Origin of the sequence: Sphingomonas sp. (assembly GCF_036269755.1) — a bacterium.
In the GTDB taxonomy this organism is placed as follows: Bacteria; Pseudomonadota; Alphaproteobacteria; order Sphingomonadales; family Sphingomonadaceae; genus Sphingomonas.
This window is the reverse complement of the sequence record NZ_DATBDV010000014.1, coordinates 56,297-163,712: the sequence shown is the minus strand read 5'-3', so window position 1 is coordinate 163,712 and position 107,416 is coordinate 56,297. Positions and strand designations below refer to the sequence as shown.

128 protein-coding genes, 2 tRNA genes and 1 pseudogene (1 of these 131 only partly in view) are annotated in these 107,416 nt (G+C 65.5%); 91 read left to right on the top strand and 40 right to left on the bottom strand.

Translation table 11 applies throughout. From position 1 onward, the window contains the following. The 27 genes from VH326_RS10325 to rplQ form a co-directional block, all read left to right on the top strand. Nucleotides 1-240, top strand: a 240-nt coding sequence (locus tag VH326_RS10325) for a 50S ribosomal protein L23 (protein WP_329631729.1), incomplete at its 5' end; no start/stop codon positions are given. Further along, nucleotides 240-1,094, top strand: coding sequence for a 50S ribosomal protein L2 (rplB, locus tag VH326_RS10320; RefSeq protein ID WP_329631728.1), 855 nt, complete (start codon nucleotides 240-242; stop codon nucleotides 1,092-1,094). The genes VH326_RS10325 and rplB, both read left to right, overlap by 1 nt. Before the next feature lies 1 nt (nucleotide 1,095). Further along, nucleotides 1,096-1,371 (top strand): 30S ribosomal protein S19, encoded by a 276-nt coding sequence (gene rpsS / locus VH326_RS10315; protein WP_329631727.1) that lies wholly within the window; start codon nucleotides 1,096-1,098, stop codon nucleotides 1,369-1,371. A gap of 1 nt (nucleotide 1,372) precedes the next feature. Further along, nucleotides 1,373-1,750, top strand: coding sequence for a 50S ribosomal protein L22 (gene rplV / locus VH326_RS10310; RefSeq protein WP_329631726.1), 378 nt, complete (start codon nucleotides 1,373-1,375; stop codon nucleotides 1,748-1,750). After that, nucleotides 1,750-2,457 (top strand): 30S ribosomal protein S3, encoded by a 708-nt coding sequence (rpsC, locus tag VH326_RS10305; protein ID WP_329631725.1) that lies wholly within the window; start codon nucleotides 1,750-1,752, stop codon nucleotides 2,455-2,457. Before rplV ends, rpsC begins: the two co-directional genes overlap by 1 nt. Before the next feature lie 25 nt (nucleotides 2,458-2,482). Next, complete coding sequence (gene rplP, locus VH326_RS10300; RefSeq protein ID WP_329631724.1) at nucleotides 2,483-2,917, top strand: 50S ribosomal protein L16; 435 nt, start codon at nucleotides 2,483-2,485, stop codon at nucleotides 2,915-2,917. 1 nt (nucleotide 2,918) lies between these two features. Then, a complete protein-coding gene (gene rpmC, locus VH326_RS10295) occupies nucleotides 2,919-3,146 on the top strand; it encodes a 50S ribosomal protein L29 (protein WP_329631723.1) in 228 nt (75 codons plus the stop codon). Between the two features lie 10 nt (nucleotides 3,147-3,156). Beyond that, a complete protein-coding gene (gene rpsQ, locus VH326_RS10290) occupies nucleotides 3,157-3,450 on the top strand; it encodes a 30S ribosomal protein S17 (protein ID WP_329631722.1) in 294 nt (97 codons plus the stop codon). A gap of 84 nt (nucleotides 3,451-3,534) precedes the next feature. Beyond that, nucleotides 3,535-3,903, top strand: a complete 369-nt coding sequence (gene rplN, locus VH326_RS10285; RefSeq protein ID WP_329631721.1) for a 50S ribosomal protein L14 — start codon at nucleotides 3,535-3,537, stop codon at nucleotides 3,901-3,903. Next, the gene (rplX, locus tag VH326_RS10280) at nucleotides 3,903-4,220 is read left to right on the top strand and encodes a 50S ribosomal protein L24 (RefSeq protein ID WP_329631720.1); all 318 of its coding nucleotides are present in this window, start codon (nucleotides 3,903-3,905) and stop codon (nucleotides 4,218-4,220) included. The genes rplN and rplX overlap by 1 nt, the downstream gene beginning before the upstream one ends. Beyond that, nucleotides 4,213-4,809 carry a 50S ribosomal protein L5 gene (gene rplE / locus VH326_RS10275; RefSeq protein ID WP_329631719.1) on the top strand — a complete coding sequence of 199 codons (597 nt, stop codon included), beginning with the start codon at nucleotides 4,213-4,215 and terminating at the stop codon, nucleotides 4,807-4,809. The genes rplX and rplE overlap by 8 nt, the downstream gene beginning before the upstream one ends. Before the next feature lie 19 nt (nucleotides 4,810-4,828). Further along, nucleotides 4,829-5,134, top strand: a complete 306-nt coding sequence (gene rpsN / locus VH326_RS10270; RefSeq protein WP_329631718.1) for a 30S ribosomal protein S14 — start codon at nucleotides 4,829-4,831, stop codon at nucleotides 5,132-5,134. Nucleotides 5,135-5,143: 9 nt separating this feature from the next. Beyond that, a complete protein-coding gene (gene rpsH, locus VH326_RS10265) occupies nucleotides 5,144-5,539 on the top strand; it encodes a 30S ribosomal protein S8 (RefSeq protein ID WP_329631717.1) in 396 nt (131 codons plus the stop codon). Further along, entirely contained in the window at nucleotides 5,539-6,072 is a 534-nt protein-coding gene (gene rplF / locus VH326_RS10260) for a 50S ribosomal protein L6 (RefSeq protein WP_329631716.1), read from the top strand. The genes rpsH and rplF overlap by 1 nt, the downstream gene beginning before the upstream one ends. Continuing rightward, nucleotides 6,072-6,428 (top strand): 50S ribosomal protein L18, encoded by a 357-nt coding sequence (gene rplR, locus VH326_RS10255; RefSeq protein WP_329631715.1) that lies wholly within the window; start codon nucleotides 6,072-6,074, stop codon nucleotides 6,426-6,428. The genes rplF and rplR overlap by 1 nt, the downstream gene beginning before the upstream one ends. 3 nt (nucleotides 6,429-6,431) lie before the next feature. Then, nucleotides 6,432-7,175: a 30S ribosomal protein S5 gene (gene rpsE, locus VH326_RS10250; RefSeq protein ID WP_329631714.1), complete on the top strand. Its 744-nt coding sequence runs from the start codon at nucleotides 6,432-6,434 to the stop codon at nucleotides 7,173-7,175. A gap of 5 nt (nucleotides 7,176-7,180) precedes the next feature. Continuing rightward, nucleotides 7,181-7,357: a 50S ribosomal protein L30 gene (rpmD, locus tag VH326_RS10245; RefSeq protein ID WP_329631713.1), complete on the top strand. Its 177-nt coding sequence runs from the start codon at nucleotides 7,181-7,183 to the stop codon at nucleotides 7,355-7,357. Between the two features lie 28 nt (nucleotides 7,358-7,385). Then, on the top strand, nucleotides 7,386-7,640 hold the full coding sequence (locus tag VH326_RS10240) for a hypothetical protein (RefSeq protein WP_329631712.1): 255 nt from the start codon (nucleotides 7,386-7,388) through the stop codon (nucleotides 7,638-7,640). A 39-nt stretch (nucleotides 7,641-7,679) separates the two neighbouring features. Further along, nucleotides 7,680-8,234 carry a 50S ribosomal protein L15 gene (gene rplO / locus VH326_RS10235; protein ID WP_329631711.1) on the top strand — a complete coding sequence of 185 codons (555 nt, stop codon included), beginning with the start codon at nucleotides 7,680-7,682 and terminating at the stop codon, nucleotides 8,232-8,234. Between the two features lie 119 nt (nucleotides 8,235-8,353). After that, nucleotides 8,354-9,718: a preprotein translocase subunit SecY gene (gene secY / locus VH326_RS10230; RefSeq protein ID WP_329631710.1), complete on the top strand. Its 1,365-nt coding sequence runs from the start codon at nucleotides 8,354-8,356 to the stop codon at nucleotides 9,716-9,718. A gap of 27 nt (nucleotides 9,719-9,745) precedes the next feature. Continuing rightward, the gene (locus VH326_RS10225) at nucleotides 9,746-10,408 is read left to right on the top strand and encodes an adenylate kinase (protein WP_329631709.1); all 663 of its coding nucleotides are present in this window, start codon (nucleotides 9,746-9,748) and stop codon (nucleotides 10,406-10,408) included. A 26-nt stretch (nucleotides 10,409-10,434) separates the two neighbouring features. Next, on the top strand, nucleotides 10,435-10,596 hold the full coding sequence (locus VH326_RS10220; protein ID WP_329631708.1) for a hypothetical protein: 162 nt from the start codon (nucleotides 10,435-10,437) through the stop codon (nucleotides 10,594-10,596). Nucleotides 10,597-10,810: 214 nt separating this feature from the next. After that, nucleotides 10,811-11,071 carry a hypothetical protein gene (locus VH326_RS10215; RefSeq protein WP_329631707.1) on the top strand — a complete coding sequence of 87 codons (261 nt, stop codon included), beginning with the start codon at nucleotides 10,811-10,813 and terminating at the stop codon, nucleotides 11,069-11,071. Nucleotides 11,072-11,244: 173 nt separating this feature from the next. Further along, nucleotides 11,245-11,613 carry a 30S ribosomal protein S13 gene (rpsM, locus tag VH326_RS10210; protein ID WP_329631706.1) on the top strand — a complete coding sequence of 123 codons (369 nt, stop codon included), beginning with the start codon at nucleotides 11,245-11,247 and terminating at the stop codon, nucleotides 11,611-11,613. 57 nt (nucleotides 11,614-11,670) lie between these two features. Beyond that, nucleotides 11,671-12,060 (top strand): 30S ribosomal protein S11, encoded by a 390-nt coding sequence (gene rpsK, locus VH326_RS10205; protein WP_007405180.1) that lies wholly within the window; start codon nucleotides 11,671-11,673, stop codon nucleotides 12,058-12,060. Between the two features lie 97 nt (nucleotides 12,061-12,157). Continuing rightward, nucleotides 12,158-13,219 carry a DNA-directed RNA polymerase subunit alpha gene (locus VH326_RS10200; RefSeq protein WP_329631705.1) on the top strand — a complete coding sequence of 354 codons (1,062 nt, stop codon included), beginning with the start codon at nucleotides 12,158-12,160 and terminating at the stop codon, nucleotides 13,217-13,219. A gap of 258 nt (nucleotides 13,220-13,477) precedes the next feature. Next, on the top strand, nucleotides 13,478-13,900 hold the full coding sequence (gene rplQ / locus VH326_RS10195; protein ID WP_329631704.1) for a 50S ribosomal protein L17: 423 nt from the start codon (nucleotides 13,478-13,480) through the stop codon (nucleotides 13,898-13,900). A 584-nt stretch (nucleotides 13,901-14,484) separates the two neighbouring features. Here the strand turns inward: rplQ and VH326_RS10190 are convergent. Both VH326_RS10190 and VH326_RS10185 read right to left on the bottom strand, forming a co-directional pair. Further along, the gene (locus VH326_RS10190) at nucleotides 14,485-15,648 is read right to left on the bottom strand and encodes a Vps62-related protein (RefSeq protein WP_329631703.1); all 1,164 of its coding nucleotides are present in this window, start codon (nucleotides 15,646-15,648) and stop codon (nucleotides 14,485-14,487) included. An 88-nt stretch (nucleotides 15,649-15,736) separates the two neighbouring features. Then, a complete protein-coding gene (locus tag VH326_RS10185; protein WP_329631702.1) occupies nucleotides 15,737-16,120 on the bottom strand; it encodes a hypothetical protein in 384 nt (127 codons plus the stop codon). Between the two features lie 307 nt (nucleotides 16,121-16,427). Between VH326_RS10185 and VH326_RS10180 the strand changes: the two genes are divergently transcribed. From VH326_RS10180 to VH326_RS10170, 3 genes are all read left to right on the top strand, one after another. After that, nucleotides 16,428-17,135 (top strand): Crp/Fnr family transcriptional regulator, encoded by a 708-nt coding sequence (locus tag VH326_RS10180; protein WP_329631701.1) that lies wholly within the window; start codon nucleotides 16,428-16,430, stop codon nucleotides 17,133-17,135. A gap of 215 nt (nucleotides 17,136-17,350) precedes the next feature. Then, nucleotides 17,351-17,905: a hypothetical protein gene (locus VH326_RS10175; RefSeq protein ID WP_329631700.1), complete on the top strand. Its 555-nt coding sequence runs from the start codon at nucleotides 17,351-17,353 to the stop codon at nucleotides 17,903-17,905. Further along, nucleotides 17,892-19,223: a terminase large subunit domain-containing protein gene (locus VH326_RS10170; protein WP_329631699.1), complete on the top strand. Its 1,332-nt coding sequence runs from the start codon at nucleotides 17,892-17,894 to the stop codon at nucleotides 19,221-19,223. The genes VH326_RS10175 and VH326_RS10170 overlap by 14 nt, the downstream gene beginning before the upstream one ends. Before the next feature lie 176 nt (nucleotides 19,224-19,399). On the opposite strand, the gene VH326_RS10165 is transcribed toward VH326_RS10170, so the two are convergent. Continuing rightward, nucleotides 19,400-19,972, bottom strand: a complete 573-nt coding sequence (locus tag VH326_RS10165; protein WP_329631698.1) for a glycine zipper 2TM domain-containing protein — start codon at nucleotides 19,970-19,972, stop codon at nucleotides 19,400-19,402. A gap of 134 nt (nucleotides 19,973-20,106) precedes the next feature. Between VH326_RS10165 and VH326_RS10160 the strand changes: the two genes are divergently transcribed. From VH326_RS10160 to VH326_RS10150, 3 genes are all read left to right on the top strand, one after another. Beyond that, nucleotides 20,107-22,254, top strand: a complete 2,148-nt coding sequence (locus tag VH326_RS10160; protein ID WP_329631697.1) for a prolyl oligopeptidase family serine peptidase — start codon at nucleotides 20,107-20,109, stop codon at nucleotides 22,252-22,254. 373 nt (nucleotides 22,255-22,627) lie between these two features. Next, nucleotides 22,628-25,555, top strand: a complete 2,928-nt coding sequence (locus tag VH326_RS10155) for a TonB-dependent receptor plug domain-containing protein (RefSeq protein WP_329631696.1) — start codon at nucleotides 22,628-22,630, stop codon at nucleotides 25,553-25,555. A 97-nt stretch (nucleotides 25,556-25,652) separates the two neighbouring features. After that, on the top strand, nucleotides 25,653-27,467 hold the full coding sequence (locus VH326_RS10150; RefSeq protein ID WP_329631695.1) for an NAD(P)/FAD-dependent oxidoreductase: 1,815 nt from the start codon (nucleotides 25,653-25,655) through the stop codon (nucleotides 27,465-27,467). A gap of 71 nt (nucleotides 27,468-27,538) precedes the next feature. Here the strand turns inward: VH326_RS10150 and VH326_RS10145 are convergent, their stop codons facing one another. Beyond that, on the bottom strand, nucleotides 27,539-28,507 hold the full coding sequence (locus VH326_RS10145) for a manganese catalase family protein (RefSeq protein ID WP_329631694.1): 969 nt from the start codon (nucleotides 28,505-28,507) through the stop codon (nucleotides 27,539-27,541). A 146-nt stretch (nucleotides 28,508-28,653) separates the two neighbouring features. Here VH326_RS10145 and guaA point away from each other — a divergent pair, with 146 nt between their 5' ends. Continuing rightward, nucleotides 28,654-30,210, top strand: coding sequence for a glutamine-hydrolyzing GMP synthase (gene guaA, locus VH326_RS10140; RefSeq protein ID WP_329631693.1), 1,557 nt, complete (start codon nucleotides 28,654-28,656; stop codon nucleotides 30,208-30,210). A 44-nt stretch (nucleotides 30,211-30,254) separates the two neighbouring features. Beyond that, nucleotides 30,255-31,436 (top strand): winged helix-turn-helix domain-containing protein, encoded by a 1,182-nt coding sequence (locus VH326_RS10135; RefSeq protein WP_329631692.1) that lies wholly within the window; start codon nucleotides 30,255-30,257, stop codon nucleotides 31,434-31,436. A gap of 10 nt (nucleotides 31,437-31,446) precedes the next feature. On the opposite strand, the gene VH326_RS10130 is transcribed toward VH326_RS10135, so the two are convergent. Next, entirely contained in the window at nucleotides 31,447-33,369 is a 1,923-nt protein-coding gene (locus VH326_RS10130) for a TonB-dependent receptor (RefSeq protein WP_329631691.1), read from the bottom strand. A gap of 103 nt (nucleotides 33,370-33,472) precedes the next feature. Here VH326_RS10130 and VH326_RS10125 point away from each other — a divergent pair, with 103 nt between their 5' ends. The 5 genes from VH326_RS10125 to VH326_RS10105 all read left to right on the top strand — a co-directional run bounded on the left by VH326_RS10125 (nucleotide 33,473) and on the right by VH326_RS10105 (nucleotide 35,342). Next, nucleotides 33,473-33,736 (top strand): CBU_0592 family membrane protein, encoded by a 264-nt coding sequence (locus VH326_RS10125; protein ID WP_329631690.1) that lies wholly within the window; start codon nucleotides 33,473-33,475, stop codon nucleotides 33,734-33,736. A 32-nt stretch (nucleotides 33,737-33,768) separates the two neighbouring features. Further along, nucleotides 33,769-34,062 (top strand): type II toxin-antitoxin system prevent-host-death family antitoxin, encoded by a 294-nt coding sequence (locus VH326_RS10120; RefSeq protein ID WP_329631689.1) that lies wholly within the window; start codon nucleotides 33,769-33,771, stop codon nucleotides 34,060-34,062. After that, complete coding sequence (locus tag VH326_RS10115; RefSeq protein ID WP_329631688.1) at nucleotides 34,046-34,420, top strand: type II toxin-antitoxin system VapC family toxin; 375 nt, start codon at nucleotides 34,046-34,048, stop codon at nucleotides 34,418-34,420. The genes VH326_RS10120 and VH326_RS10115 overlap by 17 nt, the downstream gene beginning before the upstream one ends. Next, entirely contained in the window at nucleotides 34,417-34,758 is a 342-nt protein-coding gene (locus tag VH326_RS10110) for an arsenate reductase (protein WP_329631687.1), read from the top strand. Before VH326_RS10115 ends, VH326_RS10110 begins: the two co-directional genes overlap by 4 nt. A gap of 140 nt (nucleotides 34,759-34,898) precedes the next feature. After that, nucleotides 34,899-35,342 carry a hypothetical protein gene (locus VH326_RS10105; RefSeq protein ID WP_329631686.1) on the top strand — a complete coding sequence of 148 codons (444 nt, stop codon included), beginning with the start codon at nucleotides 34,899-34,901 and terminating at the stop codon, nucleotides 35,340-35,342. A 17-nt stretch (nucleotides 35,343-35,359) separates the two neighbouring features. On the opposite strand, the gene VH326_RS10100 is transcribed toward VH326_RS10105, so the two are convergent. Continuing rightward, nucleotides 35,360-35,572, bottom strand: a complete 213-nt coding sequence (locus VH326_RS10100) for a helix-turn-helix transcriptional regulator (protein ID WP_329631685.1) — start codon at nucleotides 35,570-35,572, stop codon at nucleotides 35,360-35,362. A 2-nt stretch (nucleotides 35,573-35,574) separates the two neighbouring features. Beyond that, on the bottom strand, nucleotides 35,575-35,991 hold the full coding sequence (locus VH326_RS10095; protein ID WP_329631684.1) for a hypothetical protein: 417 nt from the start codon (nucleotides 35,989-35,991) through the stop codon (nucleotides 35,575-35,577). A 123-nt stretch (nucleotides 35,992-36,114) separates the two neighbouring features. Between VH326_RS10095 and panB the strand changes: the two genes are divergently transcribed. From panB to VH326_RS10065, 6 genes are all read left to right on the top strand, one after another. After that, a complete protein-coding gene (gene panB / locus VH326_RS10090) occupies nucleotides 36,115-36,987 on the top strand; it encodes a 3-methyl-2-oxobutanoate hydroxymethyltransferase (RefSeq protein WP_329631683.1) in 873 nt (290 codons plus the stop codon). 56 nt (nucleotides 36,988-37,043) lie between these two features. Continuing rightward, the gene (locus tag VH326_RS10085) at nucleotides 37,044-37,355 is read left to right on the top strand and encodes a GIY-YIG nuclease family protein (protein ID WP_329631682.1); all 312 of its coding nucleotides are present in this window, start codon (nucleotides 37,044-37,046) and stop codon (nucleotides 37,353-37,355) included. Between the two features lie 132 nt (nucleotides 37,356-37,487). Beyond that, nucleotides 37,488-38,171: a tetratricopeptide repeat protein gene (locus VH326_RS10080; RefSeq protein ID WP_329631739.1), complete on the top strand. Its 684-nt coding sequence runs from the start codon at nucleotides 37,488-37,490 to the stop codon at nucleotides 38,169-38,171. After that, complete coding sequence (locus tag VH326_RS10075) at nucleotides 38,172-39,500, top strand: PQQ-binding-like beta-propeller repeat protein (RefSeq protein ID WP_329631681.1); 1,329 nt, start codon at nucleotides 38,172-38,174, stop codon at nucleotides 39,498-39,500. It begins immediately after the preceding gene. A gap of 216 nt (nucleotides 39,501-39,716) precedes the next feature. Then, the gene (der, locus tag VH326_RS10070; protein ID WP_329631680.1) at nucleotides 39,717-41,087 is read left to right on the top strand and encodes a ribosome biogenesis GTPase Der; all 1,371 of its coding nucleotides are present in this window, start codon (nucleotides 39,717-39,719) and stop codon (nucleotides 41,085-41,087) included. A gap of 126 nt (nucleotides 41,088-41,213) precedes the next feature. Beyond that, on the top strand, nucleotides 41,214-41,624 hold the full coding sequence (locus VH326_RS10065) for an Hpt domain-containing protein (RefSeq protein ID WP_414714267.1): 411 nt from the start codon (nucleotides 41,214-41,216) through the stop codon (nucleotides 41,622-41,624). 10 nt (nucleotides 41,625-41,634) lie between these two features. Here VH326_RS10065 and VH326_RS10060 read toward each other — a convergent pair whose 3' ends face one another. The 3 genes from VH326_RS10060 to purL all read right to left on the bottom strand — a co-directional run bounded on the left by VH326_RS10060 (nucleotide 41,635) and on the right by purL (nucleotide 45,641). After that, nucleotides 41,635-42,882: a DUF418 domain-containing protein gene (locus VH326_RS10060; protein ID WP_329631678.1), complete on the bottom strand. Its 1,248-nt coding sequence runs from the start codon at nucleotides 42,880-42,882 to the stop codon at nucleotides 41,635-41,637. Beyond that, nucleotides 42,879-43,301 (bottom strand): hypothetical protein, encoded by a 423-nt coding sequence (locus tag VH326_RS10055; RefSeq protein ID WP_329631677.1) that lies wholly within the window; start codon nucleotides 43,299-43,301, stop codon nucleotides 42,879-42,881. Before VH326_RS10055 ends, VH326_RS10060 begins: the two co-directional genes overlap by 4 nt. 111 nt (nucleotides 43,302-43,412) lie before the next feature. Beyond that, nucleotides 43,413-45,641 carry a phosphoribosylformylglycinamidine synthase subunit PurL gene (gene purL / locus VH326_RS10050; protein WP_329631676.1) on the bottom strand — a complete coding sequence of 743 codons (2,229 nt, stop codon included), beginning with the start codon at nucleotides 45,639-45,641 and terminating at the stop codon, nucleotides 43,413-43,415. A gap of 77 nt (nucleotides 45,642-45,718) precedes the next feature. On the opposite strand from purL, the gene VH326_RS10045 reads away from it, so the two are divergent. Both VH326_RS10045 and VH326_RS10040 read left to right on the top strand, forming a co-directional pair. After that, a complete protein-coding gene (locus tag VH326_RS10045) occupies nucleotides 45,719-46,477 on the top strand; it encodes an energy transducer TonB (protein WP_329631675.1) in 759 nt (252 codons plus the stop codon). Nucleotides 46,478-46,552: 75 nt separating this feature from the next. Continuing rightward, nucleotides 46,553-47,218: a hypothetical protein gene (locus VH326_RS10040; protein ID WP_329631674.1), complete on the top strand. Its 666-nt coding sequence runs from the start codon at nucleotides 46,553-46,555 to the stop codon at nucleotides 47,216-47,218. Between the two features lie 27 nt (nucleotides 47,219-47,245). Here the strand turns inward: VH326_RS10040 and arsC are convergent, their stop codons facing one another. The 6 genes from arsC to aroQ form a co-directional block, all read right to left on the bottom strand. After that, nucleotides 47,246-47,581 (bottom strand): arsenate reductase (glutaredoxin), encoded by a 336-nt coding sequence (arsC, locus tag VH326_RS10035; RefSeq protein WP_329631673.1) that lies wholly within the window; start codon nucleotides 47,579-47,581, stop codon nucleotides 47,246-47,248. Continuing rightward, the gene (locus tag VH326_RS10030; protein WP_329631672.1) at nucleotides 47,578-48,804 is read right to left on the bottom strand and encodes an MFS transporter; all 1,227 of its coding nucleotides are present in this window, start codon (nucleotides 48,802-48,804) and stop codon (nucleotides 47,578-47,580) included. The genes arsC and VH326_RS10030 overlap by 4 nt, the downstream gene beginning before the upstream one ends. A 27-nt stretch (nucleotides 48,805-48,831) precedes the next feature. Further along, a complete protein-coding gene (locus tag VH326_RS10025; protein WP_329631671.1) occupies nucleotides 48,832-49,494 on the bottom strand; it encodes a hypothetical protein in 663 nt (220 codons plus the stop codon). Between the two features lie 104 nt (nucleotides 49,495-49,598). Continuing rightward, a complete protein-coding gene (accC, locus tag VH326_RS10020; protein WP_329631670.1) occupies nucleotides 49,599-50,972 on the bottom strand; it encodes an acetyl-CoA carboxylase biotin carboxylase subunit in 1,374 nt (457 codons plus the stop codon). Between the two features lie 10 nt (nucleotides 50,973-50,982). Continuing rightward, nucleotides 50,983-51,462, bottom strand: a complete 480-nt coding sequence (gene accB, locus VH326_RS10015; RefSeq protein ID WP_329631669.1) for an acetyl-CoA carboxylase biotin carboxyl carrier protein — start codon at nucleotides 51,460-51,462, stop codon at nucleotides 50,983-50,985. A gap of 56 nt (nucleotides 51,463-51,518) precedes the next feature. Next, nucleotides 51,519-51,953, bottom strand: a complete 435-nt coding sequence (gene aroQ / locus VH326_RS10010) for a type II 3-dehydroquinate dehydratase (RefSeq protein WP_329631668.1) — start codon at nucleotides 51,951-51,953, stop codon at nucleotides 51,519-51,521. Between the two features lie 62 nt (nucleotides 51,954-52,015). On the opposite strand from aroQ, the pseudogene thiS reads away from it, so the two are divergent. From thiS to nadA, 26 genes and pseudogenes are all read left to right on the top strand, one after another. After that, nucleotides 52,016-52,231: pseudogene (thiS, locus tag VH326_RS10005) on the top strand (sulfur carrier protein ThiS); the annotation flags it as partial. 110 nt (nucleotides 52,232-52,341) lie between these two features. Continuing rightward, complete coding sequence (locus VH326_RS10000) at nucleotides 52,342-53,142, top strand: bifunctional sulfur carrier protein/thiazole synthase protein (protein ID WP_329631667.1); 801 nt, start codon at nucleotides 52,342-52,344, stop codon at nucleotides 53,140-53,142. Nucleotides 53,143-53,152: 10 nt separating this feature from the next. Next, on the top strand, nucleotides 53,153-53,938 hold the full coding sequence (locus VH326_RS09995) for an alpha/beta hydrolase (protein ID WP_329631666.1): 786 nt from the start codon (nucleotides 53,153-53,155) through the stop codon (nucleotides 53,936-53,938). 94 nt (nucleotides 53,939-54,032) lie between these two features. Beyond that, nucleotides 54,033-54,215, top strand: a complete 183-nt coding sequence (locus tag VH326_RS09990) for a CsbD family protein (protein ID WP_329631665.1) — start codon at nucleotides 54,033-54,035, stop codon at nucleotides 54,213-54,215. A 214-nt stretch (nucleotides 54,216-54,429) separates the two neighbouring features. Continuing rightward, nucleotides 54,430-55,350, top strand: coding sequence for an SMP-30/gluconolactonase/LRE family protein (locus VH326_RS09985; RefSeq protein WP_329631664.1), 921 nt, complete (start codon nucleotides 54,430-54,432; stop codon nucleotides 55,348-55,350). 5 nt (nucleotides 55,351-55,355) lie between these two features. Further along, on the top strand, nucleotides 55,356-56,096 hold the full coding sequence (locus tag VH326_RS09980) for a glutathione S-transferase family protein (RefSeq protein ID WP_329631663.1): 741 nt from the start codon (nucleotides 55,356-55,358) through the stop codon (nucleotides 56,094-56,096). Further along, nucleotides 56,093-56,746 carry an HAD-IA family hydrolase gene (locus tag VH326_RS09975; RefSeq protein ID WP_329631662.1) on the top strand — a complete coding sequence of 218 codons (654 nt, stop codon included), beginning with the start codon at nucleotides 56,093-56,095 and terminating at the stop codon, nucleotides 56,744-56,746. The genes VH326_RS09980 and VH326_RS09975 overlap by 4 nt, the downstream gene beginning before the upstream one ends. Before the next feature lie 16 nt (nucleotides 56,747-56,762). Continuing rightward, nucleotides 56,763-57,455 (top strand): VIT family protein, encoded by a 693-nt coding sequence (locus VH326_RS09970; RefSeq protein ID WP_329631661.1) that lies wholly within the window; start codon nucleotides 56,763-56,765, stop codon nucleotides 57,453-57,455. 85 nt (nucleotides 57,456-57,540) lie between these two features. Continuing rightward, the gene (locus tag VH326_RS09965; RefSeq protein WP_329631660.1) at nucleotides 57,541-58,266 is read left to right on the top strand and encodes a CoA transferase subunit A; all 726 of its coding nucleotides are present in this window, start codon (nucleotides 57,541-57,543) and stop codon (nucleotides 58,264-58,266) included. After that, entirely contained in the window at nucleotides 58,263-59,351 is a 1,089-nt protein-coding gene (locus VH326_RS09960) for an HAD family acid phosphatase (RefSeq protein ID WP_329631659.1), read from the top strand. The genes VH326_RS09965 and VH326_RS09960 overlap by 4 nt, the downstream gene beginning before the upstream one ends. Beyond that, nucleotides 59,348-59,647: a DUF5076 domain-containing protein gene (locus VH326_RS09955; protein WP_329631658.1), complete on the top strand. Its 300-nt coding sequence runs from the start codon at nucleotides 59,348-59,350 to the stop codon at nucleotides 59,645-59,647. The genes VH326_RS09960 and VH326_RS09955 overlap by 4 nt, the downstream gene beginning before the upstream one ends. Continuing rightward, nucleotides 59,647-60,309 carry a 3-oxoacid CoA-transferase subunit B gene (locus VH326_RS09950; RefSeq protein WP_329631657.1) on the top strand — a complete coding sequence of 221 codons (663 nt, stop codon included), beginning with the start codon at nucleotides 59,647-59,649 and terminating at the stop codon, nucleotides 60,307-60,309. The genes VH326_RS09955 and VH326_RS09950 overlap by 1 nt, the downstream gene beginning before the upstream one ends. Further along, nucleotides 60,309-61,205, top strand: a complete 897-nt coding sequence (locus tag VH326_RS09945) for an alpha/beta hydrolase (protein WP_329631738.1) — start codon at nucleotides 60,309-60,311, stop codon at nucleotides 61,203-61,205. The genes VH326_RS09950 and VH326_RS09945 overlap by 1 nt, the downstream gene beginning before the upstream one ends. A 44-nt stretch (nucleotides 61,206-61,249) precedes the next feature. Then, a complete protein-coding gene (locus VH326_RS09940) occupies nucleotides 61,250-61,924 on the top strand; it encodes a ferritin-like domain-containing protein (protein WP_329631656.1) in 675 nt (224 codons plus the stop codon). Nucleotides 61,925-62,029: 105 nt separating this feature from the next. Beyond that, nucleotides 62,030-62,989, top strand: a complete 960-nt coding sequence (locus VH326_RS09935; protein WP_329631737.1) for an NAD(P)-dependent oxidoreductase — start codon at nucleotides 62,030-62,032, stop codon at nucleotides 62,987-62,989. Between the two features lie 345 nt (nucleotides 62,990-63,334). Beyond that, a complete protein-coding gene (locus tag VH326_RS09930) occupies nucleotides 63,335-64,336 on the top strand; it encodes an NADPH:quinone oxidoreductase family protein (RefSeq protein ID WP_329631655.1) in 1,002 nt (333 codons plus the stop codon). A gap of 152 nt (nucleotides 64,337-64,488) precedes the next feature. Then, nucleotides 64,489-64,812: a DUF1476 domain-containing protein gene (locus tag VH326_RS09925; protein ID WP_329631654.1), complete on the top strand. Its 324-nt coding sequence runs from the start codon at nucleotides 64,489-64,491 to the stop codon at nucleotides 64,810-64,812. After that, nucleotides 64,812-65,042 carry a BolA family transcriptional regulator gene (locus VH326_RS09920; RefSeq protein WP_329631653.1) on the top strand — a complete coding sequence of 77 codons (231 nt, stop codon included), beginning with the start codon at nucleotides 64,812-64,814 and terminating at the stop codon, nucleotides 65,040-65,042. The genes VH326_RS09925 and VH326_RS09920 overlap by 1 nt, the downstream gene beginning before the upstream one ends. Nucleotides 65,043-65,055: 13 nt before the next feature. Next, nucleotides 65,056-65,385 carry a Grx4 family monothiol glutaredoxin gene (grxD, locus tag VH326_RS09915; RefSeq protein WP_329631652.1) on the top strand — a complete coding sequence of 110 codons (330 nt, stop codon included), beginning with the start codon at nucleotides 65,056-65,058 and terminating at the stop codon, nucleotides 65,383-65,385. A gap of 27 nt (nucleotides 65,386-65,412) precedes the next feature. Continuing rightward, nucleotides 65,413-66,702, top strand: coding sequence for a glycosyltransferase (locus tag VH326_RS09910; protein ID WP_329631651.1), 1,290 nt, complete (start codon nucleotides 65,413-65,415; stop codon nucleotides 66,700-66,702). Nucleotides 66,703-67,004: 302 nt separating this feature from the next. Next, complete coding sequence (locus VH326_RS09905) at nucleotides 67,005-67,373, top strand: BlaI/MecI/CopY family transcriptional regulator (protein ID WP_329631650.1); 369 nt, start codon at nucleotides 67,005-67,007, stop codon at nucleotides 67,371-67,373. Further along, nucleotides 67,370-68,953 carry a M56 family metallopeptidase gene (locus tag VH326_RS09900; protein WP_329631649.1) on the top strand — a complete coding sequence of 528 codons (1,584 nt, stop codon included), beginning with the start codon at nucleotides 67,370-67,372 and terminating at the stop codon, nucleotides 68,951-68,953. The genes VH326_RS09905 and VH326_RS09900 overlap by 4 nt, the downstream gene beginning before the upstream one ends. 175 nt (nucleotides 68,954-69,128) lie before the next feature. Continuing rightward, a complete protein-coding gene (locus VH326_RS09895) occupies nucleotides 69,129-69,998 on the top strand; it encodes an MBL fold metallo-hydrolase (RefSeq protein ID WP_329631648.1) in 870 nt (289 codons plus the stop codon). Then, nucleotides 69,980-70,687: a DUF4230 domain-containing protein gene (locus VH326_RS09890; RefSeq protein ID WP_329631647.1), complete on the top strand. Its 708-nt coding sequence runs from the start codon at nucleotides 69,980-69,982 to the stop codon at nucleotides 70,685-70,687. The genes VH326_RS09895 and VH326_RS09890 overlap by 19 nt, the downstream gene beginning before the upstream one ends. 54 nt (nucleotides 70,688-70,741) lie before the next feature. Next, nucleotides 70,742-71,461, top strand: a complete 720-nt coding sequence (locus VH326_RS09885) for a hypothetical protein (RefSeq protein WP_329631646.1) — start codon at nucleotides 70,742-70,744, stop codon at nucleotides 71,459-71,461. 31 nt (nucleotides 71,462-71,492) lie between these two features. Continuing rightward, nucleotides 71,493-72,491, top strand: coding sequence for a quinolinate synthase NadA (gene nadA, locus VH326_RS09880; RefSeq protein ID WP_329631645.1), 999 nt, complete (start codon nucleotides 71,493-71,495; stop codon nucleotides 72,489-72,491). Nucleotides 72,492-72,800: 309 nt separating this feature from the next. Here the strand turns inward: nadA and VH326_RS09875 are convergent, their stop codons facing one another. Both VH326_RS09875 and VH326_RS09870 read right to left on the bottom strand, forming a co-directional pair. Then, nucleotides 72,801-73,280 (bottom strand): hypothetical protein, encoded by a 480-nt coding sequence (locus VH326_RS09875; protein WP_329631644.1) that lies wholly within the window; start codon nucleotides 73,278-73,280, stop codon nucleotides 72,801-72,803. A gap of 12 nt (nucleotides 73,281-73,292) precedes the next feature. Then, nucleotides 73,293-74,435 carry an ImmA/IrrE family metallo-endopeptidase gene (locus VH326_RS09870; protein WP_329631643.1) on the bottom strand — a complete coding sequence of 381 codons (1,143 nt, stop codon included), beginning with the start codon at nucleotides 74,433-74,435 and terminating at the stop codon, nucleotides 73,293-73,295. Between the two features lie 111 nt (nucleotides 74,436-74,546). On the opposite strand from VH326_RS09870, the gene VH326_RS09865 reads away from it, so the two are divergent. Next, on the top strand, nucleotides 74,547-75,416 hold the full coding sequence (locus VH326_RS09865) for a helix-turn-helix domain-containing protein (RefSeq protein ID WP_329631642.1): 870 nt from the start codon (nucleotides 74,547-74,549) through the stop codon (nucleotides 75,414-75,416). A gap of 2 nt (nucleotides 75,417-75,418) precedes the next feature. Beyond that, nucleotides 75,419-75,814 (top strand): hypothetical protein, encoded by a 396-nt coding sequence (locus tag VH326_RS09860; protein WP_329631641.1) that lies wholly within the window; start codon nucleotides 75,419-75,421, stop codon nucleotides 75,812-75,814. Nucleotides 75,815-76,171: 357 nt separating this feature from the next. On the opposite strand, the gene VH326_RS09855 is transcribed toward VH326_RS09860, so the two are convergent. Next, complete coding sequence (locus VH326_RS09855) at nucleotides 76,172-76,921, bottom strand: polyphosphate kinase 2 (RefSeq protein ID WP_329631640.1); 750 nt, start codon at nucleotides 76,919-76,921, stop codon at nucleotides 76,172-76,174. 213 nt (nucleotides 76,922-77,134) lie between these two features. On the opposite strand from VH326_RS09855, the gene VH326_RS09850 reads away from it, so the two are divergent. After that, a complete protein-coding gene (locus VH326_RS09850) occupies nucleotides 77,135-77,974 on the top strand; it encodes a hypothetical protein (protein WP_329631639.1) in 840 nt (279 codons plus the stop codon). Nucleotides 77,975-77,986: 12 nt separating this feature from the next. Here the strand turns inward: VH326_RS09850 and VH326_RS09845 are convergent, their stop codons facing one another. Continuing rightward, nucleotides 77,987-79,765 (bottom strand): DUF885 domain-containing protein, encoded by a 1,779-nt coding sequence (locus VH326_RS09845; protein WP_329631638.1) that lies wholly within the window; start codon nucleotides 79,763-79,765, stop codon nucleotides 77,987-77,989. A gap of 30 nt (nucleotides 79,766-79,795) precedes the next feature. Continuing rightward, nucleotides 79,796-80,311 carry a DUF1697 domain-containing protein gene (locus VH326_RS09840; RefSeq protein WP_329631637.1) on the bottom strand — a complete coding sequence of 172 codons (516 nt, stop codon included), beginning with the start codon at nucleotides 80,309-80,311 and terminating at the stop codon, nucleotides 79,796-79,798. 111 nt (nucleotides 80,312-80,422) lie between these two features. On the opposite strand from VH326_RS09840, the gene VH326_RS09835 reads away from it, so the two are divergent. The 5 genes from VH326_RS09835 to VH326_RS09815 all read left to right on the top strand — a co-directional run bounded on the left by VH326_RS09835 (nucleotide 80,423) and on the right by VH326_RS09815 (nucleotide 83,575). Beyond that, the gene (locus VH326_RS09835; RefSeq protein WP_329631636.1) at nucleotides 80,423-81,022 is read left to right on the top strand and encodes a 2OG-Fe(II) oxygenase; all 600 of its coding nucleotides are present in this window, start codon (nucleotides 80,423-80,425) and stop codon (nucleotides 81,020-81,022) included. 92 nt (nucleotides 81,023-81,114) lie between these two features. Further along, entirely contained in the window at nucleotides 81,115-81,963 is an 849-nt protein-coding gene (gene nadC, locus VH326_RS09830) for a carboxylating nicotinate-nucleotide diphosphorylase (RefSeq protein ID WP_329631635.1), read from the top strand. Next, the gene (locus VH326_RS09825; RefSeq protein WP_329631634.1) at nucleotides 81,960-82,391 is read left to right on the top strand and encodes a hypothetical protein; all 432 of its coding nucleotides are present in this window, start codon (nucleotides 81,960-81,962) and stop codon (nucleotides 82,389-82,391) included. Before nadC ends, VH326_RS09825 begins: the two co-directional genes overlap by 4 nt. Before the next feature lie 57 nt (nucleotides 82,392-82,448). Then, nucleotides 82,449-82,856, top strand: a complete 408-nt coding sequence (locus VH326_RS09820; protein ID WP_329631633.1) for a hypothetical protein — start codon at nucleotides 82,449-82,451, stop codon at nucleotides 82,854-82,856. After that, nucleotides 82,853-83,575, top strand: a complete 723-nt coding sequence (locus tag VH326_RS09815) for a ribonuclease T2 family protein (RefSeq protein ID WP_329631632.1) — start codon at nucleotides 82,853-82,855, stop codon at nucleotides 83,573-83,575. The genes VH326_RS09820 and VH326_RS09815 overlap by 4 nt, the downstream gene beginning before the upstream one ends. Here VH326_RS09815 and VH326_RS09810 read toward each other — a convergent pair. From VH326_RS09810 to aroA, 8 genes are all read right to left on the bottom strand, one after another. Next, a complete protein-coding gene (locus VH326_RS09810) occupies nucleotides 83,572-83,997 on the bottom strand; it encodes a DUF4112 domain-containing protein (protein ID WP_329631631.1) in 426 nt (141 codons plus the stop codon). The two genes, VH326_RS09815 and VH326_RS09810, sit on opposite strands and share 4 nt — an antisense overlap. A gap of 6 nt (nucleotides 83,998-84,003) precedes the next feature. Continuing rightward, nucleotides 84,004-85,464, bottom strand: a complete 1,461-nt coding sequence (locus VH326_RS09805; protein ID WP_329631630.1) for an ABC transporter substrate-binding protein — start codon at nucleotides 85,462-85,464, stop codon at nucleotides 84,004-84,006. Between the two features lie 36 nt (nucleotides 85,465-85,500). Next, nucleotides 85,501-85,586: transfer RNA gene (locus tag VH326_RS09800), tRNA-Leu, on the bottom strand. A 247-nt stretch (nucleotides 85,587-85,833) separates the two neighbouring features. Then, nucleotides 85,834-86,112, bottom strand: a complete 279-nt coding sequence (gene ihfB / locus VH326_RS09795) for an integration host factor subunit beta (protein ID WP_329631629.1) — start codon at nucleotides 86,110-86,112, stop codon at nucleotides 85,834-85,836. A 201-nt stretch (nucleotides 86,113-86,313) separates the two neighbouring features. Then, nucleotides 86,314-88,041: a 30S ribosomal protein S1 gene (gene rpsA / locus VH326_RS09790; protein WP_329631628.1), complete on the bottom strand. Its 1,728-nt coding sequence runs from the start codon at nucleotides 88,039-88,041 to the stop codon at nucleotides 86,314-86,316. A 259-nt stretch (nucleotides 88,042-88,300) separates the two neighbouring features. Next, a complete protein-coding gene (cmk, locus tag VH326_RS09785) occupies nucleotides 88,301-88,933 on the bottom strand; it encodes a (d)CMP kinase (protein WP_329631627.1) in 633 nt (210 codons plus the stop codon). Nucleotides 88,934-88,957: 24 nt separating this feature from the next. Continuing rightward, on the bottom strand, nucleotides 88,958-89,941 hold the full coding sequence (locus VH326_RS09780; protein ID WP_329631626.1) for a proline iminopeptidase-family hydrolase: 984 nt from the start codon (nucleotides 89,939-89,941) through the stop codon (nucleotides 88,958-88,960). After that, complete coding sequence (gene aroA / locus VH326_RS09775; protein ID WP_329631625.1) at nucleotides 89,938-91,269, bottom strand: 3-phosphoshikimate 1-carboxyvinyltransferase; 1,332 nt, start codon at nucleotides 91,267-91,269, stop codon at nucleotides 89,938-89,940. The genes VH326_RS09780 and aroA overlap by 4 nt, the downstream gene beginning before the upstream one ends. A 100-nt stretch (nucleotides 91,270-91,369) precedes the next feature. Between aroA and VH326_RS09770 the strand changes: the two genes are divergently transcribed. Beyond that, complete coding sequence (locus tag VH326_RS09770) at nucleotides 91,370-91,684, top strand: TIGR02300 family protein (RefSeq protein WP_329631624.1); 315 nt, start codon at nucleotides 91,370-91,372, stop codon at nucleotides 91,682-91,684. 42 nt (nucleotides 91,685-91,726) lie between these two features. Here VH326_RS09770 and VH326_RS09765 read toward each other — a convergent pair whose 3' ends face one another. The 3 genes from VH326_RS09765 to VH326_RS09755 are packed head-to-tail and all read right to left on the bottom strand — an operon-like array spanning nucleotide 91,727 to nucleotide 95,166. Beyond that, complete coding sequence (locus VH326_RS09765) at nucleotides 91,727-92,707, bottom strand: NAD-dependent epimerase/dehydratase family protein (RefSeq protein ID WP_329631623.1); 981 nt, start codon at nucleotides 92,705-92,707, stop codon at nucleotides 91,727-91,729. Between the two features lie 3 nt (nucleotides 92,708-92,710). Further along, nucleotides 92,711-94,063 (bottom strand): nucleotide sugar dehydrogenase, encoded by a 1,353-nt coding sequence (locus VH326_RS09760; RefSeq protein WP_329631622.1) that lies wholly within the window; start codon nucleotides 94,061-94,063, stop codon nucleotides 92,711-92,713. Then, entirely contained in the window at nucleotides 94,060-95,166 is a 1,107-nt protein-coding gene (locus VH326_RS09755; protein WP_329631621.1) for a glycosyltransferase family 4 protein, read from the bottom strand. Before VH326_RS09755 ends, VH326_RS09760 begins: the two co-directional genes overlap by 4 nt. A gap of 258 nt (nucleotides 95,167-95,424) precedes the next feature. On the opposite strand from VH326_RS09755, the gene VH326_RS09750 reads away from it, so the two are divergent. Further along, nucleotides 95,425-95,500 (top strand) — tRNA-Ala (locus tag VH326_RS09750). Nucleotides 95,501-95,879: 379 nt separating this feature from the next. Here VH326_RS09750 and VH326_RS09745 read toward each other — a convergent pair. Then, complete coding sequence (locus VH326_RS09745) at nucleotides 95,880-97,172, bottom strand: MFS transporter (RefSeq protein WP_329631620.1); 1,293 nt, start codon at nucleotides 97,170-97,172, stop codon at nucleotides 95,880-95,882. A 141-nt stretch (nucleotides 97,173-97,313) separates the two neighbouring features. Between VH326_RS09745 and pgsA the strand changes: the two genes are divergently transcribed. From pgsA to VH326_RS09730, 3 genes are read left to right on the top strand one after another with little or no spacing between them, the layout of a single operon-like run. After that, on the top strand, nucleotides 97,314-97,877 hold the full coding sequence (gene pgsA, locus VH326_RS09740; RefSeq protein WP_329631619.1) for a CDP-diacylglycerol--glycerol-3-phosphate 3-phosphatidyltransferase: 564 nt from the start codon (nucleotides 97,314-97,316) through the stop codon (nucleotides 97,875-97,877). Next, a complete protein-coding gene (moaD, locus tag VH326_RS09735; RefSeq protein ID WP_329631618.1) occupies nucleotides 97,877-98,134 on the top strand; it encodes a molybdopterin converting factor subunit 1 in 258 nt (85 codons plus the stop codon). The genes pgsA and moaD overlap by 1 nt, the downstream gene beginning before the upstream one ends. Beyond that, the gene (locus tag VH326_RS09730) at nucleotides 98,131-98,568 is read left to right on the top strand and encodes a molybdenum cofactor biosynthesis protein MoaE (RefSeq protein WP_329631617.1); all 438 of its coding nucleotides are present in this window, start codon (nucleotides 98,131-98,133) and stop codon (nucleotides 98,566-98,568) included. Before moaD ends, VH326_RS09730 begins: the two co-directional genes overlap by 4 nt. Nucleotides 98,569-98,700: 132 nt before the next feature. On the opposite strand, the gene VH326_RS09725 is transcribed toward VH326_RS09730, so the two are convergent. Then, nucleotides 98,701-99,600, bottom strand: a complete 900-nt coding sequence (locus VH326_RS09725) for a hydrogen peroxide-inducible genes activator (protein WP_329631616.1) — start codon at nucleotides 99,598-99,600, stop codon at nucleotides 98,701-98,703. A 219-nt stretch (nucleotides 99,601-99,819) separates the two neighbouring features. Between VH326_RS09725 and epsC the strand changes: the two genes are divergently transcribed. Continuing rightward, a complete protein-coding gene (epsC, locus tag VH326_RS09720) occupies nucleotides 99,820-100,497 on the top strand; it encodes a serine O-acetyltransferase EpsC (protein WP_329631615.1) in 678 nt (225 codons plus the stop codon). Nucleotides 100,498-100,519: 22 nt separating this feature from the next. Further along, nucleotides 100,520-100,867: a DUF2794 domain-containing protein gene (locus VH326_RS09715; RefSeq protein WP_329631614.1), complete on the top strand. Its 348-nt coding sequence runs from the start codon at nucleotides 100,520-100,522 to the stop codon at nucleotides 100,865-100,867. A gap of 176 nt (nucleotides 100,868-101,043) precedes the next feature. On the opposite strand, the gene VH326_RS09710 is transcribed toward VH326_RS09715, so the two are convergent. The 5 genes from VH326_RS09710 to VH326_RS09690 all read right to left on the bottom strand — a co-directional run bounded on the left by VH326_RS09710 (nucleotide 101,044) and on the right by VH326_RS09690 (nucleotide 104,921). Next, on the bottom strand, nucleotides 101,044-102,075 hold the full coding sequence (locus tag VH326_RS09710) for a hypothetical protein (RefSeq protein WP_329631613.1): 1,032 nt from the start codon (nucleotides 102,073-102,075) through the stop codon (nucleotides 101,044-101,046). Between the two features lie 104 nt (nucleotides 102,076-102,179). Beyond that, nucleotides 102,180-102,368, bottom strand: a complete 189-nt coding sequence (locus VH326_RS09705) for a hypothetical protein (RefSeq protein WP_329631612.1) — start codon at nucleotides 102,366-102,368, stop codon at nucleotides 102,180-102,182. Between the two features lie 85 nt (nucleotides 102,369-102,453). Continuing rightward, nucleotides 102,454-103,530, bottom strand: a complete 1,077-nt coding sequence (locus VH326_RS09700; protein ID WP_329631611.1) for a hypothetical protein — start codon at nucleotides 103,528-103,530, stop codon at nucleotides 102,454-102,456. Nucleotides 103,531-103,604: 74 nt separating this feature from the next. Then, nucleotides 103,605-104,504, bottom strand: coding sequence for an SDR family NAD(P)-dependent oxidoreductase (locus VH326_RS09695; RefSeq protein ID WP_329631610.1), 900 nt, complete (start codon nucleotides 104,502-104,504; stop codon nucleotides 103,605-103,607). Nucleotides 104,505-104,639: 135 nt separating this feature from the next. Then, nucleotides 104,640-104,921, bottom strand: a complete 282-nt coding sequence (locus VH326_RS09690) for a hypothetical protein (RefSeq protein ID WP_329631609.1) — start codon at nucleotides 104,919-104,921, stop codon at nucleotides 104,640-104,642. Between the two features lie 320 nt (nucleotides 104,922-105,241). Between VH326_RS09690 and VH326_RS09685 the strand changes: the two genes are divergently transcribed. Next, on the top strand, nucleotides 105,242-106,252 hold the full coding sequence (locus tag VH326_RS09685) for a lipocalin-like domain-containing protein (RefSeq protein ID WP_329631608.1): 1,011 nt from the start codon (nucleotides 105,242-105,244) through the stop codon (nucleotides 106,250-106,252). On the opposite strand, the gene VH326_RS09680 is transcribed toward VH326_RS09685, so the two are convergent. Beyond that, entirely contained in the window at nucleotides 106,194-106,895 is a 702-nt protein-coding gene (locus VH326_RS09680) for an HAD-IA family hydrolase (protein ID WP_329631607.1), read from the bottom strand. The two genes, VH326_RS09685 and VH326_RS09680, sit on opposite strands and share 59 nt — an antisense overlap. An 80-nt stretch (nucleotides 106,896-106,975) precedes the next feature. Here VH326_RS09680 and glmU point away from each other — a divergent pair, with 80 nt between their 5' ends. Next, nucleotides 106,976-107,416: the start of a bifunctional UDP-N-acetylglucosamine diphosphorylase/glucosamine-1-phosphate N-acetyltransferase GlmU gene (glmU, locus tag VH326_RS09675; protein ID WP_329631606.1), read on the top strand. Its footprint extends 909 nt past the window's final position; only the first 441 of its 1,350 coding nucleotides appear in the window; the start codon lies at nucleotides 106,976-106,978; the stop codon falls past the right edge of the window.

The following is a 107,416-nucleotide window of genomic DNA, read 5'->3' as shown; positions in this document are numbered from 1 at the left end:
ATGATGTCGGAACAGAATGCGGTGGTGTTCAAGGTCGCGCGCGACGCGACCAAGCCCGAGATCAAGGCTGCCGTCGAGGCGCTGTTCAATGTCAGCGTCACGAACGTCAACACGATCGTCCAGAAGGGCAAGACCAAGAAGTGGAAGGGCGCCGATTACACGCGCTCCGACATGAAGAAGGCGATCGTCACGCTGAAGGACGGCCAGTCCATCGACGTGACGCAGGGGGTCAGCGCGTAATGGCACTCAAGCATTATAATCCGACGAGCCCGGCGCGCCGTGGCTTGATCCTGATCGACCGGTCGGGCTTGTTCAAGGGTCGCCCCGTCAAGGCGCTGACCGAAGGCAAGCAGAAGACCGGTGGCCGTAACAACAAGGGCCATGTGACCAGCCGCGGGATCGCGGGCGGCCACAAGCAGAAGTATCGCATCGTCGACTTCAAGCGCCGCTTGTGGGACGTCGACGGCACGGTCGAGCGGATCGAATATGATCCCAACCGCACCGCCTTCATCGCGCTCGTGAATTACGGCGCGGGCGAGGACGGCAAGGATCGTCTGGCCTATATCATCGCACCGCAGCGCCTCGGCGTCGGCGACAAGGTGGTTGCCGGCAAGAAGACCGACGTCAAGCCGGGCAACGCGATGGAACTGGGCCAGATGCCGGTCGGCACGATCGTCCACAACGTCGAGATGAAGCCCGGCAAGGGTGGTCAGCTCGCGCGGTCGGCCGGCACCTATGTGCAGGTCGTCGGGCGCGACAAGGGCATGGTGATGGTTCGCCTCAATTCGGGCGAGCAGCGCTACATCCACTCGAATTGCATGGCGACGGTCGGTGCGGTGTCGAACCCCGACAACCAGAACACCAACCTCGGCAAGGCCGGCCGCAACCGCTGGAAGGGCATCCGCCCGCTGACCCGCGGCGTCGCCAAGAACCCGGTCGACCACCCGCACGGCGGTGGTGAAGGCCGGACCTCGGGCGGCCGTCATCCGGTCACCCCGTGGGGCAAGCCGACCAAGGGTGCTCGCACTCGTCACAACAAATCGACCGACAAGATGATCATCCGGTCGCGTCATTCGACCAAGAGGAAGGGCTAACATGGCTCGTTCAGTCTGGAAGGGCCCGTTCGTCGAACTGAGCCTTTTGAAAAAGGCTCAGACCGCACAGGAGGCCGGCACTCGCGCGCCGATCAAGACCTGGTCGCGCCGCTCGACGATCCTGCCCGACTTCGTCGGCCTGACCTTCAACGTCTATAACGGCCGCAAGTTCGTGCCGGTGTCGGTGAACGAGGACATGGTCGGCATGAAGCTCGGCGAGTTCGCGCCGACCCGGTACTTCCCGGGGCACGCCGCCGACAAGAAGGGCAAGCGCTAAGATGTCCAAGCCTAAATCCCCCCGCAAGGTCGGCGACAAGGAAGCCTTGTCGGTCGGCACGCAGATCCGCGGCTCGGCCCAGAAGCTCAACCTGGTCGCGGGCCTGATTCGTGGCCGCAAGGCCGGCGACGCGCTCAACATCTTGACCTTCTCGAAGAAGGCGATGGCGGTCGACGCGCGCAAGGTGCTGGCATCTGCGATCGCGAATGCCGAGAACAACCACAACCTCGACGTCGACGCGCTCGTCGTCGCCGAGGCATCGGTCGGCAAGTCGATCACGATGAAGCGGTTCGCCACTCGCGGCCGTGGCAAGTCCACCCGCATCCTGAAGCCGTTCTCGCGGCTTCGCATCGTCGTCCGCGAGCAGGAAGAAGCATAATGGGTCACAAGAGCAACCCGATCGGTCTGCGCCTGCAGATCAACCGTACCTGGGACAGCCGCTGGTACGCCGAAGGCAATGACTACCGCCGGCTCCTCCTCGAGGACCTGCAGATTCGCCAGTACATCATCGACACGCTGCCCCAGGCCGCGATCTCGAAGGTGGTGATCGAGCGTCCGGCCAAGCTGTGCCGCGTGTCGATCTATGCCGCGCGCCCCGGCGTGATCATCGGCAAGAAGGGCACCGACATCGAGAAGCTTCGCAAGAAGATCGGATCGATGACGTCGTCCGACGTGTCGCTGAACATCGTCGAAATCCGCAAGCCGGAGATCGACGCCAAGCTCGTCGCGCAGGGCATTGCCGACCAGCTCGAGCGCCGTATCGCGTTCCGTCGCGCGATGAAGCGCGCGGTGCAGTCGGCGATGCGGCTGGGTGCCGACGGTATCCGCGTTGCCTGCGGCGGCCGTCTCGGCGGCGCCGAGATCGCGCGTTCGGAAAGCTATCGCGAGGGCCGGGTGCCGCTGCACACGTTGCGCGCGCACCTCGATTACGCCGAAGCGCAGGCACACACCGCTTACGGTGTCTGCGGCGTCAAGGTGTGGGTGTTCAAGGGCGAGATCCTGGGTCACGACCCGATGGCGCAAGAGCGGCTGATGATGGAAGCGCAGACTTCCGGCGTCCGTCCCGCGCGCGACGATCGTCGTTAATCGGCGCCGGTAAGGAACCAGAGACATGCTGCAACCGAAAAAGTTCGACCACCGCAAGCAGTTCAAGGGGCGGATTCACGGCAACGCGAAGGGCGGAACCGCGCTCAACTTCGGCTCGTACGGGCTGAAGGCGATGGAGCCGGAGCGGATCACCGCGCGCCAGATCGAAGCGGCTCGCCGCGCGATCACGCGCCACATCAAGCGCCAGGGGCGGTTGTGGATCCGTATCTTCCCGGACGTGCCGGTCACCGCCAAGCCCGCCGAAGTCCGCATGGGCAAGGGCAAGGGCGCGCCGGAATATTGGGCGGCCCGGGTCAAGCCCGGCCGCATCCTGTTCGAGCTCGACGGCGTTCCCGGCCCGCTCGCCGCGGAAGCGTTCGAGCGCGCGGCGATGAAGCTGCCGATCAAGGTCAAGGTCGTGGCGCGTCTGGGTGACACGTCGCACCTCGGAGGCGAGTAAGATGGCGAAGAAAGAAACCAAGTCGACCGGGCTCGACGTCGCCGGCAAGAGCGACGACCAGCTCAACGAGACGCTGGGCGAGCTCAAGCGCGAGGCATTCAACCTGCGCTTCCAGGCGGCGACCAGCCAGCTCGAAAAGCCGAGCCGCGTGCGCGAGGTCCGTCGTGACATCGCCCGCATCAAGACCCAGCAGTCCGCGCGCGCCAAAGCGTCCGCGGCCGCGAAGTAAGGAATTAGCAATGCCGAAGCGCGTGCTGACCGGACAGATCGTCTCGGACAAGGGCGACAAGACGGTGGTCGTGAACGTGGAGCGCAAGGTCAAGCACGCGCTCTACGGCAAGATCATCCGCCGTTCGAAGAAGTACCACGCCCATGACGAGGGCAACGAATACAAGGCTGGCGAGACCGTGCGGATCGAAGAGACCGCGCCGATCAGCAAGCTGAAGACCTGGAAGGTGATCGAGCGGGTCAACACCCACGCGACGCCCGAGCGGGTCGACCTGTCGGGCGAAGAGGCTGCGGCAGGCGCGTAATCAGTTCAGCCCGAATGGGCTGGGAGTTTAGCAGGAACCCCCGGGCGCATGTCCCGGTAGGCCAAGAGAGAAGGAAGCGGATCGATGATCCAGATGCAATCCAATCTCGACGTCGCTGACAATAGCGGCGCGAAGCGGGTGCAGTGCATCAAGGTGCTGGGCGGCTCGAAGCGTCGCACGGCCGGCGTCGGCGACATCATCGTCGTCAGCGTCAAGGAAGCGCAACCGCGCGGCCGCGTGAAGAAGGGCGACGTTCACCGCGCCGTCATCGTGCGTACCGCCAAGGACATTCGCCGCGCCGACGGCTCGGTGATCCGCTTCGACGGCAACGCCGCGGTGCTGGTCAACAAGAACGAGGAGCCGATCGGCACGCGTATCTTCGGCCCGGTCGTCCGTGAGCTGCGCGCGCGCAAGCACATGAAGATCATCAGCCTTGCGCCGGAGGTGCTGTAATGGCTGCCGCACGGATCAAGAAGGGTGACCAGGTGATCGTCCTGTCCGGCAAGGACAAGGGCCGCACCGGCGAAGTCACCAAGGCGATGCCGAAGGACGGCAAGGTCATCGTGTCTGGCGTCAACGTGCACGTCCGCCATGTGAAGCCGAGCCAGGCGAACCCGCAGGGCGGTCTCGACCGTTCGGAAGCGCCGATGCACATTTCGAAGGTCGCGCACGTCGTCGACGGCAAGCCGACCCGAGTCCGCTTCGAAACGGGCAAGGACGGCAAGAAGGTCCGTGTCGCGGTCAAGACCGGGAAGACAATCGATGGCTGAGAAGACCAAGGGCGGGTACAAGCCCCGCATGCAGGGCATCTATGACGACACGATCGTCAAGGCGATGACCGACAAGTTCGGCTACAAGAACGCGCTCGAAGTGCCGCGTATCTCGAAGATCGTCCTGAACATGGGCGTGGGCGAAGCGACTCAGGACAAGAAGAAGGTCGAGCAGGCCGCGTCCGAAATGGAGCTGATCGCCGGGCAGAAGCCGGTCGTCACCAAGGCGAAGAAATCGATCGCGCAGTTCAAGCTGCGCGAGGGGATGCCGATTGGCGTGAAGGTCACGCTGCGTCGCGAGAAGATGTACGAGTTCCTCGACCGCTTCATCACGATCGCGCTGCCGCGCGTTCGCGACTTTCGCGGGCTCAACCCGAAGTCGTTCGACGGTCGCGGCAATTACGCGATGGGTCTCAAGGAGCAGCTCGTGTTCCCGGAGATCAACTATGACCGCATCGACAAGGTGCGCGGCATGGATGTGATCGTCACCACCACCGCAAATACCGACGACGAAGCTCGCGAGCTTCTCCGCCTCTTCGGCTTCCCGTTCCCGCAGGATGCGGACGGCGAGCAGAAGCAAGCGGCATAAGGGAAAGAGAACTTAAGTCATGGCGAAACTGAGTTCCGTGAACAAAAACGAGCGGCGCAAGAAGCTGGTGGCGAAGACCGCCCCCAGGCTGGCGAAGCTCAAGGCGAAGGCGAACGACAAGTCGCTCGACGATACCGAGCGCCTGATCGCGCGTCTGAAGATGGCGGAGCTGCCGCGCAACGGCAATCCGACCCGCATTCGCAACCGTTGCGCGCTGACCGGGCGTCCGCGCGCTTACTACCGCAAGTTCGGGCTTGCCCGTGTCATGCTGCGCGATCTGGCCAACAAGGGCCTGATCCCCGGCCTCACGAAGTCGAGCTGGTAAGGACGAGAAATGGCAGTGACCGACCCCCTGGGTGATATGCTCACCCGCATCCGCAACGGCCAGCGCGCGCGCAAGGATTCCGTCCTTTCGCCGGCGTCGAAGCTGCGCGTCCGCGTGCTCGAGGTGCTCCAGCGCGAAGGCTATATCCGCGGGTATTCCGAGGAAGAGATGGGGCCCGCCAAGGGCATCCGTATTGAGCTCAAATATTTCGAGGGCCAGCCGGCGATCAAGCACGTTGCGCGAGTCTCGAAGCCCGGCCGGCGCGTCTATAGCGGTTCGCAGGAACTGCCGCGAGTGCTCAACGGCCTGGGCATCACCATCGTCTCGACGCCGCGCGGCGTGCTCTCGGACACCGAGGCGCGCGAGCAGAACGTCGGCGGCGAAGTGCTGGCGGAGGTGTTCTGATGAGCCGCATCGGTAAGAAGCCGGTTTCGATCCCGAGCGGCGTGACCGCGACGATCGAGGGCGGGCAGATCAACGTGAAGGGCCCCAAGGGGACCTTGGCGATGCCGCTGCGCGACGAGATCAGCTATACGCTGGCCGACGACGGCATCACGGTGAAGCCGGCCAACGACTCCAAGCAGGCGCGAGCTTTTTGGGGCATGCAGCGCACCTTGGTGCAGAACCTGGTGACGGGCGTGTCGGAGGGCTTCACCAAGAAGCTCCTGATTACCGGCGTCGGCTATCGCGCCAACTCGCAGGGTCGCAAGCTCAAGCTTCAGCTCGGCTACAGCCACGACGTCGACATCGACGTGCCCGAAGGCCTGACGGTCGCGACCCCGGACAACACGACGGTCGAGATTTCGGGTTCGGACAAGCAGAAGGTCGGCCAGCTCGCCGCCGAGATCCGCCGCTGGCGCAAGCCCGAGCCGTACAAGGGCAAGGGCATCAAGTACGACGGCGAGTATATCTTCCGCAAGGAAGGGAAGAAGAAGTAATGACCAAGGGTCTTTCTCTGTTCGACAAGCGGCGTCGCCGCAATCGCACCGCGCTCCGCGCGCGTGGGTCGGGCCGTCCGCGGCTGTCGGTCCACCGTTCGGGCAAGCACATCTATGCCCAGGTGATCGACGACGCGAACGGCACCACCGTCGCCTCGGCCTCGACGCTGGAAAAGGACGTGCGCGGCACTTCGGGCGCCAACATCGACGCCGCAACCTCGGTCGGCAAGCGCGTGGCGGAAGCCGCGGTGAAGGCCGGCGTCAAGCAGGTCGTCTTCGATCGTGGCGGCTTTCTCTACCATGGTCGCGTCAAGGCGCTGGCCGACGCCGCGCGCGAAGCCGGATTGGAGTTTTAAAGAATGGCTGACGAAACCAACCCAACGGCCGACGCGCCGGTCGAGGCCTCGGCCAACGCTGCGCCGGAAGCCGGTGCGCCGCCGCAGCAGCAGCGCGGCGCGCGGGGCGGCCGTGGCCGTGGCGGCCCGGGCGGCGGTGGCGGCAATCGCGGCGGCCGTGACGGCGGCCGTGGCCGTGACAATCGCGGCCGTGGCGGCCCCGGCACGGACGACGGCGGCGAAGAGCTGATCGAGAAGCTGGTCCACATCAATCGCGTTTCGAAGACGGTGAAGGGCGGCAAGCGCTTCGGCTTTGCGGCGTTGGTCGTTGTCGGTGACGGCAAGGGCCGGGTCGGCTTCGGCCACGGCAAGGCGCGCGAAGTGCCGGAAGCCATCTCGAAGGCGACCGCGGCGGCCAAGAAGGCGATGGTCCGCGTCCCCTTGAAGGAAGGCCGCACGCTGCACCACGACGGCAACGGGCATTTCGGTGCCGGTCGCGTGACGTTGCGCTCGGCGCCGCAGGGAACCGGCATCATCGCCGGCGGCCCGATGCGCGCCGTGTTCGAGAGCCTGGGCGTCGCCGACGTGGTGACCAAGTCGGTCGGCACCTCGAACCCCTACAACATGATCCGTGCGACCTTCGAAGCGCTGGGCGAGCAGACCTCGCCCAAGAGCGTTGCGCAGCGCCGCGGCAAGAAGATCGCCGACCTGCTCGGCCGCGGTGGTTCGCAAACCGCTGAGGCGGATGCAGCCGCGATCGCGGAGTAAGATTGATGGCTACAGTGAAGATCACGCAGACCGGCTCGCCGATCCGCCGCACCGGCGACCAGCGGGCGACCTTGATCGGTCTCGGGCTCAACAAGATGCACCGGACCGTCGAGCTGACCGACACCCCCGAGGTGCGTGGCATGATCCGCAAGGTCGCGCATATGGTGAGCGTCGCTGAGTAATTTCCGCGAACTCGTCGCCGGGCGCGTTGTGATCGACGCGTTTGACGATGGCTACGGGTTCTGGATCAAGTTCGACAACGAATGCGATCTCAGGATCTGGAACGACTATCGCATCGAGGGCGGCCCGTTGATCGGAACTGCTGTCACCGATGTGGCAGATGTCGAGCAGAGCATGATGATCTCGTTCTCGAACGGCTCATCGGTGATGATCGATTTGAGTGACAATGGCTGCAAGGGCCCAGAAGCATTCTATGCTTCGCGCACCCCACATCATTGTCGTTGAACAGAATTAGCGCGACAAAAGCGAAAGCGAGTGCACGACATGAAACTGAACGAACTCCGCGACAATGCGGGCGCCCGTAAATCCAAGATGCGCGTCGGACGCGGCATCGGATCGGGCAAGGGCAAGACCGGCGGACGCGGCGTCAAGGGCCAGAAGAGCCGCGAAGGCGTTTCGATCGCCGGCTTCGAAGGCGGCCAGATGCCGCTCCACATGCGGTTGCCGAAGCGCGGCTTCAACAACATCTTCGCCAAGGATTATGCCGAGGTGAACCTCGGCGCGATCCAGAAGGCGATCGACGCCAAGAAGCTCGATGCCAAGGCCACGATCGACCAGGCGGCGCTGCGCGCGGCCGGGCTGTCGCGCGGCGGCAAGGACGGCGTTCGCTTGCTCGGCAAGGGCGAGTTCTCGGCGAAGCTCAACTTCTCCGTCGCGGGCGCGTCGAAGGGCGCAATTGAAGCGGTCGAAAAGGCCGGCGGCAAGGTCGACGTGATCCACGTCGTTTCCGCCGCCGAAAAGGCCGCCGCCAAAAAGGGCGTCAAGTATCGCGAACGCAAGGCTGACAAGGAAGCCAAGCAGGCCGCCGCGAAGAAGTGAGGCGTTCCCGCCCCGGCGGGAGCACACGGGGTGACAACCCGGAGCACGTGACTATATGAACGGCGGGGGGCGATGCTAGGCGCTCGCCGCCGTTTCAGTTTTCAGGACGTAAACACGCAATGGCATCCGCAGCCGACAGCTTCGCCTCCGGGCTCAACCTTTCGAAGTTCGCCCAGGCCACCGACCTCAAGAAGCGGCTGTGGTTCACAATCGGCGCGCTGATCGTGTTCCGGTTGCTGAGCTTCGTGCCGCTGCCGGGTGTCGATCCGACCGCGCTCGGGCTGCTCGGCGACAAGACGACGGGCGGCGTGCTCGATTTCTTCAACAATTTCTCGGGCGGGTCATTGAAGCGCATGTCGCTGACCGCGCTCGGCGTGATGCCCTACATCACCGCTTCGATCGTGGTGCAGCTGGCGACCTCGCTGTCGCCGACGCTCGCCGCGATCAAGAAAGAGGGTGAGAGCGGGCGCAAGCGGCTCAATCAGTACACGCGCTACGGCACGGTCGGGCTGACCGCGATCCAGGGCTACTTCATCGCCGTCGGACTCGAAAAGCTCGGTGCCAGCCAGGGCATCCAGGCGGTGGTCGAGCCCGGCATGATGTTCCGCATGGGCGCAGTCATCAGCCTGGTCGGCGGCACGATGTTCCTGATGTGGCTCGGCGAGCAGATCACCAGCCGCGGTATCGGCAACGGCGTATCGCTGATCATCATGGCCGGCATCGTCGCGAACATGCCGACCAACATCTACAACCTTGTCAACGGCAGCCGGACTGGGACCATGGACAGCCTGACGGTCGTCATGATCGTCGCCGCCGTCACCGCGATCGTGTTGCTGATCTGCTTCATGGAAAGCGCGCAGCGGCGGATCCTGATCCAATATCCCAAGCGCCAGACGGCGCGCGGGGTGCAGTCGGACCGCAGCCATTTGCCGTTGAAGCTCAACACCGCGGGCGTGATCCCGCCGATCTTCGCCTCGTCATTGCTGCTGATGCCGCTGACGGTGACTCAGTTCGCCGGTAATGCCGTCAAGGGCGACAGCTGGTGGGGCGACGTGGTCATCACGCTCAACCAGTATCTCCAGCACGGCTCGCCGCTCTACATGACGCTGTACGGCGCCGGCATCATCTTCTTCTCGTTCTTTTACACCGCGGTGGTGTTCAACCCCGAGGAGACCGCCGACAACCTCAAGCGCTATGGCGGGTTCATCCCGGGCATCCGCCCGGGCAAGAACACCGAGATGTATTTCGATTACGTGCTGACTCGCATCACCGTGATCGGCGCGGCGTATCTGGCGTTCATCTGCCTGGTGCCCGAATATCTCGTCTCGGCGCTCAAGATTCCGTTCTACCTCGGCGGCACCAGTCTGCTGATCGTGGTCAACGTGACGATGGACACGGTGACTCAGATCCAGTCGCACTTGCTGGCGCACCAATATGGCGACCTGATCAAGAAGGCGAAGCTCAAGGGCGGGCGTCTGCGCTGATCGGCGCGGCGTAGCAGGAGAGGCAGCGTGAACATCATTCTCCTCGGGCCACCGGGTGCCGGCAAGGGCACCCAGGCCGAGCGGCTCGTCGCGAGCCGCGGGATGGTCCAGATGTCGACCGGCGACATGCTGCGCGCCGAGAAGAATGCGGGCACCGAGCTCGGCGATCGCATCAAGGCGGTGATGGACGCTGGTGAGCTGGTCTCGGACGAGATCGTCTCGGCACTGATCGACAATTGCCTCGCCGCGTTAAAGCCCGAGCAGGGCGCGATCTTCGACGGCTATCCGCGCACCGCCGCGCAGGCGGGCACGCTCGACGAAATCCTGGGCAATAACGGCCGCAGGCTCGATCATGTGATCGAACTCCATGTCGATGAGGACAAGCTCGTGACGCGGATCGTCGGGCGCTATACCTGCGCGACCTGCGGGGCGGGCTATCACGACATGTTCAAGCAGCCCAAGGTCGCGGGCACGTGCGACGTGTGCGGTGGGCACGAGTTCAAGCGCCGCGCCGACGACAACGAGCAGACCGTGCGCACCCGCATGGCCGAATATCGCGCAAAGACCGCGCCGGTCATCCCGATCTACGAAGCTCGCGGCATCCTCACCCGGATCGACGGCATGGCCGATATTGACACGGTTAGCGCCGCGATCGCCGCGGTCCTCGACGGTACACAGACGAAGGCATAGCTCGTCCTCTCTTTCGGGGAGGGTATATGGTTCGTCTGATCGCCGCGTGCGTTTTGGTCGCACTCGCTGCTCCCGCTGCTGCCGAAGTAGTCGATACGTTACCCGCTGGCTTCACCGTTTCCAGAACCGTGACCATTGCTGCACCGCCCGCGGCGGTCGCGCTGACCGGCGTCATACTCTCGAACTGATGCCCTCCGGCGGCGGTAACGCCACCACGCTCAAGATGACCTACGCGGTTGGCGGGTACTGCCCGGTGGGGTCGACGGGATGGCGCCGCCGGTTGACGTCGTGCTTGGCGAGCAACTCGCGGGGCTCAAGGCCTGCGGCGGAGCGCGCGCCCAAATAGGAACGCTTGCGTTATTGCTTCGTTATCTCCCCGGTCGGCAGGGCCGGAGCAGTCGCATGCTTTCGAACAAGCACCATGGCTGGATGCTCGTTGGACCCGCCGCCTTGGGTAGCGCGGCGACGGGCGTATTGCTCGGCCAGTCCGCCAGCGCTGACATGGACCCGTTCTACGCGAATCTATCCACGCGGATGCCGGCCGAGCCTGGCGAGAACAGCGTTCAGGTCGTCGACAGCGACGGCGACAGCCGCTGGATCAAGACGGACGCGCTCGACTATCCGCAGCCGGTGGTCGGCGATAGCGGAGACTCGCGCTACTAGTCTCCCGCGCTTGACACCGTTCCGACTCGCACCTAGATGAGCGGCCTTCCGATACACCGGCTGGCCGGCGGCGCTCGTTTGCGTCCGCCGCTGTCGTGCGTTTCGGGCAAACGCGTTGAGATGGGGAACGCGGCAGCCATGCCGTTCCCCGTGGAGCTAGGAGAACATATTTCATGGCACGTATTGCGGGTGTCAACATCCCGACCAACAAGCGCGTGGTGATCGCGCTGACCTATATCCACGGTATCGGTCCGGCCAAGGCCCAGGAAATCACCGGCAAGCTCGGCATCGCGCCGGCGACTCGCGTGCAGGACCTGACCGACCAGGAAGTGCTGCAGATCCGCGAGGCGATCGACGCCGGCTACACGGTGGAGGGTGACCTTCGCCGCGAGACCGCGATGAACATCAAGCGCCTGATGGATCTGGCCTGCTATCGCGGGCTTCGCCATCGCAAGGGGCTACCCGTGCACGGCCAGCGGACGCACACCAATGCGCGCACCCGCAAGGGCAAGGCGAAGCCGATCGCCGGCAAGAAGAAGTAAGCTCGCAGCCGTCCCGGGGCGGCTCGCTTCCTTGTAGATAAGGTCAGGAATTCCAAAATGGCACGTGAACCGCAGCGCATCCGGCGCCGTGAACGCAAGAACATCACCGCCGGCGTCGCGCATGTGAACGCCAGCTTCAACAATACCATGATCACCATCACCGATGCGCAAGGGAATGCGATCAGCTGGTCCAGCGCCGGGATGATGGGGTTCAAGGGATCGCGCAAGTCGACGCCGTACGCCGCGCAGGTCGCCGCCGAGGATGCCGGAAAGAAGGCCGCCGAGCACGGCGTCCGCACGCTCGAGGTCGAGGTCAAGGGCCCCGGCTCGGGCCGTGAGAGCGCTCTTCGTGCGCTGCAGGCGGTCGGTTTCCAGATCACCTCGATCCGCGACGTGACTTCGATCCCGCACAACGGCGTTCGCCCGTCGAAGCGCCGCCGAGTCTGATTTCCACTTGCCGGCGCGCGGTTGATCGCGCGGCGCCGGTACCACCCCAAATGGCCAGGGACCCGTACATCCCCCGGCCCAACAGAGGGAAGCCCCCGTGTCCGTCAATGCAAAGAACTGGCAGGAATTGAAAAAGCCCAACGCGCTCGAAAAGAAGAGCGGCGACGGGAAGAGCAAGGCGACGTTCGTCGCCGAACCGCTCGAGCGCGGCTTCGGCCTTACGCTCGGCAACGCGCTTCGCCGCGTGTTGCTGTCGTCGCTGCAGGGCGCTGCGGTCACCTCGATCAAGATCGAGAACGTGCTGCACGAGTTCAGCAGCCTCGCGGGTGTGCGTGAAGACGTCACCGACATCGTGCTCAACGTCAAGCAGATCGCGATCCGCATGCAAGGCGAAGGCCCCAAGCGGCTTCAGCTTTCGGCGACCGGTCCGGCCGACGTCAAGGCGGGCGACATCGCGGTGTCGGGCGATATCGAGGTGATGAACCCCGATCTGCTGATCTGCCACCTCGACGACGGCGCGACGCTCAACATGGAGCTCACCGCCGATGTCGGTAAGGGCTATGTCGCCGCGGTCGCCAACCGTCCGGTCGACGCGCCGATCGGGCTGATCCCGGTCGACGCGCTCTATTCGCCGGTCCGCCAGGTGTCGTACAAGGTCGAGAACACCCGCGTCGGGCAAGAGCTCGATTACGACAAGCTGACGCTGTCGATCGAGACCGACGGCACGGTGACCCCGGAGGACGCGCTCGCCTACGCCGCGCGCATCCTGCAGGACCAGCTGGCGCTGTTCGTCCACTTCGACGATTCGGCGGTCACGCGCTCGGCGCCGATCGGCATGGCGGCCCCCGCCGCCGACACCGGCATCACCGGCGATACCCAGCAGATCAACCGTTACCTGCTCAAGAAGGTCGACGAGCTCGAACTGTCGGTGCGCTCGGCCAATTGCCTCAAGAACGACAACATCATCTATATCGGCGACCTGGTCGGCAAGACCGAGGCCGAGATGCTGCGCACCCCGAACTTCGGCCGCAAGTCGTTGAACGAGATCAAGGAAGTGCTGTCGAGCATGGGGCTGCGGTTGGGGATGGAAATCCCGGGCTGGCCGCCCGAGAATATCGAAGAGATGGCGAAGAAGCTCGAACAGGAAATAATGGGGTGAAGCTCGCCCGCGGCTAAGGAGGGGATTGCGCAGCAATCGCCGAGTTGGACGCGGAGTCGAGCAAACCCGGCCGGCCTCGCATCGCGAGGTCCGACGACGCGGCTTTGCCGCGGCGGGCCGAAGAAGAAACAAGACCCTCACCCAACCCTCTCCCGCGGGCGGGAGAGGGCCAAGAAGAGGAAAGGCGATGGTGGCGGCCTGACAGCCACCTGGATCGGGGTACCTCACACGGCCCCCCTACGAACGAAGGAATGAAACATGCGCCATAAAGTCGGCGGTCGTAAGCTTCAGCGTACCTCGGCGCACCGCGCCGCTCTGTTCCGCAACATGGCGGCGGCGCTGATCAAGCACGAGCAGATCACCACCACGCTCGCCAAGGCGAAGGAGCTTCGCCCGTACGTCGAAAAGCTGGTGACGCTGGCGAAGAAGGGTGGCCTCTCCAACCGCCGCCTCGCGCACGCGCGGCTGCTCGACGATGCGCAGCTGGTCAAGCTGTTCGACACGATCGGCGCGCGCTACGCCGACCGCAACGGCGGCTATACCCGCGTGATCAAGGCCGGCATCCGCGCGTCCGACGCGTCGCCGATGGCGGTGATCGAATTCGTCGACCGCGATGTCTCGGCCAAGGGCCAGGATTCGGGGCCGGTGATGGTTGACGAGGGGTATGACGAGGCGGCTTGAGCGCCGGCTGTCGTACGGCGACGACTTCAAGAATGACTGGGCCGCGTCTTCGAAAGAGGACGCGGCCTTTTTCTTGATTGGCGCAGGTCGCGTTTGGACGTCAGCTATGGGGTGGTGAACGTCGTACGCAGGCCTTTGCCAGACTGCGGCTTCCGGGGCCGAAAGCGGACATGCGCTTTTGGCGCACGCCCGGTAAAATGAGCTACTAGTAGCTCATGTCCGGATGACGCTCCGAGACCGACGAACATCGCAGACAGACGCTGCCCGCCGCTTTCCGCGGCCGTCCCGGCGGTTCAGGGGGCATCGTTTGAGTGCGTCCAGCATGACTTACGGGGCGTGGGCCTGAGTCTCGCGACCCTCGATCTCGATCCGGTCCCGGCGCTCCCGCAAATCTCGCGGTCAAGTGGGTAACGGTGTCGGGTAGGTGAACCACCGTACCAAGTGTCCTGTGTATTCCCGTCCCGCGGCCCTGGCATTCCTTTCACCCCAACCGAAGCCGAGGCATGCCAGGCAACTTGCCAGACGGGCGTCGGCTTCACTTAGGGCAAACGGCCGTCCTCCGCGACCGCCGAGGCCGACTTCCGTCAGCCAAATGTGGATCTGTCCCAGCAATCCCCCTTGTCGATCGGGCCGGTTGGCCCGTCCTCCAGTTGGCGCTGGCCCGCAACGGTGGCGCCGTTCCCGCCATTGCCCCAGCGATAGATGCCGCCGGAACGTGGGTCGGCCGCGTCCTTGCCCGGCAGCGTCGAAGTATAGTCGGTGGTCATCCACGTCGGCCACACGGACGAACCGAGCCCCGTCTTCGCCCCATAGTCATAGGTTTCCACCCTGTCCCAGGTGTTCCACTGCGTACCCTTGCCGCACTTGTCGACGAGCACGCTCGAATAGACATGATCGCCGCCGCTGCTGTACAGAGCGTGCGACCCCCAGGCGGCATAGGCCACGGGATGCGTGCCCGATTTTTCGACATCGGCCCAGGATATCGTCTCGCCGCCGCTGTGCTGGGACATGTAGACGGAGATCGGGTTCAACTGGCTGTCCAGGCGAACCGTCAGATGCTCCCAGTCGCCGACATGGTTCCCCCAGATCGTATCCACGACCTCCTTGCCTCGGTTGTAGCCATAATAAGTGAAGTAGCAGATATCGTAATTGCCGCCGGCCTTTTCCACCCAGAACGCATAGACCGGCGCTTCGGCAAGATTTCCCTTGAACAGCGGCAGCGAGTCATCGCTGGGACTGCTCAGATCCTGCTTGGTGTATAGCCAGTACTGACCCTCTCTCGTCACGCGTGTCAGGAACTGGAAGGACCATTCGGTCGAGCACGCGAAATACTCCTCGCCCTCCGCCGCCCAGATCAATGGCGCGCACGTGCGCATGGCGGCGAGTTTCTGCTCGTCGCTGATGATGGCCTTCGTGCCGCCGACCGTCCATAGCGCCGTCGCCCCGGAATTGGCCTGCAGCAGCGTGCTGGTGTAGTCGGGCTCGTCGCCGACTGCGGCCATCGCGCCGTTCGAATCGAAGCTGAACTTCTGATATTGTTTCGGAACGGTCGTGTTGTTGTCGAGGAAGATCGGACGTGCCTGAAACTCGCCCTGGCGGCCGTCGCAACCATGGCCGTCCTTGCGGAACAGATGCGCGACGAAGGTGGACCCGGCCTCGATCAGGAATTTTTGCCCGAGAAAGGGATTGGGCGTGATGAAGTCGGTATCCAGGCAATTATTGTTGCCCGCATCCACCTCGAGGAACATCAATGTTGACGTATTATTCTTCACTGCAAAGTCGAATCCGGTAGACATGATCTTCTCCGACAGAATGATTGACGCGTTGCCAGCTATCTCAGATCGATAGCGTCCAGGTCGCATCGCTTCCTGCGCCTGCCTGGGTAAGCACGCTGCCGAAGGTCGGCGGGGTCCCCACCGCGGCGATGCCGCCATTCGAATCGAAGCTGAACTGTTGATACGCGTGCGTTACCTTCGCATTGTTGACGATGAACGTCGGGCTGATCTGAAATTCGCCCTGACGACCGTCACAGCCGTGACCGTCCTTTCTGAAGAGGCGCGTCTTCAACGATTCGCCCGGCCCAAGAAGGTACTGCTGGCCGAGAAAGGGGTTCGGCGTAATGAAATCGACGTCCAGGCAGTTGTTATTGTCTTTGTCGACGTCGAGAAATACCAGCACCGGGGCCGAATTCGTTATGGTAAAGTTGAACCCTGTGGACATGACAATTTCCTTTTACGTATCGCTGAGAGCGGCGACCGTCAGGAGATGACGGCCGCAGAGCATTGTTGATGTGCAAAAATGCACATTTGCGAATCTATTGCCGCGCGCCGCAGTTCAGCAGCAAGTCACGCTGAACACGAGCACCCGAGATGAGGATTTTTCGGCGCCAGCATGTCTGTCGGCACAGGCCCATCGTGATCGTCGCCCTATTCGCATTTTGGCATACGAACAGATGCCCGACGCGGCCCGTCGAGTTGTGCCGCGGCGCACATTTTTCGGGTCGTGGCGAGTATCGAGAGAGCCGGTAATGGAGACTTCGACGGCTGATGAACATCTAGCCGGAATCGCAGATTTTCGAATATTTCGCTATTTCGATAGTGACCAATTTGCCTCCGTAAAATCCGATTTTCGCAAGGTAAAATTCCGTCGTGGGGACAGCGTCATTCGCGATGAGGCTAAATCTAGCGGAATGTACTTGGTATGCTCCGGTAATCTGTTTTCGAAGAAATATTCTCGCAATGGAACGGAAGTCGGATTCAGCATCATAACGGCCGGGGATTACACGGGAGAACTTGGTGCGGTCGATGGAAAGCCCCGGTGGGCAAACGTAATTTGTCTCGACGATGCCGAACTGATCTTTGTTAGCCAAACCCTATTTGATCGGATGATCGAGGAGATACCCGGTTTCGGTAGAGCGCTGCTCGAGGACCTTGTTTCGATGGCACGCTCGTTGAGCCAGCGACTGTTCGAGCGGAACGCTGCCTCCGCGCGATCCCGCGTCATTCTCTTTCTTCTGCGATCGGCTGCAAAGGCAGGTGTGGTCGACGATCGTGTAACGTTGAGCAGGGTCGGCACCCACGCCCAGATCGCCGCTTTGGTCGGTACGCAGCGCGAGGTCGTCACGCGGGAGCTTACCAAGCTCAGCCGCATCAAGGCGATCCGGAACACCAGAAACACGATAGAGATATGCAGCTATGAGATGCTTCGCCGCCTGGCCTCGGTCGATGCGGCATAGGCCAGCGCCTGGTCGAACCGATCTTGTGCAACCTCACCGCGTCCGCTCCCCTGACGGCCTTGGGTCCAATGTCGGCGGGGGGGGTCGTTAAAGGTCGTTTGCCCTGACGGTCATTCCTTCCCCTCCGATAGGTTCGATCTCGCCTTGGGGAAAACCAAATAGGATAAATATCTTGACATTGGCGATCAAATTGGGTACATAGCACGAACTCTGACGTGGCGGGGAAATCAATGACGGGCAAGCAGCACCCCCCGGCTGGCACGATCGTGCGTCCGGCGATCAACGGCAAGACCCAGGTCATCCGCGCACGCCGCCGCTGGTCGCGGGAGGCGGAACGCATCTTCTTCGAACACCTTGCCGCCACCTGCAACGTGTGTGCCGCCGCGGCCGAGGCGGGGTTTTCGACGACCGCGATCTACAACCGCCGCATGAAATGGCCGGGGTTCGCCGAAGCCTGGGTGCGCGCGGTCGAGCAGGGGTTCGCGCGGATCGAGGCGCAGTTGATCGAGACCGCTTCCGCGTCGCTCGCCGGACCGTCCGATTTCGATGGCGGGCGCGAGGTCGAGCGGGTCAGCTTCGCCGATGCGCTCAACCTCTACAAATTGCACCGCGCCGAGGTCCGCGGCGGACCGCCGCAACGCTATGACGCGCGGTCCAGGCCGCTCGATCCCGACGCGGTGCGCGCCAGCCTGCTCAAGAAGGTCGAGATGATCGAGCGCGGGATGGCGCGCGAGCGGGACTATGCCGCGAGGGCCGATGACGCCGGCTGACGGCGAGCTGTTGCGGCGAGTCATGGCGTTGCCCGAGCGCGAACGCCGGATGTTCTTCAAGCTCGCACCCGAAGCCGAGTTGACGACGTGGGGGCGCGACTGGCGCGGGTGGGCGCATCCCGGGCAGCGCGAGCCCGATGGCGACTGGCGGACCTGGGTGATGATGGCGGGGCGCGGGTTCGGCAAGACGCTGGCCGGGGCGCAATGGGTGCATCATGTCGCGCGGACGCACGGCGCGGTCGCCATCGCGATCGTCGCGGCGACCGTCGAGGAAGCGCGCCGCGTGATGGTCGAGGGGCGCAGCGGCATCCTGTCGGTGCCGTGCCATCCCGTCGAGGCGCCACGGTTCGACGCCAGCCTGCGCCGGATCGTGTTTCCGGGCGGGGCCGAGGCGACGTTGTTCTCGGGCGCCAACCCGGAAAGCCTGCGCGGGCCCGAGCATCATTTCGCGTGGTGCGACGAGCTCGCGAAGTGGCGGCATCCGGAGGAGACGTGGGACATGCTCCAGCTCGGGTTGCGCGGCGGCGGCCTGGCGGGGGCGAGCCGACCGCGCGCGCTGGTGACGACGACGCCGCGCGCCGGGGTGGACGCGCTCAAGGCGATCCTCGGCGATGTCGATACGGTGGTGACCGGCGGTGAGAGCTGGCGCAACCCGCACGTCCCCGACGCCTATCTGGCGGCGATCGTGCGCAGCTATGGCGGGACCAGGCGCGGCCGGGAGGAGATCGACGGCGAGCTGGTCGAGGATATCGAGGGGACGCTGTGGCCGGCAGCGCTGATCGAGGCGAGCCGGGGGGCGGCGCCGGCGCCCGACGCGCTGGTGCGCGTGGTGATCGGGGTCGATCCGCCGGCGAGCGCGGCCGGCACGTGCGGGATCGTCGCGTGCGGGCTCGACGTTTGCGGGGTCGGGCATGTGCTTGCCGATCACAGCGCGTCGGGCTTGTCTCCCGAAGGCTGGGCGCGGCGCGTGGCGATCGCGGCGGAAACGCACGACGCCGATCGGGTGGTCGTCGAAACCAACCAGGGCGGGGCGATGGTCGGCGCGGTGTTGCGCGGCGTCGGGCTGACGCTGCCCGTCACCAACGTCACCGCGACTCGCGGCAAGGCGGCGCGAGCCGAGCCGGTCGCCGGGCTGTTCGAGGCGGGGCGGACAAGGTTGGCCGGGCGCTTTCCCGCGCTGGAGGCGGAGCTGGCGGGGCTGGTGCCGGGACGCGGCTATGCGGTGCCCGGGCGTTCGCCCGACCGCGCCGACGCGATGGTGTGGGCGTTGTGGGCGCTGCTGATCGCGGGGCGGGCGCCAAGCATCAGGCTGGCTTGATGCGGGCGGCGAGCGCCCGGCATTGTGAAAAGGCCGCGCCCCGGAATGCGGAGCGCGGCCTTTTCTTGTCGGGCGCGGCGCGGAAGTGAATTCCGCGCCGTCGAACGGGGCGGAATAACCGCCCCGCCGGCCGCGCTTCACCGTCTCGGGATTAGCTCACGCTAATTGCGTGCGGCTTAGCGGCACCGATACTGGCCGTTGCCGTTGGTGCTGTTCTGGTCGACCGACTTGCCGATCAACGCGCCGAGCGCGCCGCCGATCAGCGTGCCGCCGACCCGGTTGCGGCCGCCGTCGATCACGTTGCCGATGATCGCGCCCGACGCGCCGCCGACGATCAGCCCGGTCGTGCCGTCGTTGCGCTTGCAGTAATAGCGCCCGTCCGACCCGCGATAGACCTGGTCGTTCTCCGTCAGCACGCGCTCCTGATAGCGCGGATCGTCGCGATAATAGCGCGAGGCGTCATAGTCGGTGGCGTAGCGGCTGTCGTAATTGGGGTCGTTGTAGCGCGGATCGTTGTAGCGCGAATCGTTGTAGCGCTGGTCGTTATAGCCACTGCGGCGGCTGTCGCGGTTGCGAGCATTGTCGTACATCGCGCGCTCGCGGTTGTAGAGCGCGGTTTCCTGGTCGTAGCGGCGCTGCGCGGCGTCGAAGCGGCGCTGCTCGGTGATGGTCTGGCCGGCGGCGGGCAAAGCGAATGCCGACAACGCCACCGCGGCGGTCGAAAGGGCTAGGGGAAGGGTACGCAACATCTGTTTTCTCCTTGGATGACCCGGCCACAACGCATTTGCGGCCGAAACGGGTCCGTTCCGATCTGCACGCTGCCAGTTGAACCTGCGCTGACGCCTGATAGACACGAGCGTTCATCCAATCGCGGAGTGCTCCGATGCGCCGATCCCTTGCCCTGACGCTGACCGTTCTCGCCGCTCCCGCTTTTGCCCAGACGAGTGCCCCGACCAGCCCCATGACCAGTTTTTCCTATCCCGCGACCGAACGCGGCACGACCATCGACGAGCAATTCGGCGTCAAAGTCGCCGACCCCTATCGCTGGCTCGAAAACGACGTCCGCAGCGATCCCAAGGTCGCGGCCTGGGTGGCGGACGAGAACAAGGTGACCGACGCGTATCTGGCGACGCTGCCGGGGCGCGACATCTTCAAGGCGCGGCTGACTCAGCTGATCAACTACGAACGCTTCGGCACGCCGTTCAAGAAGGGCGGGCGCTATTTCTACACGCGCAATTCGGGGCTGCAGAACCAGGCGGTGCTGTATGTCCGCGACAGCGTCGGCGGCGAAGGCCGCGTGCTGATCGATCCCAATGGCTGGTCGAAGGACGGCGCGACCGCGCTCGGCGAATGGCTGCCGAGTGAGGATGGGAAGCGGCTGGTCTACACGATCCAGGACGGTGGCACCGATTGGCGCACGGTCAAGGTGCTCGACGTCGACACCGGCAAAATGCTCGATGATGATGTGGAGTGGGTCAAGTTCTCCGGCCTGGCCTGGGCGAAGGACGGGTCGGGCTTCTATTATTCGCGCTTTCCGGAACCCGCCGAGGGCAAGAAGTTCCAGTCGACCAATGAGAACCAGGCGGTCTATTTCCACAAGCTCGGCACGCCGCAATCGGCTGATCCTTTGGTCTACGCGACCCCCGACCAGCCCAAACGCGGGCACGGCGTCCAGGTCACCGACGATGGCAAGTGGCTGGTCATCACCACCACCGAAGGTACCGACAACCGCTACGAAGTGACGGTGATCGACCTCGCGACGCCGGGCGCCAAGCCGCGGACGATCTTCAAGGGGCTGGAGAACCAGTGGAGCTTGGCCGGCAATGTCGGCAGCAAATTCTATTGGGTGACCAACAAGGACGCGCCGCGACTGCGGATCGTCGCAACCGACCTGTCGGCTCCCGGCGACGTTGCGCTGACCGAGGTCGTGCCGCAGGACAAGGCGGTGCTCGACGGCGCGGGGATCGTCGGCGGCAAGCTGATTGCGAGCTATCTGGTCGACGTGAAGAGCGAGGTGCGGCGCTACGCCCTCGACGGCAAGCCCGAGGGAACGGTGGCGCTCCCCGGAATCGGCTCGGCCGGCGGGTTCGGCGGCGAGGCGGACGATCCGGAGACGTTCTACAGCTTCACCAGCTACAACACGCCGAGCACGATCTATCGTTACGATGTCGCGACGGGCAAATCCTCGGTCTGGGCGCAACCAAAGGTCGCGTTCGATCCGGCCAATTACGTCGTCAGCCAAATATTCTACACGTCGAAGGACGGCACCCGCGTGCCGATGTTCATCGTCCGCAAGAAGGGCACGAGCGGCCCCGCGCCGACGCTCCTCTACGCCTATGGCGGGTTCAACATTTCGATGGAGCCGGCCTTTTCCGCCACCCGCATCGCCTGGCTCGAGCAAGGCGGCGTCTATGCCGTCGCCAACATTCGCGGCGGCGGCGAATATGGCAAGCCATGGCACGACGGCGGGCGGCTGGCGAACAAGCAGAACGTGTTCGACGATTTCATCGCGGCGGGCGAGTATCTCAAGGGACACGGCTATACCGGCAAGGACCAGCTCGCGGTGATGGGCGGGTCGAACGGCGGGCTGTTGATCGGCGCGGTGGTCAACCAGCGTCCCGATCTGTTCGCCGCCGCACTCCCGCAGGTCGGGGTGATGGACATGCTGCGCTTCGACCGCTTCACGGCGGGGCGCTATTGGGTCGACGATTACGGCTATCCGTCGAAGGAAGCCGATTTCCGCGTGCTCTACAAATACTCGCCGTACCACAATATCCGCGGCGGGCGGGCCTACCCGGCGATCCTCGCGGCGACCGCCGACACCGACGATCGCGTGGTGCCAGGGCACACGTTCAAATATACCGCGATGCTCCAGTCGATGGACCTCGGCCCCAAGCCGCACCTCGTCCGCATCGAGACTCGCGCCGGCCACGGATCGGGCAAGCCGACCGACAAGATCATCGACGAGACCGCGAGCGACTGGGCGTTCATCGCCAAGTGGACGGGGATGACGGTCAAGCCGGTAAACTAAGCCGGCGCGAAGCTCTCGTCCGCGAACGCCCCACCACGATCGCGCTGGAAACGAGGACTTTGATGGCGGCTGGTCGACCGCAAAAGGGTGCGCGCTCGCCTTGGGGCGATGATGTTCCAGCGCCCAGAGCGCCGCCAGCCTGCGCAAGAAAATCGTTTCGTTTCCGGCCCTTGTGGCAAACTCGCCACATTCGAAGCGAATTTGCCAATCCTGATTTAGGGCAAGAACCCTTGTCCCATCGTCGAGCGTAGAGGCCCGCGTCCGGCCACGCTCACGTCGAGCGTGGCCCATAAACGGGAACGCAATCATGAACTTACGCTGCCGCAACCGCCTCCTCTCGAGCACCCTGATCGCAAGTGCTGCCCTTTTGGCGGTGCCCGCCGCCGCCCAGCAGGCCGCGCAAACCACCCCAACCACCCCCACCGACACCACCGCCCCCGTCGCCTCGACCACCGATCCCGCCGCGCAGGCGACCGGCCAGGCGGGGCAGGGCGACGAACCCGCGGGCGACATCGTCATCACCGGGTCGCGGATCGTGTCGCCGTCGGCGACCGCCGCTTCGCCGCTGCAGTCGATCGGCGCCGCGCAGATCCAGCAATCGGGCGCGGTCAACGTTCAGGACGTGCTGCTCCAGAACCCGACCTTCGGCGAGCCGGGCATCAGCCGCACCAATTCGAGCTTCGCCACGCAGAGCGCCGGCGTCGCCACCGTCAACCTGCGCAACCTCGGCGAGGATCGCACGCTCGTCCTCGTCAACGGCCGCCGCTTCGTCTCGGGCGTTCCGGGCTCGAGCGCGGTCGACCTCAACGTCATCCCGACCCAGTTCCTCGACCGAGTCGACGTGCTGACCGGCGGCGCCTCGGCAGTGTACGGCTCGGACGCCGTCGCGGGCGTCGTCAACTTCGTCTACAAGACGAAGTTCAACGGCCTGCAGGTCGATGCGCAGGAAGGTATCTCGCAATATGGCGACGGCAACGATCGCCAGGTCAACGTGCTGGCGGGCAAGAACTTTGCCGGCGGCCGCGGCAACATCATGCTGTTCGGCGGCTATTCGAAGCAGGGCACCGTGCTCAAGCGCGACCGCTTTACCGAAGCCGGCTCGACCGCGGTCGATCAGACCAACCTGGGGCTCATCACCGGTCGCGACGAAGACCTGTTCACGCCGACGACGTTGCTCTCGGGCTTCACCCCGGGTGGGCGCTTCTACGCTGGCAACAGCGTGTTCACCTATGGCTCCGACAATGTCCTGACCGACTGCACCACGACGAGTTGCGGCGGCTACAACCGCTCCGATGCGCGCTATCTCGCGGTGCCGGTCGAGCGCTTCGTGTTCGCCGGCCGCGGTAATTACCAAGCGTCGGACGCGCTTAACTTCTTCGTCGAGGCCAACTACGCCAAGACCCGCGCGAACACGGTGATCGAGCCGTTCCCGCTCAGCTCCGACCTGGTCGACATCCCGACCGGCGGCCAGATACCGATCGAGACCGTCGTCGGCGGGGTGACCTACCGCAACCCGTTCGTCCCCGACGCGATCTACAACGCCGCGACCGACACCAACGGGGATGGATTGAGGGACATCTTCTTCGATCGCCGGCTCGCAGACTTCGGCCCGCGCACCAGCCGTGCGAGCCGCGACCTGTTCCGAATCGCGGGCGGCGTGAACGGCAGGTTCCTCAACGACAAGTTCAACTACGAACTCTATGGCATCTACGGCCAGACGATCGAGAACCAGACCGGCAGCGGCCAGTTCAACAGCCTCAACTTCACTCAGGCGCTCAATGCCTATCGAGATCCAGCGACGGGCCAGATCGTTTGCGCCGATCCGGCCGCGCGCGCAGCGGGCTGCATCCCGGCCAATATCTACGGCATCGGCAGCCTTGCCTCGGCGGCGAGCTATATCGAGGCGCCGACGACGCTGCGGTCGAAGATCACCCAGACCGTTGCCGGCGGCAACGTGTCGGGCAAATTGTTCTCGATCTTCGGCGCGGACCCGGTCGGGTTCAGCATCGGCGCCGAATATCGTCGCGAGACGAGCAGCAACGTGTTCGACCTGCTGACCCAGCAGGGATTGAACGGCAACAACGCGCTGCCATCGACCAGCGGCCATTTCGATGTGTACGAAGGGTTCGCCGAAACGATCGTGCCGCTGCTGCAGGATCGTCCGTTCTTCCACTCGCTGAGCATCCGAGGGGCGGTGCGCGTGTCGCATTACTCGACCGTTGGAACGACCTTCAGCTACAATTACGGCGGCGAGTGGAGCCCGATCCAGGACATCCGCTTCCGCGTGATGAACGCGCGGTCGGTGCGCGCGCCGAACATCAACGAGTTGTTCCAGCCGCCGCAGCAGGACTTCCCCACCGGCCTGAGCGATCCGTGCGCGGGGATCACGGCGACGACCACCGGTACGCTGGCGACCAATTGCCGCGCGGCGCCCGGTGTCTCCGCCAACATCGCGGCGAACGGCGCGTTCACGGTGAACCAGGCCGATCTTCAGGGTATCACCAGCTTCGGCGGCGGCAATCCCAATTTGCAGGAGGAAAAAGGCAACTCGTTCACCGCGGGCGTGGTGATCAACCCGCGCTCGATCCATGCGCTGCGCAACCTCGTCCTGACGGTGGATTACTTCAATATCCGCATCAAGGACGCGATCGTGACGACGCCACTGCAGTTCATCCTGAACCAGTGTTACAATCAGTCGGTCCAGTCGTTCTGCAACCTGATCGTGCGCCGTCCGGCGGCGATCGGCGCCAACAGCGCCGGCTCGCTCGATGAGGTCAACACCAGCCCGACCAACTCGGGCGGTGCCAAGACGTCGGGTATCGACGTCGCGATCGACTGGCGGCAGCGGCTGCTCGGCGGCGATCTGACGCTGCACGGCGCCTATACGCACCTGCTGACCGGCTATTCGATCCCGCTGCCGGGCTCGCCGCGCGACTATTTCGCGGGTGAGATCGGGGCGCCGAAGGACAAGTTCTCGATCACGACCGGGTACGACATGGGTGGGATCGGGCTGACGCTGACCGGCACCTATATCGGGCGTTCGAGCCTCGACGACCAGATCACCGGCGCGCGCCCGGGTACGAACCCGCTCTACGAAGTCAGTCCGGAATTCTACCTCGACGGGCAGATCCGGTTTCGGACCAGGAACGGGTTCGAGTTCTACGTCGGCGGCGACAATCTGCTGAACAACCAGCCGCCGTTCCTCGGCGATCTGGGCAGCACCGCGGGCCAGGCGACCGACACGAGCACCTACGATCCGCTCGGCCGGCGCTATTATGCGGGCGTTCGCATCAAGTTCTGATCGCCGAGCGAGGGCGGCGAAGTGGGGACGGCGATTTTGCCGTCCCCATTTTCGTGTCCGACTTCACGCCGCTGATTTTCAAAGATAGGGTATGGTCATGAACGACCAGACCCCCGTCCGCCGCGCGATCGACAAGAAAGCCCTGCTCGCAAAGTACATCGCCGAGCGCGACAAGCGCCTGCGCGACGACGGCAACGACCAGTATATCGATCTCGAAGGACCGTTCGCCGATTATGCGATCGATCCGCACATGCCGGTGCTGCCGCGCGATCCGGTGACCGACCATGTCACCTTCGCGTTCGTCGGCGGCGGGTTCGCCGGGCTGGTGACCGGCGCGCGGCTCGCCGAAGCTGGGATCAGCGACTATCGCATCGTCGAGAAGGGCGGCGATTTCGGCGGGACCTGGTACTGGAACCGCTACCCGGGCGCGCAGTGCGACACCGCGTCGATGATCTACATGCCGCTGCTCGAGGAAACCGGGCACATGCCGAGCGAGAAATACGCGCACGGCCCCGAAATCCTCGAGCAATGCCGGCGGATCGGGCGGCAGTACGGTCTGTACGACAAGGCGCTGTTCCACACGCAGATTCGCAACATCGTGTGGGACGACGCAACATCGCTGTGGACGATCACCACCGACCGTGACGATCGCTTCACCGCCAAATATGTCGGGATCGGCACCGGGCCGCTGCACATCGCCAAGCTGCCGGGGATTCCGGGTATCGAACGGTTCCGGGGCAAGTCGTTCCACACCAGCCGGTGGGACTATGGCTATACCGGCGGCAACGCGGACGGCGCGCCGATGACGGGGCTCGCGGACAAGCGCGTCGCGATCATCGGCACCGGCGCGACCTCGGTCCAGGCGGTCCCGCACCTCGCGCGCGCGGCCAAGGAACTGTACGTCGTCCAGCGCACGCCGTCGTCGGTCGACGTGCGCGACAACCGGCCGATCGATCCCGACTGGTTCGCGGAGATCGCGACCCCCGGCTGGCAACGCCGCTGGCTGGAGAATTTCACCGCCAATCAGACCCCCGGAAACATGGTCGCGGAGGATTTGGTCCAGGACGGCTGGACCGACATTTCGCGGCGGATCAAGGCGCGTGTCGTGACGCTGCCGCCCGAGCAGCGCAGCTTCGAGAACATCCTGCGCGTGTGGGAGGATTCGGACTTCGAGAAGATGGAGGAAATCCGCGCACGGGTGGACGCGCTCGTCGCCGATCCGGAGACTGCTGCCGGGCTCAAGGCGTGGTACCGCCAGCTGTGCAAGCGGCCGTGCTTTCACGATGCCTATCTTCAGGCGTTCAACACGCCGGGCACGCACTTGATCGACACCGAAGGCCAGGGCGTCGAGTCGATCGATGAGACCGGCTTCACCGTCGCCGGCAAGCATTGCGAGGTCGATTGCATCATCTACGCCTCGGGCTTCCGCGTCGGCACCAATCTGTCGGCGCTGGTCGGGTTCGACGTGGTCGGGCGCGACGGGCTCAAGCTCAGCGAGGCATGGGCCGAGGGGATGCGGTCGAAGCACGGCATCCACGTCCACGGCTTCCCCAACCTGTTCGTGGTGACGCCGACCCAGGGCGCCAACCTGATTTCCAACGTTCCGCACAATCTGACCGAGTCGGGGCGGACGATCGCCGCGGTCGTCGCGCACACGGAAGCGCTCGGCGCGCGCGAGGTCGAGGTCACGCGCGAGGCGCAGGACGCGTGGGTCGAGTTGCTGCTGTCAGGGCCGGGCCGCAGCTTGCGCACCGCGCCCGATTGCACGCCGGGCTATTACAATAACGAAGGCAAGGACCCCGGCCCGGCCGCCGCGCTGGCGGTCGGCTATCCGCTCGGCGCGCACGCTTACTTCCAGTATATCGAGCAGTGGCGGCAATCGGGGGCGTTCGAGGGGTTGACGTTCCAGTGATGGTGCGCCCGCCGGCCCCGTAGGTCGCGGCCGGCGGGCGCTTGATGAACGAGGGCGTCCCGGACGAACTGCTACACCGTCATCTCATCGGCCATGCGGCTGGCCTCTTTGATGTCGGCTGCGCCGCCCATATCCTCGTCGGTCGTGCGTCCCGCGCCCGGGCCGGCGCCGAGATCGACCCCCGTCGTCGGATTGCCGTTGGGGTCGGAGGCGGTGCGCGCGGTGAGCGCGGTCGCCACCGCCCGGTCGTCCTCGCCGAGTTCCACCGTCGCGGTGCCGTCGCCGTCATCGGCCGGCAGCACTTGCTCGAGATCGTCGACTCGCTCCCACTGCTCGCCCGAGTTCCACGGCCCCTCCATGTCGCCTTCGCCCTGCGAGGTATTGACGTACATGTTGGCGTATTTCTCGATTCCCGGCAGCTTGCCCGGCGGGAAATTGTCCGCGATCGCGTAGAGCGCTTTCTCGAACGATTTCTGGTGCGCGATCTCGCGAGTCATCAGGAAGCCGAGCGCGTCCTTGATGCCCGGGTCGTCGGTGATCGCGATCAGGCGCTCATAGATGATCTTGGCGCGGCTCTCGGCGGCGATGTTCGACCGCAGGTCGCAGGTCGGGTCGCCGCGGCTGTCGATATAGGCCGCGGTCCACGGCACGCCCGACGAATTGGTCAGCGCGGGGCCGCCGCCGTACAGGATCGACTGGGTGTGGCTATTGCCGCCCGCGTTGAGCGACAGGTAGAGCTCGGCCTCCTCCATCGCCGCTTCCGAAAGCTGCGCCTTGGCGCCCTTGTTGAGCATCGCGACGACCGATCCGATCACCTCAAGATGGCTCAGCTCTTCGGTGGCGATGTCGAGCAGCATGTCCTTGCGCCCGGGATCGAGCTCGCCCAGTCCTTGCGTGAAGTAGCGCATCGCCGCGGCGAGTTCGCCATCCGGACCGCCGAATTGCTCGAGGATCAACGAGCCGAGCGCCGGATTGGGCTCGGCAACGCGCACGGTATATTGCAGGCGCTTGTTGTGCATGAACATGGCGGTGATCTCCACAAGGGTATCCCGCCAACGTCAGCCAGCCGCGATCCGTTCCGCGTTTTTCGCCTTATTTTAACGAGTTGACCTGGATCAGTTCGGCAGGGATCGGCCGCTTCGCTCCGGGTGGACGGGCAAGCGGGGCTCGCGTAGCTACCACGCGCATGACCCAGCCCAGCGACTCGATCCTGATTGTCGATTTCGGCAGCCAGGTGACGCAATTGATCGCGCGGCGGGTGCGCGAGGCGGGGGTCTATTCGGAGATCGCGCCGTTCCAGCTCGCCGCCGACGCATTCGCGCGGATGAAGCCCAAGGGGGTGATCCTGTCGGGCAGCCCGGCGAGCGTGCTCGATGAGGATAGCCCGCGCATTCCGCAGGCGGTCCTCGACAGCGGACTGCCGGTGATGGGCATCTGCTACGGCCAGCAAGTGATGATGCACCAGCTCGGCGGCACCGTGGAGCTGGGCGACAGCGGCGAATTCGGGCGCGCGTTCATCGAGATCGACGATGGCTGCGAACTGTTCGACGGGCTGTGGGCCGAGGACGAGCGGCACCAGGTGTGGATGAGCCACGGCGACAAGGTCACCGCGCTTGCGCCGGGCTTCCGTCCGGTCGCGGCAAGCACCGGGGCGCCCTACGCCGTCATCGCCGACGACGCGCGCCGCTATTACGCGATGCAATTCCATCCGGAGGTGGTCCACACCCCCGACGGCGCCAGGCTGATCGCCAATTTCGCGCGGCACGTCTGCGGGCTCACCGGCGACTGGTCGATGGCCGAGTTCCGCGCCGCCAAGATCGCCGAGATCCGCGCCCAGGTCGGCGACAAGCGCGTGATTTGCGGGCTGTCGGGCGGGGTCGACAGCGCGGTCGCGGCGGTGCTGATCCACGAGGCGATCGGGCACCAGCTGACCTGCGTGTTCGTCGACCACGGCCTGATGCGCAGCGGCGAGGCCGATCAGGTCGTCTCGCTGTTCCGCGGACATTACAACATCCCGCTGGTGCACGTGAATTGCGAGACCTTGTTCCTCAATGGCCTGGCCGGCGTCACCGAGCCTGAGGCCAAGCGCAAGTTCATCGGCAAGACTTTCATCGACGTGTTCGAGGACGAGGCGAAGAAGATCGGCGGCGCCGAGTTCCTCGCGCAAGGCACGCTCTATCCCGACGTGATCGAGAGCGTCTCGTTCACCGGCGGGCCGTCCGTAACGATCAAGAGCCACCACAATGTCGGTGGTTTGCCCGAGCGGATGAACATGAAGCTGGTCGAGCCGCTGCGCGAATTGTTCAAGGACGAGGTGCGGGCGCTCGGGCGCGAGCTTGGGCTGCCGGACGTGTTCGTCGGGCGGCATCCGTTTCCCGGGCCGGGACTGGCGATCCGCATTCCGGGCGAGGTGACCAAGGAGCGGTGCGACATATTGCGCAAGGCCGACGCGATCTATCTCGAGGAAATTCGTAACGCCGGGCTGTACGACGCGATCTGGCAGGCATTCGCGGTGCTGCTCCCGGTGCGCAGCGTCGGGGTGATGGGCGACGGGCGGACCTATGACAACGTGCTGGCGTTGCGCGCGGTGACCTCGGTCGACGGCATGACCGCCGATGCCTATCACTTCTCGGGCGAGTTCCTGTCGCGCGTCGCGACTCGCATCATCAATGAGGTTCGTGGGATCAATCGGGTGACGTACGACTATACGTCGAAGCCGCCCGGCACGATCGAGTGGGAGTAGTGCGCCTCGCGACCATCGCTCGACGCGGCTAGGCGCTCCAAGGCGTGAGCCAGTCGCTTTCACTCAAGCAGGCGCGGCGCATCTTCCTCGCCGCACAGGGCTTCGGCGCGCGCCACCCGGACAAAGTGGGCGCGACGCACCTTCGCCGCACGATCGATCGGCTCGGCCTCTACCAGATCGACAGCGTCAACGTGCTGGCGCGGATGCACTATCTGCCGGCCTTCTCGCGGCTCGGTAGCTACGATCGCACCCTGCTCGAGCACGACGCTTGGGGCCCGAAACGCAATCGGCGGCTGTTCGAATATTGGGCGCACGAGGCCTCGCTGCTGCCGCTCGATCTCCATCCTTTGCTGCGCTGGCGCATGGCGCGGGCCGAGCGCGGCGAGATCGGCTGGCGGATGCTTCGCGAGTTCGCCGCCGAGCGCCGCGCAGAGGCGACCGCAGTGCTCGATCGCATCGCCGCCGAGGGACCGCTGGCTGCGTCGGACTTCGCGGCGGGGAGCAGCCAAGGCGGATGGTGGACGTGGAGCGACGCCAAGCTGGCGCTCGAATGGCTGTTCTGGTCGGGCAAGATCACCACCGCGACTCGCCGTGCCAGTTTCGAGCGAGTCTACGATCTGACCGAACGGGTGCTTCCGCGGGCAGTGCTCGATCTGCCCACGCCCGATGCCGCCGTAGCGCAGCGCGCGCTGATCGAGCGTAGCGCTCGCGCGCTCGGGGTCGCGACTGCGGCGGACCTGCGCGACTATTTTCGGCTCAAGCCCGGGGAGGGCGACCATGCCATCGCTGCCCTGGCGGAGGAGGGCGTACTGATCCCCGTGCGCGTGCAGGGCTGGACGCAGAAAGCCTGGCTGCATCGCGATGCGCGCGTGCCGCGCCGGGTGCGGGGCGCCGCGTTGCTGGCGCCGTTCGATCCGCTGGTCTGGGAGCGCGGGCGGACCGAGCGGCTGTTCGACTTCCGCTACCGGATCGAGATCTACGTCCCCGCCGCACAGCGCGTTCACGGCTATTTCGTGCTGCCGTTCCTGCTCGACGAAGCTCTCGTGGCGCGCGTCGACCTCAAGGCCGACCGGCAAAATGGCCGTTTGCTCGCGCATCGCGTGACGTTCGAACCAAACACGCCGGACGATACCGCGGATCGGTTGCGCGCCGAGCTCGGCCGGATGGCCGAATGGCTAAGCCTGACCGACGTCAGGATCGGCGGGATCGTGCGGGGAGAGCGATGACTCCCCGCGCTCACACATCGATCGCGAGATACCCCGTGATGAACCGCCCGTTATTGGCACCGTAGATTCCGGGCCCGGCGATGTTGAACCCGCGATTGTCGAACACGTTGCCCATCTGGAGCCGGAACGTCGCGCTCTTGTCCATCAGCTTGAAACGATAGCGCCCGCCGAGGCTGACCGTCGCGCGCGGCGGCAGCGAGACGAGATTATCGGTGGTCGACGGCACGCGATCGCGCTGCACGATCGAGGTGTCGAGCGACAGCCCGTCGACGAACGGCGTGCGCCAGTTGAGGTTGAGGTTGATCAAATGCCCCGGCAGCGCCGCCGGACGCGGGCCGATATTGCCGAGCGCGGTGGGATCGCGCACGACGCGCGCGTCGAGGAAGAAGCCGCCGGCGACCACGTTCAATCGCTTGGTGATGTTGCCCGACACCGAGAATTCGGCGCCGCGGCTGCGGATCGTCCCGATCTGCGTATAGACGCTCGCCGCGTTGTACCCGAAATAGGGTTTGCTGAGGTCGAATACGCCCGCGATCAGCTTGACGTTGCCGGTGACGTTCCAGCGCAAGCCGGCGTCCTTCTGCTCGGTCAGGATCGCGGGCAGCGGCTGGTTGCGGTTGGCGGCGTTGGGCGGCGCGATGCCGCTTTCCTCGAGCCCGCGGGCATAGCCGGCATAGACGCTGATCGCCTTCGACAGATAGCCGGCGGCGGTGCCGTTGTAGAGCCACGGGTTGGAGCGCGACACGATCGGTGGAACGCCCGGCAGATCGGTGGTCTTGCGATACGCCGCGCGCGAGACGCTGACGCTGACTTCGCCGACGTCTTTCCACCGCCCGTCATAGGCGACGCCCAGCGTGGTCTGGCGGACTCGGTCGAGCGAGGGCTGCGAGAACACGAACGCGGGCTCGGGCGAAACGACCGGCACGCCGATTCGCGCCGGGCCGAGATCGACTTCGTCCGACCCGCCGAACGGCTTGCGCGCGTCGCGCTCGCGTAACGAGAGGTGAAGGACGTGGAGCCGCGGGCCGTCGACGAAGCTCCGCGTGACGCGCAGCTCGCCGCTCAACGACACGTTCTTGGCGCGCGGATCGGCGATGATCAACCGGTCGGCGGTGCCGTCGGGCTGGAGGCCGAGCAGCAGGTTGGCGAAGCTGGTCCGCTGATCGAACACCGACCGAAACGCGCCCAACCGCACCAGCCAGTCCTTGCTCGGCGCGTAGGAGGCGAGCACGCCCTGATTGGTGCCGATGAAGCGGAAATCGGCCCATCCCGGCCCGTCGAACTGATGCCGTGGCGGCTGCGGCGGCAGGTAGTTGCCCGCGGGAACGTAGAACGGCCCGGCTTCGTCGTTATAATCGTTGTAGAGCGTCCAGAACGGCATGATCTCGACGCCGGGCGCAGGGCGCCAGCGCAGGATCAGCCCCTGGCCGTGGTTCCAATTGTCGGTCCCGTCGGGATAGGCGGTGCGCCCGCCGGTGACGCCATAGCCGAGCGACAGCGTCTTGCTCAGCGGCAGCGAGCCGTCGATCTCGATCCCGTACGAGCCATAACTGTCGCCGTTGATCAGGATCGACGCGCCAGCCTTCGCGTCGGGCCGGCGCAGCACCTGGTCGACGATCCCGCTCGGCGCGGTGAACGGATAGCCCTGTGCCGACAGGCCAACCCGGATGCTGGTCGAATCCTCGATGATGCTCGACAGGCCGATCGCCGGATCGAAATAGAGTCCTTCGATCCGAACGTTGCCCGCGGCGGTCGGCGAGAAGCCGCGCGCGTTTCCGGCGCTGTAGATGCCGAGCGATTCGCGGCCCACGCTGAACCCGAAGCCGTCCTCGGCCTGAGTCACCGCATTGTCGTCGGTCCGGTCCTGTGCGGCAGCCGGCAGCACCGTGCCCGCCAGCAGCACGCCGAGCGCCACCGATCCCCATCGCGCCATCGATCCCTCCCTTAGCGTGTTAACGCCTTATGACACTGTATTGCGGCGTCAACCGCTGAACATCGGCTTAACGCAGCGGTGGACGCCCCCGGCGATCGGCGGCATGCGCGGCGCGATGATTCTACGGCACATTCTGATCGAAGCGATCGGCTGGACCGGCGCCGCGCTGATCCTCGCCGCCTACATCCTGTTGTCGACCGGCCGGCTCAGCGGGCAGTCGCGATTGTACCAGGCGATGAACGTCGTCGGCGCGGCATGCTTCGTCGTCAACAGCGGCTATAACGGCGCGATCCCGTCGGCCACGCTCAACGTCGTGTGGGCGGGAATCGGGCTCTACACCTTGTGGCGCCTCCGGCGGATTGCTTGACCAAGGGGGTTGGCCAAGCTAGCCTTTCCGGCATGACCATCCACGTCAACATCGGCGAAGCGAAGGCGCGACTGTCCGAATTGGTGGAGGCGGCTCTGCGTGGCGAAGACGTGGTCTTGCAAAAGGCGGGAGTCCCGGTTGCCGACCTCGTGCCCCGACCCGAACGCCTGGCCGAGCGGCGGCAGGAGATCGGGCGGCGGCGTCGAGAAAATTTCGGGCTGCACCGCGGCCGGTATTCGGAAGAAGAATTGACGGTCCCGGATTTTCGTGTCGACGACTATCTGGAGGAACGTTTCGAGCGTAAGTTCGGTGCGCCTGATACTTGATACCCAGATACTGATCTGGCTGCCGGCGGGCGACAAACGGCTCAAGCCGGCGATCGCCGAACAGATCACCGCCGATGATACCGAATTGTTCGTCAGCGCCGTCACGGCGTGCGAGTTCACCGATTTGCGCGAACGCCATCGGATCGGCGCGCCCTATGATATTGCCGAGCTGTCGCACCGCTTTTACTTTACCGTGCTGGACTTGCCGGCGGCCACGTGGGCGGACATGGCCACGCTGCCGCCGCTGCATCGCGATCCCGCGGACCGGATGCTTGTTTCGCATGCGCGCCTGGCCGGTCTGACGCTGGTCACCGCGGACAAAACAATGCGCCGCTATCCAGTGGAAACGTTGTGGTGAAGCTGTACGGCATCCCCAATTGCGACACGGTCAAGAAGGCGCGAAGCTGGCTCGAAGCGCGTGGGACGGCGTATGCGTTCCACGACTACAAGAAAGCCGGCGTCGAGGAGCGCGACTTGCGGCGCTGGGTCGCTGCACTCGGCTGGGAGACGGTGCTCAACCGCGTCGGCGCGAGCTTCCGCAAGCTGCCCGATGGCGACAAGGCCGGGCTGACGGCGGACAAGGCGGTGGCGCTGATGCTCGCGCAGCCATCGATGATCAAGCGGCCGATCGTCGAGGGAGACGGCGTGCTCCTCGCTGGGTTCAAGCCTGACCTGTGGGAAGCGGCACGTTTATAATCACCGTCACCCCAGCGAAAGCTGGGGTCTCGTACCACATGAGATGCCAGCTTTCGCTGGCATGACGGGAGCGGGGAACTTGCCATCGCCCGCCGCGAAGCGCAGTCTTTCCGCCATCGAAACGAGGAGGGGTGGGTAAGATGGCAACCGGAGTGAAACCGCCGGCTTGGTTCTGGATCGTGGCACTGTTGCTGGTCGCGTGGGACGCGATCGGCGTCTATTTCTGCGTCGACCAGATTCAGCACGGCGCGATGTCGGCGATGTGGGAGCACACGCCTTATCATCTCGCCTTCTATGCCGCGCTGCCAATATGGTACAATTGGTGTTACGCCGTCGCGACGTTTGGCGGGCTGCTCGGCGGCCTGGCGCTGCTGTTGAAGGAGCGGCGCGCGGTGATCCTGTTCTGGATCTCGCTGGTCGCGGTGGTGATCCAGTTCGGCTATATCTTCGCGATGACCGACATGGTCGCGCACCAGGGTGCGGCGAAGACCGTTCCGTTCCCGATCTTCATCGCCTTGGTCGCTGCGTTCGCGATCTGGTTTTCGAGCATGGCCGCCCGCAAGGGCTGGATCGGCCAGCGCTAGACGAGGGGAGGGCACGTTCAGCCCTCCCAGCGGAACACCTCGTCGAGCGGCTTGCCGAACACTTGCGCGATGCGGAATGCGGCTTCGAGCGTGGGGGAATATTTCCCCGCCTCGATCGCCGCGACGGTCTGGCGAGTCATGCCGATGCGGTCGCCCAGTTCGGCCTGGGTCATCTCGCCCGCGAGGAAGCGCAGCAGGCGAATCTGGTTGCTGATCGGAGGATCGGCCACGCTTAGGCCCCCCGGCGATAGAGGACGATCTGCGTGGCGAAGCGCCACGCCTCGGCCAGCATGATCATCGCGAGCATGCCATTGAGCAGGTCGAACGCCGTCGCCCCGAAGTGGATGGTCGCCGAGGTCACCGCAACGCCGATCAGCAGCGGATAATAAGCTCGCCCGGCGGCGAGCGCAGCGACCATATGGTCGCGCTCGTCGCGGGGCGCGCGGGCATCGGCGGGGGAGGCGATCGCGGCGACGATGGTTGCGGCGGCGGTGATCACCGTCTGTAGCAAGACCACCTTGAGGAACAGTCCGACGGCGAAGGCGTGCGACGGGTCGCCACGATGCGCGACGAGCGTGCCAAAATAGATAGAGGCGGCGATCAGGATGGCGGCGAGCGCGATCCAGGCGGTTTTTTCTCTGAATGACATCGCGTACCTCATGTTCGAATCGATACGCGTAGTGTTATATTTATCTAACATTATGTCAACAGAGATCAGCAAGCAGGGTGTGGACGCTAGCGAGCGCTTGGCGAAACGGGTAGGGGCGCCGGCATGTCCACGACCTTCACGATCGACACTTCGACCAGCCGCGCGCATCCGACGCCGGCGCCGATGAAGCGGCTGACCGTGCCCGCGATCCAGCGGCGCAAGGTCGATGGCACGACCGCCGAGCCTTTGGTCATGCTCACCGCCTACACGGTGCGGATGGCGCAGTTGCTCGATCCGCATTGCGACTTGCTGCTGGTCGGCGATTCGCTGGGGCAAGTGGTGTACGGGCTGCCCTCGACGCTGCCGGTCACGCTCGACATGATGATCGCGCATGGCGCGGCGGTGGTGCGCGGCAGCTATCACGCGGTGGTCGCGGTCGACATGCCGTTCGGCAGCTACGAAGCCTCGCCCGAGCACGCCTTCGCGAGCGCAGCGCGGGTGCTCGCCGAGACCGGCTGCGCCGCGATCAAGATGGAAGGCGGCGCGGCAATGGCGCCGACGATTCGGTTCCTGACCGAGCGCGGCATTCCGGTGATGGCGCATGTCGGGCTGACGCCGCAAGCGATCAACGCGCTCGGCGGCTATGGCGCGCGCGGGCGCGGCGATGCCGAGGAAGCGAAGATTCTCGCGGATGCCGAAGCGGTGGCGGCGGCGGGCGCCTTTTCGACGGTGGTCGAGGGCGTGGTCGAGCCGCTCGCGCGCCGGATCGCCGAGTCGAGCGCGATACCGGTGATCGGGATCGGCGCGTCGGCGGCGTGCGACGGCCAGGTGCTCGTCGCCGAAGACATGCTCGGGCTGTTCGAGCGCACGCCCAGATTCGTCAAACGCTTCGACGACATGGCCGGCCGCATCAGCGACGCCGCCGCGCGCTATGCGGCGGAGGTGCGGGCGCGGACGTTTCCGGGGGACGAGCAGGTGTACGCGGTGAAGGGCTAAGCACGCGTCACCCCGGCCTTGTGCCGGGGTCCGCGGTTCGGCACACGATGGCACCGATGCGAGAGCGAATCCCCTGCGTCTATATCCTCGCGAGGTCGTATAACGGCACACTGTATGTCGGCGTGACCTCGAATTTGATCGATCGCATCATCCAGCACCGCCACGGCACGTTCGACGGCTATACAGAGCGGTACGGGATCAAGCGGCTGGTCTATTATGAGGTGGCCGAGACGATGGAGATGGCGATTTCGCGCGAGAAGCAACTCAAACGGTACCGCCGCGAATTCAAACGCAACTTGATCGAGCTTGAAAATCCGGCGTGGCACGATCTTGCCGTCGGCCTCGGCCTGCCACCATTGGCCGCTTAGCCAAGCGCGGACGCGGACCCCGCACAAAGGCCGGGGTGACGGTTGTTTCCCTAACGCTCGTTGCGTTTCGCCCGCGTCCCGCTAAGGTCCGCCGACCCAATTCCCACCACAATCGGAGCCTACACCTTGGCCGTGACGCCGAATACCGATGAAGCTTTCCTGCGCGAGGTCGACGAGGAGCTGCGCCGCGACCAGATCGCGGGGGTGTGGACGTCGCACGGCCGGCTGATCGTCGGTGCGATCGTTGCCGGACTCCTGATCTTCGCGGCCGTGCTCGGCTGGCGCTATTGGAACAACAGCCGCGCCGAAGCGCAGGCGGTCAAGCTGCAGAGCGCGTTCGATGCGCTGGCGGCGGGGGATGCCGCCAAGGCCAAGGCGCCGCTCGCCGAGCTCGATGACGCAAGCGCACCCGGTTATCGCGCGATTGCGCGGATGACCGAAGCCAACCAGCTGGCCCAGGCCGGCAAGACCAAGGATGCCGTCGCCAAATTCGCCGCGGTCGCCGCCGATACTTCGATCGGCAAGCCGCTGCGCGATTACGCACTGGTGCGCCAGACCAATATCGAGTTCGACAGCCTCGCGCCGCAAACCGTCATCGACCGGATGCGGCCGCTGGCGACCAAGGATTCCGCGTGGTTGGGCAGCGCCGGCGAGATGGTCGCGATGGCGTATCTGCGGCTCAACAAGCCCGACCAGGCGCGCGCGATGTTCAAGACCATCACCGAAAGCGAAAACGTCCCCGATTCGATCCGTCAACGCGCGGTTCAGGGCGTCGATGCTGTGGATGTCGGCACGACCGACCAGAAGGGCAAGTAAATGACGACGAAGTGGCGGGTTCCGATCGCGGTGATGGCGCTGACCGCGCTCGCTGGGTGCGGCGTGTTCAAGGGCGGCGGGCGCAAGACCCCGACGGTCGGCGATCGCGTGCCGATCCTGGTGTCCGAGACCGACGCCAAGCTCGATCCCGCGATCAGCGGTCTGCAAGTGCTGTTGCCGCCCGCCACGGTCAACGCCGATTGGGCGCAATCGGGCGGCAACGCCGAGAAATCGATGGGGCATGTGGCGCTCGGCGACACCGTCGCGCGAAGCTGGACCGCGACGATCCCGGCGGGATCGAACCGCGAGCGGCTGGGAAGCTCGCCGGTGATCGCGGGCGGCAAGCTCTACGTCGTCGACGTCGATGCGATGCTCCACGCCTTCGACGCCGCCACCGGTGCGGCGCTGTGGACGGTGCCGGTCGCCAAGGGCAGCGAGAACAAGGCGGCGCGGTTCGGCGGTGGCGCCAGCGTCGAAAACGGGCGCGTCTACGCGACCGACGGGTTGGGCGATGTGGTCGCGTTCGACGCCAATACCGGTGCCGAGATCTGGCGCGTCAAGCCCGGCGGCCCGCTGCGCGGCTCACCGACGATTGGCGTCGACCAGCTCTACGTACTGAGCCAGGACAACCAGCTGTTCGCGCTGTCGATCGCCGACGGGTCGCAGAAATGGAGCGCGTCGGGCAGCCTCGAATCGCAGGGCGTGTTCGGCGTGGCGGCGCCCGCGGTGGCGCGCAGCACGATCGTTGCCGGCTTTTCGTCGGGCGAGCTCAACGCCTATCGCTATGAAAACGGCCGGACGCTGTGGGGCGACGCGCTGTCACGCACCAGCATCTCGACCTCGGTGTCGAGCCTGTCGGACATCGATGCCGACCCGGTGATCGACCAGAACCAGGTTTATGCGCTTGGTCAGGGCGGCCGCATGGTCGCGCTCGACCTGGCCAGCGGCCAGCGCATCTGGGAACAGAATTTCGCGGGCATCTCGACGCCCTGGCTGGCGGGCGAATGGCTGTTCGTCGTGACCGACGAGAGCAAGCTCTATTGCCTCCAGCGATCGACCGGCAAGGTGCGCTGGATCAGCCAGTTGCGGGCGTTCAAGACCGAGAAGAAGAACAAGAAATCGGGGCCGTTGACCTGGTACGGGCCGGTGCTCGCCGGCGGGCGGCTGATACTGACCAGCTCGCTCGGCGAAGTCGTGTTCGTCAATCCCGGCGATGGCACGGTCGGCCAGACGATCGACAACAAGGTGGGCTTCACGCTCGGCCCTGTGGTCGCCAACAACACGCTCTACACGCTCGACGAGAGGGGCCGGGTTACGGCGTATCGGTAAGAGTTTCCTCTCCTTGAGGGGAGAGGATAGCAAAGCTTGGCAGCTTGCTGCCTAGCGTAGCTTGGAGAGGGTGATGCGGAACGCAGTTCCGCGCGGTCCTGCGGACCGCACCCCTCTCCCAGCTCCGACCAGGCAGCGAGCTGCCAAGTCTTCGTATCCCTCTCCCCCAAGGGGAGAGGGCGTGACGTACTGTATTCCCCCCGCTACACGCGCGCCATGCCCTTACCCACCATTGCCATTATCGGCCGACCCAATGTCGGCAAGTCGACCCTGTTCAATCGACTGGTGGGCAAGAAGCTCGCATTGGTCGACGACCAGCCCGGCGTCACGCGCGACCGGCGCGAGGGCGACGCACACCTGATCGGGCTCGATTTCCGCCTGATCGACACTGCGGGGTATGAAGACCTCGACGCAGCGACGCTGCCGGGCCGGATGCGGCAGCAGACCGAAGCGGCAGTGGCGCAGGCCGATGTCGCCTTGTTCCTGATCGACGCGCGCGCCGGGCTGGTGCCGCTCGACGAGGAAATCGCGCGCTGGCTGCGCGGCTCCGCCACGCCGGTCATTCTGGTCGCGAACAAGGCCGAGGGGCGCGCCGGCGAGGCCGGCATGCTCGAGGCATTGTCGCTCGGGTTCGGCGATCCGATCGGTCTGTCGGCCGAACACGGCGACGGCATGGTCGATCTGTTCGACGTGCTGCTGCCCTTCTTCCCCGAGCCTGCAGAGGCGACCGAAGAGGAGGATGACGAGCGCCCCGACGCGCCGCTCAAGCTGGCGATCGTCGGGCGGCCCAATGCGGGCAAGTCGACGCTGATCAACCGCATGCTCGGCGAAGACCGCCTGATCACCGGGCCCGAGGCGGGGATCACGCGCGATTCGATCGCGATCGACTGGGTGTGGAACGACCCCAGGAACGGCCCGCGCGACGTTCGCCTGATCGACACCGCGGGCATGCGCAAGCGCGCCAAGGTCCAGGACAAGCTCGAGAAGCTGTCGGTCGCCGACGCCCTGCGCGCGGTCGATTTCGCCGAGGTCGTGGTGCTGCTGCTCGACGCGACGCTGGGTCTGGAGGCGCAGGACCTGCGAATCGCCGATCGCGTGCTCGAGGAAGGCCGCGCGCTCGTCATCGCGCTCAACAAATGGGACGTCGCCGAAAACGCTTCGTCGCTGTTCAACGGCGTCAAGAAAGCGCTCGAGGACGGGCTCAGCCAGGTCAAGGGCGTCACCGTCATCACCGTCTCGGGCGCGACTGGGAAGGGGATCGACCAATTGCTCGGCGCGGCGTTCGAGACTCGCGAGGCATGGTCGAAACGAGTCGGCACGGGTGAGCTCAATCGCTGGTTCGAACGCGCGATCGAAGCCAATCCGCCACCCGCGCCGGGGGGCAAGCGAGTCAAGATGCGCTATGTCACGCAGGTCAAGACCCGGCCGCCGAGCTTCGTCATTTTCGGCACGCGGGTCGATCAATTGCCGGCGAGCTACGAGCGCTATCTGATCAATTCGATGCGCCGCGATCTCGGGTTCGGCGCGGTGCCGGTACGGCTGACTTTTCGCGCGCCCAAGAACCCGTTCGACCGTTCCAAGGACTGATCGCAGGAAAATCAGGCACGCCAGTCACTTATCGATTGGGCAGGCGTCGCGTTATCAACCCCTCGTTTACCCCCGCTTGCTAGAAGCTGGTATCGAAGTGTGCCGCTCGGGGGACGGACGGAGACAATGGTGACGATCGACAACGGGCAATTGGTCGACTGGACCGCGTTCCAGGCCGCGCGCAGCGAGCTTGGCGCCGGCTTCGTCCGCATCCTCGGCTATTTCCGCGAGGACGGGGTCAAGTCGGTCGCCGCGATCGAGGACGCGATGCGCAACGGCAATGCCGCGGCGCTGGTGCTGCCGGCGCACACGCTGAAGGGCGAGTCGCGCCAGTTCGGCGCCGAGCCGCTGTCGCACCTCGCCGAGGAGATCGAGCATATCGCACGGGCGTGCGTCGAGACTCGCGACCGCCCCGACCAGGCGCTGGAATTCGTCGTCAAGCTGCGCCCGACCTTCGAAGCGACGCTGACGATGCTCGAGCGCGAGGCGAACCCGCTGGTCGAGCGGCGTCCTGCCTTCGGCCGCCGCGCCGGCTGAACCGCGCGGATCACGCTTCGCGGCGAACGAACGGCTGCAGCCGACCGCGGGCGGCACTGCGCCACAGCCATTCGAACGGACCATAAGCGAAGCGGTCGAGCCAAGGCTTCGACCAGGCGAGCATCACCGCCCACACCACCGCCACCACGATCAGGCACTGCCAGCGCTGCAGATAGCCGTACCAGCCCAGCCCATAGCCGTTGAAGAACAAGGTTACGGCGATGCTGGTGCCGAGATAATTAGAGAACGCCATCCGCCCGGCGGCGGCGACGCGGTCGGCGAGCCAGCGCGCGCGGCCGCCCTGCACGAACAGGATGACGAGTGCGGCATAGCCGATGCTCAGGAACGGACGGAGCAGGGTGAGCTGGATCGCCTCGGTCGCGATCATCGTCAGCGGCGCGAAGTCGGTGCGCTGCAGCCACGTCACCAGCGGCACATACCCCAGCCAGAACACGGGAATCGGCGCGGCGGCGATCCAATATGCCCGCCTCGACCACGCGCCCGAGAAAAAGCCGAGGCGGAACAGCGCGATGCCGATCAGCATCAGCGCGATCGTATCGGGCAGCATCTCGACGTTGATCACGCTCTGGAGCAACCAGGCATCGGGGCGGCGCGTGCGAAACGCATCGGCGTAGCCGCCGCGAAACCCGGCGAGTGTCGCCGGGATCGTGTCGCGCGATGGTGCCGCGTCGCGCTGGAAGGCGTGCCAGGCCGCTGTGGCGGGTGGGGAGGGCGTCGGTCCCTCGGCGGCACTGCGCAGCGTCGCGACTTGCTGATACGCCGTCACGCCGTCGACGAGCTTGAACGCGAGCAGCGCGATGCCGATCGTGAGCAACACGCGCGGCCGCCAGCGCCAGGCAACGAACAGCAACGCGCCGCACACCGAATAGAGCACCAATATGTCGCCCGACCAGATCAAATAGGCGTGGATCATCCCGAACGCGAACAACGTCGCCATCCGCGCATAGTGCACGCGCGCCGGGCTCTCGCCGCTGGCCAGCGCGCGCTCGGCGATCAGCACGGTCGACGCGCCAAACATCATGGTGAACAGCCCGCGCATCTTGCCGTCGGCGACGACGTAGACGATCGCCCATTCCCACCAGTTCGCGCCGCTCGCCCCGCCGTAGAAATTGGGATCGACATAGGCGTAGCCGGGCATCGCCATGTCGATCACGTTGAGCAGGAAGATGCCCATGACGGCGACCCCGCGCACGGCGTCGAGCGTGCGGAGGCGAGCAGCCGGCGGCGACTGGGTCAACGCAGCGCCTTGCGGATCACCAGCTTGAGTCCCGACCATGTCGCGTCGACCGCACAGGCCTTCACGTCGACCAGACCGATCGGCAAGGCGACCGCGCGGATCACGTCCTCGGTGATGTCGGTCGGCACCTTCGACGCCTTTTTGGGCCAGGACACCCAGATTTGCCCGGCGGGCCGGATGAGCGAGCGCAGGCCGCCGAGCAGCCGCTCGAGCGCCGCGCGTTCGGTGACGAAGACGTGCGCCGCGTCGAGTCCGGCGACCGCCTCGTGCTCCTCGATCAGCCCGACCGCGAGCGGATCGCTCTCGGCGCGAACGCTCGGCGGCATGGCGTCAAACCACGCACGCATTCCGGCTTTCAGCCCCAATTTCGTCGCCAGCGGCGTGCCGGAATAGCCTGCGGTCATGAGCGAAACTACCACGTGCTGTATCTAACCGTCACTCCGGCCTGGTGCCAGGGTCCGCACCGCAACTTGATGCCATTGCGACCGGCACGGCGGATGCCGGGACGAGCCCGGCGTGACGGCTCGGCCCTACGCGATCGTGTCGCCCATCAGCTGCGGGAAGAACCCCTCGTGCGCGACTCGCAGATCGGCGAGGGTGACGCACCAATCGCCTTCGTCGAGCTCGAAGATCAACCGGTCCCGGATCGTACGCCCGATCGGGTCGGCCGGAACGTCGGCTTCGGCCGCGTCGGCGAGGAATTCGGCGAGGTGGTCGTCGGGTACGGTGACCAGATACAGCCCCTGGTCCTCGCCGAAGAACGAGCCTGCGACGCCGAACGGCTGCGCTTCGTTGATCATCGCGCCGATGCCGCTCGCCAGCGCCATTTCGGCGATAGCGACCGCCATGCCGCCGTCGGAGACGTCGTGGCACGCGCTGACCGCGCCCTTGGCGATGCACGCCCGCACGAAATCGCCGGTGCGGCGCTCGGCGCGAAGATCGACCGGGGGCGGGGGTCCGGCCTCGCGGCCATGGATTTCTCGCAGCCAGATCGACTGGCCGAGATGCCCGCCGCGCTCGCCCACCGCGAGGATCGCGTCGCCAGTGCCCTTGAACGCGATGGTCGCGGACCTGGTATAATCGTCGAGCAGCCCGACCCCGCCGATCGCGGGGGTAGGCAGGATCGCCGATCCGCTGCCGTCGTCGTTCTTGGTTTCGTTATAGAGGCTGACGTTGCCGCTCACGATCGGGAAGTCGAGCGCCGCGCAGGCCTCGGCCATGCCTTCGATGCAGCCGACGAACTGCCCCATGATCTCGGGCCGCTGCGGGTTGCCGAAATTCATGCAGTCCGTGGTGGCGAGCGGCTTCGCACCGACTGCGCAGAGATTGCGCCAAGCTTCTGCGATTGCCTGCTTTCCACCTTCGAACGGATCGGCGAGGCAATAGCGCGGCGTGCAATCGGTGGTGATCGCCAGGCCCTTTTGCGTGCCATGAACTCGCACCACCGCGGCGTCGCCGCCGGGGCGCTGGATGGTGTCGGCGCCGACTTGCGAGTCGTATTGCTCCCAGATCCAGCGGCGGCTGGCGATGTCGGGCGACGCCATCAGCTTGAGCAAGTCGCCCGTTAGGTCGTTGCACTCGCGCTCGTCGGTCAGATCGGCCGGCGGTTCGGTGCGGACGAACGGGCGGTCGTACGCCGGCGCTTCGTCGGCGAGCGGTCCGAGCGGGATGTCGCACACGGTTTCGCCGTTGAATTTCAACACCATCCGCCCGGTATCTGTCACCGCTCCGATTATCGCGAAATCGAGCTCCCATTTGCGGAAGATCGCCTCGGCCTCGGCCTCGCGCCCGGGCTTGAGCACCATCAGCATGCGCTCCTGGCTCTCCGACAGCATCATCTCGTAGGGCGTCATCCCGTCCTCGCGGCAAGGGACGGCGTTCATGTCGAGCTCGATTCCGACGCCGCCCTTGCTGGCCATCTCGACCGACGACGAGGTGAGGCCCGCCGCGCCCATATCCTGGATCGCGACGATCGCGTCGGACGCCATCAGCTCAAGGCACGCCTCGATCAGCAGTTTCTCGGTGAACGGATCGCCGACCTGCACCGTCGGGCGCTTTTCCTCCGAATCCTCGGAGAAATCGGCCGACGCCATGGTGGCGCCGTGGATGCCGTCGCGCCCGGTCTTGGAACCGACATACACGATCGGATTGCCGATGCCGGAAGCGGCCGAATAGAAGATCTTGTCGGTCTCCGCGACGCCCACCGTCATCGCGTTGACGAGGATGTTGCCGTCATAGGCGGCGTGGAAATTGACCTCGCCGCCCACTGTCGGCACCCCGACGCAATTGCCGTAGCCGCCGATGCCGTGGACCACGCCTGCGATCAGGTGGCGCATCCTGGGATGGTCGGGCCGGCCGAAGCGCAGCGCGTTGAGATTGGCGACCGGCCGCGCGCCCATAGTGAACACGTCGCGCAATATGCCGCCGACTCCGGTCGCCGCGCCCTGATACGGCTCGATGTACGAAGGGTGGTTGTGCGACTCCATCTTGAAGATCGCCGCCTGACCGTCCCCGATGTCGATCACGCCGGCATTCTCACCCGGCCCACAGATCACCCAGGGCGCCGTGGTCGGTAGCTTTTTCAGATGGATACGGCTGGATTTGTACGAACAATGTTCGGACCACATCACCGAAAAGATGCCGAGCTCGGTCAAGTTCGGCTCGCGTCCCATCGCGTGCAGGACGCGCTCATATTCTTGCGGAGACAGGCCGTGCTCGGCGACGATTGAGGCGGTGATTTCTGGCGTAATCGCGGTCATGCAGCGCCCTTAGCGGCGCGCGCGCCAAACGTCATCCACTCAAGCTACGTTCAGGCCGTTCGTGCGTTAAGGTCGCGATGGAAGGGTATCTCGGCCAACCTGGGCGCTGGAAGGGCGCAGTCGGCGCCGTCCTGGTGCAGGGCGCGTTGCTGTGGGTGCTCGTCGCCGGGCTGGCGGTGAGCAATTCGCCGGCGCTGCGCGACAAGATCGCGCTGTTTTCGATCGCGAACGACCAGCCCCCACCCCCGCCGCCGCTGCCGCCGCAACCCAGGAAAGAGAGCGCGAAGGAGGGCGCGGCGTCGCCCGCCAACATCCGTTCGACAGCCACAGAGGTGGTGGCGCCGAAGCCGGTGCTGCCACCGCCGCCGCAGCCGATCGCCGCTGCCCCGGTCGCCAATACCGGGGTGCAATCGACTCAGGGAGCGGCGCCAGTGCCGGGGCCGGGCACCGGCGCGGGCGGAGTCGGCAACGGCTTCGGCAGCGGCGGCGATGGAGACGGCGACGGGGATGGCAGCGATGGCGGCGGCACGCCGCCCAAGCGCACCGGCGGACGGATCAAGGGCAGCGACTTGCCCGAGGACCTTGCCAGCCTGATGCAGGACGGCGTCGACCGAGTCGTCGGCGTCAATTACGCGGTGGAGGCCGACGGGCGGGTCGACGATTGCCGGATCACGCGGTCGAGCGGGATTCGCGAGCTCGACATCCGGACATGCGAACTGATCGAGCAGAAATTCCGCTATCGCCCGGCGCTCGATGAAGATCGCCAGCCCGTGAAGTCCTACGTGGTCGAGAATCAGAGCTGGAATTTCAGCGTCGAGCGCGAGCGGCGGCGCTGACGCAGGATACTGATTTGGGAACTCCGGCCGCGTAACGATCGTTCTGCGCGGCGTTCCCTCTTCAGGAGAAGTATCATGCGTTCGATCCGAATGTTGGCCTGCGCGAGCGCGCTGGGCCTGACACTGGCCGTGTCGTCTCCCGCCTTTGCCGACGGCAAGATGGACCGCGCCCGGGCCGCTGTCGCCGAAGCGCGCGGCAAGGTCGATGCGGCGACGCGCGCGGGCACCGGCGGCGTTGCTCCGCGCACGCTGACTCAGGCGCAGGACGCGTTGCGAGTCGCCGAGGACGACCTCAAGGCGACCCGCAAGGACAAGGCGATCGCCGACGCGCAGGAAGCCTCGCGGCTCGCCGACCTCGCGCTCAACGAGGCCCAGCGCGCGCGGGTCGATCGCGAGCGTGCCGACCGCGCCGCTGCCGACGCGCAGGCCGCCGATGCCGCGCGTGCTGCGGAAGAGGCCAATGCGCGGGCTCGCGCTGCGGAGGCGGACGCCGCCGCAGCGCGCAACGCGCCGCCACCCCCGCCGGTGATCATCGCCGCACCGGTCCCGGCTCCCGCGCCTGCACCCGCGCCGACCCGGACCACGGTCACGACCTCGACGAGCGCGCCCGCCGCGGCGACTCGCGTCGTCGTCCGGCGCGCGCCTGCCCGGCGCGTGGTCAAACGCCGCGTCGTCCACAAGGCCGCACCAGCGCGCCCCGCTGTGAAAACCAAGACCACGGTCACGACCACGACAGGCTGACGTGCGACCGCCCGTCCGATGCGTGAGTCAGAGGATTTCGCGCACTTTTTCGGGCGGGCGGCCGAGCACCACGCCCTTGACGGTTTCGACCAACGGGCGTTCGATCAGGATCGGGTGCGCGACCATCGCGTCGAGGATGGCGTCGTCGCTCGCCTGGCGGAGCGGCTTGGCGGCATCCTCGCCGCTGCGCAGTCCCTCGCGCGGGGTCAGCCCGGCGCGTTTATACAGGTCGGCGAGCCGCTCGCGCGACGGCGGGTTGTGGAGATAATCGATCACCTCGATCTCCGCGCCGCCCTCCTGCAGGATCGCAAGCGCCTCGCGCGATTTCGAGCAGCGCGGATTGTGCCAGATCGTCGCCTTCACGCCTTCGCCTCTTTCACGAAATCGATGTCGCGCCGTTCGGGGCCGAGCCATGTCCAGATGACAAGCACCACCGCGGTAACCCCCGCGACCAATGCGAGTGCTAGGCCATAATTGCCATCGTGCGTCCGCGCAAACCAGGCCTGGAATGGCCCGTTGCGCGACGCGATCAAGTTGCCGAGTTGGTAAGCGAAGCCTGGGAACAGCCCGCGGGCTAAAGCGGGCGACAGTTCGTTGAGGTGCACCGGCACGATGCCCCATGCACCCTGCACCGCGATCTGCAGCAGGAACGCGCCGAGCCCGAGCAGCATCGGCGTGCTGCCAAACGCCCAAAGCGGTATCGCCGGTAGCGCGAGCAGGCTCGCGATCATGATCGCGTTCTTGCGACCAATCTTCTCGGACCAGATTCCAAAGGTTAGCCCGCCGATTATCGCGCCGACGTTCATGATCGCGGTCAGGATGCCGACGGTGTGCGTGTCGAAGCCGTGCTGCTTCTGCAGGAAGGTGGGATACTGATCCTGCGTGCCGTGGCTGAAGAAGTTGAAGGCGGTCATCAGTACCACGAGGTAGAGCGCGATCTTCCAGTGCCGACCGATCTCGACCAGCGGATTGACCCGCGCCTTCGCCGCATTGATGAGATGCACCGGGCTCTCGTCGACGTGCATCCGGATCAGGAAGACGAGCAAAGCTGGGGCGATGCCGACAAAGAACATGCCCCGCCAACCGATCCTGTCGAACAGCAGGTAATAGACCAGGCTGGCGAGGAAATAGCCCGACGGATAGCCGCTCTGGAGGAGGCCCGAGACGGGGCCGCGCAGCTTGGGCGGAATGCTCTCCATCACGAGGCTCGCGCCAATGCCCCATTCTCCGCCCATCGCGAAGCCAAAGGCCGCACGGACAGCGAGCAGCATGCTGAGCGAGGTGGCCAGGCCCGAAGCAACCGAAAAGGCGGAGAAAGCGAGGATCACTCCCATCAATACCGGGCGGCGGCCGTAGCGGTCGGCGAGCCAGCCGAATGCGAAGGCGCCAAACGGTCGCGCCGCGAGGGTGAGGAACAGTGCTTCCGACACCGCCTCGTCGGTCGCGCCAAATTCCTTGGCGATCGCGCCTTTGAGGAACACCAATAGGAAGAAATCGAACGCGTCGAGGGTCCAGCCGAGATAGCTCGCCCAGATCGCGTGGACCTGGCTCCGGTTGAGGCCTTTTAGCTCGGCGGCCAGCGACATCATGTTCTCCCGTTCTGCCCTGAACGGCTAGCGCACCGTCCGGGTCCGCGCCACCCACCAGGCGAGCGCCGTCAGTACGGCATAGGCGAACAGCCCGAGCCAGCCGGCGGCGGGCGGTGCCCCGCCCACCGCCTCAGGCTGCGGCGTCGCCCAATTGACCGCCTGGAGCGCGCCCATCCCGATCGCGAGCACGAGCGGCGACCATTTCCCGGCCGTGCCGGCGGCGCGCGTGCGGCTGACGAAGAAAGCGAGGCCGCCATAGGCGAACGCCAGCTCCAGCGGAACCTCGATCCACGGATGGTTCCATAGCCCCAGCCCGAGTTTGGGCGCGCTCCCGGCGAGCGTGAGGTCGGGGCGGTGGACGATGAGGTCGATGACCCAGTGCGACACCACCACCACGCCGCCGATCGCCGCCGCTGCCCAGCTGCCGCGCAGCAGCTTGATCGCAATCGCGAACAGCACGCCCCAGCCGATCGCGCCGACGAGGCTGTGCGTCCACGGCATGTCGTAGAGGTCCATGCCGTTCATCGCGGTGGCGAGCGGCACCACCCGCAAATGCTCGACGCCGAGGATCAGGAAGCTGAAGAACGCGATGTCGACGAGCTGCGCCGCGACGAACAACGCCCCGAGCCGCGGTGCCCTGCGCGATGTCGCCGCGACGAACGCGGGCGCGTAATGGCCGATGAACATGGCTTGGTTCCCCCCGGTGCTCCCGCGAAGGCAGGAGCACCGGAGCCAAGCAATGAACGGCGCGTGATGCAACCCCGGGCTCCTGCCTTCGCAGGAGCATGTTGCTATGGCCGGACCGGCTGCTCGCCCACCTCCTGCTTCGCCAACCACTCTTCAAGCCATTTGATCGTATACTGCCCCGCCTGGAACTCGGAGTCCTCGATCAGCGCTTGGTGGAGCGGGATGGTGGTCTTCATGCCCTCGACCACGAACTCCTCCAATGCACGCCGCAGGCGGCGGATCGCGCCGGCGCGGGTGGTTCCGTAGACGATCAGCTTGGCGATCATCGAATCGTAGTACGGCGGCACGCGGTAGCCGGCGTAGAGACCGCTATCGACGCGAACGTTCATCCCGCCGGGCGCGTGATACTGCTTCACCAGGCCGGGCGAGGGGGCGAAGGTGCGCGGGTCCTCGGCGTTGATTCGGCATTCGATCGCGTGGCCGCGGAAATGGACGTCCTCCTGGCGCAGCGTGAGGCCGTGGCCCTCCGCGACTCGGATCTGCTCGCGGACGAGGTCGAGCCCGGTGATCGCCTCAGTCACCGGATGCTCGACCTGAAGCCGCGTGTTCATCTCGATGAAGTAGAATTCGCCGTCTTCCCACAGGAACTCGATCGTCCCCGCGCCACGATAGCCCATATCGGCCATCGCCTTGGCGACGATCCCGCCCATCCGCGCGCGATCCTCGGGCGTGATGACGGGGGAGGGCGCCTCCTCGAGCACCTTCTGGTGGCGGCGCTGCAGGCTGCAGTCGCGCTCGCCGAGGTGGATCGCGTTGCCCGCGCCATCGCCGAACACCTGGAACTCGATGTGACGCGGATTACCGAGATATTTTTCGAGATAGACGGTCGCGTCGCCGAACGCGGCCTTGGCCTCGCTACCCGCCTGCTGCATCTGAGTTTCGAGTTCTTCGGGGGTCGCGACGACCTTCATCCCGCGCCCGCCGCCGCCGGAAGCGGCCTTGATGATCACAGGATAGCCGGCGTCTTGCGCGATCTTCTTCGCCTCGCCCACATCGCTGATCGCCCCGTCCGATCCGGGAACCAGCGGCAGGCCGAGCGCGCCGGCGGTCCGCTTGGCCTCGATCTTGTCGCCCATCGTGCGGATATGTTCGGGCTTGGGGCCGACGAAGACGATGCCGTGCGCTTCGACGATCTCGGCGAACTTGGCGTTCTCGCTAAGGAAGCCGTAGCCGGGATGGATCGCGTCGGCATGGCTGATCTCGGCCGCGGAGATGATCCGCGGGATGTTGAGGTACGATTCGCCCGCGGGCGGCGGGCCGATGCACACCGCTTCGTCAGCCAGCCGCACGTGCATCGCGTCGGTGTCGGCGGTCGAGTGCACCGCGACCGTCTTGATCCCCATTTCGTGGCACGCGCGATGGATGCGGAGCGCGATCTCACCGCGATTGGCGATCAGCAGTTTCTTGATTTCCGGCATGGGGCGCCGACTATTCGACGACGACGAGCGGCTGGTCGAACTCGACCGGCTGGCCGGTCTCGATCAGGATCGCCTTTACCGTGCCGGCGGCGGGCGCAAGGATCGGGTTCATCACCTTCATCGCCTCGATAATCAGCAAGGTGTCGCCGGCTGCGACCTTTTGCCCGATCGCGATGAACGGCTTCGCCTCGGGATTGGGCGAAAGGTAGGCGGTGCCGACCATCGGCGACTTGACCGCGTTCGCAGCGCTGGCGGCCGGAGCAGCTTCGGCGGCGGGAGCCGCGGCTACGACAGCGGCCGGCGCGGGTGTGGCGGGGGCCGGCGCATAGTTCACCGGCGCGGGCGCGGCGTGGATTTCGCGCGCGACCCGGACGCGCCGATCGCCGTCCTCGACCTCGATCTCGGTCAAATTGGTGTCGTCGAGCATCGTCGCGAGCTGGCGCACCAGCTCGACGTCGATCCGCATTGCCCCGTCTTTCTCGTCTGCCATTTGACCCTATCTCTTATCGGCCCCTGTTACGGGCGGAGTGAAAGGCGCGGCCTGTGTCAGAGACTGGCGGCGGCTTCAAGCGCGAGCATATACGAAAGCGCCCCGAAACCAGAAATGGTTCCGCACGCGGCACGACCGACGAAGCTGGCGTGGCGGAAGTCCTCGCGCGCCAGCGGGTTGGACAAATGCACCTCGATCACCGGCACGTCGATCGCTTTGATCGCATCGTACAGCGCGACCGAAGTATGCGTCAGCGCGCCCGCGTTGAGCAGGATCGCCTTGACTCCGCGGTCCTGCGACTCGTGGAGCCAGTCGACCAGATGCCCCTCATGATTCGACTGGCGCAGGTCGATGACGAAGCCCAATTCCTTGCCGCGTTCGGTCAACCGCGCGGCGATGTCGTCGAGCGTGTCGGACCCGTAGATGTCCGGCTCCCGGCTCCCGAGCAGGTTGAGGTTGGGGCCGTTGAGCACCAGGATCGTCTCGGTCACCGATGGCCTTTCGTTGTGGCGCGACTGGTCGCGTCGCTATATCGCGATTTGCCATGAATACCATGCACACCGACGGTACCGTTTCGATCCAGGTCAATGGCGAGCATCGCCGGGTGGCGGCGGGGCTAAGCCTCGCGCAGCTTGCCGCGGAGCTTGGGCTGGTGCCGGAGAAGGTGGCGGTCGAGCGTAATCTGGCGGTCGTGCCGCGCTCGACGTTGCGAGAGGTGTGCGTCGAGGATGGCGACGAGATCGAGATCGTGCATTTCGTCGGGGGTGGGTGACACTTGACCGTGCTCCGGCGCAGGCCGGAGCGCTGGAGATCGATAGCCGGCCGCCGCCGGCCAACGGTCCGGCCTTCGCCGGACCACGATGAGAGGTTTGATTGCCCATGAACATCGCCACCCCAGTCACCGTCGCGCAGGACGACAGCTGGACCGTCGCCGGCAAGACGTTCCGCTCGCGCCTGATCGTCGGCACGGGCAAGTATAAGGATTTCGCGCAGAACGCCGCCGCGCTCGAAGCGTCTGGGGCCGAGATCGTCACCGTCGCGGTGCGCCGGGTGAACGTCAGCGATCCCAAGGCGCCGATGCTGACCGACTTCGTCGACCCCAAGAAGGTTACCTACCTACCCAACACCGCGGGCTGTTTCACCGCCGACGAGGCGATCCGCACGCTACGGCTGGCGCGCGAGGCGGGGGGCTGGGACCTGGTCAAGCTCGAAGTGCTGGGCGAGGCGCGGACACTCTATCCCGATATGAGGGAAACGCTCAAAGCGACGGAAATCCTTGTCAAAGAGGGTTTCAAGCCGATGGTCTATTGCGTCGACGACCCGATCGCCGCGAAGCAGTTGGAAGAAGCGGGCGCGGTCGCGATCATGCCGCTGGGCGCGCCGATCGGATCGGGGCTTGGCATCCAGAACCGCGTGACGATCCGGCTGATCGTCGAGGGCGCGGGGGTCCCGGTGCTGGTCGATGCCGGGGTCGGCACCGCATCCGACGCTGCGGTGGCGATGGAGCTCGGCTGCGACGGCGTGCTGATGAACACCGCGATCGCCGAGGCCAAGGATCCGGTGATGATGGCGCGCGCGATGAAACTGGCGGTCGAGGCCGGACGTTTGGCGTATCTTGCCGGACGAATGGGGCAGCGGCGGTACGCCGATCCCTCTAGCCCACTCGCGGGGCTGATCTAAAGGAGGCCGAATGCGCCGTTTCGTCATCGCCGGCTTCGCGTTGCTCGCCGCGTGCAACCCCGCGCCCAACGTCGACAACAAGAGCGCGGAGGTCAACGAAACGCTGCCCGCCAAGCCGCTCGCGGCGCAGCCGGTGACGCTGAAGGCGGTCGACGGCGTTACGGTCTACGGCACTTTCTACCCGGCCAGCGAGCCCAAGGCGCTGATCCTGCTGTTCCACCAGGCGGGGTCGTCGAGCGCCGAATACGCCCAGATCGCGCCGCGGCTGGCGCAGGCGGGGTACGAATCGCTCGCGATCGACCAGCGCGCGGGCGGCAACCTCTACGGCGCCAACCGCACGATGGCGGGCTATTCGGGCGAGACCGACTATCTCGGCGCGCTGCCCGACATGGAGGCGGCGCTGGCCTGGGCGAAGGGTCGGACGCTGCCGGTGGTGCTGTGGGGGTCGAGCTATTCGGCGAGCCTGGTGTTCATGCTCGCCAACGCCAAGGACGCGCAGGGCACGGTCAAGGCCGTGATTGCGTTTTCGCCCGGCGAATATTTCAGCGACAAGACAATGGTCGAGGCGGCCGCCGCCAAGGTGAGCGTGCCGGTGTTCGTCACCTCCGCCAACTCGACCGAGGAAGAGGGCGACGCCAAGGCGATCCTGACCGCGACCAAGAGCGTCGATCGCCAGCTCTATGTCCCGATGACGGGGATCCATGGCTCGTCGACGCTGATCGCGGGGAAGAATCCCGGCGGCGCCGAGGAGAATTGGCGCGCGGTGCTCGGCTTCCTCAAGCGAATCTTTCCCTAACTTCGATCAGGAACTGGGGCTCGCGCCAATCGTTTTGATTTCGCAACATGAGCGCGGCCACCCCCGTCGCGCGTTGCGAAAAGGATCATTCGCGATGGGTGAACTCACCGACAAGATCAAAGGCAATGTCGACGAAGCCGTCGGCAAGACCAAACAGGCGATCGGCGGGCATCAGGGCGATGCCGATCTGCACGACGAAGGCGTCGCCCAGCAAGGCAAGGGCAAGGCCGAACAGTTCGTCGGCAAGGTGAAGGGCGCGCTGGGCGACGATATTTGACACCGCGCGCACGCGTTTAGCGGCGCTGAACGCGAGACGCGCCAGTTCGGCCGGCGGCCGCAGGCCGGCCGACGACGCGGCTTTGCCGCGGCGCCACTACCAGCAATATTGGGGCCGTCCGGCACAGGACGGCCCCTTTCCTTTGCGCGTCGCTCGCGGCAATAGTCGTTCGAACACCGGGTACGTTGGCCCGGCAATGGAACGAGGAGCGCGTATGGCCGAGATCGAGATCGTCACCGACGGATTGCGCTTTCCCGAAGGGCCGGTGGCGATGGCTGACGGCAGCATCATCCTGGTCGAGATCGCCGCGGGCCGGATCACGCGGGTGCGGCCCGACGGCTCGAAGGAGATGGTGGCCGAACCCGGCGGCGGTCCCAACGGCCTTGCGATCGGCCCCGACTGCAAGCTCTATTGCTGCAACAATGGCGGCTTCAATTACGTCGAGGCCAACGGATATCTCGCGCCGCACGGGCAGGCCGACGACTATTCGGGCGGGCGGATCGAGCGGATCGATATCGAATCGGGCGCGGTCGAGACGCTCTACAAGGACGGCGATTTCGGCTGCGTGCTGCGCGGGCCGAACGACATCGTGTTCGACGATGCCGGCGGTTTTTGGTTCACCGACCATGGCAAGACCCGGACCCGCGAGCGCGACGTCACGGGGGTGTTCTACGCGAAGGCCGACGGTAGCCACCTTGAGGAAGTGATCTTCCCGAGCGAGAACCCGAACGGCGTCGGGCTGTCGCCCGACGGCAAGCGGCTCTACGCTGCGGAAACGTACACTTGCCGGCTGATGGCGTTTAACGTGATCGCGCCGGGGAAGGTCGACGGCACGGCAGGCCCAGGCGGTCCCGGCATCCCGCTGTACCGGCCAGCGGGATACAAATTCTTCGATTCGCTCGGCGTGGAGGAAAGCGGCAATATCTGCGTCGCGACGATTGGCGAGTGCGGGATCAGCGTGATTTCGCCGGCGGGCGAACTCGTCGAGTTCGTGGCGACCGACGACATCTTCACCACCAACATCTGCTGGGGCGGCGCGGACCTGCGCGACGCCTATATCACGCTGTCGGGCAGCGGACGGCTGGCGAAGATGCGCTGGCCGCGGCCGGGACTCAAGCTGCAGTACAACGGATAACCCGCATGATTCGCATCATCGGCAACCACGTCTCGCCCTATGCGCGCAAGGTGTTCCTGGCGCTCGACCACAAGGAGGTCGATTACGAGATCGACCCGATCGTGCCGTTCTTCGGCGGCGACGACTTCACGCGGCTCAACCCGCTGCGGCGCATCCCCGTGCTGATCGACGGGGACCTCGTGATCCCCGATTCGACGGTGATTTGCGAATATCTCGACGACCGTTTTCCCGAACGGCCGCTCTATCCCGCCGATCCGGCGCAACGCGCGCGGGCGCGGTGGCTGGAGGAGTTCGCCGACAGCCGGTTGGGCGACGTGATGATCTGGAAGCTGTTCTTCCAGCGCAACGTCAAGCCGCGCGTCTGGAAGCAGGAGACCGACGAGGCTTTGGTCGCGCAGGTCGTCGCGCAGGATTTGCCCGAAGTGATGGATTGGCTCGAACCGCAGGCGCCCGCCGCCGGCTATATGTTCGACGATCTGTCGATGACCGACCTGACCTTCGCCAGCTTCTTCCGCAACGCCGCGCTCGCCGGGTGGAGCCTCGATGCCGAGCGCTGGCCGCGAGTCGCGGCGTGGATCGACCATGTCCAGGCGACGCCGTTGTTCGCGCGATCGGTGATGTTCGAGCAGATCATGCTGACCACGCCGGGCCGCGAGGTTGCCGCCGCGCTGACCGCGGGCGGGCTCAAGGTCGCGGCAACCAGCGTTCGCGGCGATGCGCCGCGGCGCGGGCCGATGTCGGTGTGAAGCGCGATACCGTCCTCTTCGATTTCGGCGGCGTGATCACGTCGTCGCCGTTCGAGGCGTTCAACCGGCTGGAAGCGGAACGCGATTTGCCGCGCGACTTCATCCGCCGCGTCAATGCGCTCGAGCGCGACGGCAACGCCTGGGCGCGGTTCGAGCGCGCCGAGATCGACGGCGCGATGTTCGATGCGATCTTCGCCGAAGAAGCGCGCGCGCTGGGGCATGAATTGCGCGGCGAGGACGTGCTCGCGGTGTTGGCCGGCGATGTCCGCCCGGAGATGGTCGCGGCGCTCGATTGGCTGAAGCGCAACGGGTACCGGATCGGCTGCATCACCAACAACGTGCCGACCGGCAACGGCGCGGGCATGGCCCGGGCGGCCGAAAAAGCCGCGGTGGTCGCCGCCATCCTGGCGCGGTTCGACTGCGTGATCGAAAGCTCGAAGGTCGGCATCCGCAAGCCCGATCCGGCGATCTACCAAATGGCCTGCGATGCGCTCGGCGTGCGGCCAGAGCAGTGCGTGTACCTCGACGACCTCGGAATCAACTGCAAGCCGGCGGCGGCGATGGGGATGGCGGCGATCAAGGTGACGAGCGGCGCTCAGGCGCTGGCCGCGCTGGAGAAGGTGCTGGGTTTACCTCCCGGAACCTTCTAGGCACGGGCCCATGGCTATGCGCAGACACCGGGAAGGGCACCTCGTTCAGCGGATCGGCTGGCTTCGCGCCGCCGTGCTCGGGGCGAATGACGGCATCTTGTCAACCGCGAGCCTGATCGTCGGCGTGGCGGCGGCGAATGCCAGCCAGGCGTCGATCCTCATTACCGGAATTGCCGGGCTGGTCGCGGGCGCGATGTCGATGGCCGCGGGCGAATATGTCTCGGTCAGCTCGCAGGCGGATACCGAGCGCGCCGATATCGCGCGCGAAACCGCCGAGCTCAACGAAGAACCCGAGGCGGAGCGGCTGGAGCTCGCGGCTATCTATCGCCAGCGCGGGCTGGACCACGATCTCGCGCTGCAGGTTGCCGATCAGCTGATGTCGCACGACGCGCTCGGTGCGCATCTGCGCGACGAGCTCGGCATATCGGAGGAGGTCGCGGCGCGTCCGGTGCAAGCCGCGCTGGCGTCCGCGGCGAGCTTCGCGACCGGCGCGATCCTCCCGGTGTTGACGGTATTGGCGTTCAGCGGCGAGCGCTTGGTCGTCGCGGTGACGATCGTCAGCCTCGCGCTGCTTGCGACGACGGGTGCGATCGGCGCGCGCACGGGCGGCGCGAGCATCTGGCGCGGCGCTGCGCGAGTGGTCTTCTGGGGCGCGCTCGCGATGGCGGTCACGGCCGGCATCGGCCACCTTTTCGGCGCGCGCGTCTGATCTCAAACGCCGCGCGGCGGCCGCCGGATGCGCTTGCTCCGCCGCGTCGCGGCTTCTATCGCTGCGCGACGTTCAAGGAGTTCGCATGGCGCGTAAGCTTTATCCCGACGCCGCATCGGCGCTCGACGGCCTGTTGTTCGACGGCATGACGATCTGCGCCGGGGGCTTCGGCCTGTGCGGCATTCCCGAGCGGCTGATCGATGCGATCCGCGATGCCGGCACCAAGCAACTGACGATCGCCAGCAACAATGCCGGAATCGACGGCGAGGGGCTCGGCAAGCTGCTGCGCACGCGCCAGGTCGCGAAGATGATCTCGTCCTATGTCGGCGAGAACAAGGAGTTCGAGCGGCAATATCTGAGCGGGGAGCTCGAGGTCGAATTTTGCCCGCAAGGCACGCTCGCCGAACGCTGCCGCGCGGGCGGGGCGGGGATTCCCGGCTTCTACACCAAGACCGGTGTCGGTACCTTGGTTGCCGATGGCAAGGAAGTGAAGAGCTTCGATGGTGAGGATTACATCCTCGAACGCGGCATCCGCGCCGACCTTGCGATCGTCAAGGGGTGGAAGGCCGACGAGAGCGGCAACCTCCTGTTCCGCAAGACCGCGCGCAACTTCAACCAGCCGATGGCGACCGCGGGCAAAATCTGCATCGCAGAGGTCGAGGAAGTGGTGCCGGTCGGTGCGCTCGATCCCGATCAGATTCATTTGCCCGGCATCTACGTCAATCGCCTGATCCTCGGCGCGCCGTACGACAAGAAGATTGAGTTCCGCACCGTTCGCGAAAGAAATGGGCGCGATCGGGTCGCGGCATGAAGCGCCTCCTCGTCCTGGCACTGCTCGCGGGCAGCACCACGCTCAGCGGATGCATCGTCGCGGCCGCGCCGCTGCTCGCGGCCGGCGCGATCGGCAAGAGGCAGCTCGACAAGAAGCGCGACCCGGACCTGCCGTCGAGTCGCGCGCCGGTCGTCGCGCTGACGCCGCAAGCGGCACCGGCAGGCATCCCGGCGGGGCAAGCGGTCCCCTCCGGAACGACTGCCACCAATCCCGCGCCGCCGCCGGGGAGCGTGCCGCCGGGGATGCAATATCTCTACGGATCGGGCGAGGCGTCGGCGATCAGCATCCAGGCCTATCTCGGGTTGACCGATTTCCTGCTCGCGCGCGCCAGCGACTTCCAGGTCGGGCATCCGGTGCAATCGGTGGTGATGGCGCCCAACGCCACGCTCGCCGCGCCGAGCTTCATGACCTGCGCCGCCAATCAGCAGCCGGCGGTGGTGCTCGACATCGACGAAACCGCGCTGATGAACCTGGGCTACGAGGCCGACGACAGCCAGCGCAACGGGCCGTACGACCAGGGCCGCTGGGATCGCTGGGAGACGAGCGGCGTCGGCGCGGTGGACCCGGTCCCCGGCGCGCTCGAGGCGATCCGCGCCGCGCGCCGTGCGGGTATCCAGGTGGTGTTCAATTCGAACCGATCGTCCGCCACCGCCGATTCGACCGTCGCAGCGCTGACGCTCGCGGGGCTTGGCCCGGTGGTGCATTTCCAGAATCTGTGGCTCAAGGGCGACGGCGGCACGCCGGGCGGTGGCAAGGACGGACGGCGCTGGGCGATCTCCGCCAAATATTGCGTCATCGCGATGGTCGGTGACCAGCTCGGCGACTTCAGCGATCTGTTCAACTCGCCGGAGCTGACTGTCGCTCAGCGCCGCGCGGCGACCAATTCGCCGATGCTCAGGATGCTGTGGGGGCATGGCTGGTTCATGCTGCCCAACCCGGTGTACGGCACCGCGCTGAAGGGAGATATCGACGCGGTGTTCCCGGCGAACCGCCGCTGGACCGATCCCGGCCCGGCGATCGGTGCGGTGCCCGCGCCCGTGGCGGCTCCATCGCCCAAGCCATGACCGACAAGCCGGTTCCGATCGACCTCGTCCCCTATTCGGACATGCTCGCCGGATCGCGCGAGTTCCTGCGCATGTGGGCCAAGCGTGAGGGACAGGCGGTGTGTTTCGTGAATCCCGCGGCATTGAACCCCGATCCGGCAACCTTTGGCGTCGCGCTGGTGGATGCTGTCCGCCACGGCGCGCGCGCCTGGGCGCAGGCAGTCGGCGTGACCGAGCAGGAGGCGCTTGAGCGTATCTGGTTTGGTGTCGACGCCGAACGCAACAATCCCACCGATCTTGGCAAGGAAGTGAACTGATGGCCCAGGAAACCAAGGGCTGGACTCGCGACGAGATGGCCGCGCGCGCCGCGAAAGAATTGCGCGATGGTTATTACGTAAATTTGGGGATCGGCATTCCCACCCTCGTCGCGAACCACATCCCGCCGGGCGTCGAGGTGACGCTGCAATCCGAAAACGGCATGCTCGGGATCGGGCCGTTTCCCTATGACGATCAGGTCGATCCCGATCTGATCAATGCGGGCAAGCAGACCGTGAGCGAGCTGCCGCAGACGGTCTATTTCGGGTCGGAGCAGAGCTTCGCGATGATCCGCGGCGGACATATCGATCTCGCGGTGCTGGGCGCGATGGAGATCGCCGAGAATGGCGACATCGCCAATTGGATGATCCCAGGCAAGATGATCAAGGGCATGGGCGGCGCGATGGACCTGGTCGCTGGCGTCAAGAAGATCATCGTGGTGATGGAGCATACCAGCAAGAACGGGGACCCCAAGTTCATCCCGGCCTGCACGCTGCCGCTGACGGGGAAGAACGTGGTCGACATGATCGTCACCGATCTGTGCGTGTTTCAGCGCCCCGATCACCAATCGCCGTTCCGCCTGATCGAGCTGGCGCCGGGCGTGACCGCGGACGAAGTGGCGACGAAGACGACGGCGAAATACGACGCGCTGATTTCGGCGTGATCCGCCGCTGGCTGGTCCTCGGGGTCGTCGTCCTGGTGGCGGGGTTGGGGATCATGGCCGTGACGGTTTCCCCGCCTGGATTGCTCAGCATTGTCGATAGCGTCGTCGGCGGCGGCTGGGGCGCGAGCCGGCCGGGCAGCGATATCGCGTTCGGGACGCACGGCCAGACGCTCGACGTCTGGGCGCCGTCGCAAAAAGCGGCGGCACCGCGTCCCGTGCTGATCTTCTGGTATGGCGGCGGTTGGGTGAAGGGGGACCGCCGCGCCTATGCGTTCGCGGCGCGGGCCTATGCGAAGGCCGGGTTCGTTGTCGTCGTGCCCGATTACCGCAAGGTGCCGGCGATCCGCTTTCCGGCGATGCTTCAGGACGGCGCGCAGGCGGTCAAATGGACTCGCGATCACATCGCCCTCTATGGCGGAGATCCATCCCGCATCGCGTTCGCCGGGCATTCGGCGGGGGCTTACACCGTGGCGATGCTCGCGCTCGACCAGCGCTGGCTGCGCGCCGAGGGAGTCGATCCCGGCATCGTCAAGGCGGCGGTCGGGCTGTCGGGACCGTACAATTTCTATCCGTTCACCTCGAAGCGCGCGATCGACGCGCTCGGCAATGCCGCCGATCCGAAAATGACTCAGCCGATCACCTTCGCGCGCCCCGATGCACCGCCGATGCTGCTCGTCACCTCGACCGGCGATACCGAGGTCAAGCCGCACAATGCCTTTGATCTTGCGAAGAAGCTCAAGTCGCTCGGTGCGCGCGTGACGCTGATCGACTATCCCGGCCTCAGCCACGAAGACGTCGCGATGGCGCTGTCCAGGCCGTTCCGCGGAAAAGGCCCGGTGCTCGCCGACAGCGTCGCGTTCCTGAACGATGCGCTGATGCAACGTTCCGGCCGATAGTTCATTGTACGAGGGCCCCTCCCGGGCCTAGGTCCCCTCGCATCATGTTCTCCGCGTTCCGCCGCCGCTATCTCGACGTTCTCGCGTCGATCTACATCTATAACGAGCATCGCGGCTATACGAGCATCGACCGAGTGCTCGAGGCGGTGCGGGTGCGCTGCCCCGACGACCACGTCTTCATCGCCGCGATCGAGAAGCACCGCGCCGACGAACGCAAGCATTACACGATGTTCCGGCGCTGGTTCCAGCTGCAGGGCAAGATGCCATTGAAGGTCGATCGCGCGCTCGGCCATATCGACCGTTTCGTCGAGATCGCGTTCGGCCGGACGATCGACGATCTCGATACGCAAGCGGTGATCCACAGCGACGATCTGTTCGAGCGGCTGTGCCGGGTGATCATGCTGACCGAGATGCGCGGGATGAAGCAGGTCGATGCGCTGCTCAAATCGCCTTTGGTCAAGGCCGACCCGGTAATGGTGCGGATCTTCAAGATCGTCGAGAAGGACGAGCCGAGTCATTGGCAACCGTATCAGGACTGGCTCGACCGCACCGGACGGCCGCAGGCGAAGTGGACCGAGAAATTGACCGATTTCTGGATCCACCGCGAATTGCTGTTCCTCAAGATTCCCTTGGTGTTCGTCAACCCGTGGACGCCGCGACGCACCGACTGGGCCGATGAACGCGAGAACGAGCCCGCGCCGAGGCCGCTCGCGGCGTAGCACGTCGCCCCGGCGCAGGCCGGGGCCGCTGCGCGAATGATGCACGACGCTCTGTTTCGCGGTAACGCAGCGGTCCCGGCCTTCGCCGGGACGACGGAGAATGCTGTGCGGGTGCTGCTGACTGGATCGACGGGGTGGCTCGGACGCTATCTCGCGCCGATGCTGCGCGCGCGCGGGCATGAGGTGACCGGGCTCGACGTGGCGCCGGGGTCGGACACGCAAGTGGTCGGCAGCGTCGCCGACCGCGCGCTGGTCGAGCGAACGATGCTGAGCCACGGGATCGAAGGCGTGATCCACGCCGCGGCGCTGCACAAGCCCGACATCATCCGCCATCCGCGCCAGGCGTTTATCGACATCAACGCGACCGGCACGCTCAACCTGCTCGAGCAAGCGGTCGCGGCCGGCGTCGATCGCTTCGTCTTCACCTCGACCACCTCGCTGATGATCACGCAGGCGATCCGCGACGAAACCGCAACCGAGGCGGTATGGCTCGACGAGGACAGTGGACCGCTCGCACCCCGCAACATCTATGGCGTGACCAAGCGCGCTGCCGAGGAAGTGTGCCGGCTGGTCCATGCCGAAACCGGGCTGCCGATCGTGATCCTGCGCACCGCGCGCTTCTTTCCCGAGGATGACGACACACACCGCGATCTGTCGGGGGAGAATATGAAGGCGAACGAATTCCTCAACCGGCGCCTGACGGTAGAGGATTGCGCGGCGGCGCATGTCGCGGCGCTCGAGAAAGCGCCGGCAATCGGGTTCGGCACCTATTTGGTGTCCGCGCCGACGCCGTTCGCGCGCAGCGACGCAGCCGAGTTGAAGCGCGACGCTCGCGCGGTGATCGCTCGCTATTTTCCGGACGGGGCGGATCTGTACGCGGCGCGCGGCTGGCATCTGCCCGACAGCATCGGCCGCGTGTACGACGCGGCGCGGATCGAGGTCGATCTCGGCTTTCGCTGCGCGACCGATTTCGCCGCGATCCTGTCCGCGTTGCGCGACGGGCGTCCGATGCCGTTCGAGCACGACGCCGGCTACGTCTCGCCGGCATTGCAAGATGGTTTCTGATCGATAACCGCGATTTCGCACCGGCTCGTCAGACTATCGCTTCCCCGCCGAATCGGATCGGCGTAAGCAGGTGAAGCGAGGAGCGATGTAACGCCTCCCGCAGCGAGTAACGGGGGAAGACCATGAAGCGCGTGCTGGTCCTGCTGGTAGTTGGTTCGGTGCTGAGCGGGGTCGCCGCCTATACCGCGATGGCGCGCCCGGTCCCTCAGGAAAAATCCGACAAATAACGCCCTCGGCCCCCGAGGGGCTGGACGGGGTTGCCCCGACGCTGGCAAGGGTGCCCGCGATTTCGAATGGATAGGCGGCCGCGATCGAGCGCCCGTTCCTGAGCGGGGAGAGACACGCATGCGGGGCTTGTTGTCGAAGGCGCCGGGCGGCCCTGAAACGCTGGTGATGGACGAACTTCCCGATCCGGTGGCGGGGCCGGGCCAGGTGATCGTCGCGGTCAAGGCGTGCAGCATCAACTATCCCGACGTCCTGATCATCGAGGACAAGTACCAGATGAAGCCGCCGCGCCCGTTCGCACCGGGCAGCGAGATTTCGGGCGTGGTCGACAGCGTCGGCGACGGCGTGCGCGACTTCAAGCCGGGCGACCGCGTGCTGTGCACGACCGGCGCGGGCGGGCTGGTCGAAAAGATCGCGGTGCCGGCGGCGTCGCTCTATCCGCTGCCCGAGGGCCGCAGTTTCGAGGAAGGCGCGTCGCTGCTGCTGACGTACGCGACGACGATCCACGCTTTGCTCGACCGCGGGCATTTGAAGGAGGGGCATACTCTGCTCGTGCTCGGCGCGGCGGGCGGGGTCGGGCTGGCGGCGGTCGAGCTCGGCAAGGCGTTCGGCGCGCGAGTCGTCGCGGCAGTGTCGAGCGAGGAAAAGGCGCAGGCGTGCCGCGAGGCCGGGGCGGACGAGACGATCATTTACGGCCGCGCGCCGTTCGACAAGGACCAGTCCAAAGCGCTCGCCGAGGAATTCAAGGCCAAGGGGGGCCAAGCCGGCTACGACGTGATCTACGATCCGGTCGGCGGCGACTATGCCGAGCCGGCGCTGCGGTCGATCGGCTGGGAAGGGCGCTATCTCGTGGTCGGTTTTCCCGCTGGCATCCCGCGGTTGCCGCTCAACCTGACCCTGCTCAAGAGCTGCGACGTTTGCGGCGTGTTCTGGGGGGCGTTCGCCGCGCGCGATCCCAAGGCCAATCGCGCGCACGTCGATCGCCTGTTCCGGCTGTGGAAGGACGGCAAGATTGCTCCGCGAGTCACCGAGACGTTCGCCTTCGAAGACGGCGGCAAGGCGATCGCCAAAATGGCGGCGCGTGGCGCGATCGGGAAATTGGTGGTGAGAGTGGCTGAGTAAAGTCATCGTCGCCTCGGCGAAGGCCGGGCCGCTTGATTTCGAACTCCCTTGTTACGCGAAGGCCCCGGCCTTCGCCGGGGCGACGGCAGGTCTTTCCATCCTGCGCCGCCGACCCTATCTCCCGAACCGTAACAAACGGCCAGGGAGCGACCATGACCACCTTCGACGACCGCGAGCACGCTTTCGAGAACAAGTATGCCCGTGACGAGGAGATGGCGTTCCGTGTGGTCGCGCGGCGCAACAAGCTGCTCGGGCAATGGGCGGCCGGGCTGATGAAGCTGACGCCCGAAGAGACCGACGCTTATTCGAAGGCGGTGGTCCAGGCCGAGTTCGAGGAAGCCGGCGACGAGGACGTCGTGCGCAAGCTGCTCGGCGATCTGACCGCAGCCGGGGTCGAAACCGACGAAGCGACGGTGCGCGCGGCGCTCGATGCCAACGCCGTCGAGGCGCGCCGGCAGCTGATGGAAGCCAGATAATGCCGATGGCGGCGACCGCTATCGAGGCGCTGATCGTCGACGCGATCCCCGACGCTCGAGTCGAGATCACCGATCTCGCCGGCGACGGCGATCATTATGCCGCGCGCGTGGTCGCGGCGAGTTTTGCGGGCGTATCGCGAGTCGAGCGCACGCGGCGAGTCTATGCGGCGCTGGGCGGACGGATGGGCGGCGAATTGCATGCGCTGCAGCTGACGACCGCGGCCGAATGAAGGAGTGAATGACATGAGCGACGCGACGCACGAACGCATTTCCGGACTGGTCAACGGCTCCGATGTGCTGCTGTTCATGAAGGGCAGCCCTTTATTCCCGCAATGCGGTTTTTCGAGCCGCGCGGTGGCGATCCTCGATCATCTGGGCGTCCAGTATGACAGCGTCGACGTGCTGCAGGATCAGGATGTCCGCCAGGGCATTAAGGCGTTCAGCGACTGGCCGACCATCCCGCAATTGTACGTCAAAGGCGAGTTCGTCGGCGGCTCCGACATCATGATGGAGATGTACGAAAGCGGGGAGCTCGCGCAACTCCTGGCGGACCAGGGCGTTACGCCCGCGTAATATAGATCCACAAAAGGGAGGAGAGCGATGCTCCTCAACGAAGATTTTCCGAGGCGGCCGGGAACGGCCGGCCCGATGATCCTCTGCGATTTGACGCAGAGCTATGCACCATCGGGCGGCGGCGGGATCAGCACGTATCTCCGCGAAAAGCGCGATTACGTCCTCACCCATACGCCGCATCATCTGCTTCAGATCGTCCCGGGGCCGGAGGACAAGATCACCGTCAACGGCCGCCATATCTTCGCCGAAGTCGGGGCGAAGCCGGTCCATGGCAGCCCCAATTACCGCTTCATCCTGCGCACGAAGGTGGTGCGCGACATCCTCGCGAAATATCGTCCCGATGTCATCGAATCGCTTTGTCCGTGGGTGCTGCCGTGGACCGCGATCAACCATCGCAAAGCATTTCCGGAGACGACACTGATCGCCGGGTACCGAACCGACTTCCCCAACGCCCACGTCTATCGCGTGGCCAAGGCCAAGTTCGGCGAGACGATCGGCCGGGCGTTGCGCTGGCTGATCTACGGCTATGCCGAGATCACGTATCGCGAGTTCGATTGGGTCTACACGCTGAGCGAAGATGCGCACGCTGCGTTGGGCGCGCGCAAGATCACCCGTACCGACGTGTTGCCGCTCGGCGTCGATATCGAGATGTTCTCGCCCGACAAGCGCGACCCTGCTTTCCGTCGCGAGCTCGGACTCGGCGGCGACGGGCCGTTGCTGATCTATGCCGGCCGTATCGACAACGAAAAGCGCGCCGACCGGCTGATCGCGATGTTCAAGCAATTGCCCGCCGACCTCGACGCGGCGATGGTGATGATGGGCGACGGCAAGCTGATGGCGCGGCTTCAGGCTGAGGCGAAGGGGCTGCCGGTCGCCTTTCCCGGATTCGAGAAGGATCGCGCCGAGCTCGCGCGCGCGCTGGCGTCGTCGGACCTCTACGTGTCGGCGATGGCCGATGAGACGTTCGGCATTTCGGTGCTCGAGGCGCAAGCCTGTGGGCTGCCGGTAGTCGGAGTCGCATCGGGCGCGATGCCCGATCGCGTGCCGGCGGGGCTGGGGCTGCTCGGCCCGGTCGACGACACGGCAACGATGGCGGCGAACGTCGTCAAGCTGTGGCGTGGCGACCCGGCGGCGACGGGTGCGGCCGCACGCGCGCATGTCCAAGCCAATTTCAGCTGGGCGCGGACGTTCGATACGTTGCTCAACCGCATCTACCCGAAGGCGATGGCGCACGCCGCGGCGCGCGCACGATCGGGCAAGGGCTGGCGCTATGCCGGCGCGCCGCAAACCGAGACGATGCCGCTCGCTGCCGAATGATTGGAATGGTCGGGAGGCCGGGTGAGGGCGGACCGGCGCTAGATCGGGGGGAGCGCCGGTCCGCCCAGCTGAAGCGGCAAGACCGCTCGGGCACACAAAACGTTGCAGACGCCGTGCCAACCGCGCCGAGCGACGGATTTCTGCGGGTGACGATGGTTAACGCGCGGCACCGGCAGGTCGAGCCTGTAAGGATTTCCGACGATTCTCAACGGTTTCGCCGCAGAGTCGCCGCTGCCGCAATGCTTCTTGACTACGTCCGTAATCGGTGAGATTACATCTGTGGTCGTAACGAGGAGCGAGTCGTGGCCGAACGAATCAGCGATGCCGAACATGCCGTCATGGAAGTGTTGTGGGAAAAAAGCCCGCTGAGCGCGCAGGACGTCGCCGAGCGCGTGCCCGCCGAGCGCGACTGGAGCGCCAACACCGTCAAGACCCTGCTCGGGCGGCTGCTCGCCAAACACGCCATCGCGCACGAGGAAGAGGGGCGGCGCTATCTCTACCGGCCCATCGTGGCGCGTGAGGATTATGTCGCGCGCGAATCGCAGCGGCTGATCGATCGGCTGTTCGGTGGCAAGCTCACTCCGCTCGTCGCGCATCTCGCCGAGCGCGACCAGCTGACCGCCGAGGACATCGCCGAGATCGAGGCGCTGCTGAAGGACCTCAAGTCGTGATCGCGTGGATGATCGAGGCGCTGATCGCCTCGGCGCTGCTGATGGTTGCAGTGCTGATCGTGCGCGGACCGGTGCGGCGCGCGTTCGGCCCGAACGTCGCCTATGCATTATGGGCGTTGCCCGCGCTGCGCCTGGTCCTGCCGCCGCTCCCGCAATTTCCGGCCTGGCACGAGGCGGCGACGCCCGCGCTTGCCCAGACCTTTACTGTTTTAGTGATCGAGCCGCTCGGAGGCTCGGCCGCTGCGCCCGCATCCCTTTTTGCCCAGCTCGGTATTCCCTTGGCCGTGTTGTGGGGCGCGGGCGCGGCGGCGTTTCTCGTCTGGCACGGGGTTCGCCACTGGGCGTTTTGCCGGCGGATGATCGCCGGGAGCACGAACAGCGAGCTGGCCGGCGCGGTCGAAGTGATCGAGACCGAGGCAGCGTCGGGCCCGCTCGCGTTCGGCATCTTCCGCCGCTACGTCGCTTTTCCGCGCGATTTCGCCGAACGCTATGACGACGACGAGCGCGCGCTCGCGCTGGCGCACGAGCTCGGCCACCATCAACGCGGCGACTTGATCGCCAACTGGATCGCGCTCGGCGTGCTCGCCTTGCACTGGTTCAACCCGGTCGCTTGGCGCGCCTTTCGCGCGTTTCGCATCGACCAGGAAATGGCCAACGACGCTCGCGTGCTCGCGGGGCGATCGGTGATCGAGCGCCACGCTTATGCCTGCGCGATCGTCAAGGCCGCGCATGGCGGCGCCGTCTCGGCCGCTTGCCACCTCCATACCATTCACGATCTGAAAGGACGTTTGAGGATGCTTACCACCGGACCGCGTTCGCGCGCTCGTATCGCGCTGGGCGGCACCGCCGTCGCAGCGCTGATGATCGTCGGGCTCGCCAGCACCGCCAGCGGCACCGCCGCGGCCAACACCGTCCGCGCCGGCGTCGAGAAAGCGACCGGGATCGACATCGCGACGATCGACGCCAGACTACAAAGCGCGCCGCCAGCACCGCCCGCACCCGGCGTCGACCTGCCGGAGCCGTCTGCGCCGCCGGCCGGTGCCGTGCCGCCGGTGCCGGGCACGACCGTCGTGACAACGTCTGACGGCAGGATGAAGGTCACCAAGGCCAAGATAATGATCCGCGACGAGGACGGAACGCTGCGCGACGCCACGCCCACCGACATGCCCAATATTCCGACGATGACGACCTATCGCGTCATGAAGATGTCGCGCCGCGACAAGGACGGCAAGATCGTCACGGAGGACTTTAGCGGCATCGCCCCACAAGTCACCGAAATGAACTGCGGTGACAAGGGGCCGGGCAGAGAAATGGTGATCAACAACGCCAAGGACGGCAAGCGCGTTATGATCATCTGCACCGACCGGATCGAGCGCATGGCGAGCGCCGCCGCCGATCAGGCGGAGCGCGCGGGCGACATCCAGCGCAAAGCGTATAGCCAGGCACTTGAAGGACTGCGGCGCGCGCGCGAACGCATGTCCAATGACGGTTCGCTATCTGGTGACAAACGTCGTGAAGCGCTTGAAGGCATGGACGATGCGATCCGCGATCTGGAAGCCGATATGGCCGAAGCCGACTGATCAATCCTGGGAGGAGAGAGCGCGCCAGCGACCGCCAGTGCGATATGCTCCCAGCATATCGCAGACCATGCCGGGGGCATGGTCGGCCGGTAGTCGCCGGCGCGCTGGGGCGGCGCAGGTCACGCGCCGTCCCTTTCGCTTGCCAAGCGTCGCCGCGCGCGCCATTTCGCCCGCGATGGACGAGCAACAGCCCGGCGTGCCGCAGGTTCTCGAACCGCTCATCACGCGCGTGCTGGCGAACAACCCGTCGCCCTTCACGCATACCGGCACGCAGACGCATCTGGTCGGCACCACCGACCTCGCAGTGATCGACCCGGGTCCAGATGATCCCCGACACATCGACGCGCTGATCGCGGCCATTGAAGGGCGCCCCGTCACCGCGATCGTCATCACGCACACGCATCGCGACCACAGCCCGGGTGCCGCGCCGCTCAAGGCCGCGACCGGCGCGCCGATCATTGGCTGCCCGCCGCTCGCGCTCGACGATCTCGGCCCGCGCGCGGACATGAGCTTCGACGCCGATTATGCGCCCGACCGCGTGATGGCGGAGGGCGACAGCGTGTCGGGCGAGGGCTGGTCGCTGATCGCGATCGCGACTCCGGGGCACACCTCCAACCACCTCGCGTTCGCGCTGCCCGAAGCGCAGGAGGGGGCGGGAGCGCTGTTCACCGGCGATCATGTGATGGGCTGGTCGACGACGATCGTATCGCCGCCCGACGGCGACATGGCGGCATATATGGACAGCCTCGCCAAGCTACAGGGCCGCGAGGACCGTATCTATTACCCCGCGCATGGCGACCCGGTCGATCGCCCGCAACGGCTGGTGCGCGGGCTGATCGGGCACCGCAAGCAGCGCGAGGGGCAGATATTGCGCTTGCTGGGTGCCGCGCCGCAATCGATCCCGGCAATGGTCGCCAAGATGTATGTCGGGATCGACCCGCGCCTGTTCCCCGCCGCCGAACGTTCGGTATTGGCGCACCTGATCGATCTGCAGGCGCGCGGAATGGTGACGGAGGAAGATCAGACTTGGCGAATAGACACGTAGCGACCGGCGACGCCGCCAATTTCCTCGTCAAGGTCGGCGGCGGGCTCGCGCTGATCGCGCTGTTCCTGTTCGGCGGGCTGTGGGTGATCCAGGCCTATATCAAGGCCAGGGTCGATCCCAGTCCGGTGACGATCGCTTCGGGCAGCGTGGCGGGTCTGCGCGAGCAGAACCAATTGTCGGCGTTCCAGGCGCGCTACGTCGCGGTCGTCACGTCGAAGCAATCGCGGCTGGGGCTGTCGACCGAGCGCACCATCATCATGCCCGGCACGGTCGATTATCAGGTCGATCTGTCGAAGTTGACCCGACGCGATGTGGTGTGGGATTCCAAGACTCGCACGCTCGGCGTCACGCTGCCGCCGGTTCTCGCGTCGGAACCGCGTATCGACCTGGGCTCGCTCCGCGAATACGGGCATAGCGGCATCCTCGGCACCTTCACCGACGCCGGCAAGCAACTCGACGACATCAACCGGTTTGCCGGACAGAAGGAATTGATGCGTCAGGCCAATCAGCCAGCCATGATCAAGCTCGCGCGCGATGCCACGCGCCGCGCGGTCGAACAAAGCTTCGCGCTGCCGTTGAAGGCCGCCGGCATGGACGCCAAGGTCCGTGTGCGCTTCGCCGACGAGGGCGCCAATGACGAGGTCTGGGACATGTCGGTGCCGATCGACGGGGTGAAATACAACCGCTAGCGCAACGAGTGCCTTCGCTGTATGGTTCGCCCGACTTTTCGGGGGGAAAGATTCATGGCGACGGTGGCCGAAGACCGCATGCACCCGCTGGTGCGCGAGCGGTTGTTTTTCTTTGTCATGGCGCTGGCGATCGCAGCCACCGTCGTAACCGGCTTTTCGTTCAATCTGGCGATGGGCCGCTCCACCTTTGCATCGCCCTGGTGGGTGCACGTCCACGGCCTCACCTTCATGGGCTGGATGGGCATCTATCTCGCGCAGAACTATTTGATCTGGAGCGGACAGACCGCACGCCACCACCGGCTCGGGCGCATCGCCGCCTTCTATGTCTGCTGGATGATCGCGGTCGGACTGACCGTGAACACGCTCAGCGCGATGAACCACCGCATCCCCCCCTTCTTCCAGCCCAACATGTTCCTCGTCATGGACTGGACGATCGTCCTGCTGTTCGCGGGGCTCACGCTGTCGGGCGTCAGGCTGCGCGGCAAGACCGACTGGCATCGGCGGCTGATGCTGTGCGGCGCGATCCTGATCATGACGCCGGGGTCGGCGCGACTGATGCCGCTGCCGCTGATGGGCACCAAGGTATTGTGGGGCATCTGGGCGCCGATGGTGCCGTTCATGATCGCGGCGGCGGTCTATGACCTGCGTACGCGCGGCAAGGTCCACCCGGCCTATCTCTGGGGCTTCGGTGCGATCTGCCTGGCGTTCGCTTTGATCTGGCCGATCGCCGATTCGTCGCCGATGCTCGCGCTGACGCATCGCCTGACGGGTTGATCGCCGCCCCCCGCAGGGCCATGTGACCCGCATGGACCAGCGGACCACCCTCACGGGCCTCGACCTGCGCGCCGAGATCGACCGGCTGCGCAAGGAGCGCAACGCCGTCATCCTCGCGCATTATTACCAGAAGCCGGAGATCCAGGATCTGGCCGATTTCGTCGGCGACAGCCTCGACCTGAGCCGCAAGGCGCAGGCGACCGACGCCGACGTGATCGCGTTTTGCGGCGTGCGCTTCATGGCGGAGACCGCGAAGATCCTGAGCCCGCAAAAGGTCGTCGTTCTGCCCGACATGAACGCCGGGTGTAGTCTTGAGGATTCCTGCCCGCCCGAGCAATTCGCGGCGTTCCGCGCACAGCATCCCGATGCGATCGCGCTCACGTACATCAACTGCTCGGCGGCGGTGAAGGCATTGAGCGACGTGATCGTCACCAGCTCTTCGGCCGAAAAGATCCTCAGCCAGATCCCCAAGGACCAGCCAATCATCTTCGGACCCGACCGCAACCTCGGCGGCTATCTCGCGCGCAAGACCGGGCGCGACCTGATCGTGTGGCCGGGCGTGTGCATCGTGCATGAGGCGTTCAGCGAGACCGAGCTGTTGAAGCTCAAGGCGCAGCATCCCGGCGCGCCGGTCGCCGCGCACCCCGAATGCCCAGCCGTCATCCTCGATCATGCCGATTATGTCGGCTCGACCAGCGGCATCCTCGAATTCGCCATGAGCTTTGCTGGCGACACGCTGATCGTCGCGACCGAGCCGCACATCATCCACCAGATGGAAAAGGCGCTGCCCGGCAAGAATTTCATCGGCGCGCCGGGCGCGGACGGCAATTGCAACTGCAACATCTGCCCGTACATGGCGCTCAACACGATGGAGAAACTCTACGTCGCGCTGCGCGATCTGGAGCCGCGGATCGAGCTGGAGGAAGAGCTGCGGCTCAAGGCCAAGAAGAGCCTCGACGCGATGCTCGCTATGGCCAGCGGGACGGTCGGGATGGGCGATCTGGGGCCGGTCAGGGTGACGGGCGACTAGCGCGACGAATAGGGTCGCCCGAAATACGGTAGTGGGTCAGTTTGAAATCACCGGGCTAGAACCCCGATCCTAGCCCTGCCATATATCAGGCATGGCAAAGACACCCAAGCGCCCCCGCGATCCTAACCAGCTGGCGAAGCTGATAACCGACATTGCGACGGGTGAAGTCAACGATGGCGCTGAAACGCCACTCACGCGACGGGCAACAGCTGGTGGTCTAAAGGGCGGGGCCGCGCGTGCGAAGTCACTGACACCTGACCGCCGCGTTGATATCGCGCGGCTGGCCGCAGAGGCGCGTTGGAAAAAAAGCTAGGCCGCGTCGGGCTTGTCGTCCGCCGAGTTAAGCCGCCACTGAATGTCCAGTGATAGGTCCATCTCCATCTGGATCGGCGTTTCGTCCGGGTGAAGGCTGTTCCAGTACATGGAATCATAGGTCAGCATCATGCCATCGCCGATCATTCCCTCGCGGCGAAGCGTGAGCGATTTATGCATGATCGACCGTGGGGCTTCTTTGATATCGACGTAGAAGTAGAACGTCGATTGACCGCTGCGTTGTGGGACAGCGTGATAGCGGCGGAACGGATTGCCGGTTTTCGGATCGGTTTCGACTTGCTCGCTGGCAGCCTGCGCCAGCTGTTTAGATAGCATTTCAAGCGGAGACTTCGGTTCTGGCATGGGCCAGCCCTTGCTCTGCCACCATTGCGCGACCTTATGCATGTCGATTTCGGTCTCGCCGGTTTCCTCCTTCCATGCGCGAATTGCGCGCTGCATATCCTTCCTCTTACTCACCTATTCCTCCTGTTAGTCGATCGGGGCAACATCGCCCCATCCGTCCACCATTGCGCCCGGCGAAACGAAGTTGCGGATTTTTACGAGATGATTTCGGAAGCGGTCGTAACGCTCGGTACGGCGCTGAAGCTGCCCCGCGACAAGGCCGGGATGCACCCCGATTGTCCGTGCGAACCCCAGCAAATCGCGTTCCGAATAGAAGGGGGCTTTGCGAACGATGAATGCATTCATCTGCGCGTCGGGCACGCAAAACTCAGCCGCGGCCTCATTAGCGATCCGCTCCTCTTCGGGGATATCTGCGCCCGTGCCGGCCTTCGCTCCCTCCAGCTCAGCGTCAATAACAGCCAAGGTGAGGCCGTGCCGTTCGATCACATGCTGCAATTCGTGCCGAAGAACGAACCAGAAATTGTCGATCCGATCGTAGCGGAGAGACATTCCAATCACGGGGGAGCGATCGTCCAGCCAGAAACACACCCCGTCAATCTTCGCCGACTCAAGCGTTTGAACAATGACAAAGCGGATACCCGCCTCAGCCAAAATTCGTGGGACTTTCCGCAATTCCTCCGGGCTCTGTCGGAGTAACGCGAGTTTGGACACAGCGGCCTTGACCGCCTGAGCGCTATAAGGAGCGACCAACATGCCACTGGCAATCGAACTGACGCGGTACAGCCAAGCCAGTTGAGGGGGCGTGACTTCCGGGCCAACGTCCCTTTTTTTTGCCGCGTGGGGCAAAATCGGAATTTCATCTACGGTTGGAACGCCGAAAAACTTTGCGAGGCTACGCTCCACCGCAGAAACGTCTCGCGCGTCCTCTGCATCAATCCAACAACGCTTGATCATTTCGGCGATCGGAAGGCCGCCGAACAAATGAGCCCTGTTCTTCCGACCCGGATCGGGGCGCGCCACGTGACGCGCTTTCACCAAGTCGTAAGAGCGCTGCAATTCGAGGAACCGCTCAGCTGGGACGTCAAACGCCTCCTCCAGCAGAACGGCTATATTCGCGTTCACTGGCTGGCGGTCGCTGGTCCACTTCGCCACAGTCGTTTCATCGACGGCCAATACGATAGCCAGAGTCCGCTTGGTCCAGCCCCGCTCCGCTAACAGGGCTTCAATCAGCTGGCCTGGCGTCCGGCATTCTGTGGTGTCGATCGTCATTGGTGTCCCCCTTTATCGTGCTCCGCCTCTATTGGCAACATGCAACCGGCGCAAATTAGCAAACTGACCTTTATGCTTGACTAAGTGTCGAAAGGGTCAGATACAAAATGCATGAACAGGCTCTCAAACGACGACCGCGCCAAAATCCTCCACATGCTTTGCGAGGGCATGAGCATCCGCGCGATCACGCGGCTGACCGGCGCTAGCAAGAATACCGTGGCGAAGCTGCTAATCGACGCTGGCAAGGCGTGTGCGGCCTATCACGACGCGAACGTGCGCAACGTGGAAGCGAAGCGCGTACAGGTCGATGAAATCTGGTCGTTCACGTACGCCAAGCAGAAGAACGTCGCGACCGCCAAGGCCGCGCCGGAAGAAGCTGGCGACACATGGACGTGGACCGCGCTCGACGCCGACAGCAAGATGATCCTGTCCTATCTCGTTGGCGGTCGCGACGCGGAATATGCGGTCGCGTTCATTCAGGATTTGGCGGATCGCGTCGTCAACCGCTTCCAGCTGACCAGCGACGGCCTCAATGCGTATATCGGCGCTGTAGAAGATGCGTTCGGCGACGATATCGACTTCGCGCAGCTCGTGAAAGTGTACGGCAACACCCCCGGCGCACCGGGGCGCTACAGCCCGCCAGAGTGCATCGGATCGCAGCGTCGTCGGGTTCGTGGTCGTCCGGATATGGACCATGTTTCTACGTCCTACGTAGAGCGCAGCAATCTCACGATGCGGATGCACATGCGCCGCTTCACCCGCCTGACCAACGGCTTTTCAAAGAAGGTCGAAAACCACGCTCACGCGGTCGCACTCCACATGATGTATTACAACTTTGTCCACATCCATAAGACGCTGCGCGTTACCCCGGCGATGGCCGCTGGCGTTACCGATCGACTCTGGGAGATTGCGGATATCGCGAAACTAGTGGAAGATGCCGAAGCCGCGCCGAAGAAGCGAGGTTCTTATAAGAAGTCGTAATTATGGATGAAGATGTACGCCATGAGCCCTTTCCTGCAACCGCAAAGGTGCAGGTCCTGCTCGCGGAATATAGTGGACTTAAGAGTCATATTGTAGCTCGTACGTCTGCTGCTATTCAGGCGTCGGCGATCGGAGTTGCCTCGCTAGCTCTCATAGTTCCGCAGCTTGAAGCCTGTCCTGTCGCCGGGCTTATCTTGTTAGGCTTCCTAGTAGCGACGGTGGTTGTGATCGCCTTGTCCATATATCGCGATTTGATGGCAGAGGTGTCGCAAGTTCGCCGACTTGAGACCCGGATCAATAACTTAGCGGGCGAGGCGCTACTCACCTATGAAACAGAGCACGGCATTTCAACCCGCGCCGGGTCGCGCTTGTGGTGGCCCAACAAAAATTCAAACTGACCCACTACCCGAAATACCTCAAGTTGCGTGTCGCGAGTATCCGGACATGTTGCACGTGACCTGGAATTCGCCGTTCAACCGCACAAACTTTGAATTCTCCGAACAACGCATCTTCGTAGGTTACGTGGGGGCCGGCTTTTTCCCAACGACGAATTGCGATTGGGACGCTGTCGTCCTCGTCGCGCATGGCGATGATGCGCGAGGTTCCCGTCACTCCAATGCGTCGAAGGCTCGACCCATTGAACACAGCGTACCGACCGTACACCCACCCGCATTGATCCTTGGTGCGTGGGGGCAAAGCGGGCGAGTTGCCAGCTGCTAATAACAATACGAGAGCAGAAAACACTCCGATCCCTCCTACTTCTCCAACCGCCCATCCTTCAACGCGTTTGCCTCGAACACGAACAGCACTTCCGCATCGGACTCAGGCACCATCTTCGCCACCTCGTCCGGCGCCAGTACGCGTAGCACATGCCGCAGCACCGCCTTGTGCGCCTTCTTCTTGTGGTCCGCTTTCACGCAGATCCACGGCGCGACCGCGCTCGACGTCGCAGTCAGCATCGCGTCGCGCGCTTTGGTGTAATCGTCCCATTTGTCCTGCGCGACGGCGTCTAGCGGCGAGCGTTTGAGCGCTTTGAGCGGATTGGTCGCGCGATCGTCGAGGCGTTTCTTCTGTTCGGCCTTGTCGATGTCGAGCCACAATTTGACCAGCTTGATCCCGCTTTCGACCAGCATCGCTTCGAACCGCGGCACGTCCTTGAGGAACTGCGCCTGCTCCTCGCGCGTGGAGAAGCCGTTGACCACCTCCACCCCGGCGCGGTTGTACCAGCTGCGGTTGAAGATCACGAGCTCGCCCGCCGCGGGCAAGTGCGCGATGTAGCGTTGCAGGTACCATTGCCCCTGCTCGCGGTCGTTGGGCTTGGGCAAAGCGACGACGCGGGTCGAGCGGACCGAGAGATGCTCGGTCAGCGCCTTGATCGTGCCGTCCTTGCCCGCGGCGTCGCGCCCTTCGAGGATGATGATCGCGCGCTCGCCGGTCCGCGCGTGCGCGAGCTGCATCTCGACCAGCCCGAGCTGGAGTTCGTCGCCGCCGTCGCTTTTGGCCATCCCCGTCATCTCCTTGGGCGAAGCGATTGTCAGCGATACGCCCGAATGTCGCAAGCGGCGTTCGACGGCACGGCCAATTATCTGTCGACAAAAGGCAATGTATTACGTGATCTAGAGCGCGACCACCGTATCGTAATAAAGATTGTGTTGTTGGAAATGTCTAAGCAGAGTTGGGCCTGATCGCGGTCGCGGTCGACTCGGGGGAGAGTAGTCATGGTCTCGGCTTCGGACATCGCCAACAAATTCGCGCCAAACGCGCAGCCCGCTTATGTCGCGGCATTGCACGACCCCGGGCATCTGTTCGCCGCGGCGGGGATCGTCACACCGCTGCGCCTGACGCACTTCATGGCACAGGCGATGCACGAGACCGGCGCGTTCAGCATCCTGGTCGAAAGCGGAATGTACAGCGCCAAGGCGCTCGGCAACATGTGGGACGGCGGCAATTGGCATAAGTATTTTGCCGATCGCGCGGCCTGCGTCGCGATGGCCGAGCAGTGCAAGATCGACAAGGGCGTCGCCCTGTTCAGCAAGGTCTATGGCGGCCGCATGGGCAATGGCGGCGAAGCGACTAAGGACGGGTGGACGTATCGCGGGCGCGGCATCATCCAGACCACCGGCCGCGAATCGTACCGCACCTACGGGAAACGATGCGGCGTCGATTTCGAGGGCACCCCCGATCTGGTGGTGGCGGGCGAGCATGCGCTCAAGCCCGCGCTCGCCGAGTGGACCGACAAGAATTGCAACGCGGCGGCCGATCACAACGACATCGAATTGGTGACCAAGCTGATCAACGGCGGCGTGGTCGGGCTGGACCAGCGCAAGGCCTGGTTCACTAGGATCTGGCCGTTCGTCGTCGGCGCGCCGCCGGTCCAGCATTCGATCGAATGGCGCGTGCAGGAGGCGCTGAACGAAGCGGGCTTTCCTTGCGGGACCCCCGACGGCGTGGTCGGCACCAACACGCGCGCGGCGATCCTGGCCTATCGCAGCGAGAAAGGCCTGACGATCACGCCCGCGATCACGGCTGATTTGACGCTGTCGCTCGGCCTTGACTGACCGCCTGCTGCGTCACTCGATCGGAAGTCCGAACACCAGTTCGCGGACGAACCGTGCGGGCGGCGATCCGTGGGCGAGGACGGCGTCGTTATAGGTCTTGAGGTCGAACCTGGCGCCCCAGCGGCGCCTGGCCTCCTCGCGCATCGCCATATGCTCCTCGTAGCCCGAGAAATAGCTGAGCAATTGCGTCGATGACAGGCTCGCGCGCACCCATTTGCCCGCCGCCTCGCGCTCCTGCTGGAAGGCGCCCTTCATCATCAAATCCATCGCCTGGTCGCGAGTCATGCCTTCGGTCTGGATGCCGATGTCGAGCAGGGTGTTGGTGATCGAGCGCAGCCGCATCTTGAGCACGGTCAGCTTGAACAAAGGATCGCCGTTGAGATAGCCTTGGTCCGCCATCATCCCTTCGCCATAGACCGCCCAGCCCTCGACGAACGGCCCCGACGAGAGCACAGCGCGAAGCACCGATTTGTCCTGGTTGGCGTGATCGATCTGCAGCCAATGTCCCGGCATCGCCTCGTGGATGCTGAGGTCGTGGATCATGTAATCGTTATATTCGCGCAGGAACGAGGTCGCCTGCGCGTCGCTCCAATCGTCGGGGATCGGCGAGATCGCGAAGAACGTGTCCTGACCCTTGTCGAGCGGCCCGGGGGAGTCGCAATAGGCGACGGCGTTGCCTTGCTGGAACTTGGGCATGGTGATGATCTTGACCGGCGCGGTCGGCATCGTGACGAGGCCCTTGGCCCGGGCAAAGTCGCTGGCGCTGGCGAGAGCCGCCTTGGCGGCTGCTTCGACGCCGTCGCGCGGCGGGCGCTTGGCGTAGGTGAGGTCGAGCGCCGCCTCGATCGCCTTCTGTTGCTGCGCTTGCGTGGGGGCGCCAGGAAGCGAGGGATCGTTCAGCGCCTGGCGCGCGAGGTCGTACATCTGCGCGCGCGTGGCCGCCGCAGCGGCGGTCGCTTTCGCCTTCAGTTCGGCGCGCGTAATGTCCGACACCAAAGCGAACTTCATCTTCTGGTCGTAGAGCCTGGCGCCGAGCCGGAAGTCGCCTTTGGCGGCGGGCACCAGCGTCTTGTCGAGCCAGATTTGCTGGTCGGCCACCGCGGCCTTGAGCCTAGCGAGCGCGCCATCGAACCGCGCGCGGTCGGCGCCCGACAACTCGCTCGCGTGCGGCGCGAGCATGCCCTCGGCGATTTCGACGATGCCGCTATTTTGTTTCGAGACGGTGGTGGCGTAGATCGCCGGCACCTTGGCCGCGACGAGCTGGCGCCGGCTTTCGAGCAGGAACGCCGGGAGCGCCTCCATCCGCGCGGTCGCCGCCTTGAACCGCCGGGGCCAGGGCGCGAAATCGCGCGCGGCGAGCGTGTAGAGCGCGCCTGCCGCCGCGTCGTTGTAATTCTGCGCGTTCCACGACCAGCTCTTGAGCACCTGCAGATCCCACAGGTCGAAATCGAGCGCGTTCTTGAGCAGCAGACAGTCGACCTGGTTGTCGCGGCTGAGCGCCTTGAAGTCGATCTGGCGCAGATTGCTCAGCAGGCTCTGGTCGAACACGATCTGGCGCCCGCGCCCGGCGGCGGTGATGTCGGGCAGGCGGTCGTCGAAGCGGTGGTCGCCGAGTTGCGTGCCGTAGGCCGGCTGGAACCGCGCGATGCTGTCGATATAGCGCTTCGACAGCGCCACGAACTGCGCGTCGGCGCTTGCCGGACGCGCCGGCGCGGCGGCGCCGATGATTGGGACTGCAGCCGCGCCGAGCATGGCGGTGGCTGCGAGCAGCAATATGGCGGTACGGCGCATCCGATCGGTCCCCTCTGTGTCGGGGCGGGTCTAGAGCGCGGCGGCCATCTCCGCCAGCTTGGCGACGGTATTCATGTTGCGCGCGGTGCCGGCCTTGGCGGCGGGGATGACGAGCTTCGACTGGCCCATCCCATGGTCGGTGTAGCGGACGTAGATTTCGCGCTTGCCGAGCGCCATTTGCTCGCCGTCGACGTGCCGCGCGTCCTCGAGTGCGCCCTTGGGCGGCGCGTCGTCGAGCAGGATCGCGACAACGCGGTTGCCCGGCGCGTTCGCGAACGGATTGGCGTCGCGGATCGCCGCCATTTCCGTCGCCGTCCGGACCATCACCGGAACGTCTTTGCCCGCGTAGTCCGCCAGCGCCTTTTCCAGCGCCGCCTTGACCACGGCTTCGCTTTTGCCGCTCGTGAAGATGACGTTGCCGCTCGCGATGTACGTCTTCACACGCTCGAACCCGAGATGCTCGCACATCGCGGCGAGCTCGGTCATCGGCAGCTTGCCGGTGCCGCCGACGTTCACGGCGCGGAGCAAAGCGATGTAGGCGGTCATCGCGCAACGGTCGCGCGGCACTGCGGCGACGTCAAGCGTATCGTCCCGCGCAGTGCGCGTTGCCGAAAGCAGGCGACATGGTGCGGGCGACTGCACTATGCGTGGCGGCGTATGGCTTGGCCGCCCTTCTTCACGCTCGACCTGTTGGCGCTGGGCCTTCTGCCCTCGGGCTGGGATGAAGACCTGATCGCGCTGGTCGACGCGCCCGAACGGCAGATCATCTACCCCAGCGAATTCTCGCCACAGGTCGACGGTGAATCCTGGTCCTTCGCCGTCGTTTCCGGCGACCTGTTGCGCGACCGATGCAGCTGGCTGCTACCGTTATATCTCGGCCGGATGCTCGCATTTTCGGCGAGCAGCTTCGACCGTCCGATATTCGTTGAGAAGCGGCTCCGGTCCGCGATTTCGCTCCATATTCTGTGCGGCGCGGGCGCGCGGATCGATTGGCACGCCCATTCGAACATGGTGAACGGGCTGCTGTTCGTCAGCTCGGCCGACGAAGCAGGCGGTGGTGACCTGAAATTTCGCGACGGCGACGGTCGGGAAATTGCAATCGCTCCCAAGGCAGGAACATTCGTATGCTTCGACGGAGCGGTCGATCACTGCGTGACGCCGTTGCGATCGTCGGCGCCGCGCTTGTCGGTGCCGCTAATCTATTTCACCAGCGCCGACGAGCAGCATCCAGCCTATGGCGACGACATCTACTCGTGACGCAATGCGGCGGTGATCGCCGCCATCCAAGCCTCGACGCTTCCGGACGAATACGGTCGCGCGAGTCGAGCCCTCGCGCTACCACCCTTGCGATGGACGACATTCCCGGATTCGACCTCGACGCGTTCGTTCGCTCCACCTTGGCCGAGGACCTGGGCGAGGGGGGCGACATCACCTCGGACGCGGTCATTCCGGCCGAGGCGCGGTTCGACGGCATGATGGACAGCCGCGATGCGATCGTCGTGGCCGGGCTGGCGATTGCCGAAGCGTTCTTTCGCGCGCTCGATCCGGCGGTGCGGATCGAGCGGCTGGTGGGCGACGGCGCGCGCGTCTCGCCCGGCACCGACTTGATGCGCCTCAGCGGGACGGCGCGCGGCCTGCTCACCGCCGAACGCTCGGCGCTCAACACCGTCCAGCACCTTTCGGGAATCGCGACGATGACTCGCGCGTATGTCGACCGCATCGCGGGCACCCGCGCGATCTTGCTCGACACGCGCAAGACGATTCCCGGCCTTCGCGTGCTCGAGAAATACGCGACTCGGATGGGCGGCGCGACCAACCACCGCATGGGGCTGTGGGATGCCGCGATGATCAAGGACAATCACGTCGCGGTCGCCGGATCGGTCGGCGAGGCGGTGCGGCGGGCGAAGCAGGCGGGGATCGAGCAGATCATCGTCGAGGTCGACCGAGTCGACCAGATCGAGCCGGCGCTCGCGGCGGGCGCGACGCACTTGCTGCTCGACAATATGGACCCGCCGACGCTGCGCGGCGCGGTGACGCTGGTCGGCGGGCGCGTACCAACCGAAGCATCGGGCGGAGTCACGCTCGACACGATCCGCGCGATCGCGGAAACCGGCGTCACGTACATCAGCGTCGGGCGTTTGACGCAGTCGGCCCCGGCCGCCGATATCGGGCTGGATTTCGCGATGGGCGCCGCATGACGCGCCGTCCGCGAGCGATCATATGGTGTGAATGGTTAGGATTGGTCGCTCTCATTGTGCGCGTATGCGGAGCGGTTTGGGGCGATGGCTCGGCACGGATTGCGCAAGTCGACGCCATTACCGCGCCGGGAACGGGGATGATGTTGATCGGCTTTGGCATCGTTGCGCCGACCGCACTATCTTGGTGGGCGACACGAGGGCGATCCCCTGCCGCGGTTTGGTTCTTCGTCGTCTGGATCGCGTTGCTCGCCACCGCCGGCATCCTCCAATTTGCGCAAGGATCGATCCGCCTCAACGCGTTCGGGTTGATCGTCCTTTTCCCCTTGCTGCTTTATCTCGTGATGGTGGTCTTGTTGTTTGGCCGTGCCGCCAGACGCTGGCTGCGCAACAAGAAGGACGCAGCGGAGATCGCCGACCTGTTCACGTAACGGCTTTACAAGACCGGTCATCGCCTCGCACACAGTGTGCGACAGAGGGGCGACACAATGCGACCGCGATCGATCCGACAGTTCGAATATTGCTATCTCGGGTCGCTGCTGCTCGGCGCTGCCGTGACCGCGATCACGTGGAACGCCAATGCTAGCTCGACCGAGGTCAAGCAAATTGAGGCGGTGTTCGGCGCTTCGTTCCTGCCGATCTTCTACGTCTTCGTGTACGCGCTGTCGCTGGCGCTGTGGTATTTCACCGCGCGCGTGCCGAACCTCGCCGCCAAATGGATCGTGGTCGGATGGTTCGCTCTGTCACTGCTCGGCGTGCTGCTGAGCCTGGGCACCGGGCACATCCCCAACGACTTGCCGAGCCTGTTGTCGATCGTGGCGATCGTCCTCAACGCCGTTGCCGTGTGGCTGTTGTTCCGCCCCGATGCGCGGGCGTGGTTCGGCGAAACGGCATGACTCGCGCGGTTCGGTTGTGCGTCGCGGCGGTGGCGCTCGCGGCACCCAGCGTCGCAAGCGCGCAGGCGTTGGTCTGCGCCGCGCCCGCGGTGGTGCCCGTTCCCAACGCCGACCTGCCGACGCCGGACCAGCCGCAGCGTGTGCTGCCGATCGGCGGCTATACGCTCGCGATCACCTGGGCGCCGCAATATTGTCGCAACGGCGGGTTCACCCCGGCGGCGCGGTTCGAGTGCGGCAGCGGCAACCGGTTCGCTTTCACGCTTCACGGGCTGTGGCCGGACGGCGTGGGCAAGGACTGGCCGCAATATTGCGCGGCGACGCCGATCCTGCCTCCGGCGACCGTCAAAAACATGCTGTGCAAGACGCCGTCGGCGCAGCTGGTCCAGCACGAATGGGCCAAGCACGGTACCTGCACCGGCCTCACCCCGGTCGCCTATTTCGGCAAGTCGAGCCGGCTCTATGCCCGGCTGCGCTATCCCGACATGAACGCGCTATCGCGCGGGCCGCTGACCGTTGGGCAGTTCGTCGCGGCGTTCGCGGCGGCCAATCCGCGCATTCCGGCGAACGCGGTACGCGTTACGGCATCGCGCGGCTGGCTCGACGAATTGTGGCTGTGTCTCGACACGCGGCTCGCTTACACGCGCTGCCGGGCCGGTACGGGAGGGCTCGCCGCCAACGCATCGCTCAAGATCTGGCGTGGCGGCCGAAGGCCGCGCTAGCCCTCGATCACGGCGGTCGACGGGTGATGCTTGTCGAGGTGCTTCTTGATGATCCGCAGGTTGCGCGTGTTCGACCGGAAGAAGAAATCGGGCACGGCACCGACGAACGGGATCAGGCCGAGCAGGAAGTCGACCCCGACATTGCCGAACATCCGCGCCATCTGGACCTTCGACATGCCGAGGTTGCGCGCTTCCCACGCCATATAGGCACCCATCGCCGCGCCGATCACGTCGCCGCCGACCGGGAGTACGTCGAGGATCACGTCGAGCCCGATCCGGCGGTTGGTACCCGGGATCGTGAATAGTCCCTCGAGCAAATGCTCGAGCCCTTCGATCCGCCGGCGTACCGAGGCGGCGTCGCGCCCGGTGGGAACGATCGAACTCAGACCGGACGTCGGCATGCGCGTGGTGTTGGCCATCATACGCTTTCAAGTGGGGTCGTTGCGTAATCGATTCAACGGGTGCCACGCGCGGGGGTTCCCCTGCCACTGCTTGAGCCGCAGCGCGACGAGCGACCAGCGCAACGGCGTCGCGAGCGGAATGAACGCCACATCCGACGCGAGCAAGCCATCGGCTTCTGCGATATGCTGGCCGCGGCTTGCCATGTCGGGGGCGTCGCGCGCTGCGGTCAGCGCGGCCTGAGCTTCGGGGCTGCACACGACGCACGCGGTCGCGAGATACCAGCGCGCGCTGTCATATGGCGCGACGGCATCGACCAGCCGCAGGTCGGCCTCGGCGCCCGGAGCGACTCGCACCGACTGCACCCCGATCAGAATCAACCGTGCAGCGATCTGGCCATAGAGGATCGTACCCCCGGGCCCGGCCGGAAGCGCGATCCGCACCACAATCGGGCCGGGGTTGGTCGCGCGATACTTGGCGACCTGGGCACGCGCGGCGGCAAGGCGAGCGTCGGGCGAGAGCGTCGTCCAGGTCGGGATAGCGGGCGGGGCTGCGGAGTCGAGCTTGTCGGGCAACAGTCGCTCGACCGGCGCGCCCCAATCGGAGGTCAACGCGGCGATCAGCGCCGACCGGTCGATTGCTTCGGCGATTGCCGCGCGGCCGGCCGCACTCGCGAGCAATCCCTCCCGCCGGACGACGGCCAGTCCGAACAGCCCAACCGCCGGATCGAGCTTGATATTGGTCGGGGCGACGCCGCTGTGCGCGACCAGCGGGAAATCGGCGACGGCGCCGCCCGCGACATAGTCCGACAGCTTGGTCGCAAACCGCACCACTGCGCGCGACGCACTTTCGCCGATCAGCTCGACATCCTGCTCGGGCGACGGCTGCGCGGCCTCATCGTCGGGCGAGCGGGCCGGGTCGATCGCCGGGCGCAGCAGCAGCGCGCCGCGGTCGTTGGCGGCGATCCGGAACGGACCGCTGCCGCCGATCGGGTTCATTCGCAGCACCGCGAGCTCGGGTTGCGCGAACAGCTTGAGCAGATCGGGGCGCGGCCGGCTCAGCCGCACCTCGATCACCGCGTCGGTCATCACCGCGACATCGTCGATGGCGCTCAAGAACGGCTTGAGCGGGTTACGCGACCCGGGCGCGATGGCGCGCTTCAGGATCGTCGCGACGTCGGCGGCGGTGACCTTTTCGCCATCGCTCCATTCGGCCTCGCGCAGGCGAAAGATGTAGGTGCGGCCCGAATCGATCACGATCCAGCGCTCGGCGAGCCCCGGTTCGATCTGTCCCGCCGCGTCGAACCGCACCAGCCCTTGCGCGGTCGAATCGAGCAACAGCCGTTGCGTGAGGTCGGGCGAGCGCTTGTTGACGTCGCCAAATGCGGCGCGCGCGCCGATCGCCGACACCACCACCGGGCCCTTGTCGGGCCGTTGCGTACAGGCGGCGAGGCCGAGGATGAGCGTCGGGAGCAACCAGCGCGAGATCATGCCCGGCCTTGTGCCAGTTTCGGCGCGTCGGCGCCATGGTGCGGACGGCGGGACTCGAACCCGCACACCCAAAGGGCGAGGGATTTTAAGTCCCGTGCGTCTACCAATTTCGCCACGTCCGCGCGCTGACGAAGAGCAGGACAAGCGAAGCCTGTCCGTCACTTCGTCGACCCGGCCGGCCTCGCGAAGCGAGGACCGACGTCATGCGATTTACTCGCATGACGGCTATCTGCGCCAGCGTTTTATGGATCAATGGTAACCTCGCTAGGGCCGACGTGGCAAAGCCACGTCGTCGGACCTTGGCGGTGCCAAGGCCGGCCGGCGTGCGGCGAGTCTTGAACCAGTTTGCTTGGTTCAAGCCGCCTTCGCTCACACGTTCAACCGAACGCGCATTTCCTTGCCGGGCTTGAAATACGGCACGCGCTTGGCGTCGACCGCGACCACTTCGCCGGTGCGTGGGTTGCGCCCCGTGCGGGCATCGCGCGCGCGCGTGGAAAAGGCGCCGAAGCCGCGCAGTTCGACTCGTCCGTCGGCGGCGAGCCGCCGCGCGATCTCATCGAAGAACGTTGTCACGATCGCCTCGATGTCGCGCGCGGCGAGATCCGGATTGGCCTCGGACAGTTTCTGGATAAGCTCGGAACGGATCATCTGGACTTGCACTCCCCACGCCGGCGGAGCGGGACGAATATCCCGCATACCGCCAATCGTCTCACCGCCGCGGCACCGGCGCCGGCAAGCTCCCCCCTGTCGGATCAGCATACGCCCTAAACAGGCCGACTCAATAGGATCGAATCGACACGTGAAGCGGCGAAACGGGCAACGCCGGGGGCGGCGCTGCCCATTTTGGGCTTACTTCTTGGTGTCGCGCGCCTTGAGCGCTTCGCCAAGGATGTCACCGAGCGACGCACCCGAATCGGACGAACCGTATTGCGCGACTGCCTGCTTCTCCTCGGCGATCTGCATCGCCTTGATCGAGAAGGTCGGCTTCTTCGAACGGTCGAACCCGGTCACCATCGCGTCGAACTTCTGCCCGACCTGGAACCGCTCCGGACGCTGCTCGTCGCGGTCGCGGCCGAGATCGGTGCGCTTGATGAAGCCGGTCGCACCGTCGTCGCCGACCTGAACCTCGAGCCCGGCATCGCGGACTTCGAGCACGGTGACGGTGACGATCGCGTTCTTGTTGAGCTTGTCGCCCGACGCCGCGGCCGCCGCACCGGCGCCCGCCGCGCCCGACGGGCCACCGCGCTCGAGCTGCTTCATGCCGAGCGAAATGCGCTCCTTGTCGGCGTCGATGTCGAGCACGATCGCCTTCACCATCTCACCCTTGCGGTGCAGGCTGAGTGCGTCCTCGCCGGCGATGCCCCAGGCGATGTCGGACATGTGGACCATGCCGTCGACGTCGTTGTCGAGGCCGATGAACAGGCCGAATTCGGTCGCGTTCTTGACTTCGCCTTCGACGGTCGAGCCGACCGGATGGGCGGCGGCGAACGCTTCCCACGGATTGGCCTGCGCTTGCTTGAGGCCGAGCGAAATGCGACGCTTTTCCTGATCGACCTCGAGCACGACGACGTCGACTTCCTGGCTGGTCGAGACGATCTTGCCGGGGTGGACGTTCTTCTTGGTCCACGACATTTCGGAGACGTGGACGAGGCCCTCGATGCCCGGATCGAGCTCGACGAACGCGCCGTATTCGGTGATGTTGGTCACGCGGCCGGTCAGCTTCGCGCCGACATGATACTTTTGCGTGGCGCCGTCCCACGGATCGCTCTCGAGCTGCTTCATGCCGAGCGAGATGCGCTGCGTGTCCTTGTTGATGCGGATGATCTGAACCTTGACGGTGTCGCCGATATTCAGGACTTCCGACGGATGGCCGACGCGCTTGTAGCTCAAGTCGGTGACGTGGAGCAGGCCGTCGATGCCGCCGAGATCGACGAACGCACCGTAATCGGTGATGTTCTTGACCACACCGTCGATGATCTGGCCCTCGGCGAGGCTCATGATCAGCCCCGAGCGCTGCTCGGCGCGCGTTTCCTCGAGGATGGCGCGGCGCGACACGACGATGTTGCCGCGCTTGCGGTCCATCTTGAGGATCTGGAACGGCTGCGGGATGTCCATCAGCGGCTGGACGTCGCGGACCGGGCGGATGTCGACCTGGCTGCCCGGCAGGAACGCCACGGCGCCGTCGAGATCGACGGTGAAGCCGCCCTTGACGCGGCCGAAGATGACGCCCTCGACGCGAGCCGACTGGGTGAATTCCGCTTCGAGCTTGTCCCATGCGGCTTCGCGGCGCGCGCGGTCGCGCGACAGCATCGCTTCGCCCATCGCATTCTCGACGCGGTCGACGAACACTTCGACTTCGTCACCGACCTTGAGGTCGGCTTTCTGACCCGGAGCGGCGAACTCGCGCAGCGGCACGCGGCCTTCGGACTTGAGGCCAACGTCGATCACGGCCATGTCGTTTTCGATGCCGGTGACGGTGCCATGCACCACGCGGCCTTCGAAGCCGTCGGCGTCACCCAGCGTCTGTTCGAGAAGTTTCGCGAAGTCGTCGCGCGTCGGGGTTGCGGCAGAAGCCATAAGATGTAGGTCCTAATCAACGTTTTCCGGCCAACCGGTTGTCTCCGGTGGTCTTGGCCAAAACGCCGCGCCCGCCTCATGCGAAACGCAGCATCCGGGCGAACGAAGGGGCGGAAGCGGACTAGACGCGCCGAAATGCGAAAAGGGCGCGAAGGAAACCCCGCGCGCCAGCCTCCGCGAGAACCAAGCTCGCCGGACGCGCGCGCCTTAGCGCAAGCGGGACGGACCCGCAAGCCGCGCGGTCAGGCGGTGAGGCGGCCTATTGTGCCTTCAGCGCGCGCTGGCGCTCGACCAGTTCGATCGCGCGATTGACCGCGGCTTCGATCGACAGGAAGCTGGTATCGAGGATCCCGGCGTCGGACGCCATCACCAGCGGCGCGGCGTCGCGGCCGGTGTCGCGCAGGTCGCGCGCGCGGATGTCCGCGAGTACCTTGTCGAGGCTGATCGTCGAGCCGCGTTCCTTCAGCTCGGCGTGGCGGCGCCGCGCGCGGATTTGCGGGGTCGCCTTGACGAACAATTTGGCGTCGGCGTCGGGGGCGATCACCGTGCCGATATCGCGCCCGTCGAGCACCGCGCCGCCCGGTTGTTGCGCGAACTTGCGCTGGCGCTGGAGCAGAGCGGCACGGACCAGCGGGTGCGCCGAGACGATCGACGCGCGCTGACCCGCTTCGTCGCTGCGCAGCAGCGGGTCGTCGAGCAGCGAATCGTTGAAATTGCTCGCGGCGACCGCATCCGCCTCGATCTCCGGGTTGAGGTCCATGCGGCGCACATTCTCCGCGACCGCGCGATACAGCAGCCCGGTATCGAGGTGCGGCAGCTTGTAATGCTTGGCGAGCGCCCGCGCGATGGTGCCCTTGCCGCTGGCGGCTGGGCCGTCGACGGCGATGATCATGCGAATCCCTTCATTCGCCCGAACCTAATCAAGCGCATCCTGCCGCGCCAGCCATGCGCGGATCGTCGCAACGGTTTCGCGGGGCCGGTCGGCGAACAGGCCGTGCGCGGCGCCGGGGATCGTGGCGAATTCGGCACCGGGCACGCGCGCGGCAAACCCGGCGAGCGTCGCGGGGCGGGCTTCGTCATACTGGCCGCCGACGAAGATCGTGCGGCGGCCGTCGAGCCTGGCAAGCAGCGGTTCGCCGTCGTAGTCGCGCAAGGAGCCGGTTGAGACGAACTCGCTCGCGCCCCACATCGCATTGTAGAGCTTGGGGTTGAACCCGCCGGGATGCGAGCGTGCATAGATCGTCGCGGCGATCGTCGCGGGCTCTCGGCCATTGAAGGCGCGGTAGAAGGCGTTGGTGCCGTCGTCGCAGATCGGGCTTGGGCCGGCATCGCAACGCGCTATCTCGGCCTGAATGCCGGCAGGTAGCGATGTGCGAAGCAGATTGGCGTCGGCGATCCAGCTCCTGGTCGAGACCAACGGGCTGACGAGCGCAAGGCCGAGCAGCGCCTTGGGGCGCCGGGCGCCGTATTCCAACGCGAGCGTGCCGCCCCAGCTATGCCCGAGCAAGTGCCAGCGCTCGACGCCCAGCGCCTGGCGCACCAGGTCGGCCTCATCGACGAAGCGCGACACGCGCCAGTTTTTCGGATCGTTGGGCCGATCCGACTGGCCGCTGTCGAGCTGGTCGTAAAGGATCACCGCGCGTTCGTCGGCGAGCGCGAGCGCAGTCAGGAAATGCGCGTGCGTCCCGCCCGGGCCGCCGTGGAGCATGACGATCGGCGGCTTGCGTCCGCGCAGGTTGCCGTTGACGCGGACATAGACACGGCCACCCTCGACCGGGACCATCTTTTCGAGATCGGGCGGCGGATAGCCGTCGGCCTGGCGCGCGAAGAGCGGGCGGGGGAGGGCGAGGGTCGCGGCGAGCCCGGCGCTGGCGGCAAGGAAGGCGCGACGGTCGATCATGCGCATTCCGTCAGGCCATCAAGCGTAGCGAAGAAGCCCGGATAGCTTGTCGCCACCGGGGTAGCGTCGTCGATCGTAATTGGCGCGCGGGCATGGAGACCGGCCACGGCCATTGCCATCGCGATGCGGTGATCGAGCAGGCTGGCGATCGTCGCGCCACCCGGGATCGGCTCGCCCCCCGTGCCGGTGATCGCCAACCCATCCTCGAATTCCTCCACCGCGACCCCGCAAGCGCCAAGCGCCGCCGCCATCGCCGCGATGCGATCCGATTCCTTGACGCGAAGCTCGTGCGCACCCCGCGCGACCGTCCGGCCGGTGGCGAACGCAGCGGCGACGAACAGCACCGGATATTCGTCGATCATGCTCGGCGCGAGGTCGGGCGGCGCCTCGATCGCGCGGAGCGGCGCGTGGCGCACGACCAGATCGGCCACGGGCTCGCCGCCGACGCTGCGCGGATCGACCTCGGCGATATCGGCGCCCATCATGCGCAGCGCTTCGAACAGTCCGGCGCGGGTCGGGTTGAGCCCGACATTGGCGATGGTCACTTCGCTGCCGGGCACGATCGAGCCGGCCACCGCCCAGAACGCCGCGGAGCTGGGGTCGCCGGGCACGACGATGTGCTGCGGCTTGAGTTCGGCCTCGCCGGTTATCGAAACGATCCGGCCGCGATTGCTTGCCTCGACCGTCACCGCAGCGCCGAACCCGGCGAGCATCCGTTCCGAATGGTCGCGCGTCGTGACCGGCTCGATTACGCGCGTCACACCCGGCGTGTTGAGCCCGGCGAGCAAAATCGCCGACTTGACCTGTGCGGACGCGACCGGGAGCGTGTATTCGATCGGCACTGCCGGGCACAGCCCGCGCACCATCATCGGCAAGCGTCCGCCGGGGCTCGCGGTGATGTCCGCCCCCATCAGCGACAGCGGCTCGATCACGCGCGCCATCGGGCGTTTTGACAGCGAGGCGTCGCCGGTGAAGGTCGCGGTGATCGGATGGCTCGCTACCAGCCCCGCGAGCAGCCGCGTCGACGTTCCCGAATTGCCCATGTCGAGCGCTTGCGCCGGCTGCAGCAGCCCGCCGATCCCGACACCCCACACGCGCCAGGTGCCGTCGTCGGCCCCTTCGACCGTCGCGCCCATCGCGCGCATCGCCGCCGCCGTCGCGAGCACATCCTCGCCCTCGAGCAACCCTTCGATCCGGCTTTCGCCGACGGCAAGTCCGGCGAGCATCAGCGCGCGGTGGCTGATCGACTTGTCGCCGGGCACCGCGACCCGCCCGCGCAGGCTCCCGCGCGCGGCAATCTCGATCGGCCGGGGCGGGGGATGCGGCATCGTCGCCGGGCTTTGACAGTGCCCTTGCGCTATGGCAAGGCGCCCGCCACTTTAGGGTCTACGATCCGAAATTCGCATAAATCGAAAGGTATCAGGCGGCATGGTTAAGCCGGAATGGGGCACGAAGCGCACGTGCCCGAAATGCGCCACGCGTTTCTATGATCTGGGCAAGGAAGATCCGGTCGTCTGCATCAATTGCAACACCGCGTTCAATCCCGAACCGATCCTGAAGTCGAAGCAGCCGCTGCCGTTCGAGGTGGTCAAGGCCGAAAAGCCCGAGAAGGACGATGCGGACCTCGAGGGTGAGGACATCGATATCGCCGAGGACGAAGAGCCGTCCGCGGACGACGAAGTCGATCTGGGCGGCGACGACGATCTTGGCGTCGAGACCGGCGGCAAGGACGACGATCATTGATGGCGCCGGTCCGGCCACGCGCCGGACCGATGCGCCGGTCGCTCAGGCGTCGAGCACGCCGGCCAGCTGACCGTCGAGATAATAGTCGGCGGTCGCGGCTAACCCGCGATCGAGCCCGACACGCGGCGCAAAGCCGGTCAGGCGTTGCAGCTTGGAAATGTCGGGCGCGCGGCGCGGCACGCTTCCCGCTGGCGACGGGTGCAGGACGATCGGCGCATCGATCTGGCGCGTCGCCATCATGTGCCTGGCCAGATCGTGCATCGTCACTTCGTCGGTGCCGCCGACATTGACGATCTCGCCGGCGCAGTCTTCCGACTCGCCGACCGCGATCGTCGCGCGCACGGCATCGTCGATATAGAGAAACGACCGCGTGTCGGCGTGGCCGAACAGCTCGTAGCGCTGCTCGCGCATCCGCATCATGAAGTCGGGAACGACATGCCGGTCGCCCATGCGCGGGCCGTAAGCGTTGTGATAGCGGATCACCGACCAGGGAAAGCCATAGCTTCGCCCTGCCTGGATCGTCACGACCTCGCCGTGCATCTTCGACGCGGCGTACGACCAGCGCGGATTGTCGACGCCGTCGATGCTGAGCGGCACGTCCTCCGCCGTCGGCACCGGCCAGCCGAAGCGAGTCACGGTCGAGGCATAGGATTCGCTGGTGCCGGCATAGACGAAGCGCTTGAGCGGCGCGTCGCGGAACGCCTCGGCGAGGAAGAAAGTGGGAAGCGTGCAGCTGCGGATCACGTCCATCGGCCGCTCGTAGAAATTCTGCGTCCCGTTGAGCGCCGCCAGATGATAGACGGTTTCGACATCGGTCGGCAGGCTCGCTACCTCCGATTCCCGGCTCAGATCGGCTTCGATCCACGTCACGCCTGGCTGTTTCATCAGATCGATGAACGCATCGTCGCGCTCGCCCCGCACCAGATTGTCGACCGCCACGACCGAATGGCCGCGCGCGGCGAGCGCGCGGACGAGATGGAAACCGATGAACCCGGCGGCACCGGTCACGAGTGCGCGTGCCATCGATCAGCCCTCGAGAAACGGTTTGTGGTTGAACCCGCCAAGCGCGGCATAGCGGATCGCGGGGCGAAGCTGGAAGCTGTCCATCTGCCCGTGCTGGTTCCAGAAATCGTAGATCAGCCCGGGCGACGCCATCGTCCCGGCGAGCGCCGCGAGATCGAGGCTTTCGAGAGCAGGGTGGTTGGTCTGCAGGATCACCAACGCCGCATCGCGCACCGCTTCGCCCGCCGTCCCGGCAATGTCGATCCCCAATTCGCGGCGGGCGACGTCGGGTTTCACCACCGGATCCCATCCGACGATCTCCGCGTCCGGCACGTGCGCACGCAACGCCGCGATCAGCGGAAGCGCCATCGTTCCGCGAAGATCGTCGGTTTCCGGACGCCCTTTGAACGCCAGCCCCAGGATCGCGATGCGCTTGGGCATCTCGCCGGCAAACTCTTCGAGCATCTGGCGCGCCGAGCGGTCTGGCAGGTCTTCGTTGAGCGCGCGTGCGGTCAGCGCGATTTTCGGCGCATAGGCGAAGCGCTCGAGCCCCTCGGCCAGGATGTACGGGTCTTTTTCGAGGCACGGGCCGCCGACCGGCCCCGGTAGCGGCATCGTCGATCGCGCATAGCCGACATTGCCGCTGGTGATCACTTCGTGCGCGGAAATGCCCAGCGCGTCGCATGCGCCCGCGATTTCGTTGGCGAACGCGAACAGCAGGTCGCGCTGCGTGTTGTTGACCAGCTTGACCATTTCGGCAGTCGCGGCGTTGCCGACGCGGATGATGGTCGGCGTGATCAGCGAAAAAAGCTGCGCCGCGCGGAACGTCGCGTGGGCATCGACGCCGCCGACGATCTGGGGTAGCGAAACGAGCTCCGACAGCGCCTTGCCCTCCAGCGTTCGCTCCGGACAGAAAGCCAGATCGAACGACTTGCCGCTCGCCGCGAGCACCGGCTTCGCCACCTCTTCGGTGGTGCCGACGCGGACGGTCGATCGCAGGATCACGAGCGAGCCGTCGCGCATCACCTTGGCGATCTGTCCCAGCACGTTTTCGAGCGCGCCGAACTTGGTGCGCTTGTCGCCGTCGATCGGCGTGCCGACGGTGACGATGAAGGCGTTGGCGTCCTTTGCCGTCGTCGGATCGTCGCTGACCGTGATCGCCCCCTTCGCAACTTGTGCGGCGAGCCGAGCGTCGAGGCCATATTCGGAAAAATGCGCTTTCCCGCGGGAGACCGAGTCGATCACCGCCGGATTGATCTCGACCGCGTGAACGCGAAAACCCGTCTCGGCCATCGCGACCGCAAGCGTCAGGCCGACATAGCCGAGCCCGAAAATGGCGAGCTCGCGGTCGGCGAAATGCGAGGGGATCTTGCTCATCGGGCGGTCTTTCGCGCGGCCGGGACCATCGCGCGGATGAGGTCCTGGACGCGTTTCTTGAACGAGGGGAAGGCGAAATAATGCAGGCCGTCCGGGATTGCCTTGGGCTGGTCGATGACTGCGAGGATCGCTTGCTCGATCTCTTGCGGCTTGTCGGGATCTACGACCTGGCCGATCAAGCCGCCGCGAACCGCTTCCTGGCCGCCGTCCTGGTTGCTGGCAATGGCGGGGACGCCGCACGCCATTGCCTCGAGGATCACGAAGCCGAACCCTTCGCCCTTGCTGGGCATCGCGTAGACGTCGGCGAGACGATAGGTGTCGGCCTTTTCCGCTTCGTCGACCATGCCGGTGAAGACGACGCGATCGGCAACCCCCAGCGTCGCGGCTTTCTGTTCCAGCCGATCGCGGTCCGCACCAGCGCCGGCGATCAGGTACGCGATGTCGTCGCGCTTGCGCAGCATATCGGGCATCAGCTCGATGATTTCATCGAATCCCTTATACTGCTCGGTCGGGTCGAGGCGGCCGAAGGTCATCACCACCTTGCGGTTTGCCAGCCCATAGCGCGCCTCCAGCACCGGGTTGCGCGGCGCGACCCCGAACTCGTCGAGATGGATCGCGTTGGGGATGACGATGCAGCGATCGGCCGGCATCGGGCACCAGCTCAGAAAGCGTTGCAGCGTGACTTTGCTCAGGCTGATCACGCGGTCGGCTCGCGACGCGAAAAATCGGCGGGCGGCGCTCTTCCTGTCGGGCCACGCGTCGATCCCGTAAATGCAAAGCACCCAGGGCACGCCGCGCATTTTGGCGATCAGGTAGGCGACCGGCGCGAGATTGATATGCGAGCAATAGACGACGTCCGGACGCTGCCGCGAAAAAGCGGCACGTCTTACCGCCGCGAAATAGCGCCACAGGCTGCCGATACCCGACGTGTCATAGTGAAGCTTTTCCGGCAGTTCGCCGATCGCGGAGCTTTGCGACCGCGCGACCGCGGTGACGGAATCGACATTGGTGTCGTCGCACAACGCTTCGAGAACGTCGCGGTTGTACAGCGCTACGCCGCCATACCCGCCATAGGCATCGGTCGCTAGGTATAGGATATGCATTTGCCGAAGGCGTCCGTTCCGTTCGTTTCAAAAAAGGGCCCGGCCGAACGCCGAGCCGCCCGCGGATGAGCGTCGAGATGTGGGCCGATAATGGGCTTTGGAGGAACGGTCTAGGCCGCGTCTGAGAGTTTGTCCTGTGGCCGCAGAGTTTCTGCGCCTGACGGGCCCGGAGGCGACGAACCACCGCAAAAATTCGGAATGGCGAGGCTTGCCCGCCGGTGTCGGCTGGTTTAGGGGCGGCGCCTTCCCGGAAGGTGTGGGGCCGTAGCTCAGCTGGGAGAGCGCTGCAATGGCATTGCAGAGGTCAGGGGTTCGATCCCCCTCGGCTCCACCATTTCGCGAAATGGGCGACGATAGCGGAGCTATCGACACCACATTTCGCGAACGGCCGGCGGCGGTGAGCGCCGTCCGACGACGCGGCTTTGCCGCGGCGCACTCCCGATAAATCAGCCTCTTCGCCACCCGTCCCGAAAGTGGACGCCGGTTAACCCTTCTTTGCATTGGTCCGAATCGTAAACGGCGCGTTAACTCCATCGCCATGTCACATGAATTCGTCCTTCGGCCGCGCGGCCGCCGTCACCACCTCCGCCAACGTCTCGCGGTCCGGGCCGAAATGACGCGCCCGAGCGACGACAGCGACTGGAAGCTGTTCCTGCTGAGCTTCGCCGCGTTCTTTACCTGCATCTACACGCTGATCTTCTGAGCCCTTGCGCCTAGTCGCAGGCGCGGTGGAGCTTCCAGGCGAGCCACGCCGAGATCGGGCACATCGCCGCGACGACGTAGAGCATGTTGGCCGGCGTCACCCGCGCCCAATCGGACAGGCCCTGCACCAGCAGCGCGCCGATCGCCATCGCGCCCGAATTGACGACGTTGTTTGCCGCCACCGTGCGCGCGGTCTGGTCCTTGCTGACGGTGGTGGTGAGGAAGGCATAGAGCGGCACGACGAACATCCCGCCGAACACCGCGATCCCGGTCAGCGCGCCGACGACGAGCGCCGCGCGCGGCATCTTGATGAACTCGATCCAGGTATAATAATGCCCCGGCTCGGCTGGCGGCCACGTCTTGCACAGGATCGAGAACAGGATCACGCACAGCCCCATCGCCAGCACCGAGGCGGGGCCGTATTTGGCCGACGTGTGCCCTTTGAGCATCGAATTGATCGCGACCGATCCGACCGCGATCCCGATCGAGAACAATGCCGTGAGCAACGTCGCCACATGCTTGTCGGCGGTCAGCACGTTCTTCGCGAGCGGGGTGAAGATGACGATCAGCACCGCGCCCATCGTCCAGAAGAAGCTGATCGCGCAGATCGCCAGGAACAGCCGCGGGATGTGCATCGTCGCCGACACCAGCCGCCACGACGAGGTGAAGGGGTTGTAGTTGATCTTGAGCGGCGGGCCTTCGCGCGGCGCCGACGGGACCTGCCGCGCGGCGAACCAGCCGATCGCAGCGACCACCAGCGTTCCGATCACGGCGTGTTCGACTTTCATGAAGCCGGCCAGCACGGTCCCCGTCAGAATCGCGATATAGGTCGCCGATTCGACCAGGCCGGTGCCGCCCAGGACTTCGTCTTCGCGCAAATGCTGCGGCAGAATCGCGTATTTGATCGGCCCGAAAAAGGTCGAATGCACCCCGAGCGCGAACACGGCCGTGAGCATCATCACGAGCGCGATCTGGGTATGCCCGGCCTTGGCCAGCAACAGCCCGCCGCCCCCGACCAGCATGATCCCGATCTCGGCGGTTTTGACGATGCGGATGATCCGCGTCTTGTCGTGCGCATCGGCGAGTTGCCCGGCGAGCGCCGACAGCAGGAAGAACGGAATGATGCTGATCGCGGTGGCGAGCGCGGTGAAGCTCTGTTCGGCCTGGGGATTGTGATAGATGTGATAGACCGCGACGACGACCATCGCTTGCTTGAACAGATTGTCGTTGAAGGCACCGAAAAACTGCGTGACGAACAGCGGCAGGAAACGGCGCTCCTTCATTAAACCGAGCGCGTTCAACATGTAATTCGTGGTGCCCCGATGCCCGACATGAAGCGTGGCTCTTAGCGCAGGGCGCGCGCTCGCGACAATCGCTCATTCGTCGGAGATGGTGCGCCGCTCGGCACTTTCCGCGCGGGGCGAGGCGGTGCTAGGGTCGCCAGAATGTGGACGCTTCCCAATATCCTCACGCTGTCGCGAATCGTCGGCGTGCCCGTCTTGGTGGCATGCCTGTGGTGGCCGGGATGGGCGGCGGGATATGCCGCGGCGTTCGTGCTCTATTCGCTGATTGCGCTGACCGATTATCTCGACGGCTATCTGGCGCGCGCGCAGGGCCAGGTGTCGAAACTCGGCATCTTCCTCGATCCGATCGCCGACAAGATCATGGTCGCCGCGGTGGTGCTGATGCTGGTCGCGACTCGCGACATCGGCGGGTGGCACCTGATCGCGGCGATGATCATCCTGTTGCGCGAGATCATGGTGTCGGGCCTGCGCGAATTTCTCGGCGGGCTGCAGGTTTCGGTGCCGGTATCGCAGCTCGCCAAGTGGAAAACGACGCTGCAGCTCGTCGCGCTCGGCGCGCTGATCCTCGCGGGCGCGCTGACGTCCTGGCCGCGAGCCAATGCCGGCGTGCACAGCATCGGGCTGGTTGCGTTGTGGGGCGCGGCGATCCTGACGTGCATCACCGGCTGGGATTATCTGCGCGTCGGCCTGAAGCACATGGATTGATGGCGCTCCAAATTCTCTATTTTGCCTGGGTGCGAGAGAAGATCGGGCGGGGGGAGGAGACGATCGTTCCCCCGGACCACGTCGCCACGGTGCGCGATCTGATAGTGTCGCTGACACAGCGGGGTGGGGGCTATGCCGAGGCGCTGGGCGATGTTGCCAAGTTGCGCGCGGCGATCGACCAGCAATTCGTGCCGCTCGACGCCCCGATCGGGGGAGCGCGCGAGGTGGCGATCTTTCCCCCGGTGACCGGCGGATGATTCGAGTTGCCGTCAGCGAAGCCGCGATCGACGTCGCTGCCGAACTCGCCGTGCTCGAGGCGACCGAGGGTGGCGCGGTCGCGACCTTTACCGGGCTGGTCCGGCCCGACGACGGCGTCGGCGAATTGATGCTCGAACATTATCCCGGCGCGACCGAGGCCGCGCTCGAAAAGCTGGTGAACGAGGCGATCGCGCGCTGGTCGCTAGGCGCCGCGACGATCGTCCATCGCGTCGGCGCGATGAAGCCGGGCGAGCGGATCGTGTTCGTCGGCACGGCCGCGCAGCATCGCGCCGCGGCGCTCGATGCGTGCGCGTTCCTGATCGATCGGCTCAAGACCGACGCGCCGTTCTGGAAACGCGAGACTCGGGAAGGGGAAGCGACGTGGGTCGGTGAGCGTGCGAGCGATCACCGTGCGGTGGAGAAGTGGCGGTAGCTCTCCCCTCCCTCCTAGGGAGGGGCTGGGGGTGGGTGGCGTCCTGATGCGCGGATAGTCCGGGACAGGCGGTTGCAGTACCGCGTCACGCCACCCATCCCTAACCCCTCCCTGGAAGGGGAGGGGAACAGGTCACGCCGCCGTCTTCAACACCTCCGCCAGCAACTTGAAATCACGCTCGCGCGGACTCGCCCGCCGCCAGACCAGCGCGATCGTGCGCGTCGCGTGCTCGGCCGCGAGCGGACGAGCGGAGACGTTGGTATGGTCGAGGATACCAGCCTCGACCGCCATCCCCGGAAGCATGGTTACACCAAGCCCGTTGTCGACCATCTGAACGATGGTGTGGAGCGACGTGCCGAGCATCATCGCCTGCGCGCCAAGCTCGGGGCGGTTGCACGCCGCGAGTGCGTGATCCTTGAGGCAATGTCCGTCCTCGAGCAGCAGCAGGCGAGTCTCGTCGATATCGTCGGCGGCGATCACCGGCGGGGGTTCGGGCACGTCGCTCGCCGGGAACGCCACGTACAGCCGGTCCTCGAACAGCGGTTCGGCCGCCACGTCGCCGCACGCATAAGGCAGCGCAAGCAGCACGCAGTCGGTGCGGCCGTTGTGCAGGCCCTCGCACGCCGTCCCGGTCGTCTCCTCGCGCAGATACAGCTTTAGATCCGGATAATCGCGCCGCAGCGCCGGCAGGATACGCGGCAGCATGAACGGCGCGATCGTCGGGATGACGCTCATCCGCATCTCGCCGGATAGTGGTCGTCCGGCGGCGCGCGCCATGTCGCCCAATTCCTCCGCCTCGCGCAGCACGAGCCGGGCCTTGCTCGCGATGCGGTCGCCGAGCGGCGTGAATCGCACCACGCGGCGGGTGCGCTCGACCAGGGTCACGCCGATCAGCGTCTCGAGCTCGCGGATCCCGGCAGACAGCGTCGACTGCGTGACGAAACAGGCTTCCGCAGCGCGGCCGAAATGGCCGTGATCCTTCAACGCGACGAGATATTGCAGCTGCTTGAGCGTCGGCAGATAGGTCGTCATGGGAGTGCGTTCCTGCTCCCCTCCCTGTACAGGGAGGGGCCGGGGGTGGGTCGAGGCCGGGCGATACCCTGGCCGCCCACTCTGCTCTTAACGTATCGCGCTACGTCTACCCACCCCCGGCCCCTCCCTGGGAGGGAGGGGAGTTAAGTACCAACGCGCTTCTGGAAATCGCAACCACCAGCCCCTAGATACCGCGAAAGAGGCGAAGGGGACCCGCCGATGCTTGCCCGCCTGACGGCGTATCTCGATTCGATCCGCGCGCGCGATCCCGCGGCGCGGTCGCGGATGGAAATCCTGCTTTATCCGGGGGTGTGGGCGCTCGCCTATCACCGGCTGGCGCATCGTCTCTATCGCGCGCGGCTCTATTTCCTGGCGCGCTGGGTCAACCATATCGCGCGGCATTTCACCGCGATCGACATCCATCCGGGTGCGGTGATCGGGCGCAACTTCTTCATCGACCATGGCTTCACCGTGATCGGCGAGACCGCGGTGATCGGCGACAACGTCACGATCTACCAGTGTGTCACGCTAGGTGGGACCAACCCGGCCGATGGGGTCGCTGGCAAGCGGCACCCTACGATTCAGGACAACGTCATCATCGGATCGGGCGCGCAAGTGCTCGGGCCGATTACCGTCGCGCCGGGCGCGAGGATCGGCGCCAATGCGGTGGTGACCAAGGACGTACCCGAAGGCGCGGTGATGGTCGGCATCCCGGCGCGTGCGACGATCGTCGAGGGGAGGGGCGAGAAGTCGTTCCTCGCCTACGGCACGCCGTGCAGCGAGCAGTTCGACCCACAAACGCAAAAGCTCGAACTGATGCGGTGCGAGATCGAGACGCTGCGCAAGCGGCTCGACGCGTTGCTCGCCGAGCAAGAGGATATGCGCGACCGTGCGTAATGGCCTCTCGTCGGGGGTCTAGATGGGCACGGTAACCCCTTTTCCACGGCCGGCGGGCCGCAAGCCCAGCCAGATCGGGTTCGAGCGGATCGAACTCACGCGAATCCTCGACCTCTACGGTCGCATGGTCGCCGCGGGGCACTGGCGCGACTATGCCATCGAATTCAGTCGTGACTCGGCTGTGTTCGCGGCATTCCGCCGCTCCGCCGAGCGCCCCGAGGTACGAATCGAGAAACGCCCCGACCTGCGCAACAAGCAGGGCATGTGGGCGCTGGTCAACGAACAGGGCGCAGTGCTCAAGCGCGGGCACGACCTTGGCCCGGTGCTGGCGCCGGTCGAGCGGCGGCTGATGAAGCTGATCGAGGATTAGCACGACACTAGCCAGTCGACGCCTCCCCGGCGAAGGCCGGGGCCCAGCATCGGACGGGTCGTAACTGGACCCCGGCCTTCGCCGGGGAGGCGTCCTTGGACTTCGTCATGTGCTGAAAAAAATCCCGGCGACCGCGTGGGCCGCCGGGCAAGGATCGCCCGTGACCGAGCGGAAGGTTAAGCGGTGATCGCTGCGTGGACCGGCGGCAAGCGATCGCCGAGCCCGCCGAGCATTCCCACCACCGAACGGCGCATCGGGTGCCAGAAAGCGGAGAGCGACAGCAGCGCCGATCCGATTACCAGTGCGGTGAACGCCATCGACAGCTCGACCGCGCCGGCCTGGTGGAACAGGGTCGACAGCGCGTAGAGCACGTACGCGAGGCTCGACACGAGCAGCGCGCGACGGTCGATCGCCAGCGCGATGATCGCGAACACGACGTACAGCGCCATCACGATCACCGCCTGCACCACGCCGATATCGCCTTCGAACACGCCGAGCATGTGGAACAGGGGATGCGCGATCATCGGCGCGGCGGCGAGGTGCAGCCAGAACGCGACGTCGCTGCGCCGGGTGTGGCGCTTGAGATCGGTGCCGTCCCACCACATCGCCAGCGCGAAGGTGAAGAGGCCGCCGATCAGGATCAGCGGGTAGATCGCCTGCTCGCCGGCATGCGTGGCGGCGAAGAACAGCCCGATCGCGACCGCGACGAGCGTTGCCGCGCCGACCGCGACCGTGATCGGCACCATGAAGCGCTTCCAGTGCAGCCAGGTGGCGCCCGCCGTGACCAATGCGATCCCCGACCCGACCAGCGCATTGGTAGTATCGCTCCAGTCGGGATTGAGGTCGACCAGCGCGCCGATCATCGTCGCGGCGACTCCGCCGACGAACGCGAGCAACAGGATGATGCTGGGCAGCGCCATACGGCGAACACGGGTGAAATATTCGGCCAGCGCCCAGGCCGCGGCCGCCACCGCCGCCCCGGCGAGCGCGTGGTTGACCCAATCGCCGAGCTGCGCCAGCGCGGCCAGCAGCAGCGCGATCGCGATGCCGACGAAAATGTCGTTGAACCCGGTCAGCAGCCGGAAGCTTTCCTCGTCGACCGCGGGCGTAGAGCGCGTGGTCGCGATGTGCTGGCGGAAAGCGTCGGCGGTGGCTTGGGGGAGAACCCCCGCCGTCACCGCGCCCTCCAGATCGCTTTCACTATACATGGCATTCTCCTCTTCCGAGGGCTGCCATAGCATGGGTGCGTTAGTGTAGCAATACACCAACTAGGTGGGGCCGGCCGGGATGGGAAGGCCGGCCCTAAAAAGCGTCACGGTTTGGACGGCGTGTCGATCTTGACGTTGGCATCGACCGTCTTGGTGTTTCCGAGCAGATTCTGTCCGAACACCAGGAACAGCACGACCGCGATCGCGATCACCGCGATCGCCAGCAGCGCGATCGCGCCGCCACCGCCGCCACGGTCGGTCTCGATGATCGTCGTCTTGTCGTCGTCGGCCATGACATCCTCCTGTTTTCCTTGCGGAGGTGTAACTATCGACGTGATGGGCGGGTTCCGTAGGTCCATGCGACCGGCGGTGCCCCGGCTATTCAGGTATGTCCTCATAGGGCCGCTCGATCGCCGGCCCGGCCGGCGGCAGGCGATCGGCGATCTCGCCGAGCATCGGCATGATCGCGGCGCGCATCGTGTGCCAGCCAGCCGACAGCGCGAGCAGCACGATACCGACGAACAGCGCTGCCCATCCCAGCGCGGTCTGATACGCGCCGGCCTGCGCCAGCGTGCTCATGAGCGCGAAGACGAGCGGCACGGCGCTCGAGAACAACAAGGCGCGGCGGTCGATCACCAGCGCGACCACGGCGAACAGAACGAACACGAGTGCGAGCGTCACCACTTGTCCAGTGGACACGAACATCATGAAGGTGCCCGTCGTCCCGATCAGGTAGAAGATCGACTGCGCGATCAGTCCGCCAGCGACACCGTGAATCCAGAACGCCACTTCATGCCGCTCCGTCACGCGGTTGGGGTCGGACAGATCCCACCACATCGCATAGGCGAATACGCCGAGCCCGCAGACGAGTGCAACCGGATAGGCGAGGTGCCCGAGCGCGAACACATTGTCCCCGCCGAGCAACGCGACCACCAATGCCATGACGGCGAGGGCGACCGAGAGCGCCGCGAACGACACCGCGATCGGCGGCGCGAACCGTTTCCAGAACAGCCACATCGCCCCCGCGCCGAGGACGAAGATCACCGCGCCCGCACCGCCATATCCCTTGGCGCCCCAATCGGGAGAGGTGGCGTAGAGGCCCAGCCCGAGGGTCGCGAGGACGCCGCCGAAAAACGCGAACGACAACAGGATGCCGGTGAGCGCCAACTTGCGGACGCGCACGAAGAACTCGGCGAGCCCCCATGCCGCAACCGATACCGCTAGCCCCGCAGCGACGTGATTCAAGGTGTAGCCGATATAGCCCAACCCAAGCATGAGGAGGACGCTGCCGAAAGCGACGAAGGCGTCACTGCTGCCGTCGAGGATTTTGTAATGCTCCTCGTCGACCCGCGGGAAGTGACGCTCTTCCGCGATATAGTGTCGAAACGCGTCGGTGGCGTCGCGCGGTAACACGCCGGCCGCCACGGCCTGCTCGAGGTCGTTGTCGTTATACATGCTGCCCCTCCCCTTGGTGGGATAGGGCTAGCATGCCTTTTTCAGAGCACCAAATCGGCTCGCCGCGGAGAACGTCAGCCGCCGGTCAGCGTCTTCATGATGGTCATCGACTGTTCGTTCCCCGAGGCGGGGACGATTTCGCCGGTGCGATCGGTGATCTCGGCCCAGTGCGCGGCGACGCCTTCGGGGGACAGGTCGTCGCCGGTCAGCAGCTTGCCTTGAGTCAGCGTCACGAATGCCGCCTGGAACACGCCCGCGCCGGCGCCAACGATCGCGTTCGACGGCGCGTCCTCGCTGACCAGATAAAGCGCTGCCGGCGCGACCTTGTCGGGGGAGAAGGCCTTGAACGCCTCGGCCGGGAACAGATCCTCGGTCATCCGCGTGCCAGCGGTCGGCGCGATCGTGTTGACCCGGATGTTGTACTTCGCGCCTTCGAGGTAGAGCGTCTTGGTCAGCCCGGCGAGGCCGAGCTTGGCGGCGCCGTAATTGGCCTGGCCGAAATTGCCGAACAGCCCTGTCGACGACGCGGTCATCAGGATACGGCCATAGGCTTGCTCGCGCATCGTCGCCCACACCGCCTTGGTCACGTTCGCCGATCCGTTGAGGTGGACGTCGACGACGAACTTGAAATCGGCGGGCTCCATGTTCGCGAAGCTCTTGTCGCGCAGCACGCCGGCATTGTTGATCAGGATATGGACGCTGCCCCAGGCTTCCTTGGCCTTGGCGACCATCTCGACCATCTGATCGTAATCGGTGACGCTGCCGCCGTTCGACATCGCCTCGCCGCCCGCTGCCTTGATCTCCTCGACGACCTGGAGCGCAGCATCGCTATGCCCGGTGCCGTCGCGCGCGCCGCCTAGATCGTTGACCACCACCTTCGCGCCGCGTTTCGCCAGCGCCAGCGCATATTCGCGGCCGAGCCCGCCGCCCGCGCCGGTCACGATGGCTACTTTTTCGTCGAAACGAATGGTCATATTGGAGCGCTCCTGTCAGTGTTTGAAGCGCTTCCTAGGCAGTTGGCGGCGGGGCGCAAGCCCGGCGCGAAAGCATAAGCAGACCGGCGCGGGGAAACACCCTCACGCCGGTCCGGTCAGGCTTAGGATTATCGATTACGCGCCGGGCGGGCGCGGCGTCGTGTGGAGGCGTTGGCCGCGCGCGTTGGAGCGTTCCATGCAATGGTCGACCACGGTCTTAGAACACATCGGAACCGGGCCGGTATCCGCCGTCGCCGTATCGGGCAGCGGCTGGACGACGGGCATGGCCGGTCCCATCGTCATCGAGCCCGACGGCGCCGTCTGCGCCATAGGCGCCGCTGGCGGTGCGGCTGGCGTGTCCTGAGCGATGGCGGGCATCGCGAAAGCGGCAGCTGCCGCGGCGAGTAATATCTTCATGCGACTCTCCTGAGTTCCTGCACGCAGGGCGTGACAGATGGCTCAAACGCGCACCGCGCAAATTGGCTCCCTCGTTTCGCAGGCGATTCGATCAGCCGAGATTGAGCGCTCGAACTGGGAGTATAATTCGCGACCCAGGGACGGACGACATCCGGCGCCTTCGTTCTCCGATACCATTGTCATGCCCTCCACCGGTCGCGGGGTAGCAGCCGGTCTCGGCTGAGATGAACACCGGATCAAATACGTAAGAGAAAAAGCAAAATGCCCTAGCGGTCAAGTATTTATATGGTAAGGTTTGACCTCATTAGGGAGGAAGTACCATGCCAGTCAAAGACGGTATCGTCATGCCGCGCGACCAATACATGCACGTCGGCGCCCCCAGCGAATGGTGGTGGCATATCGGCACGCTGACGGCGCCGGGCGGACGAACCTTCGGCTTCGAGATCAACGCAGCTACCCAATCGCCGGGCGGTCAATTGATGTCGTTCAGTCAGATCATGCTGACCGACATAGTCGACCAGGTCCATTTCCAGGCGACCACCCAATTTCCCTACGATCCAGCGTGGGCCGAATCGGACTCGACCAAGCCTTGGTATGCCCGGCTCGGCACCGCTGGCGAGTCGGGATCGATCGCGATGACCGCGCCCGCGGCCAATCCGTGCGACATGACGGTCGATGCCAGCTTCATCGATGCCGCGACCGGCGTCTCGATCGCGTTCGCGCTGACGCTGAGCCAGGATAGCGTCAAGGTTCCGCCGCTGCTGGTGTGGGGGGATGGCGTCTACCAGTCCGTCGCGTCGAGCCCAGACCCGTTGCAGACCAGCAATTTCTATTACTCGCTGACAAAGCTCCAGGCGTCGGGCACGATAACGATCGGCGAGGAAAGTTTCGAGGTCCAGGGGACTACCTGGATGGATCACGAATATGGCATGTTCGGCGTCAAGACCAAGTGGATCCTGCAGGATGCGCAGCTCGATAACGGGATCGACCTGTCCAATTCGTGCGTGGGCCAGCAACCGGTCGCGGGTCAGCCGATGGTATCGATCGTCACCGTGCGCTGGCCGGAGGGCAACTCCACGTCGCACTATAGCGAGCTGATCCCAAGCGGCCCGACCTGGACCAGCCCCGACGGCCAGACCTATTGCCTGACGATGGCGGTGACGATCCCCGATCTGAAGACCGAGCTGACCTTTGTCAGCGCGTTCCCCGACCAGGAATTCCCGGTCGCTGGCAACCCGGTGTATGAGGGGATCGCGACGGTCACCGGCAACTTCATGGGCGATGCGGTGCAGGGACCGGGCTGGATCGAACAGGCGCTCCTGCCGCGCTGAGGCGTTCGAGCGCGACGACCAGCACGTCGTAGTGACCGAAGGTCGCGTCGGCGCCGCTCGCAGTTGTCTCGGTCGGTGCGAATAGCAGGCACGGTAGCCCAGCCGCGTGCGCCGCGCCGACGTCATGGGCCGAATCGCCGACAAAGGCTGCGCGCCTCTTGCCGCCGCACCGCCGCAGCATTTCGACGACTGGCGCGGGATCGGGCTTCATCGCAGCGACTGTGTCGCCGCCGATCACGCAGGCGAAGCGATCGAGCAGGTCGAGCCGGCGCAGCAGATCGACCGACCGCGCTTCGATCTTGCTGGTCACCACCGCGAGCTTCACGCCGCGCGCCGCGAGATCGTCGAGTGCCGCGACGACGCCAGGAAACGGCCGCGTCGTGTCCGCGATATGCGCTGCGTAATAGTCGATCATCAGCGGGTAGAGTCGCTCGAAATCATGATCGCCGCCGGTCGCGAGCAACGCGCTGCGCAGCATCACGCGCGAACCGCCGCCGATCATCGGGCGCACGTGATCGACGGTCAGCGGCGCGCGCCCGGCGGCCGCCAGCGCGCGATTGACTGCGGCCGCCAGGTCGCCGCTGCTGTCGACCAAGGTGCCGTCGAGATCGAACCCGATCAGATCGAAGGGGAAATCCGCCATCGCCGCCGTCCGTGCCCGCAACGGTATGGCAATGGCAAGGTCTTCGTGGCAGGGCGCGGATCACGGGAGACGCTGAACCGATGACCGATCCGATAGCCGCGATCATTCTCGCCGCCGGTATGGGCACGCGGATGAAGTCCGACCTGCACAAGGTGCTCCACCCGATCGCGAGGCGGCCGATGCTGCTCCATCTGCTCGACGCGTTCGATGCGGCGGGCGCCGCGGAAAAGGTCGTCGTGGTGGGGGCGCGGCGCGATCAGGTCGAAGCGGCGGTCGCCCCTTTGGGGGTGAAGATCGCGCCGCAGGACGAGCAGCTCGGCACCGCGCACGCCGCGCTGATGGCGAAGGACGCGCTCGTGGACTTCAGCGGCGTCGCGATCGTCTGTTTCGGCGACACGCCCTTCCTCAAAGCGGCGACGATCGCTCGGCTGGTTGAGCGGTTGAGCGGTACCGACGCCCCGCGCATCGCGGTGCTCGGCTTCCGCCCCGACGACGCCAAGGCCTATGGCCGCATCATCGCC

Excerpts from the sequence above, each read along its gene's own strand:
- rplB (WP_329631728.1), top strand. The coding sequence starts at position 240 with ATGGCACTCAAGCATTATAATCCGACGAGCCCGGCGCGCCGTGGCTTG.
- rpsS (WP_329631727.1), top strand. The coding sequence starts at position 1,096 with ATGGCTCGTTCAGTCTGGAAGGGCCCGTTCGTCGAACTGAGCCTTTTG.
- rplV (WP_329631726.1), top strand. The coding sequence starts at position 1,373 with ATGTCCAAGCCTAAATCCCCCCGCAAGGTCGGCGACAAGGAAGCCTTG.
- rpsC (WP_329631725.1), top strand. The coding sequence starts at position 1,750 with ATGGGTCACAAGAGCAACCCGATCGGTCTGCGCCTGCAGATCAACCGT.
- rplP (WP_329631724.1), top strand. The coding sequence starts at position 2,483 with ATGCTGCAACCGAAAAAGTTCGACCACCGCAAGCAGTTCAAGGGGCGG.
- rpmC (WP_329631723.1), top strand. The coding sequence starts at position 2,919 with ATGGCGAAGAAAGAAACCAAGTCGACCGGGCTCGACGTCGCCGGCAAG.
- rpsQ (WP_329631722.1), top strand. The coding sequence starts at position 3,157 with ATGCCGAAGCGCGTGCTGACCGGACAGATCGTCTCGGACAAGGGCGAC.
- rplN (WP_329631721.1), top strand. The coding sequence starts at position 3,535 with ATGATCCAGATGCAATCCAATCTCGACGTCGCTGACAATAGCGGCGCG.
- rplX (WP_329631720.1), top strand. The coding sequence starts at position 3,903 with ATGGCTGCCGCACGGATCAAGAAGGGTGACCAGGTGATCGTCCTGTCC.
- rplE (WP_329631719.1), top strand. The coding sequence starts at position 4,213 with ATGGCTGAGAAGACCAAGGGCGGGTACAAGCCCCGCATGCAGGGCATC.
- rpsN (WP_329631718.1), top strand. The coding sequence starts at position 4,829 with ATGGCGAAACTGAGTTCCGTGAACAAAAACGAGCGGCGCAAGAAGCTG.
- rpsH (WP_329631717.1), top strand. The coding sequence starts at position 5,144 with ATGGCAGTGACCGACCCCCTGGGTGATATGCTCACCCGCATCCGCAAC.
- rplF (WP_329631716.1), top strand. The coding sequence starts at position 5,539 with ATGAGCCGCATCGGTAAGAAGCCGGTTTCGATCCCGAGCGGCGTGACC.
- rplR (WP_329631715.1), top strand. The coding sequence starts at position 6,072 with ATGACCAAGGGTCTTTCTCTGTTCGACAAGCGGCGTCGCCGCAATCGC.
- rpsE (WP_329631714.1), top strand. The coding sequence starts at position 6,432 with ATGGCTGACGAAACCAACCCAACGGCCGACGCGCCGGTCGAGGCCTCG.
- rpmD (WP_329631713.1), top strand. The coding sequence starts at position 7,181 with ATGGCTACAGTGAAGATCACGCAGACCGGCTCGCCGATCCGCCGCACC.
- rplO (WP_329631711.1), top strand. The coding sequence starts at position 7,680 with ATGAAACTGAACGAACTCCGCGACAATGCGGGCGCCCGTAAATCCAAG.
- secY (WP_329631710.1), top strand. The coding sequence starts at position 8,354 with ATGGCATCCGCAGCCGACAGCTTCGCCTCCGGGCTCAACCTTTCGAAG.
- VH326_RS10220 (WP_329631708.1), top strand. The coding sequence starts at position 10,435 with ATGGTTCGTCTGATCGCCGCGTGCGTTTTGGTCGCACTCGCTGCTCCC.
- VH326_RS10215 (WP_329631707.1), top strand. The coding sequence starts at position 10,811 with ATGCTTTCGAACAAGCACCATGGCTGGATGCTCGTTGGACCCGCCGCC.
- rpsM (WP_329631706.1), top strand. The coding sequence starts at position 11,245 with ATGGCACGTATTGCGGGTGTCAACATCCCGACCAACAAGCGCGTGGTG.
- rpsK (WP_007405180.1), top strand. The coding sequence starts at position 11,671 with ATGGCACGTGAACCGCAGCGCATCCGGCGCCGTGAACGCAAGAACATC.
- rplQ (WP_329631704.1), top strand. The coding sequence starts at position 13,478 with ATGCGCCATAAAGTCGGCGGTCGTAAGCTTCAGCGTACCTCGGCGCAC.
- VH326_RS10190 (WP_329631703.1), bottom strand. The coding sequence starts at position 15,648 with ATGTTCCTCGAGGTGGATGCGGGCAACAATAATTGCCTGGATACCGAC.
- VH326_RS10185 (WP_329631702.1), bottom strand. The coding sequence starts at position 16,120 with ATGTCCACAGGGTTCAACTTTACCATAACGAATTCGGCCCCGGTGCTG.
- VH326_RS10180 (WP_329631701.1), top strand. The coding sequence starts at position 16,428 with ATGGAGACTTCGACGGCTGATGAACATCTAGCCGGAATCGCAGATTTT.
- VH326_RS10170 (WP_329631699.1), top strand. The coding sequence starts at position 17,892 with ATGACGCCGGCTGACGGCGAGCTGTTGCGGCGAGTCATGGCGTTGCCC.
- VH326_RS10165 (WP_329631698.1), bottom strand. The coding sequence starts at position 19,972 with ATGTTGCGTACCCTTCCCCTAGCCCTTTCGACCGCCGCGGTGGCGTTG.
- VH326_RS10160 (WP_329631697.1), top strand. The coding sequence starts at position 20,107 with ATGCGCCGATCCCTTGCCCTGACGCTGACCGTTCTCGCCGCTCCCGCT.
- VH326_RS10150 (WP_329631695.1), top strand. The coding sequence starts at position 25,653 with ATGAACGACCAGACCCCCGTCCGCCGCGCGATCGACAAGAAAGCCCTG.
- guaA (WP_329631693.1), top strand. The coding sequence starts at position 28,654 with ATGACCCAGCCCAGCGACTCGATCCTGATTGTCGATTTCGGCAGCCAG.
- VH326_RS10130 (WP_329631691.1), bottom strand. The coding sequence starts at position 33,369 with ATGGCGCGATGGGGATCGGTGGCGCTCGGCGTGCTGCTGGCGGGCACG.
- VH326_RS10125 (WP_329631690.1), top strand. The coding sequence starts at position 33,473 with ATGCGCGGCGCGATGATTCTACGGCACATTCTGATCGAAGCGATCGGC.
- VH326_RS10120 (WP_329631689.1), top strand. The coding sequence starts at position 33,769 with ATGACCATCCACGTCAACATCGGCGAAGCGAAGGCGCGACTGTCCGAA.
- VH326_RS10105 (WP_329631686.1), top strand. The coding sequence starts at position 34,899 with ATGGCAACCGGAGTGAAACCGCCGGCTTGGTTCTGGATCGTGGCACTG.
- VH326_RS10095 (WP_329631684.1), bottom strand. The coding sequence starts at position 35,991 with ATGTCATTCAGAGAAAAAACCGCCTGGATCGCGCTCGCCGCCATCCTG.
- panB (WP_329631683.1), top strand. The coding sequence starts at position 36,115 with ATGTCCACGACCTTCACGATCGACACTTCGACCAGCCGCGCGCATCCG.
- VH326_RS10085 (WP_329631682.1), top strand. The coding sequence starts at position 37,044 with ATGCGAGAGCGAATCCCCTGCGTCTATATCCTCGCGAGGTCGTATAAC.
- VH326_RS10075 (WP_329631681.1), top strand. The coding sequence starts at position 38,172 with ATGACGACGAAGTGGCGGGTTCCGATCGCGGTGATGGCGCTGACCGCG.
- der (WP_329631680.1), top strand. The coding sequence starts at position 39,717 with ATGCCCTTACCCACCATTGCCATTATCGGCCGACCCAATGTCGGCAAG.
- VH326_RS10065 (WP_414714267.1), top strand. The coding sequence starts at position 41,214 with ATGGTGACGATCGACAACGGGCAATTGGTCGACTGGACCGCGTTCCAG.
- purL (WP_329631676.1), bottom strand. The coding sequence starts at position 45,641 with ATGACCGCGATTACGCCAGAAATCACCGCCTCAATCGTCGCCGAGCAC.
- VH326_RS10045 (WP_329631675.1), top strand. The coding sequence starts at position 45,719 with ATGGAAGGGTATCTCGGCCAACCTGGGCGCTGGAAGGGCGCAGTCGGC.
- VH326_RS10040 (WP_329631674.1), top strand. The coding sequence starts at position 46,553 with ATGCGTTCGATCCGAATGTTGGCCTGCGCGAGCGCGCTGGGCCTGACA.
- VH326_RS10030 (WP_329631672.1), bottom strand. The coding sequence starts at position 48,804 with ATGTCGCTGGCCGCCGAGCTAAAAGGCCTCAACCGGAGCCAGGTCCAC.
- VH326_RS10025 (WP_329631671.1), bottom strand. The coding sequence starts at position 49,494 with ATGTTCATCGGCCATTACGCGCCCGCGTTCGTCGCGGCGACATCGCGC.
- accC (WP_329631670.1), bottom strand. The coding sequence starts at position 50,972 with ATGCCGGAAATCAAGAAACTGCTGATCGCCAATCGCGGTGAGATCGCG.
- accB (WP_329631669.1), bottom strand. The coding sequence starts at position 51,462 with ATGGCAGACGAGAAAGACGGGGCAATGCGGATCGACGTCGAGCTGGTG.
- VH326_RS10000 (WP_329631667.1), top strand. The coding sequence starts at position 52,342 with ATGAACATCGCCACCCCAGTCACCGTCGCGCAGGACGACAGCTGGACC.
- VH326_RS09995 (WP_329631666.1), top strand. The coding sequence starts at position 53,153 with ATGCGCCGTTTCGTCATCGCCGGCTTCGCGTTGCTCGCCGCGTGCAAC.
- VH326_RS09990 (WP_329631665.1), top strand. The coding sequence starts at position 54,033 with ATGGGTGAACTCACCGACAAGATCAAAGGCAATGTCGACGAAGCCGTC.
- VH326_RS09985 (WP_329631664.1), top strand. The coding sequence starts at position 54,430 with ATGGCCGAGATCGAGATCGTCACCGACGGATTGCGCTTTCCCGAAGGG.
- VH326_RS09980 (WP_329631663.1), top strand. The coding sequence starts at position 55,356 with ATGATTCGCATCATCGGCAACCACGTCTCGCCCTATGCGCGCAAGGTG.
- VH326_RS09970 (WP_329631661.1), top strand. The coding sequence starts at position 56,763 with ATGCGCAGACACCGGGAAGGGCACCTCGTTCAGCGGATCGGCTGGCTT.
- VH326_RS09965 (WP_329631660.1), top strand. The coding sequence starts at position 57,541 with ATGGCGCGTAAGCTTTATCCCGACGCCGCATCGGCGCTCGACGGCCTG.
- VH326_RS09960 (WP_329631659.1), top strand. The coding sequence starts at position 58,263 with ATGAAGCGCCTCCTCGTCCTGGCACTGCTCGCGGGCAGCACCACGCTC.
- VH326_RS09955 (WP_329631658.1), top strand. The coding sequence starts at position 59,348 with ATGACCGACAAGCCGGTTCCGATCGACCTCGTCCCCTATTCGGACATG.
- VH326_RS09950 (WP_329631657.1), top strand. The coding sequence starts at position 59,647 with ATGGCCCAGGAAACCAAGGGCTGGACTCGCGACGAGATGGCCGCGCGC.
- VH326_RS09940 (WP_329631656.1), top strand. The coding sequence starts at position 61,250 with ATGTTCTCCGCGTTCCGCCGCCGCTATCTCGACGTTCTCGCGTCGATC.
- VH326_RS09930 (WP_329631655.1), top strand. The coding sequence starts at position 63,335 with ATGCGGGGCTTGTTGTCGAAGGCGCCGGGCGGCCCTGAAACGCTGGTG.
- VH326_RS09925 (WP_329631654.1), top strand. The coding sequence starts at position 64,489 with ATGACCACCTTCGACGACCGCGAGCACGCTTTCGAGAACAAGTATGCC.
- VH326_RS09920 (WP_329631653.1), top strand. The coding sequence starts at position 64,812 with ATGCCGATGGCGGCGACCGCTATCGAGGCGCTGATCGTCGACGCGATC.
- grxD (WP_329631652.1), top strand. The coding sequence starts at position 65,056 with ATGAGCGACGCGACGCACGAACGCATTTCCGGACTGGTCAACGGCTCC.
- VH326_RS09910 (WP_329631651.1), top strand. The coding sequence starts at position 65,413 with ATGCTCCTCAACGAAGATTTTCCGAGGCGGCCGGGAACGGCCGGCCCG.
- VH326_RS09895 (WP_329631648.1), top strand. The coding sequence starts at position 69,129 with ATGGACGAGCAACAGCCCGGCGTGCCGCAGGTTCTCGAACCGCTCATC.
- VH326_RS09885 (WP_329631646.1), top strand. The coding sequence starts at position 70,742 with ATGGCGACGGTGGCCGAAGACCGCATGCACCCGCTGGTGCGCGAGCGG.
- nadA (WP_329631645.1), top strand. The coding sequence starts at position 71,493 with ATGGACCAGCGGACCACCCTCACGGGCCTCGACCTGCGCGCCGAGATC.
- VH326_RS09870 (WP_329631643.1), bottom strand. The coding sequence starts at position 74,435 with ATGACGATCGACACCACAGAATGCCGGACGCCAGGCCAGCTGATTGAA.
- VH326_RS09865 (WP_329631642.1), top strand. The coding sequence starts at position 74,547 with ATGAACAGGCTCTCAAACGACGACCGCGCCAAAATCCTCCACATGCTT.
- VH326_RS09860 (WP_329631641.1), top strand. The coding sequence starts at position 75,419 with ATGGATGAAGATGTACGCCATGAGCCCTTTCCTGCAACCGCAAAGGTG.
- VH326_RS09855 (WP_329631640.1), bottom strand. The coding sequence starts at position 76,921 with ATGGCCAAAAGCGACGGCGGCGACGAACTCCAGCTCGGGCTGGTCGAG.
- VH326_RS09850 (WP_329631639.1), top strand. The coding sequence starts at position 77,135 with ATGGTCTCGGCTTCGGACATCGCCAACAAATTCGCGCCAAACGCGCAG.
- VH326_RS09845 (WP_329631638.1), bottom strand. The coding sequence starts at position 79,765 with ATGCGCCGTACCGCCATATTGCTGCTCGCAGCCACCGCCATGCTCGGC.
- VH326_RS09840 (WP_329631637.1), bottom strand. The coding sequence starts at position 80,311 with ATGACCGCCTACATCGCTTTGCTCCGCGCCGTGAACGTCGGCGGCACC.
- VH326_RS09835 (WP_329631636.1), top strand. The coding sequence starts at position 80,423 with ATGGCTTGGCCGCCCTTCTTCACGCTCGACCTGTTGGCGCTGGGCCTT.
- nadC (WP_329631635.1), top strand. The coding sequence starts at position 81,115 with ATGGACGACATTCCCGGATTCGACCTCGACGCGTTCGTTCGCTCCACC.
- VH326_RS09825 (WP_329631634.1), top strand. The coding sequence starts at position 81,960 with ATGACGCGCCGTCCGCGAGCGATCATATGGTGTGAATGGTTAGGATTG.
- VH326_RS09820 (WP_329631633.1), top strand. The coding sequence starts at position 82,449 with ATGCGACCGCGATCGATCCGACAGTTCGAATATTGCTATCTCGGGTCG.
- VH326_RS09815 (WP_329631632.1), top strand. The coding sequence starts at position 82,853 with ATGACTCGCGCGGTTCGGTTGTGCGTCGCGGCGGTGGCGCTCGCGGCA.
- VH326_RS09810 (WP_329631631.1), bottom strand. The coding sequence starts at position 83,997 with ATGATGGCCAACACCACGCGCATGCCGACGTCCGGTCTGAGTTCGATC.
- VH326_RS09805 (WP_329631630.1), bottom strand. The coding sequence starts at position 85,464 with ATGATCTCGCGCTGGTTGCTCCCGACGCTCATCCTCGGCCTCGCCGCC.
- ihfB (WP_329631629.1), bottom strand. The coding sequence starts at position 86,112 with ATGATCCGTTCCGAGCTTATCCAGAAACTGTCCGAGGCCAATCCGGAT.
- rpsA (WP_329631628.1), bottom strand. The coding sequence starts at position 88,041 with ATGGCTTCTGCCGCAACCCCGACGCGCGACGACTTCGCGAAACTTCTC.
- cmk (WP_329631627.1), bottom strand. The coding sequence starts at position 88,933 with ATGATCATCGCCGTCGACGGCCCAGCCGCCAGCGGCAAGGGCACCATC.
- VH326_RS09780 (WP_329631626.1), bottom strand. The coding sequence starts at position 89,941 with ATGATCGACCGTCGCGCCTTCCTTGCCGCCAGCGCCGGGCTCGCCGCG.
- aroA (WP_329631625.1), bottom strand. The coding sequence starts at position 91,269 with ATGCCGCATCCCCCGCCCCGGCCGATCGAGATTGCCGCGCGCGGGAGC.
- VH326_RS09770 (WP_329631624.1), top strand. The coding sequence starts at position 91,370 with ATGGTTAAGCCGGAATGGGGCACGAAGCGCACGTGCCCGAAATGCGCC.
- VH326_RS09765 (WP_329631623.1), bottom strand. The coding sequence starts at position 92,707 with ATGGCACGCGCACTCGTGACCGGTGCCGCCGGGTTCATCGGTTTCCAT.
- VH326_RS09760 (WP_329631622.1), bottom strand. The coding sequence starts at position 94,063 with ATGAGCAAGATCCCCTCGCATTTCGCCGACCGCGAGCTCGCCATTTTC.
- VH326_RS09755 (WP_329631621.1), bottom strand. The coding sequence starts at position 95,166 with ATGCATATCCTATACCTAGCGACCGATGCCTATGGCGGGTATGGCGGC.
- VH326_RS09745 (WP_329631620.1), bottom strand. The coding sequence starts at position 97,172 with ATGTTGAACGCGCTCGGTTTAATGAAGGAGCGCCGTTTCCTGCCGCTG.
- pgsA (WP_329631619.1), top strand. The coding sequence starts at position 97,314 with ATGTGGACGCTTCCCAATATCCTCACGCTGTCGCGAATCGTCGGCGTG.
- moaD (WP_329631618.1), top strand. The coding sequence starts at position 97,877 with ATGGCGCTCCAAATTCTCTATTTTGCCTGGGTGCGAGAGAAGATCGGG.
- VH326_RS09730 (WP_329631617.1), top strand. The coding sequence starts at position 98,131 with ATGATTCGAGTTGCCGTCAGCGAAGCCGCGATCGACGTCGCTGCCGAA.
- VH326_RS09725 (WP_329631616.1), bottom strand. The coding sequence starts at position 99,600 with ATGACGACCTATCTGCCGACGCTCAAGCAGCTGCAATATCTCGTCGCG.
- epsC (WP_329631615.1), top strand. The coding sequence starts at position 99,820 with ATGCTTGCCCGCCTGACGGCGTATCTCGATTCGATCCGCGCGCGCGAT.
- VH326_RS09715 (WP_329631614.1), top strand. The coding sequence starts at position 100,520 with ATGGGCACGGTAACCCCTTTTCCACGGCCGGCGGGCCGCAAGCCCAGC.
- VH326_RS09710 (WP_329631613.1), bottom strand. The coding sequence starts at position 102,075 with ATGTATAGTGAAAGCGATCTGGAGGGCGCGGTGACGGCGGGGGTTCTC.
- VH326_RS09705 (WP_329631612.1), bottom strand. The coding sequence starts at position 102,368 with ATGGCCGACGACGACAAGACGACGATCATCGAGACCGACCGTGGCGGC.
- VH326_RS09700 (WP_329631611.1), bottom strand. The coding sequence starts at position 103,530 with ATGTATAACGACAACGACCTCGAGCAGGCCGTGGCGGCCGGCGTGTTA.
- VH326_RS09695 (WP_329631610.1), bottom strand. The coding sequence starts at position 104,504 with ATGACCATTCGTTTCGACGAAAAAGTAGCCATCGTGACCGGCGCGGGC.
- VH326_RS09690 (WP_329631609.1), bottom strand. The coding sequence starts at position 104,921 with ATGAAGATATTACTCGCCGCGGCAGCTGCCGCTTTCGCGATGCCCGCC.
- VH326_RS09685 (WP_329631608.1), top strand. The coding sequence starts at position 105,242 with ATGCCAGTCAAAGACGGTATCGTCATGCCGCGCGACCAATACATGCAC.
- VH326_RS09680 (WP_329631607.1), bottom strand. The coding sequence starts at position 106,895 with ATGGCGGATTTCCCCTTCGATCTGATCGGGTTCGATCTCGACGGCACC.